The following is a 113,083-nucleotide window of genomic DNA, read 5'->3' as shown; positions in this document are numbered from 1 at the left end:
TTGACGCGAGTCGGGGCCAGGTAGGTGAGGTGGCCACCGCCGTCGACGGCGAGGTTCTCATAGGCCTTGTCCTTGAACTCCTTGAGCTTCTTCTCGTCGCTGCATTCGATCCAGCGCGCCGACCAGACGTTGATCGCCTCGTAGGCGCACTCCACCTTGTATTCCTCCTTCAGGCGGCTGGCGACCACGTCGAACTGCAGCACACCGACGGCACCGAGCACGATGTCGTTGTTGCGCTCGGGGAAGAACACCTGGGTGGCGCCTTCTTCGGCCAGTTCCTGCAGGCCCTGGCGCAGTTGCTTGGATTTCAGTGGGTCTTTCAGGCGTACGCGGCGGAACAGTTCCGGGGCGAAGTGCGGGATACCGGTGAAGCCCAGGTTCTCGCCTTCGGTGAAGGTGTCGCCGATCTGGATGGTGCCGTGGTTGTGCAGGCCGATGATGTCGCCGGCATAGGCTTCTTCCAGGTGCTCACGCTCGCTGGAGAAGAAGGTCAGCGCGTCGCCGACGCGTACGTCCTTGCCCAGGCGCGCGTGGCGCATCTTCATGCCCTGGGTGTACTTGCCCGAGCAGATACGCATGAAGGCGATGCGGTCCCTATGCTTCGGGTCCATGTTCGCCTGGATCTTGAACACGAAGCCGGAGAACTTCTCCTCGGTCGGCTCCACGTTGCGCTCGTTGGCGGCGCGCGGCAGCGGGCGCGGCGCCCAGTCGACCACGGCGTCGAGCACATGGTCGACGCCAAAGTTGCCCAGTGCGGTGCCGAAGAATACCGGGGTCATCGCGCCCTTGAGGAAGGCGTCGGGCTCGAACGCGTGGCAGGCACCCTGTACCAGTTCCAGCTCTTCGACGAAACGCTCGTACATGTCGCCGAGGTGTGCGCGCGCCTCGTCGGAGTCCAACTTCTGGATGATCTTGGCTTCGGTGCGCTCGTGGCCGTGACCTGGGGTGTAGACGATGATGTAGTCGCCGGTCAGGTGGTAAACGCCCTTGAAGTCCTTGTAGCAGCCAATCGGCCAGGTGATCGGTGCGGCCTTGATGTTGAGCACCGCCTCGATTTCGTCGAGCAGCTCGATTGGGTCGCGGATGTCGCGGTCGAGCTTGTTGATGAAGCTGACGATGGGGGTGTCGCGCAGGCGGCAGACGTCCATCAGGGCGATGGTACGTGGCTCGACGCCCTTACCGCCGTCAAGCACCATCAGCGCGCTGTCCACCGCGGTCAGGGTGCGGTAGGTGTCTTCCGAGAAGTCTTCGTGGCCGGGGGTGTCGAGCAGGTTGATCATGTGCTCACGGTAGGGGAACTGCATCACCGAGGTGGTGATGGAGATGCCGCGCTGCTTCTCCATCTCCATCCAGTCGGAGGTGGCGTGGCGATCGGATTTACGCGACTTCACGGTGCCGGCCACTTCGATGGCCTTGCCCATCAGCAGCAGCTTTTCGGTGATGGTGGTCTTACCGGCGTCCGGGTGGGAAATGATGGCGAAAGTACGGCGCTTGGCGACTTCGGCGGCCTGGGTGGTCATGGATGCGTGCCTGGCTGGAATCGATTGAGGGGGCGGCGGCGCCCGGAAAACTGCCGATTATACCGATAACTGCGGGTGCTGGCCGAGGTACGGCCATCGGCTTTCAGGTTAGCGCTGGGATAGGCGCTTCGAGCCTTGGGCAAATGCGTAAAAATCGCGTAAATGAATGGTTATGAAAATTATTCCCATATAGAGTGGCCGCCCGTCGCAGTGGGTCAGGGTAAGGGTGGCTCCGTCGTGTTCAAGAAAATCATCTTCCAGCTGCACTGGTTCTTCGGCATCAGCGCCGGCCTGGTGTTGGCGATCATGGGTATCACCGGCGCCCTTTATAGCTTTGAAGGCGAGATAACCCGGGCGCTGAATACCGAGCGCTGGCAGATCCAGCCCAGCGCACAGGGGCATCTCACGCCAGGCGAGTTGGCTGCGAAGATCGAGGCCGCTACCGCTGATCGTGTTACTGCGTTGTGGGTCGACGGTCGCCATGACGGGCCTGGCACCGCTTTTCTTATGCCACCGCCGGGCGAGCGCCGTGGGCCGCGCATCCCTTTCGACCCCTACACCGGGGAGGTGCTGGCCGAGCCCATTGGTCAGGATTTCTTCCACCTGATGCTGATGCTGCACCGCTTTCTATCGATGGGCGAGGTAGGCAAGCAGATCACCGCTGCCAGCACTCTGGCGCTGCTGTTCTTCTGTTTCTCTGGACTGTACCTGCGTTGGCCGCGCAAGGCTTTGAGCTGGCGTACCTGGCTGACCCTGGACTGGAAGAAGAAGGGCCGCAGCTTCAACTGGGATCTGCACGCTGTCGCAGGCACCTGGGCGCTGTTGTTCTATCTTTGTGCCGGCCTCACCGGTCTGTACTGGTCCTATGACTGGTATCGCGACGGACTGACACGCATGCTCTCCGATACCCCGCCCGAACAGCGCGGTGAGCGTGGCCGTGGCGGCCGTCAGGTGCCTAGCGGTCCTGCGCCAGAAGTTGACTACGACGCTGTATGGCAGAGCATCCAACAAACTGCCGGCTCCGGGCTGGTTGCCTGGAACCTGCGCCTGCCACCAGTGGCCGGGCAGCCGGCGACGGTCTTCTATGTGCTCGATGGCGCCGAGCATGTGCGCGCCTTGAACCAGTTCCAGATCGATCCGAAAAGTGGCGAAGTCAGCCGCCATGAACGCTACGCCGACAAGAGCTTCAAGGCGCAGCTGCTGGCGAGCATTTATGCGCTGCATGTCGGCGAGTACTTCGGCATGCCAGGGCGCATCCTGATGATGCTGGCCACCGGGGCCATGCCGCTATTTTTCGTTACCGGTTGGCTGCTGTATCTGGACCGTCGGCGCAAAAAGCGCGCGGCGCTGGCTGCGCGTGGTGCCTTGAAAGGCGGCGATTCTGGCGAGGGCTGGTTGGTCGGTTTCGCCAGCCAGAGTGGTTTCGCCGAGCAACTGGCCTGGCAGAGCGCGGGGCAGTTGCAGGCTGCGGGTATCCCCGTGCGTGTCGAGCCGCTCTCGCGCCTCGACGCTGACAGCCTGAGCCGCGCGCAGAAGGCGCTGTTCGTGGTCAGCACCTTTGGTGATGGCGAGGCGCCGGATGCCGCGCAAGGCTTCGAGCGCAAGGTGCTGGGTGGTTCGCTGCCGCTGGGGCAGTTGAGCTATGCGGTGCTGGCGCTGGGGGATCGGCAGTACGAGAATTTCTGCGGATTCGCCCGCCGTATCAACGACTGGCTGGGGTTGCAGGGTGCGCATCGCCTGTTCGACAGCGTCGAGGTCGACGGCGACGACCAGGCAGCCCTGCAGCACTGGCAGCAGCAACTGAGCGAGCTGACCGGCGCCGCGCCGATTCGCTTCGAGGAGATGCCGTGGCAGAACTGGCCGTTGGCTGAGCGGCGTCTGCTTAATACTGGCAGCCAGGGTGCTGCGGTGTTCTTCATCGGCCTCACACCGCCTGCACAGAGCACTTGGCAAGCCGGCGACATCCTGGAAATTCGCCCTCGTCATGCGCATGAGCGGGTGCAAACCTGGTTGCAGCACTCCGGTTTCGACGGTTTTGAGCCGGTAGCGCTTGATGGCCAGACGATGAGCCTGAGCGAAGCCTTGGCCGAACGACAATTGCCGAACAGCTTCGCTCACCTGGTTGGCTTGCACGCCCAGGCGTTGATCGATGCGCTGGTACCGCTGGGCACGCGGGAATATTCCATCGCCTCGGTCGCCGCCGATGGCGTGCTGCAACTGATCGTGCGTCAGGCCGTGCAAGCCGACGGCAGTCTGGGCCTTGGCTCCGGCTGGCTGACCGAGCACCTGCCCGAGGGCGGTCAGATGCTGGCGCGGGTACGATGCAACAGCGGCTTCCACCTGCCTGAGGATGACCGCCCGTTGATCCTGATCGGCAACGGCACCGGCCTGGCCGGCCTGCGCTCGCTGCTACGGGCGCGCACCCTGGCAGGGCAGGCACGCAACTGGCTGCTGTTCGGCGAGCGTAACCGCGCCCAGGATTTCTTCTGTGGCGAGGAGATGGAAGCGGCACTGAGCAGGGGCGAGCTGCAGCACCTGGATCTGGCGTTCTCCCGCGACCAGGCCGAGAAACGCTATGTGCAGGATCTGCTGCGCGAGCAGCACGAGCGCCTGCGTGGCTGGCTGGTCGAAGGGGCGGCGATTTACGTCTGCGGCAGCCTGCAAGGTATGGCCGGCGGTGTCGATGCGGTGCTGCGTGAGCTACTTGGCGAGGAGGTGGTGGACGATCTGGTCGAGGAAGGGCGTTACCGCCGCGACGTGTATTGAGGGTGATAGGCCGGGTTGCGCGGGCAGAAGTTGCCGAAGTGATTTTTATATATGAGAATCATTCGCCTTAATTGCCTGGGTAACCCACATGACCGCCAGCCTGGCTCGCATCCTGATCGTCGAGGACGATCGCACTCTGGCCGCCCAGCTCGGCGAGCTGCTGCGTGGTCAGGGTTATGCCACCAGCGCCTGTCATTTGGGCGAGGCCGGGCTGGAGACGGCGCTGCGCGAGACGCCGGATCTGCTGTTGCTTGATGTGATGCTGCCGGACGTCAACGGCTTTTCCGTGCTGCGCCGCCTGCGTGAGCAACAGCAGACGCCGGTGATCATGCTCACTGCCTGTGGCGCCGAGGAGGAGCGCATTCGCGGCCTGCGCCATGGTGCCGACGATTACCTGCCCAAGCCCTTCAACATCACCGAGCTGCAGCTGCGCATCGACGCCGTGCTGCGCCGCACGCGCGCGCAGGAGAGTGCGCGCGGCGGCCAGACGCAGCAGTTGCAGGTCGACGAACTGCATCTGGATCGCCACGCCCAGCAGGCGCGGGTCGGCGACTGCGACCTGGCGCTGACGCCGCTGCAGTTCCGTTTGCTCTGGTTGCTGGTCAGCCATCGTGGCGAGGCGCTGAGCAAACCCTACCTCTACCGCACGGCGCTGGAGCGCGATTACAGCCAGTACGACCGCAGCCTGGACATGCACGTCAGCCGCATTCGCCGCCGCCTGGCCGAAGCCGGCCTTGGCGCCGACCGACTGCAGACGCTGCACGGTCGTGGTTACGCCTTCACATGAATCACCGTCTGTTCTGGAAGCTGTGCCTGGTCATCGGCCTGGGCAGCGTGCTGCTGTTCTGGATCATCGCCCGCGTCGCCTGGCAGACCGAGGAGCGCATGAGCTTCATCGACACCGAACACCAGCGCACCCTGCGCCACTACGGCGAGCAGGCCGAAGCGATGTATCGCGCTGGCGATCATGAAGCGCTGGCGCGCTGGCTCACTACCCTGCAGCAGCAGGAGCAGACCTGGGCGGCAGTGATCGAGGCCGACGTGCGACCGCTGGCTGGCAGCGTGCTCAACGAGCGCTTCTACGAGGGCTTCGGCCTGGGACGCGATGTGAGCTGGAAGATCCACCTGTACTTCCAGGAAAACCCCATCATGGATTTGCCGTTCGCCGACGGCCGAACCCATTTCCTGATCATCCTGCCGCAGCGCATGCGTCCCGGCCTCAACTGGCATTACGCCAAGCTCCTGCTGCAACTGGTGGTGCCGCTGGTGCTGATGTTGCTCGTCTGCCTGGTGCTCTACCGTCACCTGATGCAACCGCTCGGTCGTCTGGAGCAGGCCACCCGGCAGTTCAGCGATGGTCGCCTGGACGTGCGCGTGCGCTCGCTGCTGGGCTCGCGCAACGACGAACTGGCGCGCCTGGCCGAGACCTTCGATGCCATGGCCGCGCGTACCGGGCAACTGATCATCGACCAGCGTCAGCGTCTGGCGGATATGTCCCACGAGCTGCGCACGCCGCTGACGCGCATCGAGATGGCGGTGAGCCTGGCCGAGCAGGACGGCGGCCAGCGTCAGTTGCTCGAACGCATCCGCGACGACTGCGCCGGCATGCGCCGTCTGGTCGAGGATGCCCTGACCCTGAGCTGGCTGGAGAACGAGCGCCCCGAGCTGCGTGACGAGAACCTGGACCTGTCCGAACTGCTCGACAGCATCCTCGACGACGCGCGTTTTGAGTACCCGGATCGGCAGGTTCTCTGTCAGATTCCCGACAGCGCGCCGCTGCATGGCAGCAGCAGCCGGGCGCTGGGCCAGGCCATCGAGAACGTGGTGCGCAATGCGCTCGACCACACCCCGCCTGGCGGCCAGATCGAAGTCAGCCTGAGCGAGGAGGGCGATGCCTGGCTGCTGCGGGTTGCCGACCAGGGGCCGGGTGTAGCCGAGCAGTGGCTGGAGCGCATCTTTCAGCCGTTCTTTCGTGGCGGCAGCGAGCGTGCCGGTTTCGGTCTCGGCCTGGCGTTGGCACAGCGCCAGGTCAGCGCCACCGGCGGCAGCATTCGCGCGAGCAATCGCGTCGGCGGTGGCTTGCTCATGGAGATTCGCCTGCCACGCAGGGCGATGTAACAGTTGTAAAAGTGATTCCCTGCTCAGGTGCTTGTGATGAGAATTCGCAAATGCGAAATATTCACATCTTTCCTGGGGAGGATCGATCATGCCGCACTGCCCTTATCGCCTGAGTCTGCTCGGCGCCATTACCTTCGGTAGTCTGCTTGCCACGCAGGCGCATGGCGCCGATACCGCGCTGGAGTTGCAGGCGCAGGAGATCACCGCGGCTGCCATCGACCCCAACGAGAGCGTCGAGGCCGAGCAGCTGCAGCGCTACCAGGCCAGCGACCTGCAGGAAGTGTTCGAATCCAACCCCGAGGTATCCGTGGGCGGCGGCCCCGGCGTGGCGCAGAAGCTCTACCTGCGCGGCTTGGAAGACACCTTGCTGAACATCAGCATCGACGGCGCCAGCCAGCCAGGGCAGACCTTCCACCACACCGGCCGCATCGGCATCGAGCCGGAGCTGCTCAAGCGCGCCGAAGTGCAGGCCGGCACTGGCGATGCCACTGCCGGGCCCGGTGCGCTGGGTGGAGCGATCCGCTTCGTCACCAAGGACCCGGACGACCTGCTGCGCGAAGGCGAGCAACTCGGTGCGCTGCTCAAGACCGGCTATTTCAGCAATGGCGAAGGCTACAAGAGCAGCGCCAGCGTGTTCGGTCGCTTCAATGAAAACTGGTCGGCGCTGGCCATGACCACCTACCAGGATCAGAACGACTTTGAGGACGGCAACAACGACGACGTGCTGGGGACGGCGGCACGGCAGAAGCTCGGCTTCGCCAAGCTGGTGGGCAAGCTGACGGACGAGCAGACCCTGCGCCTGAGCTACGAAAAGCGCATCGACGAGGGCGAGCGCAGTCAGCGCCCGCAGTGGATACCGAGCAGCTTCAACCGTCTGTATCCGCTGAGTACCGAACGTGAGACCTGGACGCTCAACTATGCCTGGCAGCCGGTGAACAACGATCTGCTGGATGTCGAGCTGACCACCTACCACACCACCAACGAGCTGGAGCAGGACGGCCGCTTCGGTCTGTACTTCGGTGACACCCGCAGTACCGGCTTCGATCTGCGCAACACCAGTCGACTCGGCGCGCATCAGCTGACCTATGGCGTCGACTACCGTGATGATCGCACCACCCTTGGCCCAGAAGGTGACCGCGAGCTGGATCACGAAGACGGCGAAGTGCTTGGCGTCTACCTGCAGGACCGCTACCAGATCACCTCACGCCTGCAGCTCGACGCCGGCCTGCGTTACGACCGCTACAAGCTCGATGACCGCGACAAGCAGAACTTCACCGAGGAAGGCATCAGCCCCAACCTGGGGCTGCGCTACCAGTTGACACCCGAACTGGCCGTTTTCGCCGGCCAGGCGCGGGCACTGCGCGGCCCGCAGGTACGTGATGCCTTCAAGCTCGATGTGTCCGGCAACGACCCGGATCTGAAGGCGGAGAAGGCGCGTACCGACGAGGTCGGGTTCGACTACCGCGGCGGTGGCTGGGAGCTGAGCGGCAAGGCCTACGTCACCCGGATCAAGGATGCCATCGCCGATCCCATCGGCCGGCCCAATCTGTATGAGAACGTCGGCGACCTGAAGAGCAAGGGTGTGCTGCTCAGCACCGCCTACCACTGGCAGCAGCTCAGCCTGGGCTTGAGCTACCACCGCAACGACGCGCGTCTGGATGGCGAGCGCCTCAACGTCTACGAATACAACGGTCTGGGCACCAGCCTCGGCGACACCTGGACCAGCTTCGCCGACTACCGCGCCAGCGATAACCTCACTCTCGGCTGGCAGGGCCGTTTCGTGCGCGGCATCGACACCCTGCATACCGGTGTCGGTGATGTGTCCAAACCGGGCTATGGCGTGCATGACCTGTATGCCGAATGGCAGGCCGTGCCTGAGAGCCTGACGGTGACCCTGACGCTGAAGAACCTGCTGGACAAGCAGTACCTGGATCACGCCAGCAACGAGGACTTCGAGCACATTCCGGACTATGAGGGCATCCGTGGCTCCTACGAGCCAGGTCGTGAACTGCGTCTGGGTCTGGCATGGCGAATCTGATGGGACGAGCAATCGTTGCGGCATTGCTGGGGCTGGTGCTGCTGGCCCCGGTACAGGCGCAGGTGCTGACCGATCTGGCCGGGCGTGAGGTCTCCATACCCCAGAAGGTCCAGCGCATCGTGCTGGGCGAAGGCCGTCTGCTGCCGGTGCTGGCCATTCTCGAAGGCGAGCACCTGCTGCATCGTCTGGTGGGCATGCCGGCCGACCTGGCGCTGGTCGATCCCGGCAGCGCGCGGCGATACCAGCAGGCCTTTCCCGAGTTGGCCAAGGTGCCGCGCATTGGCCAGGGCGCGGCCGATACTTTCAGCCTGGAGCAGGTACTGACGCTGCGCCCGGATCTGGCCATCTTCAGCCTCTCCGGGCATGGCCCCGGCAGCACCCAGGGCCGTCTGATCGAGCAGTTGCAGCGCGCCGGGGTAGCGGTGCTGTTCGTCGATTTCCGTGAGCAGCCATTGGTCAACACGCCACGCAGCATGACCCTGCTCGGTCAGGTGCTGGGCCGCGAGGCACGGGCCGAAGCCTTCAATACGGCGCATGCCGAAGCGCTGGCTGCGGTGCGTGAGCGCTTGCCGCAAGGCGCCGCACCCACGGTGTTCCTGCACAGCCGCGCCGGCCTCGGCGATAGCTGCTGCGAAAGTATGGCGCGCGGCATGTTCGCTGATCTATTGGCCGAGGCCGGCGGCGACAATATCGCCCGCGAGCGTCTGCCCGGCCATGCTGGCACGATCAGCCTGGAGCTGCTGCTCAGTCAGCCGCCGGAGCTGTACATCGCCAGCGCTGTGGGGTCGGCCGACAGTCTGGCCGAGGACGCGCCCTATATCGCTCTGGGTCCTGGTGTGGCGGCGGATGCGGCGCAGGCTTCGCTCAGACGTTTGCTTGGGCGTGGCGGTCTGCGGCATCTGAGCGCCGTGCGCGAGGGCAGGGCGCATGCCATCTGGCATGGCTTCTACAACAGCCCGTTCAACGTGGTGGCGGTGCAGGTATTCGCCAAGTGGCTGCATCCCGAAGCCTTTGCCGACCTCGACCCGCAGCGCACGCTGCAGCGTTTCTACCGTGAGTTCCAGCCAGTGGCGCTGGACGGCCAGTACTGGATCAGCCTGTGAGTGCGCAGCAGCGGTTGCGCCTCGGTTATCGGCATGCCTTGATGCGGCGCTGGGCCTGCTTGGGCGCGTTGGCGGCATTGCTGCTGGCCAGTTTCATCGCCGATCTGGCTACCGGCCCGGCAGGCCTGAGCTGGTGGGACGTGGCGCGCGGTCTGTTGCAGCCACAGCATCTGGACGCCGCGCAGGCGGTGATCATTCTGGAGATCCGGGTGCCCTACGCGTTAATGGCGCTGGTGGTGGGTGCCAGCCTGGGCCTGGCTGGTGCGGAGATGCAGACGGCGCTGAACAACCCCCTGGCCAGCCCCTTTACCCTCGGCGTCGGCGCGGCGGCGACCCTCGGTGCAGCGTTGGTGATCCTGCTGCGGCCCAATCTGGCCGGGCTCGGCGCCGATCTGCTGCTGCCGCTGGCGGCCTTCGTCTGCGCCTTCATCTCTTGCCTGTTGCTGCTCCTGGTGGCGCGGGTGCTGGGGGAGGCGCTGCATACCCTGGTGCTGTTCGGTATCGCCCTGCTGTTCGGCCTCAATGCACTGGTCGGGCTACTGCAGTTTCTCGCCGATGCCGATGCGCTGCAGCAGATCGTGTTCTGGACGCTGGGCAGCCTGGCGCGTGCCGATCTGCAGCGGGTGGCACTGGTGACGGTGGTACTTGCCGTGTGCCTGATCCTGGCGCTGCGCCAGGCCTGGGCCATGACCAGCCTGCGTGGCGGCGAGGAGCAGGCACGCAGTCTGGGCATTCGCGTTGGCCGCCTGCGCGCCTTCGTGCTGTTGCGGGTCAGCCTGCTCACCGGCGTGGCCACGGCTTTCGTCGGCGAGGTGGGCTTTATCGGTCTGGTCGGGCCGCATGTGGCGCGCCTGCTGCTGGGCGAGGACCATCGTTTCTATCTGCCCGGCAGTGCGCTGGCGGGGGCTCTGTTGCTGTCGCTGGCGTCACTGGCCAGCCGTGCGCTGCTGCCTGGGGTGATTCTGCCGGTGGGGCTGGTCACCGCCGTGGTTGGCGTGCCGCTGTTTATCGCTTTGATCCTGGCGCGGGGGCGCAGCCTATGAGTCTGCTGATCGAGGGGCTGGGGCTGAGTTATGGCGCGCGCAGCATCCTGCAGGATCTGACCCTGCCGGCCGTGGAGGCTGGCAGCCTGGTGGGCGTGCTCGGCCCGAACGGCGTCGGCAAGTCCTCGCTACTGCGCGCCATTGCCGGTTTGCAGGCGTGCCAGGGCATGGCGCGGTTGGGGGAGGCGACGCTGAGCGGCGTGCCGCCCTGGCGCCAGCAGGCGCAGGTGGCCTACCTGCCGCAGCAGTTGCCGCAGGCAGTGTCGCTGCTGGCCTACGAAAGCTTGCTGGCGGCGGCGCGGGCGCGTTGTCCGCATCTTGCTTCGCACGAGCTGACTGCGCGGGTCGAAACGATTCTTCAGCGTCTGGGCATCGAACATCTGGCCCTGCAGCGTATGGATCGCCTGTCCGGCGGGCAGCGGCAATTGCTCGGCCTGGCGCAAGTATTGGTCGGTGAGCCGCAACTGCTGTTGCTCGACGAACCCACCAGCGCGCTCGATCTGCACTGGCAACTGCGCGTACTCGACTGCGTCGCCGAGTGTTGCCGTAACGAGCAGGCGATTGCCCTGGTGGCCTGCCATGACCTCAATCTGGCATTGCGTTTCTGTAGTCACCTGTTGCTGCTGGCGCCGGATGGTGGTTACCGCTTCGGCGTGCCCACTGACGTGCTGGACGCCGCCTGGCTGCGCCGCGCCTATGCCATCGAGGCGCGTATCGAACACTGCTCCCTCGGCCAGCCGCTGGTGTTGGCTGACCGACCAATGCTTATGGAGGACCCAAACCATGCCGAACAGCCATAGCCGTTTTCTCAGTATCCAGGCGCCGCGCCTGCTGGGGCGTCTGTGCAAGCATTTCTCGCACAAGATCGAAGCGCGCTGGAGCGAGCACGAAGGCCTGCTGCGTTTCTCCATCGGTGAGTGCCTGCTGCAGGCCGATGAGCAGGCTTTAACGCTGGCCTGCACAGCGCCGAGTGCGGCTGAGCTCGACGAGTTGCAGGAGGTGATAAGGCGCCATCTGCAGGGCTTCGCCCAGGTGGACGAACTGGTGCTGCAATGGCACTGAAACACGGCTGCGCCAAACTGGCTGAAAGCCCCGCCTGTTCAGCATTTCAGAACGTTTTGTGTGATATCTGGAACGAGATGAAATTAGCAGGAATTTCCGGTTGATCTGAGGGGCGCATGGTCTTAAAGTCCGCGCCCGAACGTCCATGCTGGAAACGATCCATCCGGCTCAAGTACTGACGACGAGAGGTTGCCGGCCGGCTTATGGTCGGTACCGGTGATGCTCGGCGACATGCCTTGGGAAGTAGGCGAACCAAAGTGGGGAAACTGTCAGACGTTCAGGCCAGCGTTTAGCGCGGCCAGCCCCGACACGTAGCGGAACCTGTAAGCGGTTCTGCTGCCCGAATCAATGTGTTCCCGGTTTTGCCATTGGAGTCCCCAGCATGTCGATCAAGGTCGAAGACTATTACGCACCCGCCACTTTCCAGCGCATGAAGGCGTTCGCCGATCAGCACGAAACTCCTTTCGTGGTGATCGACCGTCAGATCATCGCTGATGCCTACGATCAGCTGGGCAACTGCTTCCCGTTCGCCAAAATCTACTACGCGGTCAAGGCCAACCCGGCCACCGAGATCATCGAGTTGCTGCGCGACAAGGGTTCGAGCTTCGACATCGCCTCGATCTACGAGCTGGACAAGGTCATGGCTACCGGTGTCGGCCCCGAGCGCATCAGCTACGGCAACACCATCAAGAAATCCCGCGATATTCGTTACTTCTTCGACAAGGGCGTGCGCCTGTTCGCCACCGACTCCGAAGCCGACCTGCGCAACATCGCCAAGGCCGCGCCGGGCTCGAAGATTTATGTGCGCATTCTCACCGAAGGCTCGACCAGCGCCGACTGGCCGCTGAGCCGCAAGTTCGGCTGCCAGCCGGACATGGCCCTGGACCTGCTGATCCTGGCCAAGCAACTGGGCCTGGTGCCCTACGGCATCTCCTTCCACGTCGGTTCGCAGCAGCGCGACATCGATGTCTGGGACGCCGCTATCGCCAAGGTCAAGGTGATCTTCGAGCGCCTCAAGGAAGAAGACGGCATTACCCTGCAGATGATCAACATGGGCGGCGGCTTCCCGGCCAACTACATCCAGCGTACCAACGACCTGGAAACCTACGCTGAGGAAATCACCCGCTTCCTCAAGGAAGACTTCGGTGATGAACTGCCGGAAATCATCCTCGAGCCGGGCCGTTCGCTGATCGCCAACGCCGGCGTGCTGGTCTCGGAAGTGGTGCTGGTGGCACGCAAGTCGCGTACCGCCGTCGAGCGCTGGGTCTATGCCGACGTGGGCAAGTTCAGCGGTCTGATCGAAACCATGGACGAAGCCATCAAGTTCCCCATCTGGACCGAGAAGAAGGGCGAGATGGAAGAGGTGGTGATCGCCGGCCCGACCTGCGACAGCGCCGACATCATGTACGAGAACTACAAGTACGGCCTGCCGCTGAACCTGGCCAGCGGTGACCGCCTGTACTGGCTGTCCACCGGTGCCTACACCACCAGCTACAGCGCTGTGGAGTTCAATGGCTTCCCGCCGTTGAAGTCTTACTATCTGTAAGCGCCACTGCAGGTCATGAACGCCCACCTTGTGTGGGCGTTTTCATTTCTGGCGTCATATTCTCGCAAGTGCCCATATTTAAACGGGAAATGCCGGATTAGAGCGCTTCGCTGGTTACCTGCAAATCGAGCTGACATTTTTGTTACAAAGAAGTTCATGTAAATCATTCGTAAAGATTGATTAAGATTGAATCTCAAATACTATCGCGCGCAGTTTTCATCTGGAGTGACTCTCGTGAGCGATAAACACAACAAGCGTGCACCTTTCCCCCAGCGTCGTCTGCTGGCCTCGGCCGTCAGTCTGGCCCTGCTATCGGGTTTCGCCGTAGCCCAGGAGTCGGCAGTCGAACTGGACGACGTAACTGTCCAGGGGCAGCAGGACAAGGGGTTCAAGGTCGATAAAGCATCTTCGCCGAAACAGACCGCTGCACTGCTCGATACACCGCAGACGGTCAACGTCATTCCGGAAACCCTGTTCCGTCAGCAGAACGCCCGCACTCTGACTGATGTGCTGCGCAATACTCCCGGGATCAGCTTCGAGGCTGGCGAAAACGGTTTCGCTACCGGCACCAACAACTTCAGCCTGCGTGGTTTCAACACCAGCGGCAGCCTGTTCATCGACGGTGCGCGTGACAACGGCAGCTACACCCGCGACGTGTTCAACGTCGAGCAGGTCGAGGTGTTCAAGGGGCCGGCAGCTGACAATGGCCGCGGTGGTGCCGGTGGTTACGTCAATCAGGTGACCAAGACGCCGACCCTGGAAAGCTTCATCGCTGGCGGCGCCAGCTTCGGCTTCGATCAGTACGACTCCGAGCCGCGCCGCCGTGCCACGCTCGACACCAACCAGATCATCAACGACAGCAGCGCTTTCCGTCTCAACCTGCTGGTCGAGGACAGCGGCGTCGCAGGCCGTGAGCACGCCGAGAAGAACAGCTGGGGTATCGCTCCGTCTGTGGCCTTCGGTCTGGGCACCGACACTCGCGCCATCGTTGCGTACGAGCACGTCGAGATGAACGACCGCCCGGATCTGGGGGTGGCCGGCGTGACCCTGCGTGACAAGCTCAAAGGAGCCAACACCCCGCTCGACTCCTCGGTTTGGTCGGCTGATCGTGACAAGTACTTCGGCCTCAAGTCCGACTTCGACGACACCACCAGCGATGCGCTGATGTTTCGCCTCGAACATGATCTGTCCGCTGGCGTCACCATCAGCAATCAGACGCGTCTGGCTCGTGTTGACCGCCAGGCTCGTTACACCCACGTGCTGGACGACGACAACAACGCCAATGCCGCACTGGTCAACGTACAGCGCCAGCAGTATGACCGCGTCAACACCTCGCTGAGCAACCTCACCAACCTGTCCACACAGTTCTATACCGCTGGTTTGCATCACAACCTGTCGGCGGGGCTCGAACTGAGCCGCGAGAAGTCCGAATCACTGGGCTTCGCGTCGCAGACGCTGCCGGATCTGGTCAGCGTCTTCGACCCGGACTGGGAACGCAGCGTACCGGCTGCTCTGGCCCCGCGTGATCGCACCAAGGTCGACGTCGATACCGCCGCGCTCTATGTCTACGACACTATCGAGATCAACCCACAATGGCAGGTGACCGGTGGTCTGCGCCTGGAGCAGTACGAGGCGAGCATCAGCAACAAGCGCCTGGACGGAGGTGCGGCCCCCGGTGACGACTTCAACGACACTGAACTGAGCCTCGGCGGCAAGCTGGGAGTGGTGTACAAGCCGCTGCCCAACGGCAGCGTCTACGCGGCCTACGGTGTATCCACCCAACCGCCGGGTTCATACCTGTCCAACTCGGATATCTCGCGTACCGACCAGGGATTGCCGGCGCTGATCAAAGGCGCCGATCCGGTGCGTGCGCACAGCTACGAAATTGGCACCAAGTGGGACTTCTTCGACCGCCGTCTGTCGACCACCGCTGCGCTGTTCTATACCGAGAAAAAGAAGGTCGCGATTACCGGTCTGGATGTCGGGCAAACAGGCGCCGCTACGCTCAAGGGCTATGGCGAGCAAGTGGTCAAAGGCCTGGAGCTGGGCGCCAGTGGCAAGATCACCGACAACTGGGATGTCTTCGCTGGCATCGTGTTCATGGACAGCGAGCGCAAGCACAGCGCCTATCTGGATGACGTGCGCCGTCGTGCCAATAGTGGCGACTACGGCAGTGAGCTGCGCACCGATGGTGACGAGCTGGCCTTCACGCCCAAGGTCTCCGGCAACCTGTGGACGACCTACCGCCTGCCTGTTGGCCTGACCCTGGGCCTGGGTGCCCAGCATGTCGGCTCGTCCTACCTGGGGCGTCCGGATGACGTCGAGCGTATTGTCGCCAATGGCCGCTATGGGCGTGTGCCGAGCTACACAACCTTCGCCGCGATGGCCAGCTATGAGGTCAATGCCAATGTGGATGTGCGCCTGAACATCGACAACCTCACCAATGAGGAGTACGTCAGCTCGGCCAACTGGCAGGGTCGCCGTGCATTGCTGGGTGATCCGCGTACCTTCACCCTGAGCACCAATTTCCACTTCTAAGCACGCTTGAGTGTCAGACGCCCCGATTGCCACGCAGTCGGGGCGTTTTCATTTTTGTGGCAGCAGCAGATCGGGCTTCTTTCCGGGTACTGCAGCCCTTTAGAATCATTCGCAACGCGATTGGCCTGGAGAACCCCGAACATGATGCTGCGCATTCCCGACGTGCTGAATGCCGAACAGCTGCAGCAATGCCGCACCGCGCTCGCGGGCGGTAGTTGGCAGGATGGCCGGCTGACGGCTGGGCACCAGGCGGTGAACGTCAAGGCCAACCAGCAGCTTGCTCAGGATGATCCGCTGACGCAGCAGCTGGGCGATTTCATCCTGGCCTGCCTGGCCCAGCATCCGCGTTTCATGGCTGCCGCGTTGCCGCTGAAAGTGGTGCCGCCGCGCTTCAATCGCTATGCCGAGGGCGGCACCTACGGTGACCATATCGACAATGCGGTATTCAGCGTGCCGGGCACGCCGCATCGTATTCGTGCCGACCTGTCGGCCACTCTGTTTTTCAGCGAACCGGACGAGTACGAGGGCGGTGAACTGGTGGTACAGGACCAGCGCATCAAGCTGCCGGCCGGCCATCTGGTTCTCTATTCCAGCGGCAGCCTGCATCGGGTCGAACCGGTGACCCGCGGTGCGCGTCTGGCCTCGTTCTTCTGGGTGCAGAGCCTGGTGCGCCAGGACGAGCAGCGCAACGTGCTGCTGGAACTCGATGACAGCATCCAGGCGCTGCGCCAGCAGGTGCCAGACAGCTCAGAGCTAGTGCGCTTGACCGGGATTTACCACAACCTGCTGCGGCAATGGACGCAGACCTGAGCGCTGGACCATTGTCCTGATCGAACGTTTTTCTCCACGCTCCGATTGTCGAGAAACAGCATGTCCTTGCCCAAGCTACAGCAGATTCCGCCCACCATCGCCGCCGTCGTCGACTACGAGCCCTATGCCCGCGAACGCATGAGCGAACAGGCCTGGGCCTACCTGGCTGGCGGCGCGGCGGATGAGCTGACCCTGGCGGATAACCGGGCGGCGTTCGAGCGTTTGCGTCTGCGTAGCCGAGTGCTGGAGGATCTCAGTGGCGGCAATACACGTCTGCGTTTGTTTGGCCAGGATTTCGCCCACCCGATCTTTCTCGCGCCGGTGGCTTACCAGAAGCTCGCCCATCCCGATGGTGAGTTGGCTAGCGTACTCGCGGCGGCTGCACTGGGCGCGGGCATGGTGGTCAGCACTCAAGCCAGTGTCGAGCTGGAAATCATCGCGTCGCAGGCGCAGGCGCCGCTGTGGTTCCAGCTGTATATCCAGCCTGATCGTGACTTCACTGCTGCCCTGATCCGCCGCGCTGAAGGCGCCGGCTACCAGGCTCTGGTGCTGACAGTGGATGCTCCGGTCAACGGCGTGCGTAATCGCGAGCAGCGCGCCGGCTTCGCTTTGCCGGCGGGTGTCGAAGCGGTCAATTTGCATGGGATGCGTCCCTTGCAGGCGCAGGTCGACCCGCAGAACAGCAGCCTGCTCCTGGGCGGGCCGTTGCTGGCGGCGGCACCGACTTGGGCTGACCTTACCTGGCTGCGTGAGCAGACGCGTTTACCGATTCTGCTCAAGGGCATCATGAGCGGCATCGATGCCGAACAGGCGTTGGCGGCGGGAGTGGATGGCCTGATCGTCTCCAACCATGGCGGGCGTACGCTGGACGGCCTGCCGGCTACCATCGAGGTGCTGCCCGAGGTCGCTGCTGCCGTGCAGGGACGGGTGCCGCTGCTGTTCGATGGTGGCATTCGTCGTGGCAGCGATATCCTCAAGGCACTGGCTTTGGGCGCAGATGCGGTGTTAGTGGGCAGGCCCTATGTATTTGCTCTGGCTGCTGCGGGAGCCGTTGGTGTCGCGCATGTGCTGCAATTGCTGCGCGCCGAACTGGAAGTGGCCATGGCTCTGACCGGTTGCGCTGATCTGGCCAGCATCGGCCCGGATGTGATCTGGCGCCCTGTGGTTCGCTAGAGGGCCATTATCTCGTACGGCCAATGTCCGCGTTTCCATGGCTGACGATGCGATGATCTGTCGCTTATGCGTGCAGTGATACAGCGTCCCACCTGCAGGCCGACAGTCGCTAAAAAGCCAAATGCCAGCCCTTGGGCTGGCGTTTGGCTTTGCGCGGTTGTGGTCAGAACTCGATGACCGTCGACAACCACAGGCGTCGGCCTTCCTCGAGGGTGCCGCTGGTGGACTGCGCGATCTGCGTATAGTCGGACGCCCAGCCAGTGGTGCCGGTGTTGGTGGTGTAGTAGCTGCCGCTGGTGAAATCCTTGTCGAACAGGTTGTAGATCGTGGCGCTGAAGGTCACGTTCTCCGATGCCTTGAACGAGCCACCTAGGTGGAAGACTTCATAGGCCTTCAGGTCGCCAGCGGCGTCGTACAGGGCTTTGTTTGCTGCCGTCAGATTTTCGTAGCGGTCGGGAAAGCGAGCACGTTCGCCGCGGTATTCACCCTTGAACCACAGTGTCAGGCGCTCATTGGCTGCCCAGCTCAGGCGTGCGTGAGCCATATGCTCCGGTGTATTGGTCAGTGGCGCGCCCTTGTTGATGCCACTCTTCTGCTCGCTGTCGGTGTAGGTGTAGTTGACTGCCAGTGCCCAGGCCGGGGCGAACGCCCATCGGCCTGCGACCTCGACACCCTTGGTGACGGCTTCGCCGATGTTCACGCTCTGGGCGAAGTTCTCCTGAGTGAAGCCCGCGCCATAGCTGACACAGCCTGGCTGGTTCGGATTCGCAGTGTAGAAGCAGTTGGCCAACGGTGTGCCGTCGTCGATCTTGTCCTTGAACTTGTTATGGAACAGGGTGACGTTGGCGTTGAAGTCAGAGAGGTTGTCGTAGTACGCGCCGATCTCGGTGTTGGTGGTGATTTCCGGATCCAGGTCGGGGCTACCAATGGTGATGGTCGAGCCCTGGCCGGTCACGCCATTGATGCCGCTGTGCAGTTGGTTGAGTGTCGGGGTCTTGTAGCCACGGCTCACGCCGCCTTTCAGGGTCCAGGTGTCCGTGGTGTTCCACACCAGATAGGCGCGTGGGCTGACATGGCCACCAAAGGCTTCATGATCCTCGTAGCGGGCGCCCAGGGTCAGTGCCAGGTCGTCACGCAGGCGCCACTCATCTTCGGCGAACAGCGCCCAGGACGTCTGCTGGAAGTCCTCATCGGCAATGCCGTCGGTGACCTTGGCGTCCCACCACTGTGCACCAACCGTTGCGATGTGGGATTCGCCCACGGGAGCGACCAACTTGGTATCTACGACCAGATCGGTCGACTTCAGCTTGCGGTCGTCGCCGATGACGATCGAAGGGAAACCTGTGTACGAGTTGCCAATCGGGTTGCCTGGAATGGTACGGCCGAAAGTTTCCGTGGTGTTGTGGGTGATGCTGCTTTCCAGCGTACCGAAGCTCAAACGCCCGGTATGGCTGAGGGCGATCTGATCACGCTCGAAGCGCAGTTCATCCTTGTAGCCATTGGCGCGCAACGGGGCGTTGGTGGTGCAGCCATCGGTGGCGCTGCCGCCGTTCTTGCCGTCGAGATTGCCCAGCTGGCAGTCGTCATTGTTGTAGACCTGGCGGCCTCGCTCGAAATCGAGGGCGAAGTCGTGGGCATCGTTCGGGGTAAGCGTCAGGCGGGTGCCGAAGGTGGTGTTGCGCCCCTCGACGGGGGAAGCTCCACGCTTGCTGACGGTGCTGTCGTTGTCGAACTGCAGGTCTGACTCGCCGCGGTCGTACAGGCTGCCACGCACGGCTAGGCCCAACAGGCCCTCGATCAGTGGGCCGCTGGCATAGAGGCTGGTATTGCTGGCTTCACCGTAATCGCGGTTTTCCTGGAAGGTGTGATCCAGGCTCAGGCTGGCGCCCCATTCCTTGGCCACTTTGCGGGTGATGATGTTGACCACGCCGCCCATGGCGTCGGAGCCGTATAGCGTGGACATCGGCCCGCGAATCACTTCAATGCGCTCAATCGCGGACATCGGCGGCATGAAGCTGGTGGATGTTTCGTTGAAGCCGTTGGGGGTGACGTTGCCTGCGGTGTTCTGGCGGCGGCCGTCGATCAGGATCAGGGTGTAGTCACTGGGCATGCCGCGAATGCTGATATTCAGGCCGCCGGTCTTACCGGTGCCCTGACGTACATCGATGCCTTCCACGTCTTCCAGTGCCTGCGCCAGGTTGCTATAGCGCTTCTGCTGCAGTTCTTCGCGGCTGATCACGCTGATGCTGGCGGGGGCTTCGGTGATCTTCTGCTCGAAGCCGGAGGCGCTGACGACCACGTCGCCCAGGGCGATGGGCTCGTTGGCCTGGGCGCCGAAGCTGGCGGCCAAGGCAATGGCGCTGGCCAAGGCGGTACGGGAATTGAGGGCGGACATCGATCTACTCCTGGCGGTAAGAGAGTGCAGTCGTAACGGTTGCAGACGGCCGGGATGATAGTGATTTGCATATAAGGTTCAATTGCAGATGATGTTGGTGTCCATGTCGCCGGGCTGGAGAGGCCGTGGCGACTGGGCTGCAAGCAGATGTAAATTTTGTAAATGCGATTAATTCTCGAGTGTTGAGCGGGCTTTACGCATGCTTTCCGGGCGTTCTAAGCTGCCGCAATGAACCGTATTCTCCTGAACTGCGACATGGGCGAGGGCTTCGGCGCATGGCGTATGGGCGACGATGAACTGGCCATGCCGCTGATCGATCAGGCCAACCTGGCGTGCGGCTTCCATGCAGGCGATCCGCTGATCATGGCGCGTTGCGTCGAGCTGGCCGTGGCGCATGGCGTGAGCATTGGCGCGCATCCGTCCTATCCAGATCTGCAAGGCTTTGGTCGGCGTCATCTGCAGTGCTCGCCGGAGGAGGTCCGCGCACTGGTGCTTTATCAGGTGGGGGCGCTGGATGCCTTCTGCCGAGCGCGCGGTTGCCAGCTGGCCTACGTCAAACCGCATGGCGCGCTGTACAACGATCTGGTGCGTGACGATGCGTTGCTGATGGCGGTGCTGGATGCCTGTGCAAGCTACCGCAAGGGCCTGCCGCTGATGGTGCTGGCGCTGGCTGACAATGACCGGGAGCTGCGTCTGGCTGACGAGGCCGATGTGCCGCTGATGTTCGAGGCGTTCGCCGACCGCGCCTACCTGTCAGATGGGCAGCTGGCGCCACGCCGCCTTAGCGGCGCGGTGCATCAGGAGCCCGAGCGTATCTTTGGTCAGGCGTTGGCCATTGCCAGCGGCGAGCCGTTTGCCGATATCGATGGCAAGCCGCTGCGGTTGCGGGCCGACAGCCTCTGCGTGCATGGCGACAATCCCGAGTCCCTGTCGGTGCTGCGCCGCTTGCGTGCGCGGCTGGATGCGCTCTGAGCAATCAGTCGGGCTGCCAGTCCAGGGTCAATTCTTCCTGCCAGGCAAAGCGCTCGAAGTGACTGCCGACGACGCCTTCCAGACGATGCAGGTCCTCGCTGTTGGCGCTTTCAACCAGCAGGCGCAGGCCCTGGTTTTCTGCTTTCAGGGTCGCCAGGCCAGCGCCGAACTCGATGCGCCCCTCTTGTTCATCGAAGCTGACCGGGATCTTGTGTGCGAAGTGCTTGCACAGCCGGCTGATATAGCGCGCCGGGGTGTCGGTTGCGACGAAGGCACTGCTGCTGAATGGAGTCATGGACATTCCTCTGGTTTATTGGCGTTCGGAGCGGCCGCCCGCGTCAGCGCTCGGTTCAGTACGCCAAGGTAAAACGCTGGCGGATATGCTGTGGTCGCTCGGTTTCATCGATCAGCGCTACGGCCAGGTCGGCAACCGAAATGCTGCCCGGCTCATCGCCATTCATCAGCAGCTCATCGTGGCCCAGACGAAATTTGCCTGTGCGCGGCCCCGGAACGAGCAGGGCGGCGGGCGAGAGAAAGGTCCACTCCAGCTGAGCCTCCTCGTGCAGCATGTTCAGCGCCTGGCGTGCGCCCTCGGCGCCTTCCTTGTACTCGGCAGGAAAGTCCGGAGTGTCGATCAGTTGCACGCCAGGGGCGACGTACAGGCTGCCGGCACCGCCGACAACCAGCAGGCGTTTGACGCCAGCCTGCTTGCTGGCCGCGATGATCGAGCGGCTGCCGGCGATGAACTGTTCACGAATCTCTGCCACGCCCCAGCCCGGGTTGAAGGCGCTGATCACCGCGTCATGTCCACGCAACTGCTCGGCCAGCGCTGCGCTGTCGTGAACGTCCGCCTCAATGGCGTTCAGTTGCGGATGCGCGCTCAGCTTTTGCGGATGGCGTACCAGTGCAGTGACCTGATGACCGCGGTTCAATGCTTCTTGCAGCAGCGGTGCGCCCACATAACCAGTGGCGCCGATCAGAGCGATCTTCATGAAGTAATCCTTGGTAGGTGATGGTTGATACATGATCACCGCTGGATAAAGTCTGGAAAAAGTGGCCTGATGCACTTGGATAATTAAGCAGAGCTTCATAATGGAGCAACTCAAGCGCATGGCGTTGTTCGCTACCGTGGTGCAGAAGGGCTCGATGGTGGCGGCTGCCGAAGCCATGGGCATGACGGCTTCGGCGGTCAGTCAGCAGATGCGCCGACTGGAGGAGGCCACTGGCGTCACGCTGCTGCACCGCACCACACGCAAACTGACCCTGACCGAGGCCGGCGCGCAGTTCTATGAAAGCTGCCGGCAGATAGTCGAACTGGCCGAGCGAGCCGAGCAGCGCCTGGCCGAGCAGCGTGATGCGCCGGTGGGCGAGTTGCGTGTCGCCGCCCCGGTCGGGTTTTCCGGACCGTTGCTGAGCGAAGCGCTGGCGCCGTTGCTCGGTGCTCATCCGGGGTTGAGCCTGAGCCTGTTCTTTCACGATGAGCAGATCGACCTGATCGAATCACGTATCGACCTCGCCATCCGTGTCGGCCGCCAGGAGGACTCCAGTCTGGTGGCTCGTTACGTGACCGACTGGCGCATGATCCTGTGCGCCGCTCCGGCCTACCTGGCACGTGTTGGTTTGCCAATCGAACCGTCGCAATTGCTCAAGCTCGACTGGATCGGCCTGCATCTGGAGCGTAGCCAGCACCTGACCTTGTATGGCCCTAGTGGAGCACAGCAGCGCCTGCGGCTGGAGACGCGCATCAGCTGCAACAACATCCTGGCCGCGCGCCAGTTCACCCTGTCGGGTATGGGCGTGTCGTTGCAGCCTGAGCCGGAAATCCGTGAACTGCTGGCTCGCGGCGAGCTGTTGCCGCTGCTGCCGGATTGGCAACTGGAACCCATCGGCCTGCATATCGTCACCCCTCGGCGCGACGCTCAGCCGGCCAAAGTGCGCTACGCCATCGAGGCGCTCAGGCGTCATCTGGTCAGTGCCTGAACAGTGGGAGTCGGCATCTGGCCCGCGCTGTGAGAGGATGGCCCCTGAAAGTCCGCCTCTGGCCAAAAAGGACCCGTGATCCACACCGATGAAGACGCCCAAACGTATTGAACCCCTGGTCGAAGACGGCCTGGTGGACGAGGTGCTGCGACCGCTCATGAGCGGCAAGGAAGCAGCGGTTTATGTGGTGCGCTGCGGCGACGAGCTGCGCTGCGCCAAGGTCTACAAGGAAGCCAACAAACGTAGCTTTCGCCAGGCTTCCGAGTATCAGGAAGGCCGCAAGGTGCGTGGCAGCCGTCAGGCGCGGGCCATGGCCAAGGGCAGCAAATATGGCCGCAAGGAGCAGGAAAACGCATGGCAGAACGCCGAAGTCGCCGCGTTGTTCCGTTTGGCCAATGCCGGCGTGCGAGTCCCCAAACCTTACGACTTTCTTGACGGCGTGCTGCTGATGGAACTGGTGGACGACGGCGAGGGTGATGTCGCACCGCGGCTCAATGACGTCGACCTGCACCCGGATGACGCGCGTGAATTCCACGCCTTCATGATCCAGGAAATCGTCAAGATGCTCTGCGCCGGCCTGGTGCACGGCGACTTGTCGGAATTCAACGTGCTGCTCGGCCCCGAAGGCCCGGTGATCATCGACTTGCCACAAGCCGTGGACGCCGCCGCCAACAACCACGCCTTCAGCATGCTCGAGCGCGATGTGCGCAACATGGCCGAATACTTCGGCCAATTCGCTCCCGAGCTGAGATACACCAAGTACGCCAAGGAAATGTGGGCGCTCTACGAGGCCGGTAAACTGCTGCCCGATACGCAGCTGACCGGCGAATTCGCCGAACCCGAAGACGCTGCCGACATCGACGCGGTGATGCGCGAGATCAAGGCCGCCCTGGCCGAGGAAGCGAAGAAGCAGGCCCTGCTCAACGCCGAAGACGAACCCAAGGACGCCGAGCCGATCCCGCCCTGGATGCGCTGAACGGCGCAACTGCGTAGGGTGCGCCGTGCGCACATCCTCACGCTGCGCCCGGTGCCATGGGAGGGGCTTTAGAACTGGCGGCGCCACTGACGTAGGGCGGGTGCAACCCGCCGTTGTCGGTCTGGCGGGTTTCACCCGCCCTACGGCTGACGGTGCGATGAACATCCAGCCGCGCCGCAACTCACTCCTTCCTCCAGCTCCTGCAGAATCGGACAGTCCGGCCGGCTATCGCCCTGGCAACTGTTCGCCAGATCCACCAGCGTATCGCGCAAGGCACTCATCTCGGCAATCTTGCGCGACAGCGTGGCGATATGTTCCTCGGCCAGTGCCTTCACATCGGCACTGGCGCGCTGCTTGTCTTGCCACAGGGCCAGCAGCTTGCCGACTTCCTCCAGCGAAAACCCCAGATCCCGTGCCCGCTTGATAAAGGCCAGGCGGTGCAGGTCGCTGCTGCTGTACTGCCGATAGCCACTCTCCGAGCGCCCGGCATGGGGCAGCAGGTCGATGGACTCGTAATAGCGAATCATCTTGGCGCTGAGGCCGGTGTGCTTGGCGGCTTGGCCGATGTTCATGCTCGTGGTCTCCAGCGATTGAGCAGCAACGCGTTGCTCACCACGCTGACGCTGGACAGCGCCATGGCGGCGCCAGCGAACATCGGGTTGAGCAGGCCAGCGGCGGCCAGCGGGATGCCGATCAGGTTGTAGATGAAGGCCCAGAACAGGTTCTGGCGGATCTTGGCGTAGGTGCGCCGGCTGATGTCCAGCGCGGCCGGCACCAGACGCGGGTCGCCGCGCATCAGGGTGATGCCCGCGGCATGCATGGCTGCATCGGTGCCGCCACCCATGGCGATGCCGACGTCGGCTGCGGCCAGTGCTGGGGCGTCATTGATGCCGTCGCCGACCATCGCCACGGTGCCGTGCTGGCGCAGTTCGCCGATCAGCCGCGCCTTGTCCGCCGGCAGTACCTGCGCGTGAGGTTGGTCGATGCCCAGCACGTTGGCGACTGCGGCGACGCTGCCCGGGTTGTCGCCACTGATCAGGTGGCTGGTGATGCCCTGTTCGCGCAGTTCGGCGATGGCGTCGGCCGCACCTTCCTTGAGTTGATCGCCGAAGGCCAGCAGGCCGAGCAGGCGAGGAGTGTTGCCGGTTTCGAGCAGCCAGGACAGGGTACGGCCCTCGGCCTCCCAGGTGCGGGCAGATTCGGCAAGCTCCCCTGCCTGTAATTGGTTTTCCTCCAGCAGGCGGCTGCTGCCCAGTTGCAGGTTGCGGCCCTCGACACTGCCAGCGATCCCACGACCGGCCAGCGCGCGGCTGTCGCTGAGTACTGGCAGGGCGATGTGTTGTTCGGCGCAGCGCTGCAAGACGGCCTTGGCCAGCGGGTGTTCGCTGCCTTGTTGCAGGCTACCGGCCAGGCGCAGGAGTTCTGCCTCGTTGGCTTCGCCCAGGCCGATATGGACGATGCGCGGTTTGCCTTCGGTGAGGGTGCCGGTCTTGTCGAAGGCGATGTGCTGCACGGCATGCGCCACTTCCAGCGCTTCGGCGTCCTTGATCAGGATGCCGTGGCGCGCGGCGACGCCGGTGCCGGCCATGATCGCGGTCGGCGTGGCCAGGCCCAGGGCGCAGGGGCAGGCGATGACCAGCACGGCGACGGCATTGAGCAGGGCGCTTTCCATTGGCGCGCCGAATGCCAGCCAGCCGAGCAACGTGGCCAGGGCGATCAGCAGCACGGTTGGGACGAAGATCTGACTGACCTTGTCCACCAGCTTCTGGATCGGCGCTTTCGCTGCCTGGGCGTCTTCTACCAGACGGATGATCCGCGACAGCACGGTCTCTGCACCCAGGGCGGTGGTCTCCACCAGCAGGCGGCCTTCGCCGTTGATGGCGCCAGCGGTGACCTTGTCGCCCGGCTGCTTGGCCACCGGCAGGCTTTCACCACTGATCAGTGCTTCGTCCGCATGGCTGTGGCCCTCCAGCACTTGGCCGTCGACCGGGAAGCGCTCGCCCGGCTTGACCAGGATATGGTCGCCCAGCGCCAGCTCGTCGATACCGACGCGTTCCTCGTGGCCATCCACAAGGCGCACCGCGTGATCCGGGCGCAGTGCCTGCAACGCACGAATGGCACTGGCGGTCTGGCGCTTGGCGCGGCTCTCAAGGTACTTGCCGAGCAGGATCAGGCTGATGATCACCGCTGAGGCTTCGAAATACAGGTGCGGCATTTGCCCGGCCGGCGTCACGGCCCACTGATACAGGCTCAGGCCGTAGCCGGCGCTGGTACCGATCGCCACGAGTTGGTCCATGTTGCCGGCGCGAACCTTCAGCGCCTGCCAGGCTGCGCGATAGAAGCGCGCGCCGAAAATGAACTGCACCGGCGTGGCCAGCAGGAACTGCGCCCAGGCTGGCAGCATCCAGTGCAGGCCGAACGGCTCGACGAGCATCGGCAGCACCAGCGGCAGGGTCAGGACGATGGCTGCCAGCAAGGTCAGACGTTCACGGCGTAGTCGGTGCTGGGCATCATCCGTGGTGGGGCGATCATCGAGCAGGCTGGCTTTATAACCGGCGGCAGCTACCGCCTTCAGCGCCTGTTGCGGGTCGAAACCGGCGAGCACCTGCAGGCGCGCCTTTTCATCGGCAAGATTGACGGCCACCTGGCTGACACCCGGCAACTTGTTCAGGGCGCGCTCGATACGACCGACGCAGCTAGCGCAGGTCATACCCTCGATGCCCAGCTCCAGCGGCTGGCTAGGCACGCTGTAACCGGCGCCCTCGATGGCGGTGATCAGTTGCGGCAGGCTGCCGGCTGGCGCTTCGATACGCGCCTGTTCATTGGCCAGGTTGACACTCGCGCTGCTCACCTCCGGCAGCTTGTTCAGCGCGCGCTCGACACGACCAGCGCAACTGGCGCAGGTCATGCCTCGGATCGGCAGGTCGAAAGTGGTCATGGTTCGGCTCCCTGTAGCTGGATGGCTACAGGATCAACCTTGACCCCATGGCAAGGTCAAGCCTTCAGTTCAGTGTTGGCGCGGCATGCAGTCGCAGACCATCGCTGCCCATGGCGATGCGGTAGCGGCGTACCTCGCCCGCTTGCAGGTCCAGCGACTGGCCGGCGAGCTGGTTGATACCGTCCTGACATGAACCGGTGCCGGTCAGGCCGAGGCGCAGCGAGACCTTGCCCGGCGGCAGATTGAAGGACACCGACTGACCCTGATGCAAGCGTGCGGCCATCTGGTCATGCAGGTACAGCGCGACCTCGCAGGTAGTGGCCACTTCCAGGCGTTCGCGCGAGACGATCAGCACCGCGTAGCCTTCGCCCTGACTGGTCGAGGGCAGCGGTGCCAGTGGTTCGGCCTGAGCCAGAGGCGCCAGCAGCAGGGCAAGGGCGGAGCAGAGCAGACGCATTGTGATGACCCTCGTACGGGAACGCGGCAAATGACATGACGCAAGGGCTTGACCTTGCCATTGTGGCAAGGTTGAGACTACACCCATCGACCAGCAGGCCGTTGAAAACGTAGGCGAGGTAGCCAATGCAAGGCAAAAATAGGCGAAAAAGCGGAGTTTACGAGCCGTAAATGAGCATTTTGAGCCTGTTTTTAACGCTGCAATGGCAACGTAGGTAGTTTTCAACAGCCTGCTATATGTTCAAGGAGTCAGTCATGCAAAAGTTCAAGGTTAGCGGAATGTCCTGCGGTCATTGCGTGCGCGCCGTCACCCAGGCGATCCAGGCGCTGGACCAGACGGCCAGCGTCGAAGTCGATCTGGCCGCGGGGCTGGTACGAGTGCAGGGCAACCTGGATGCCTCGCAGATCCAGGCAGCCATCCGTGAAGAGGGTTACGAGGTTGTGCCCGCGTAGAACTCGGATCGGCTATGGCCACTGCCGCAGCAGGCCGCGAAAGCAGCTGTCGATCATCGCTGGAGTGTCGGTCTGGGCGTCGAACAGGTTGGGATCGCGCAGCCAATCGCTGAACAGACCGACGATCAGCGCGTGCAGCGTGCGCGAGGCCAGGCGCGGGGTGATGCCGGGGTGCAGGTGCGGTTGCACCTCTGGCAGGGCGAACTGTTGTTCGCACAGGTCGATGAACTGATTGACGAAGGTTTCGTGACGCTCCTCGGCCTCGCGCAAATCCTCGGTGAACTCGCAGCGGCGCAGCAGCACGGTGAGGATGCGCCGGCGTTGCTCATCCAGCACCAGATTGGCCATGGCTTCTATGCACAGGTCGCGCAGCAACTGCAGCGATGCCAGGCCGTCGACTGCGGCCAACTGTTCGGCCAGCGGCTCCAGTGGCAGGCGTACCTGATTGAGCATTTCGTGGAATAGGTGGGCCTTGTTCTGGAAATGCCAATAGACCGCGCCGCGCGTGACCCCAGCATGCCGGGCGATATGCTCCAGGCTGGTATGGGCGACCCCGCGCTCGAGGAACAACTGTTCCGCAGCAGCGAGGATGGCGCAGCGGGTTTTCTCCGCATCTTCTTTGGTTCTACGCATGGCGATCCGGTTAATTGGAACTAGGCTCAGATTGTGCCGAGTTTACCGATTTTGCCCCGCCTGCTGGTGGCGGGCTTGGTTGTCCTGCTTCTGTCCCGTGTCTAGCCAAGGAGAGGAATGCCTCATGCCCTTCGTTCGTCTGGTCGGAGTCTATCTGCCCTTCAGTCTGGTCCTGCTGGCCGCGAGCGTCGAGGCCGCCGAGGCGCCACCGACGGCGGTGACGGTCGAGCAGGTCAAGGCCGGCGAACTGCCTATCGTGCTGGAGTATCCGGCGCGAACCGCTGGTTACCGCGAAGTGCAGGTTCGAGCCCAGGTCGGCGGCATTCTGCAGGAACGCACCTACCAGGAGGGTAGTCGGGTACAGAAGGATCAGGTGCTGTTTCGCATCGATTCGCGCCCCTACGAGGCGGCTCTGGCCCGTGCCAAGGGCGCGCTGGCGCAGGAGCAGGCGCGTTTCCGGCAGACCGATCGCGACCTCAAACGCATCCGCGAATTGCAGAAGAAGGGCTTCGCCAGCGAGAGCGAACTGGACAACGCCATCTCCAACTTCGAACAGAGCAAGGCCAATATCGAGGCGGCCCAGGCCGAGGTGCAGTCGCGCCAGATCGACCTCGACTACACCACGGTCAAGGCGCCGATCACCGGCATCACCAGCAAGGAAAGCGTTTCCGAAGGCAGCCTGATCGTCGCCGGTGATCCCAGTGCCAGCCTGCTGACGCAGATCACCCAGCTCGACCCGATCTTCGTCAACTTCGCTTACCCGGATGCCGAGGCCGAGCGTCTGCGCCGTGAAGTGTCCGAAGGCAGCCTGGCGCTGCCGGCCAGCGGCAAACTCAGCGTGGAAGTGCATTTTGGTGATGGCTCGGCCTATCCGACAGCGGGCGAAGTGGACTTCACCGACAGCCTGATCGATCGCGGTACCGGCACCGTCAGCGCCCGTGGCGTGGTGCCGAACCCCGATCAGAAACTGTTGCCCGGGCAGTTCGTGCGCGTGCAGGTCAAGGGGCTGACCCGTCCCAACGCTATCACCGTACCGGAGCGCGCCGTCGCTCAGGGCCCGCGGGGTACGTTCGTCTACGTGGTGGATGAGCAGGGCCTCGCGCGCATGCGCCAGGTCACCACCGGTGATACGGCCAGCGGACGCTGGGTGATTCTGGCTGGCGTCAGCGATGGTGAACGGGTGATCGTCGACGGCCTGGCCAAGGTGCGACCGGACAGCCCGGTCAAGGTCGAGGAGGCGAAGGCAGCCACGCCAGCCAGCCCGGCGCAGGAGTAACGGCCATGATCTCGCGCTTTTTCATCGACCGTCCGGTATTCGCCACCGTCATTTCCATCGTCATCGTGCTCGCCGGCTTGGCGGCGATGCGCTCGTTGCCCATCGCCCAGTACCCGGAAATCCTGCCGCCGCAGGTATCGGTCAGCGCCGCATACCCCGGTGCCAGCTCGCAGGTCATCGCCGAAACCGTGGCGGCGCCGCTGGAGCAGGAGATCAACGGCGTCGAGAACATGATCTACCAGCTGTCCAACTCTTCCAGCAGTGGGGCGATGAGCCTGACGGTGTACTTCGCGGTCGGCACCGACCCGGACCAGGCCACCATCAACGTCAACAACAAGGTGCAGGCAGCGTTGGCCAAGCTGCCGGAAGAAGTGCGCCGCCAGGGTGTGAAGGTAGAGAAGAAGTCTTCCGACATCCTCCAGGTGATCACCCTCTACTCGCCGGATGGTTCGCGCGACCCGATCTTCATCAGCAACTACGCGCTGATCAACGTCATCGACGAACTCAAGCGCCTCAAGGGCGTTGGCGATGCCAGCCAGTTCGGTTCCAAGGATTATTCCATGCGTATCTGGCTGCGCCCGGACAAGCTGGCGCAGTACAACCTCACGCCCACCGACGTGGTCAATGCCATTCGCGAGCAGAATTCGCAGTTCGCCGCCGGTAGCTTCGGCCAGCAGCCGTTGAAGGAGCCACAGGACTTCACCTACACCGTCACCACGCAAGGGCGTTTCACCGACCCTAAAGAGTTCGAGAGCGTCATCCTGCGTACCGACGATACCGGTGCCAGCCTGCTGCTCAAGGATGTGGCGCGGGTCGAGCTGGGTGCGCAGGACTACTCGCTGGTCACCACCCTCAATGGCCAGCAGAACGCTGCCTTCGGTATCTACCTGCAACCCGGCGCCAATGCCCTGGATACCGCCGAGGCGGTCGAGCGCACCATGCAGCGCCTGGCCAAGCGCTTCCCCGAGGGCATCGCCTACAAGATTCCCTACGACACCACCAAGTTCGTTCAGGTCTCGATCACTGAGGTGATCCACACTTTCTTCGAGGCGCTGGTGCTGGTTGTGTTGGTGGTGTTCATCTTCCTGCAGAACTGGCGCGCCACGCTGATTCCGGTGCTGGCCATTCCGGTATCGCTGGTCGGCACCTTTGCCGGCATGTACCTGCTGGGCTTCTCCATCAACCTGCTGACGTTGTTCGGCATGGTGCTGGCCATCGGCATCGTGGTGGACGATGCCATCGTGGTGATCGAGAACGTCGAGCGGGTGATGCGCACGCAGGGGCTGAATGCGCGAGATGCCTCGATCAAGGCGATGGAGGAGGTGACCGGGCCGATCATTGCCATCGTTCTGGTGCTGTGCGCGGTGTTCGTGCCGGTAGGCTTTCTCGGCGGTCTGGCGGGGCAGATGTACAAGCAGTTCGCGATCACCATCGCGGTGTCGGTGGTGATTTCCGGCATCGTCGCGCTGACGCTTTCACCCGCGCTCTGCGCGCTGTTGCTCAAGCCTGGCCACCATGAACCGGCAGCACCATTCCGTGTATTCAACCGTTTCTTCGACAAGGCCACCGCGGGCTATGGCGCGGGGGTGCGCTTCTTCCTCAAGCGTTCGCTGGTCGGCCTGCTGCTGTTCGGCGGGATGATCGCGCTGATCATGCTGCTGTTCTCACGGGTGCCCGGCTCACTGGTGCCCGATGAGGATCAGGGCTACGTGATCAATGCCTACTACCTGCCGCCGGCCGCTTCGCTCAATCGCACCGAGGCGCTGAGCGGGGCGGTGAGCCAGCAGTTGATGGAGCATCCGGCAGTGGCGGATGTGGTGACCTTCGCCGGTTTCGATGTGCTTACCTTCGGCGTGCGCAGCAACGCCGGGGTGTCCTTCGTGCCGCTCAAGGACTGGAGCGAACGCACCACGGACGAGCTCGATGCACGCAATCTGACGCGCGAGTTCATGGGTATGGGCGCTGCGCAGAAGGATGGTCTGGTGTTGTCGTTCAATCCACCACCGATCACCGGCATGAGCACCACCGGTGGCTTCGAGTCCTTCATTCAGGACCGCTCCGGCGGCAGCGTCGAGCAGCTCGGCGAGAAGGTCCAGGCCTTCGTCGCGGCGGCTAGCAAGCGGCCGGAGCTGGCCGGCATTCAGAGCACCTTCAGCGCCAACGTGCCGCAGTACTACATCGACCTGGATCGCACCAAGACGCGGGCGCTGGGCGTCAGCGTCAGCGACGTGTTCACTGCGATGCAGGCAACCTTCGGCAGTTACTACGTCAACGATTTCACCCTCTACGGGCGTACCTGGCAGGTCAGCCTGCAGTCCGAGTCGGAGTTCCGCCGCAAGCCGGAAGACCTCGGCCAGGTCTACGTGCGTTCCAGCAGTGGTGATCTGGTGCCGCTATCGACCCTGCTGCGGGTGCGGCGCATCCTCGGGCCGGATTCCTACGACCGTTTCAACGTCTATCCCTCGGCCAAGGTGCTTGGTGGCCCGGCGCCAGGCTACAGCTCCGGGCAGGCACTGGCGGCGATGCAGGAAGTGGCCGATGAAGTATTGGGCGAGGACTACAGCCTCGGCTGGATCGGCTCTGCGTATCAAGAGCTGGCGACTCAGGGTTCGGGCACTCAGGCCTTCGTCTTCGGCCTGATTCTGGTGTTCCTGATTCTCGCCGCGCAGTACGAGCGCTGGACGCTGCCGTTGGCAGTGGTCACCGCCGTGCCGTTCGCCGTGTTCGGGGCGATTCTCGCGGTGTGGCTGCGCGGCATTCAGAACGACGTGTACTTCCAGGTAGGGCTCGTCACGCTGATCGGCCTGGCGGCGAAGAACGCCATCCTTATCGTCGAGTTCGCCGTGCTGCTGCGCGCCGAGGGCAAGGGCATCTTCGACTCGGCGCTGGAGGCGGCCAAGCTGCGTTTCCGTCCCATCGTGATGACTTCGCTGGCGTTCATTCTCGGCTGCGTACCGCTGGCCATCAGCTCCGGCGCCGGCTCGGCCAGTCGTCACTCCATCGGCACCGGGGTGATCGGCGGCATGCTCGCGGCAACCCTGCTGGCCACGTTCGTTATCCCGATGTTCTATCTGCTGGTGGAAACGGCAGCGCAACGGGTGAGCCGGCGCGGCAAGGCTAGGGAGGAAGAACAACCGCATTGAGTCATGCGGGCCGTCCTTCGGCGGCCCGCGCTTTCGCACGCTGCCCGGTCGGTGAGATGATTAGCCGGCTAATAATTCTCCGGATCATTCATGAACCTGCGAACCCTCCTGATTCTGGGCGCGCTCAGCGCTTTCGGCCCTCTGGCCATCGATTTCTACCTGCCGAGTTTCCCTACCCTGGCGCAGCAGTTCGGCACTGACGTCGAGCATATTCAGCTGTCGCTGGCGGCCTATTTCGTCGGTATCGCAATTGGCCAATTGTTCTACGGGCCGCTGGCGGATCGTTTCGGTCGCCGTGTGCCGCTGCTGGTCGGGGTGACCCTGTTCACCTTGGCATCGCTGGCCTGCGCCCTGGCTCCCAGTCTGGAATGGCTGGTGGCCGCGCGTTTCGTGCAGGCCCTCGGTGGCTGCGCCGGCATGGTCATCACCCGCGCGGTAGTGCGCGATTTGTGTGACCCACTGGCCTCGGCCAAGGTGTTCTCGCAACTGGTACTGGTGATGGGGCTGGCGCCGATTCTCGCGCCCCTGGGCGGCGGACTGCTGCTCAATACCCTGGGCTGGCCGTCGATCTTCCACAGCCTGGCAATCTTTGCCGGGTTGTGCCTGCTGGCCGTGCTGTTGTGGTTGCCGGAGACGCGTCCGCAGCATCTGCCACCGGCCCCGCTGAATGGTGCCTTCGGCCAATACCGCGCGCTGTTGGGCAATGCACCGTTCATGGGTTACAGCCTGGCCGGCGGTGTGGCGATGGCGGGCATGTTCGCCTATATCGCCGGCTCGCCCTTCGTGTTCATCGAGCTGTACGGTGTGCCGCCCGAGCACTATGGCTGGCTGTTCGGCAGCAACGCAGCGGGCTTCGTGATCATGGCGCAGGTCAATGCGCGTCTGGTGCGCAGTGGTGGCCCGGCGCTGTGGCTGCGGCGCATGGTGCTGGTGTACCTGGCCAGTGGCCTGTGCCTGCTGGTACTGGCGTTGTGGCAACCGGCCCAGCTGTGGCCGCTGATGATTCCGCTGTTCATCTGCGTGGCCAGCCTCGGCTGCGTGTTGCCCAATGCCACGGCTTGCGCCATGGCTGGGCAGGGCCGTCATGCCGGCAGCGCATCCGGGTTGCTGGGCAGCATGCAGTTCAGTGTGGCGGCCAGCGCTTCGGCTTTGGTGGCCTTCCTGCATGATGGTTCGGCCATGCCCATGGCTCTGGTGATCGCCCTGTGCGGCGCTGCCGCCTGCGGCTTTGCCTGGTGGAGCAAGCGCTTCGTGGTGTGAGCCGGCGTGTTACAGGCGCGCCGCCTTGAATGTGTCGCAACGCCCCGGCTGACCACTCTCGAAACCGCTGCTGAACCAGCGCACGCGCTGCTCTGAGGTGCCATGGGTGAAGGCGTCCGGCACTACTTGGCCGCGCGCCTGTTTTTGCAGACGGTCATCACCGATGGCGCTGGCGGCGTTCAGCGCTTCTTCCAGGTCGCCAGCCTCCAGCCAGTCATGCCGGCGTTGCGCATGATGCGCCCAGACCCCGGCCAGGCAGTCGGCCTGCAGTTCCTGGCGCACCAGCAGGCCGCCATCACCCTCGACGCGTTCGCCACGTTGGCGCGCCGCATTGACCTTGGCCGAGACGCCGAGCAGCGTCTGCACGTGGTGGCCGACCTCATGGGCGATCACGTAGGCCTGGGCGAAGTCACCAGCAGCGGAGAAACGCTGTTCCATCTCGCGGAAAAACGCCATGTCCAGATATACGCGCTGATCGCCAGGGCAGTAGAAGGGGCCGACCGCCGAACTGGCGAAGCCACAGGCCGAGTTGACCCCGCCGGAAAACAGCACCAGTTGCGGGTCGCGATACTGCTGGCCGGCCTGCTGGAACAGCTCGCGCCAGGTGTCTTCGGTATCGCCGAGAATGGCGCGGACGAACTCGCTCTGTTGGTCGTTGGCCGGTGGTGCGCTCTGTGTCTGGGCGACCTGTGGCTGGGTGGCCTGGCCGGCGATCTGGCCAAGAATCTGCAGCGGGTCCTGGCCCATCAGCAGGCCGACGATGACGATCACCGCCACGCCACCGAGGCTCAGGCCACCACCGAGGCGCCTGCCGGAGCGGCCGCGCGCATCCACCACGTTGTCACTGCGTCTACCGCGTTGCCAGCGCATGGCTGTACTCCCTGGTTGGTTATCGCAGCAGTGTAGCTGCGTACATGCCGGCTCAGTTGGCGGGGTAGTCGCTCAGCAGTTGATCCTTGCGTTCGTTATCCAGGCCGATGACCTGATAGGCGTCGACACGACCGCCGTACTCCATGCCTGGCGAGCCCATGGGCATACCGGGTACAGCAGCGCCGATCAGATCGGGACGTTGACGCAGCTTGAGAATGTCGGCCGCCGGTACGTGGCCTTCGACGAATTTGCCGTCGATCACGCCGGTGTGGCAGGACGCCAGGCGCGGCGGAACGCCAAGGCGCTGTTTGACCGCACTCATGTCGGTCTCGACATGGTCGTTGACGGTGAAACCATTGTCCTGCAGATGGCTGATCCACGCCTTGCAGCAGCCACAATTGGCATCGCGGTGAACATCGATGGTCAGGGGTTCGCTGGCGTGAGCCAGACCGGAGACGAGGAAGAGGGCGAGCAGGGAACGACGCATGGCAAGGCTCCAGATAATCGAGCGCTCAGCATAGCGCCGGCATGACGACTGCCCAAGCCATTGCGACTATGCGTCGCGACCAGTGGCTGCCTATGCTAGTGGCAGCCACTCCTTGCCCGGAAATCTGCCGATGCTGTTTGCTCGAATCGTCCTGTCGATCCAGATCGCTGCCCTGCTCGTGTTGGGGCTGGCCTACTTCATTCGTCCCGAGGAAATGGCCAGCTTCAGTGGCGCATTGCTGATGGGAAGCGCCGCCGTGACTGAAGTGCGTGCCTATTACGGCGGCCTGCAATTGGGGTTGGCGGCTTACCTGGCGATGGCGCTGCTGCGTATGGATTTGCTGCGCCCGGCGCTGCTTCTGCTGGTACTGCTGTACAGCTCGCTGGCGTTGGCGCGCATTGCCGGGCTGTGGCTGGATGGCGGCGCACAGCAGACCTTCAACCTATACGCGCTGCTGCTTGAAGTGGCATCGGCCGCGCTGGCCTGGTGGGCGTTGCGCGGCTTGTCTCGCTGAGCCGGGCCAAGGGCGAAAAACGACTCAGCGCCGCTCCAGCAGCACACCCGCTTCCATGTGGTGGGTGTAGGGAAACTGGTCGAACAGTGCGCTGCGCGTCACTTTGTGAGTGTCGCTCAACTGGGCGATGTTGGCGGCCAGGGTCTCCGGGTTGCAGGAGATGTACAGGATGCGCTCGAAGCGGCGAGTCAGCTCGCAGGTGTCCGGGTCCATGCCGGCGCGCGGCGGGTCGACGAAGACACTGCCGAACTCATAGCTCTTGAGATCGATACCGGCCAGACGGCGGAACGGGCGCACCTCGTTCAGCGCCTGGGTCAGCTCCTCGGCGGACAGGCGCACCAGCTCGACGTTGTTCACGCCGTTGTCAGCCAGGTTGGCCAGGGCGGCGTTCACCGAGGTCTTGCTGATCTCGGTCGCCAGGGCCTTGCGCACGCGGGTGGCCAGCGGCAGGGTGAAGTTGCCGTTGCCGCAGTAAAGCTCCAGCAGGTCGTCGTCGCGCTGGCCGAGGGCGTCATGGGCCCAGTTCAGCATCTTCTCGCAGACCTTGCCGTTGGGCTGGGTGAAGGCGCCTTCCGGTTGGCGATAGCGAAAGCTGCGCCCGGCTACGGTCAATTCTTCTTCCACATAGTCGCGACCGATCACCAAGCGTTGACCGCGGGAGCGGCCGACCAGGCTGACGTTCAGCTCGGCGGCCAGCTTTTCCGCCTCGGCTTGCCAGACGTCGTCCAGCGGGCGGTGGTAGGCCAGAGTGATCAGCGCATCACCGGCCAGGGTGGTGAGGAACTCGACCTGGAACAGTTTGAACGACAAGGCTTCGCTGGCCTGCCAGGCAGCGCGTAGGCGCGGCATCAATTCGTTGATGCGCAGGCTGGCAATGGGGAAGTCGTCGAGTAGTATCGGCGTATGTTTGTCGCCCGGCGCGAACATCGCGTAGTGGCGCTGGCCGTCTTCACGCCACAGGCGAAATTCGGCGCGCATACGGTAGTGCTCGCGCGGTGAGTCGAATACCTCGGGCTCCGGGGCGGCGAAGGGCGCCAGCAGTTCGACCAGGCGGGCCTTCTTCTCGGCGAGTTGGGCGTCGTAGGTGGCGGGGTCGAATGCGGGGCGGCTCATCGGTCACTCATGGGGCAGGAAAACGGGGCGCCATTGTAGCGATTCCGTTGCCGGCGTGCCGTTGTCGTCGATCATTGGTGGCGCTGGACGCAGAGCGTCCCGGGTAGGCGTTCCCACGCGGAGCGTGGGAACGATCATGACTAGCGCCGATGGTGGGCTGAAGCGAAACGCCGCCCGGCCCACCCTACGCAGGTTGTCCGGGGCGCGGCGTAGGGCATACTCGCGAAGCAGTACGCCGTTATCGGCTGATCAGGCGAAGTAGGCCAGCTTGACCACGAACAAGGCCGAGAGCACCCACATCGCCGGGTTCAGTTCGCGCCAGCGGCCGGCCAGTACCTTGACCGCGGTCCAGGCGATGAAACCGAACGCGATGCCGTTGGCGATGGAGAAGGTCAGCGGCATGGCCAGGGCGGCGACCACCACCGGGGCGGCGACAGTCAGGTCGTCCCAGTCGATCTGCGCCAGGCTGCTCATCATCAGCACGGCGACGAACAGCAGCGCAGGCGCGGTGGCATAGGCCGGAACGGCGCCAGCCAGCGGGGCGAAGAACAGGGCCAGGAGGAACAGCGCGGCGACCACGCAGGCAGTCAGACCGGTACGTCCACCGGCACTGATGCCAGCAGCGGATTCGATGTAGCTGGTGGTGGTGCTGGTGCCCAGCGCGGCGCCGGCCATGGTCGCGGTGCTGTCGGCCAGCAGGGCGCGGCCCAGGCGCGGCATCTTGCCGTCCTTGTCCAGCAGGTCGGCTTTTTGCGCCACGCCGACCAAGGTGCCGGAAGTGTCGAACAGGTCGACGAAGAGGAAGGCGAAGATCACGCTGATCAAACCGATATCCAGCGCGCCGGCTATGTCCAGCTGCAGCAGGGTAGGCATCAGCGAGGGTGGCATCGACATCACGCCTTGCAGCTCGGACAGGCCGAGGGCAATGGACAGGCCGGTGACCAGCAGAATGCCGATCATCACCGCGCCGGTGACTTTGCGATAGGCCAGTGCGGCGATGACGAAGAAGCCCAGGCAGGCCAGCAGTGCGCCGCCGTTGCTCATATCGCCGAGGCCGACCAGGGTGGCCGGGTGATCGACCACGATGCCTGCGTTCTTCAGGGCGATGATCGCCAGGAACAGGCCGATACCGGCGGCGATACCGGCGCGCAGGGCCAGCGGGATGCTGTTGATGATCCACTCGCGGATCTTGAAGATCGACAGCAGGAAGAAGATTGCGCCGGAGAGGAATACCGCGCCCAGAGCGGTCTGCCAGCTGTAGCCCATGGTCATCACCACGGTGTAGGTGAAGAAGGCGTTGAGGCCCATACCGGGCGCCAGGGCGATCGGGTAGTTGGCCAGCAGGCCCATGATCAGCGAGCCGATGGCGCCAGCCAGGCAGGTGGCGACGAATACCGCGCCGTGGTCCATGCCGGTCTTGGCGAGCATTTCCGGGTTGACGAAGAGAATGTAGGCCATGGTCAGGAAGGTGGTGATCCCGGCCAGTACCTCGGTGCGCACCGTGGTGTTGTGGGCTTTGAGTTGGAACAGTCTTTCCAGCATGGTGGCTCCCCGAGGCGCAAACGCGCCTGAATTGGTCTGCACAAAGCAAAGCACATCCGTCCGTGCAGGCCGGAAAATTGCTCGATTTCGCAAAAGCCGCGCATCATAACAGCAAGGTTTTGCCGGGTGAATTCAAGGTCTGTCGTGTCCTTTTATGACCAGGTGGACAGTTTCATTTTCTGTCTGAAGGAGTAGTGAGATGAGCAAGCGAGCGCTGATTACAGTCGCTGATGGTGTCGAAGATCTTGAATGCGTGACCCTGATCGATGTGCTGCGCCGCGCCGACGTCGAGGTACTGGTGGCGAGTATCGAAGAGCGCAGGATGATCACCTGCGCCCGTGGTACCCGGCTGACCGCTGATGCCATGTTGGTGGACGTGCTGGCACAGGATTTCGACCTGATCGTCCTGCCCGGCGGGATGCCTGGTGCGCAGCGTCTGGCCGAGTTCGAGCCGTTGGCCGAACGTGTGCGCAAGCAGGCCAAGGCAGGCGAGCTGTTTGCCGCGATCTGCGCCGCGCCTGCATTGGCCCTGCAGCAGTACGGGGTGCTCAGGCAGCGACGGATGACCTGCTATCCGGCGTTCAGTGATCGGCTGAGTGGCTGCACCTTCGTCGACGAGGCGGTGGTGGTCGATGGCAACTGCATCACCAGCCAGGGCCCGGGAACGGCGTTGGCCTTTGCCCTGACCCTGGTGGAGCAACTGGTCGGGCGCGGCACACGCAGCGAGGTAGCCAAGGCGATGCTGGTGTAGAGGGCGTGGCCCTGAATCTGTAGCCCGGATGAAATCCGGGGCGCTGGCGATCATGTTCCCCGGATTGCATCCGGGCTACGCAGAGCGCCGTCCAAGACTCGTGGGCCAAAGCCCACCCCACGAGCTGAAGCGCCCGCACGGGCTACGTCTCCTGGCTTTCCTGCTCCAGCAACCGCCGTTTGCGCTGCAACCCCCAACGATAGCCGCTGAGGCTGCCATCGCTGGCCACGACACGATGGCAGGGTAGCAACAGGCCTATGGCGTTGCTGGCACAGGCGCGGGCAATCGCCCGTGGGTGACTGTGCAGCTGTCCGGCCAGGTCGGCGTAGCTGCGGGTTTCGCCGCTGGGAATATGCTGCAGTGCCAGCCAGACGCGTTGCTGAAAGGCCGTGCCGCGAATATCCAGGGGCAGATGGGCGGCGCGCTCCGGCTCTTGTAATTGCGCCAACACTTGCTGCAGCCAGTTGCGCAGACCTTGTTCATCTTCTTCGAGCTGGGCGGCGGCGAAGCGTTGTTGCAACTCGTCACGCAGGGCAGTCGGCTCGTCGCCGAACAGCAATGCACAAACGCCCTTGTCACTGGTTGCCAGCAGCACCTGGCCGAGTGTGCTGGGGGCGATGCTGTAGCGCAGGCGTTCGCCTACACCGCGTAGGCGGCGCTGCGCCGGGCTCATGGCCTGGGGTTTTTCATACAAAGCGCGGGTGCCAGAGTAGCCAGCGGCCAGGGCCGCCTCGAGCACGTTATCTGCCAGTGGCAACTGGGCGTCCAGACGCTGGCGGCGTTGCGCTGCCGCCCAGGCATTGGGCGTCATCCCGGTACGCGCCTTGAACGCACGGGCCAGGTGTGACGGCGACAAGCCGATGCGGGCTGCCAGTTGCGGCAGCTTCAGGCGCTGTTCACCGCGCAGAAGATCACAGGCGGCCGCAACCAGTGCGTCGAGCTGCTGCGCCGGGCTTTGCCCCCGTGGCGAGCAGCGCTTGCACGGGCGAAAGCCAGCGGCCTCGGCACTGGCTGCATCGACATGGAAACTGACATTGTCGCGCCGTGGCCGCCGCGCAGGGCAGTTCGGCCGACAATAGATGCCGGTGCTGCGTACGGTGAAAACGAAGCGTCCGTCGAACGCCCCATCACGTTCGCAAACGGCTTGCCAACAGCGTTCCGGGTCGAGCATGGCGCAGCCCTTCTGGTCACGGTTTTGCTGACGATTGTCGGCTGCTCGCGTTGCGCTGCCAATCCGCATTGCACTTTCAAACCGCTGCCGAGGTCATTTGTATGTCGGCCTGAGCGCAAATACAGCCCAGCGCCTTTAATGATGATTAGGAAGGTGCCAGTGGAGGTCGCCATGCGCGGGATGCTCGATAGGCCGGAGCAGGAACTGATTCTGGTGGTGGATGATGCGGTGGACGCGCGCCAGCGCCTGGGCGCGTTATTGGTCGACCGCTACCAGGTGCGCCTGGTCGGCAGTGAGGAAGCGCTGCACGCTGCCAGGTCGCGACCGCAACCGGACCTGATTCTGCTCGACTGGCAGGATGACTACGCGCTGTGCCGTCGCTTCAGGACCGATCCGCAGACCCGACATATCCCGTTGATCCTGGTCACTGGTCGCAGCGATCCGGCTGACGAGCAGTTGGGCTTCGACCTCGGCGCCGCCGACTACATCACCAAACCAGTCAGCCCGCCCATCGTGCTCTCCCGCGTGCGGGCACAATTGCAACTCAAGGCTGCCACCGATTATCTGCGCGACAAGAGCGAATACCTGGAGCTTGAGGTCAAGCACCGTACTCGCGATATCCAGCGCTTGCAGGACGTCACCATCGAGGCCATGGCCAGCGTTGCCGTCATGCGTGACAACCCGAGCAGCCGTCGCCTGGAGCGTATCGAGCGCTACATGACCTGCCTGACCGCTGCACTGGCGCGGCAGCAGCCGGCCTTGTCCGAGTCTCTGAACGAGGAGCGTATCGCCCAGCTGGGCAAGTCGGCCATGTTGCATGTGATCGACCGGTTGACCCTGCCGGATCGTGTGCTGCTCAGCCACGGTGAACCGGATGAAAATGATCTGCGACTGCTGAGCGAGGGCGTGATCGCCGGACGCGATGCGCTTGAACGCGCCGAGCGCAAGCTGGGCAGCATCACCGACTTTCTCTCCGATGCCAAAGACATCGTCTATGGCCAGCACGAGCGCTGGGACGGCAAAGGCTATCCGCAAGGTCTGCATGGCGAGCAGATTCCGCTGTCGGCGCGGCTGATGGCGCTGGTGGGGCACTTCGAAGAACTGAGCTGTCGGCATCCTTACCTGCCGCCGACCAGCCCGGCACAGGCGGTGGCGCAGATCAGCGCGGCCAGCGGCACACGCTTCGATCCCATGGTGGTGTTGGCCTTCGTCGAAGCCACGACGGAGTTTCTGCATATCGCCGAAACCCTGGCCGATGACGCTGCTGCGGTCGGCGTCGAGTTGCAGCGGCTGGAGGACTCGCTGGCCGAAAGCATCGAGCTGACCCTGCCACCAACGGCATAGGTGCGTCGTCAGCCCAGGCGGCGCCGCGACGCTCTACGGAGCGCCGCGGTCTTTGCCGTGAGCTAGTCGACGATCCGCTCCACATGATGGCAGGCCACCTGCCGTGCATCGATCAGGCGTAGCTCCGGGCGCTCGCTACGGCAGCGCTCGTCGGCATGCGGGCAGCGCTTGTGGAAGGCGCAGCCGGAGGGTGGATTCAGTGGATTGGGTAACTCGCCGCTGATCTTCATCCGCGGCTTGTCCGGATCTGGATGAATCGCCGGCGTCGCCGACAGCAGGGCGCGGGTGTAGGGGTGCAGCGGGCGGGTGTAGAGCGCCTCGGCCGGGCCCATTTCCACCGGACGACCGAGGTACATCACCAGTACGTCGTCGGCGACATGACGCACCACCGAGAGGTTGTGCGAGATGAACACGTAGCCGGTCTGGTACTGCTCCTGCAGGTCCATGAACAGGTTCAGCACCTGGGCCTGGATAGACACGTCCAGCGCCGAGGTCGGCTCGTCCGCCACCAGTACCTGCGGCTGCAGCATCATGGCGCGGGCCAGGGCGATGCGCTGGCGCTGGCCGCCGGAGAACATGTGCGGGTAGCGCTGGTAATGCTCGGGGCGCAGGCCGACCTGCTGCATCATCGCTTGCACTTTCTCGCGGCGTTCGGCGCGCGACAGGCGGGTGTTGATCAACAGCGGTTCGGCCAACTGATCACCGATCTTCTGCCGCGGGTTGAGCGAGGCGTAGGGGTTCTGGAACACCATCTGCACATCGCGGCGCAGTTGCTTGCGCTCGGCATGGCTGGCGCCGGCCACTTCGTGCCCGGCGATCTGCAGGCTACCGGAACTGGGTGTTTCGATCAGCGTCAGGGCGCGAGCCAGGGTGGACTTGCCGCAGCCGGACTCGCCGACCACGGCCAGGGTCCTGCCGGACTGTAGGCTGAAGGACACGCCATTGAGCGCCTGGACCGTGGCCGCCGGCTTGAACAGGCCGCGCGAGGCACTGTAGTGACGGGTCAGCTCACGGGCTTCGAGTACGGTACTCATCAGGCCACCTCCAGCGGGAAGAAGCAGCGCGCGGCGCCACGGTCATGTGGTTCCAGGGCTGGGCGTTGCTGGTGGCAGCGCTCCTGCACGTAGGGGCAGCGGGGTGACAGCAGGCAGCCCAGCGGGCGGTCATAGCGGCCAGGCACGATGCCGGGCAGGGTGGCCAGGCGGCTGGCACCGGCGCTGTGCTCGGGGATCGCCTTGAGCAAGGCTTCGGTATAGGGATGGCTGGGCGCGTCGAACAGAGCCGGCACCTGACCCAGCTCCACCGCTTGCCCGGCGTACATGACGCAGACGCGCTGGGCGGTTTCGGCGACCACGGCCAGGTCGTGAGTGATCAGCACCAGAGCCATGCCCTGATCGCGCTGTAGGTCGAGCAGCAATTCCATGATCTGCGCCTGAATGGTCACATCCAGCGCTGTGGTCGGTTCATCGGCGATCAGCAGCTTGGGTTCGGCAGCAATCGCCATGGCAATCGCCACACGCTGGCTCATGCCCCCGGACAGCTGATGCGGATAGGCATCGAGGCGACTGGCGGCGCCAGGAATTTCCACCCGCTCCAGCAGCTCGAGGGCGCGGGCCCGCGCCGCCTTGCCTTTCAGACCGAGGTGCTGCTGTAGCACTTCCTCGATCTGGAAACCCACGGTGTAGCTGGGGTTGAGCGCGGTCATCGGGTCCTGGAACACCATGGCCAGGTCCTTGCCGACGATGTGTCGGCGTTGGCGGCCCTTCAGGCGCAGCATGTCGGTGCCGTCGAACTGCATGCAGTCGGCCTGGACGATGCCCGGGGCGTCGATCAGGCCCATCAGCGCCATCATGGTCACGGACTTGCCGGAACCCGATTCGCCGACGATGGCCAGCACTTCGCCCTGCTCGACGCTGAGATCGAGGCCATCGACCACCGGCATGGCGGGGCCGAAGCGTACGGAGAGATTGCGGATATTCAGCAGGCTCATTCCGGGTTCCTCACTGCGCATTCTTCAGTTTCGGGTCGAGCGCATCGCGCAGGCCGTCACCCATCAGGTTGATTGCCAGCACGCTGAGCAGAATCGCCAGGCCGGGCAGGCTCACCACCCACCAGGCGCGCTCGATGTAGTCGCGTGCCGAGGCCAGCATGGTGCCCCACTCGGGCGTCGGCGGTTGTACGCCGAGGCCGAGAAAACCCAGCGCGGCCGCGTCGAGAATCGCCGAGGAAAAACTCAGGGTGGCCTGCACGATCAACGGCGCCATGCAGTTGGGCAGCACGGTGACGAACATCAGCCGTGGCAGGTTGGCGCCGGCCAACTGCGCAGCGGTGACATAGTCCCGGTTCAGTTCCCCCATCACCGCCGCGCGGGTCAGGCGCACATAGGACGGCAGCGAGACGATGGCGATGGCGAAGATGGTGTTGATCAGCCCTGGGCCGAGGATGGCGACGATGGCAACCGCCAGCAGCAGCGACGGCAACGCCAGCATGATGTCCATCAGGCGCATGATGCCGGGGCCGAGCAGGCGCGGGAAAAAGCCGGCGACCAGGCCCAGGAGGATGCCGGGAATCAGCGACAGCACCACCGATGCCAGGCCGATCAGCAGCGACAGGCGTGCACCGTGGATCAGGCGCGAGAGCAGGTCGCGGCCCAGTTCGTCGGTGCCGAGCAGGAACTGCCATTGGCCGCCTTCCAGCCACACCGGTGGGGTGAGCAGGAAGTCGCGGTACTGCTCGCTGGGATCGTGCGGTGCGACCCAGGGGGCGAACAGTGCGCAGAACACCAGCAGGATCATGAACGCCAGGCCGCCGAGGGCGCCGGTGTTGTGGGCGAAGGCTTGCCAGAACTCCTTCAGCGGCGAGGGGTAGAGCAGGCTCTGGTCGAGTGGGGTGGAGGTGGTCATGGGCGCACCTCTTGTAGGGTGGACGACGCTTCACCCGTCCACCGACGTGTTTTCACGGTGGATGAAAAGCGCGTCATCCACCCTACGCAAACGATGTGGCTATGCATGGCGCCTTCCTTACTTCTGATGGCGAATACGTGGATTGGCCAGGCCATAGAGGATGTCCACGGTGAAGTTGACCAGGATCACCAGGCAGGCGATCAGCAGAATGCCGTTTTGCACCACCGGGTAGTCGCGGGCACCGATGGCCTCGATCAACCACTTGCCGATGCCCGGCCAGGAGAAGATGGTTTCGGTCAGCACGGCACCGGCCAGCAGGGTGCCGACCTGCAGGCCGAACACGGTCAGCACCGGGATCAACGCATTGCGCAGGCCATGCACGAAGACCACGCGCGTCGGCGACAGGCCTTTGGCCCGCGCGGTGCGGATGTAGTCCTCGCGCAGCACTTCGAGCATGGCCGAGCGGGTCATCCGCGCGATCACCGCCAGCGGGATGGTGCCGAGCACGATGGCCGGCAGGATCAGGTGGCGCAGGGCGTCGACGAAGGCGCCTGGCTCGTCGGACAGCAGTGTGTCGATCAGCATGAAGCCGGTGACCGGCGGGATGTCGTAGAGCAGATCGATACGCCCTGAAACCGGTGTCCAGCCCAGGCCCACCGAGAAGAACATGATCAGCAGCAGACCCCACCAGAAGATCGGCATGGAATAGCCGGTCAGGGCAATGCTCATCACGCCGTGATCCAGCGCTGTGCCGCGCTTGAGTGCGGCGACCACCCCGGCGATCAGGCCCAGGGTACCGGCGAACAGCAAGGCGGCCAGGGCCAGCTCGACGGTGGCGGGAAACAGGGTGAGAAATTCGTTCCACACGCTTTCACGCGAGCGCAGCGATTCGCCGAGGTTGCCGCTGGCGAGTTGCCCGATGTAGTCGAAGTACTGCTGGTACAACGGCTTGTTCAGCCCCAGACGCTCCATGGCCTGGGCGTGCATTTCCGGGTCGACGCGGCGTTCGCCCATCATCACTTCCACCGGGTCGCCGGGGATCAGGCGGATCAGTGCGAAGGTCAGCAGGGTGACGCCGAAGAAGGTGGGGATCAGCAAGCCCAAGCGGCGTGCAATGAAGCTCAGCATGGCGGTGGGTAACTCCTAATCAGGACGGTATCGAGCAGCCCGGAATTCTGGCGATTCCTTCGCACATGTTGCAGGTTAGCTGTTCGACCACGACGTGCCCCGGGCATTTGCCTGGGGCGTCGTTCGAGGGCGGTCGCGTAACGGCAGTCGGCGCAGCGGCGATCGCGCAAAGGGCTATCAGTCGTTGCTGACACCGATGAAGCTGTTGCGGCCGAAGGGGCTGATCTGGAAGCCTTTGACGCTGCTGCGCATCGGTTGGTAGACCGTGGAGTGAGCGATCGGCGTGATTGGCACTTCGCGCTTGAGTACGACCTGGGCCTGACGATACAGCTCGCTACGTTGTTCCTGATCGGTCACGCGCTTGGCGGCGACCACCAGCTTGTCGTATTCGCTGTCGCACCACTTGGAGAAGTTGTTGCCGTCTACCGAGGCGCAGCCGTACAGGGTGCCGAGCCAGTTGTCCGGGTCACCGTTGTCGCCGGTCCAGCCGATCAGCATGGCGTCGTGCTCGCCGGCATGGGCACGCTTGATGTATTCGCCCCACTCGTAGCTGACGATGCGCGCCTTGATGCCGACCTTGGCCCAGTCGTTTTGCAGCATTTCGGCCATCAGCCGCGCGTTGGGGTTGTAGGGGCGCTGCACGGGCATGGCCCACAGGGTGATCTCGGTGCCTTCCTTGACGCCGGCAGCCTTGAGCAGTTCCTTGGCTTTTTCGGGATCGTAGGCCGCATCCTTGATCGACTCGTCATAGGACCATTGAGTCGGCGGCATGCCGTTCACAGCCAACTGACCAGCGCCCTGGTATACGGCGTCGATGATCGCGGCCTTGTTCACCGCCATGTCCAGCGCCTGACGCACTTCGCGCTTGTCGAACGGCGCGCGGGTGACGTTGTAGGCGATGTAGCCGACGTTGTAGCCAGGCTCGGTCGGTACATTGAGATTCTTGTCGGCCTGCAGACTCTGCAGGTCGGCAGGGCGCGGGTTGAGGGTGACGTGGCATTCACCGGCGCGCAGTTTCTGTGCACGTACCGAGGCGTCGGTATTGATGGAAAAGATCAGGTTGTCGATCTTCACCTGCTCCGGGGCCCAGTACTGCGTGTTGCCCTTGAAGCGGATCACCGCGTCCTTCTGATAGCGGCTGAACACGAACGGGCCGGTGCCGATGGGCTTCTGATTGATCTCGGCGGCCTTGCCGGCCTTGAGCAATTGGTCGGCGTATTCGGCCGAATGTATTGCGGCAAAGCTCATCGCCAGGTTCTGTACGAAGGCGGCGTCGACGGCATTGAGGGTGAAGACCACGGTCATGTCGTCGGTCTTCTTGATCTTGGCGATGTTCTTGTCCAGTCCCATGTCCGTGAAGTAGGGAAACTCGCTGGGGTAGGCCTGGCGGAACGGGTGGTTGCGATCGAGCATGCGCTGGTAAGTGAACAGCACATCGTCAGCGTTGAAGTCGCGAGTCGGCTTGAAGTAGTCGGTGCTGTGGAACTTGACCCCTTCGCGCAAGTGGAAGGTGTAGGTCAGGCCGTCTTCGCTGATGTCCCAGGAGCTGGCCAGCGACGGTTGTGCCTTGGTGCCGCCGCGCTCGAATTCGGCGAGGCGGTTGAAGATGGTTTCCGAGGCTGCATCGAAGTCGGTGCCGGTGGTGTACTGGCCGGGGTCGAAACCACCCGGGCTGCCTTCGGAGCAATACACCAAGTTATTGGCGTGGGCGAACGAAGCACTGGTGAGCAGGCCTGCGGTGAGCAGTGCCTTGCACAGGGGGGACATACGCATGCGAACCTCTTTTTCTTTTTGTTCGCGCCTGGGTATGGCGCGAGCTCGGAATGCGGTGAAGGCGGGTAGCCCACCGGGTCGGGCTCGAAATTAAGTCATGCTGAAATTGCGGTCAACAAAAATTAAGCAGCACTAACATTGCGCATATTCGCCCTGAATTGGGGCGAAAAATCACTCGCTGGCAGGGTGATCGCCGAAAAGCGCCATGGTGGTCATGGTCAGCACTTCGGCTGGTGCATCGGCGTTATTGGCCAGGCGATGCAGCTTGCCGGCATCGAAATGCACCGAGTCGCCGGGACCGAGGGGGTAGTCGCGACCCTCGATGGTGTAGACGATCTGCCCGCTGAGCACGTAGGAAAATTCCACGCCTTCATGCGCGATCAGTTCAGACTGATAGCCCACCGGAATGTTCATCTTCACCGCGTTGATCGAGTTGCCGGGAAATGAACTGGACAGGCGCTCGTAGGCCAGCAACTGGCCGCCTACGGTGTAGCGCACCCGCTCGTTGACGTGGGAATCCGGCTGCGCCTGAGCGGGTTGGTCGAACAACACATTGAGCGGTACATCCAGTGACTTGGCGATGCTCGCCAGCGACGACAGCGATACGCCAGTCAGGTTGCGCTCTGCCTGGGACAGGAAGCTGGCGGTCAGACCAGCGTCTACCGCTACCTGATTGAGGGTCTTGCCGGCGGCGCGCCGGTAGCGGCGCAAGCGTTCGCCAATGCGATCTGCGGTCATGGAGGTGGCTCGCTGTTCGGGTCCGCGCAGTATACCCATGAGGTGCAGGGACTTCAGCCCGGTGCGGGCGAGCTTTTTAAGTCCAACTGAAAAAAGTTTTGACCAAAATTTAAGTTGCACTTAAATTTTGCCGCAATCGAATTGCCCGGTGACGATGGTCGTCGTGGGCGCCAGACGAGGATGTGCAGATGACACTGGGAGTGGGCGGCAGCACGCCGGAGCAGGCCTTGGCGCGCCTGCAGAACATGATGGCCGGCGCGGAGCCGATCACAGAGGCGCAATACCAGGCGCGTATCACCCGCGCTCAGGCGTTGATGCGCGAGCAGGATATCGCCGCGCTGTTTCTGGCTGCCGGTAGCAACCTGCAGTACTTCACCGGCGTGCAGTGGCATCCCAGCGAACGCATGGTCGGGGCGATTCTGTCGGCCAGCGGTGCGCTGGAGTACCTGGCGCCGGCGTTCGAGGAGGGCACGGTGCGCGACTTTCAGGTCGTGCCTGGCGTGATCAATACCTGGCAAGAGCACGAAAGCCCCTATGCACTGTTTCTGAACTGCCTGAAGCGTCTGCTGGAATTGCCCAAAGATGGTGCGCAACCGAAGGTAGGTCTTTGTTCTTCTTTGCCTTTTTTCATGTTTGAAGGCATTCGCCAACTGACCAGCGGTTATCGCTTCGTCGATGCCGGCAGCGTCACCACGGTCTGTCGCCAATCCAAATCGCCAGCCGAAATCGCCCTGATGCAGCGCGCCAAGGACATGACCCTGGAAGTGCACAAGGCGGCTGCGAGCATCCTCCATGAAGGTATCAGCACCACTGAAGTTGCCGAGTTCATCCACCAGGCGCACCGCCGGGTCGGAACGCTCGGCTCGACCTTCTGCATCGTGCTGTTCGGCGCCGCCAGTGCCTTTCCGCATGGGGTCAAGCACGCGCAGCGGCTCAAGGACGGCGACATGGTACTGATTGACACCGGCTGCAAGGTTCACGGTTACCTGTCGGACATCACTCGCAGCTACGTTTTCGGCACGCCCAGCGCGCGTCAGCGCGAATTCTGGGAGAAGGAGAAAGCCGCTCAGCAAGCTGCCTTCGACGCCGCCGTGCTCGGGGCGCCCTGTTCGTCGGTGGACGCGGCAGCCCGGCATAGCCTGGAGGCGGCAGGGCTTGGGCCTGGCTACAATTTGCCAGGTTTGCCGCACCGTACGGGGCACGGCATCGGCCTGGACATTCACGAAGGTCCGTATCTGGTCGGCGGTGATGACACCCCGTTGGCAGAGGGCATGTGCTTCAGCAACGAGCCGATGATCTGCGTGCCGGGCGAGTTCGGCATCCGCCTCGAAGATCACTTCTACATGACCGCCGCTGGCCCGCGCTGGTTTACCCAGCCCAGTCATTCGGTGGACGACCCCTTCGGCCTGGGCGTTTAACCACGCCTAGGTCGGGTTCGTAGACGCTTTCATCAGGCTCGGGCCATGGCTGCTCATGGCACGCTCACCTTGGAAAAGTTGTTCGAGCCCATTGGGCTGAGTACGAAGCCTTCGACGCCCTTGCGCAACGCTGCGAACTGTTTCGGGTGGGCCAGGGCGATCCAAGGCGCCTGCTCATGGAAGATCGTCAGGGCCTGGCGATACAGCGCGGCGCGTTTGCTTTGCTCGGGTTCGCGGCGTGCCTGGGTGATCAGGGCATCGAAGGTCTTGTCGCACCACCCGGCCTGGTTCTCGCCGCTCTCGGCCGCGGCGCAGGACAGATTGGGGGTGAGGAAGTTGTCCGGGTCACCGTTGTCACCGGCCCAGCCCATGAATACCAGGTCGTGCTCACCGTTCTTGGCGCGCTTGATCAGCTCGCCCCACTCGAACACGCGAATATCGCTGCGAATGCCGATGGCGGCGAGATCGGCCTGCAGCATCTGTGCGCCGATACCAGGGTTGGGGTTGGTTGGTCCGCCACCGGGGCGGGTCCAGATCGACAGGGCGAAGCCATCGGTGTGACCGGCCTCGGCCAGCAACTGGCGGGCGCGTTCGGGATCGTGCGGCCAGTCCTGCAGCGTGTCGTCGTGGCCCCACAGGGTAGCTGGGTAGGGCGCCACGGCCGGCGTGGCATTGCCTTCGCCATACTGCGCGCGAATGTAGGCGGCCTTGTCGAAGGCCAGGTTCAGTGCTTGGCGCACGCGCACGTCGTCCAGCGGCGGATGACGGGTATTGATGCCGATATAGGCGGTGAGCAGAGAATCCAGCTCCAGCACTTGCAGTTTCGGGTCGGCCTTCATGGCCGGGATGTCGACTGGGCGTGGGAACAGGGTGATCTGGCAGTCGCCGGCCTTTAGCCGTTGCTGGCGCACGTTGGGATCGGGGGTGATGGCCAGTATCAGGCGCTCGACCTGCGGTGCGCCATTCCAGTAATCCGGGTTGCCGCGAAAGCGTACCTGGGCGTCCTTGGCATAGCGCTCGAACACGAAAGGCCCGGTGCCGATGGGGGCATTGTTCAGGCGTTCGGGGGTATTCGTTGCGAGCAGGTGCTCGGCATACTCGGCCGAATAGATCGAGGCGAAGCCCATGGCCAGGTTGGCCAGGAAGGGCGCCTCCGGGTGTTTGAGGACGAAGCGCACACGATGCTCGTCGAGCTTGTCGATGCTCTCGATCAGTTGCGCCAGGCCCATGGCCTCGGCATAAGGGAAGCCACGCAGCGACAGCTTGTGCCAGGGATGTGCCGGGTCGAGCTGGCGCTGGAAACTCCATAGCACGTCATCGGCATTGAGCTCGCGAGTCGGGCTGAAGTCCTGGTTGGCGTGGAACTTCACTCCTTGGCGCAGGGTGAAGGTGTAGCTCAGACCGTCATCGGCTATTTCCCAGCTTTCTGCCAATGCCGGGACGATTTCGGTGCTGCCGGGGGCGAAGTCCACCAGGCGTTCGAACAGGGTTTCTGCCGTTGCATCGGCGGTGGTGGCTGCGGTGTATTGAACGATGTCGAACCCTTCCGGGCTGGCTTCGCTGCAGACCACCAGGTTGGCCGCCTGGGCCTGCGCGGCAAGCAGCGCGGTAAACAGCAGACTGCCGCGCAGAAGGGGAAAGGTAGGCATGCTGGCTCCTGGTTGACCGTCCTGCAATCGGCGCCCCTTCAAGGGCGCCGATGCAGATTGTTACTTGCCGATACCTACACCATAGAACGAGTTGATGCCGAACGGGCTGATGCGGAAGTCCTGCACTTCCTTGCGCATCGGCTGGTACACGGTGGAGTGGGCCAGCGGAGTGATCGGCACCTCGCGCTTGAGGATCACCTGCGCCTGCTTGTACAGCTCGGTGCGTTCGGCTACGTCGGTGGTGCGTTTGGCGGCCTTGACCAGCTTGTCGTAGTCCTCGAAGCACCATTTGGAGAAGTTGTTGCCGTCGACCGCGTCGCAGCCATAAAGGGTGCCGAGCCAGTTGTCGGGATCACCGTTGTCGCCGCTCCAACCGATCAGCATGGCGTCGTGCTCGCCGGCCTTGGCGCGCTTGAGGTATTCGCCCCATTCGTAGGTGACGATGCGCGCCTTGATGCCGATCTTGGCCCAGTCGGCCTGCAGGATCTCGGCGATCTGCTTGGCGTTGGGGTTGTACGGGCGCTGTACCGGCATGGCCCACAAGGTGATCTCGGTACCTTCCTTGACGCCTGCAGCTGTGAGCAGCTCCTTGGCTTTTTTCGGATCGAAGGCAGGGTCCTTGATGTCTTCGTTATACGACCACTGGGTCGGCGGCATACCGTTGACGGCCAACTGCCCGGCGTTCTGGTAAACGGCGTCGAGAATTGCCTGCTTGTTTACCGCCATATCCAGCGCCTGGCGCACTTCCAGTTTGTCGAACGGTGGGTGGGTAACGTTGTAGGCGATGTAGCCGACGTTGAAGCCGGCCTGCTCGGGCATCTTCAGCTTGGCGTCCTGCTGCAGCGAGGCGATGTCGGCCGGGCGCGGGAACAGGGTGACATGGCACTCGCCGGCACGCAGTTTCTGCATGCGCACGGACGAGTCGGTATTGATGGCGAAGATCAGGTTGTCGACCTTCACATCCTCGGGCTTCCAGTAGTCCTGATTACCCTTGTAACGGATCACCGCGTCCTTCTGGTAGCGGCTGAATACGAAGGGGCCGGTGCCGATGGGTTTCTGGTTGATGTCAGCGGCCTTGCCTGCTTTGAGCAACTGGTCTGCGTACTCGGCGGACTGGATCGAGGCAAAGCTCATCGCCAGGTTCTGCACGAAGGCGGCGTCCACTTCGTTGAGGGTGACGCGCACGGTCATGTCATCGAGCTTCTCCAGCTTGGCGATGTTGCTGTCCATGCCCATGTCGGTGAAGTAGGGAAACTCGGTGGGGTACGCCTTGCGGAATGGGTGGTCCTTGTCGAGCATGCGGCCAAAGGTGAATAGCACGTCGTCGGCATTGAACTCACGGCTGGGCTTGAAGTACTCGGTGGTGTGGAATTTCACCCCGGGGCGTAGCTTGAAGGTGTAGGTCAGGCCGTCGTCGGACACTTCCCAGCTTTGCGCCAGGCCGGGCTCGACCTTGGTGCCGCCGCGCTCGAACTGGGTCAGGCGGTTGAAGATGGTTTCCGCGGCGGCGTCGAAATCGGTTCCGGTGGTGTACAGGCCTGGGTCGAAACCGGCCGGGCTACCTTCGGAACAGAACACCAGGTTGGCGGCGCTGGCGAGGGGGGCGCTGGCGATCAGCCCAGCGGTAAGTAAAGCCTGGATAACGGCGTTCTTGCGCATCTTGACCTCATCGTTGTTGTGGTTGTGGTCCTTGAGGAGTCTCTTGTAGAAACCACCAACGAAACTATGCAGGCCTTGTGCCTGAGGCAAGAGGGGCGCCGTGGGGAAAATGGTTAGCGCTACAGCGCTGTAATTTGCTGTCGCATTTATGAAAAAGTTGCAGAGAAAAGATGGCAAAACGCCGTTATCTGGCGATAACGGCGCTGCTTTGTTGCGGAGCGTGGTTCAGGGCATCTGCACTTCGATGACGCCATCGGCGCTGACCGTGACCTGGCTGGTACCGGCTTCGATTTGCGGTGTGGGGGCTGAGTCCATCATCGCCATGCCCTTGGCTTCGAAGTTGCGCATGGCCATTGGCGGCTGGAAGCCACCGGTGTTGAGGTTCAGGCTGACCAGTTTGTAGCCCTTGCCGCCAAGCGCTTCGGTGGCCAGTTGCGCGCGCGCCTTGAAGGCATTCACGGCGTCTTTGAGCATGGCATCTTCACGGGTTTTGCGGGTGTCGGTGGCGATGCTGAAATCCATGCCGGCCATCTTCATCGATTGCAGCAATTCACCGGTGAGGGTGGACAAGCGGGCGAAGTCAGCGCTTTCCAGGCGCACCTCGGCGCGCTCGCGCCAGGCGGTGATCTTCTGGCCCTTGTCGTCATACACCGGGTAGCTGTTGCGGCTGCCAAGTTTGACCGCCACGCCCTTGACCTGACGCACCTGCTCCAGCGTCTTGTTGAGGGTAGTGGTGATCTCGGCGGCCAGTTTGGCCGGGTCGCTGTGCTGCGCTTCTGTATAGAGGGTGACGTGCATCAGATCGTGCGCCACTTCCTGATTGACCTCGGCGCGCAGGGCGATCTGGTTGTAACGCGCCTCGGCGGCCAGCAGGCCGGTGCTGGCCAGGCTGGCGGCGGTGAGGGCGAGGGCGGTGGCGATACGGGTCATGGTGCGCATGGTGCGGTTCCTTTTTCGATGGCCTTGTGGCCGTTTCCCGAGGTTAGACGAAGGCGAGTCGCGATCCGGGTTAATGCCGTGCAATTTTTTTCATCCTGCCCACCGAGCGGGCTATGGCGAAGTGTGCGTCCGGTTGCCGCAGCGGCGGAAGGCCGCGTCGGGCTTGGTTATACTCGCTCCCAGTCAAGGGAGTCTTCATGCTCGAACCCGTGCAGTTATTGTCCGCCAGTCGCCAGAATCTCTGGCGTCTGACCCTTATCCGTATTCTGGTGCTGGCAGCTCAGGCGGGCTCGGTCGGGCTCGCCTACAAATCAGGCATGCTACCGCTACCCTGGTTGCAGTTGTCGGTCACCCTCGGCGTTTCTCTGCTGTTGTGCCTGGGCACGGCCTTGCGCTTGCGCGGCCCCTGGCCGGTGACCGAGGTCGAGTACGCCGTGCAGCTGGGCTGCGACCTGATCATCCACAGCGTGCTGCTGTATTACTCGGGTGGTTCGACCAACCCCTTCGTTTCCTATTATCTGGTGCCACTGACCATTGCCGCCGCAACGCTGCCGTGGATGTTCACCATCGTCCTGGCCGGTATGGCGCTGGCCGGCTACACATTGCTGCTGGTGTGGACGCATCCACTCGAGTTGCCGGCGGCGCGTGAGAGCCTGCTGGTCTATGGCATGTGGCTGAGCTTTGCCCTGTCTGCTGCGTTGATCACCTTCTTCGTTGCCAAGATGGCCGAGGAACTGCGCCGCCAGGACGAGCTGCGCGCCGAACGCCGCGAGGAAAGCCTGCGCGACCAGCAACTGCTGGCCGTGGCCACTCAGGCCGCTGGCGCCGCGCATGAGCTGGGTACGCCGCTGGGCACCATGAGCGTGCTGCTCAAGGAGCTGCGCCAGGAATACCGTGACAAGCCGGCGCTGCAGGACGACCTGGCCTTGCTGCAAGAGCAGGTCAAGTTGTGCAAATACACCCTGCAGCAACTGGTGCGTGCTGCCGAGAATGATCGGCGTCAGGCAGTGGTCGAGCAGTCCTGCGTCGAATGGTTGGAAACCACCCTCAATCGCTGGCACCTGATGCGCCCGGAAGCCAGCTACCGCTATCAGTGCCTGGGCCGTGGTACGCCGCCGCGCATCATGCCACCGGCCGATCTCACCCAGGCGCTGCTCAACCTGCTCAACAACGCTGCCGATGCCTGCCCGGACAAGCTCGATATCCGCCTGGACTGGGATCATCAGTGGCTGCGTCTGAGCATTCGCGATCATGGTGCCGGCGTACCGCTGGCCATCGCCGAGCAGCTTGGTCGCCCCTTCTTCACCACCAAGGGCAAGGGCTTCGGTCTTGGGCTGTTCCTCAGCCAGGCCAGTGTGACGCGTGCCGGTGGTACGGTTAAGTTGTATAACCATGAAGAAGGCGGCACCCTCACCGAATTGAAGTTGCCGCGAGCCTATGGCGCGGCCTGACAAGGAATACCCAGCATGAGCGACGAGTCCCTGTTCGAAGGTGAAGAGCAACCCCATCTGCTGCTGGTCGACGACGACCCCACCTTTACCCGCGTGATGGCGCGTGCCATGAGCCGCCGCGGTTTGCGCGTGTCCACCGCCTCCAGCGCCGAAGAGGGCCTGGCTCTGGCCAAGGACGACCTACCGGATTACGCCGTGGTCGACCTGAAGATGGAGGGCGATTCCGGTTTGGTACTGCTGCCGAAGCTGCTGGAGCTGGACGCGGAGATGCGCGTCGTGATCCTCACCGGGTATTCAAGCATCGCCACCGCCGTCGAGGCGATCAAGCGCGGCGCGGCCAATTACCTGTGCAAACCGGCTGACGCCGATGATGTGCTGACTGCACTACTGTCTCAGCATGCTGATCTGGATAGCCTGGTGCCGGAAAATCCGATGTCGGTGGACCGTCTCCAGTGGGAGCACATTCAGCGCGTGCTGGCCGAGCATGAAGGCAACATCTCCGCCACTGCCCGTGCCTTGGGCATGCACCGCCGGACTCTGCAGCGCAAATTGCAGAAGCGCCCGGTTCGCCGCTGAACCTTGGCATGCCTGGTCCGTAGGGTGGGCCGGTCCACCCTACAGTTGCGCGGCTTTTGCCGATGATCGAGTCATGCATAGGCCGGTAGGGTAGGCCGGGCGGCGATCCGCTTCAGCCCACCAGCGGTGCGGCGCGGCTTTTGCCCGTGGCAGATAAATGCTTAGCCAGCTAACATAGGTCGTCAGACAACCTGCTGGTGTCGCCATGTTCGCCGTCGCTGCACAAACCCTCGCCATCACCGCCCCCGTGTTCGCCATGCTGTTTCTCGGTGTGGTACTCAAGCGTCTGCGCTGGATCGATACGCCTTTCATCGACACCGCTTCAAGCCTGGTATTTCGTGGCACCATGCCGGCTCTGCTGTTTCTCGGCGTGGTCAAGGCCGATCTGGATGCGGCCCTGCAGCCGCAGTTGCTGACCTACTTCTTCGTGGCCACCGTGGCCTCATTCTTCGTCGCCTGGGCCTGGGCGAGCTGGCGGGTACCGTTCGAGGATCGTGGCATCTACACCCAGGGCGCGTTTCGCGGCAACAACGGCATCGTTGGCCTGGCGCTGGCCACCAGCATGTACGGCGACTACGGCCTGTCGGTCGGTTCGCTGCTCGCCGCACTGGTGATCCTTTGCTACAACCCGCTCTCGGCGGTGGTGCTGGCCATCTACAGTCCGGGCGTGAAGCCAGGCGCCAAGGCCATCGCGCGCAGCATCGTGACCAACCCGATGATCATTGGCGTGTTGCTGGCAGCACCGATTGCCTACTGGAAAATCCCGCTACCGCAGTGGTTTCTGACCTCGGCCGAATACTTCGCGCAGATGACCCTGCCACTGGCGCTGATCTGTATCGGTGGCACCCTGAGCCTGGCCTCGTTGCGCCGCAGCAGTGGCACGGCCATCGGTTCGGGCATGATGAAGATGGTCTGGCTGCCGCTGCTGAGCACCTTCGGCGCCTGGCTGTTCGGCTTCCGCGGGGCGGATCTGGCGATCCTGTTTCTCTACTTCGCCAGTCCGACGGCGGCGGCCAGCTTCGTCATGGCCCGCGCGATGGGCGCCAACCACGAGCTGGCGGCAGCCATCATCGTCATCACCACCCTGGCGGCGGTGGTCGCCACCAACATCGGTTTGTTGCTGTTGCAATGGGGTGGCTGGATCTAGAGGAAGCGGTCACCAGTCAGTGTAGGGTGCGCACCGATGGCGTGCGCACGGCACACCCTACGAACTGGTGTTGTTCTGCCACTCGTCGATCACTTCCTGCGCTGCGCGGAAGGCATCGATGCAGGCTGGAACGCCAGCGTAAACCGCGCAGTGCAGCAGAGTTTCGCGAATTTCCTCGACGGTGCAGCCGTTGTTCAGCGCGCCACGCACATGGCCTTTGAGTTCCTGCGGGCATTTCAGCGCGGTCAGCGCAGCCAGGGTGATCAGGCTACGTGTCGCGCGCGGCAGGCCACTGCGTGTCCAGACGCCACCCCAGGCATGTTCGTTGACGAAGTCCTGCAATGGCTGGGTAAGCTCGGTGGCATTGTTCAGGGCGCGATCGACGAATGCATCGCCCATCACTTCACGACGCACCTGCAGACCGCGATCGTGGTTCTCGCTCATGTTCACACCTGCTCGCCGCGTTGTTTGTGCCAGGCGCGCCCGGCGATGATCACCAGGGTGATGGCGGTAAGCGGCAGTACGTAGCCGATCATCGCGTCACCGAAGGTCTGAGCCAGCGGCCGGCCGGTGCTGAACATAACCAGGTAGAGGGTGTAGGCCACGTAGTAGGCGAGGAACAGCAGACCTTCCCAGCGGTTGATACGGTAGCCGCTGAAGAAAATCGGCAGGCAGGCTACTGCTACTGCGATCATCACCGGGAAGTCGAAGGCCAGTGCGTTGGCTGCTACTGGAATGGCTGCCGGCGCAACCATCGAGGCCAGACCCAGCACGCAGAGCAGGTTGAAGATGTTGCTACCGACGATATTGCCCACGGCGATATCGCGTTCGCCTTTGATGGCAGCCAGGATCGAGGTGGCCAACTCCGGCAGCGACGTGCCGACAGCGACAACCGTCAAACCGATGACCAGCTCCGAAATTCCCAGTGCTCGTGCAAGCGTTACTGCGCCTTCGACCAGGAAGTTTGAACCTGCCACCAATAGCACCAGCCCGGCGATGATCAGGCCCAGGTTGACGGCCCAGGCGTAGGGTTTGGGCTCTTCGTCGAGACCGAACTCCTTGGCGAATTCGTCATCATCGCCGCCCTTGTCCTTGCGCGCGCTGTAGATCAGGAAGCCGGTGTAGGCCAGCACGCCACCGAACAGCAGAGTGCCGTCGAGGCGACTCAGTTCGCCGTCCCAGGCCAGGCCAAAGGTGACCAGGCTGGCGCCGATCATGATCGGCACGTCGAGGCGGATCAGCTGGCGCGAGACGACCAGCGGTGCGACCAGGGCAGTCACGCCGAGAATCAGCAGGACGTTGGCGATATTGCTGCCGATCACGTTGCCGATGGCCAGATCGCCACTGCCGTTGAAGGCCGATTGCACGCTGACTGCCGTTTCCGGCGCGCTGGTGCCGAAGGCCACCACGGTCAGGCCGATCACCAGTGGCGGAATGCCGAACTGTGCGGCCAGCTTGGCGGCGCCGCGTACCAATACCTCGGCGCCGGCAACCAGCAGCACCAGGCCGGCGATCAGGTAGACATAGGTCATCAGGGTCATTGCAGGGTAGCTCCGAAAAAAGTGCGGCTAGTGTAGCGATGGCATTATTGGCCGCTAGATGCGCCAGAAAGATTTTGTTGCCAATTGTTCCTCAGTCCAGTGCTTCGACCCTGACCGGCACCACGCCTGCGCGCAGCATATCGAGGCGCACGGCAGCAGCGCGGGAAACGTCGATGACGCGACCGCGCACGAAGGGCCCGCGGTCGTTGATGCGCAACACCACGCTGCGCTCGTTGTTCAGGTTGGTCACCCGTACCCGCGTGCCGAAGGGCAGGGTGCGATGCGCGGCGGTCAGCGCGTTCTGATCGAAACGTTCGCCGCTGGCGGTGCGCTGGCCGTGGTGGCGGTCACCGTAATAGGAGGCTTTGCCGGTTTCGCTGCTGCCTGAGCCGCCGCCGAAGGTGGAGCAGCCGCCGAGCAGGGCGAGTGCCCCGAGCAGGGCAAGGGGCTGTAGCCTGGATAAAATCCGGGGCAGTGAAGGTTCCCGGATTGCATCCGGGCTACGGATCATCATGTTCATGGACTCCATAAAAAAACGCCGGGCGAGCCCGGCGTCGTTGCAGCTAGCGTAAGCGAGCCGGTCCGGCTCAGCCTTCGAGCTTCTTCTTCAACAGTTCGTTCACTTGCCCCGGGTTGGCCTTGCCCTTGGAGGCTTTCATGGCCTGACCGACGAAGAAGCCGAACATCTTGCCGCGCTTGGCTTCGTCGCTGGCGCGGTACTGCTCGACCTGTTCGGCGTTGGCGGCCAGCACTTCGTCGAGCATCTTCTCGATGGCGCCGGAATCGGTGACCTGCTTGAGGCCCTTCTTCTCGATCACTTCATCAGCCGTTGCGCCTTCACCGGCAGCCAGGGCTTCGAAGACCATCTTGGCGATCTTGCCGCTGATGGTGTTGTCCTTGATGCGCAGGATCATGCCGCCCAGTTGCTCGGCGGAAACCGGCGACTGGTCGATCTCCAGGTTGTCCTTGTTGAGCAGGCTGGACAGCTCGCCCATCACCCAGTTGGCGGCCAGTTTGGCATCGCCACAGGTCTTGGCGACCACTTCGAAGTAGTCGGCCAGCTCGCGACTGGCGCTCAATACACTGGCATCGTAGGCCGATAGCGCGTACTGGTCCTCGAAACGCTCGCGCTTCTGCGGCGGCAGCTCGGGCAGGGCCGCGCGCAGTTCGTCGAGGAAGCTGCGTTCGATGACCACCGGCAGCAGGTCCGGGCAGGGGAAGTAACGGTAGTCGTTGGCCTCTTCCTTGCTGCGCATGGAGCGGGTCTGATCCTTGTTCGGATCGTACAGGCGGGTTTCCTGCACCACCTTGCCGCCGTCCTCGATCAGCTCGATCTGACGCTGAACTTCGTGGTTGATGGCTTTCTCGATGAAGCGGAACGAGTTGACGTTCTTGATCTCGGCGCGGGTGCCGAACTCGGCCTGGCCCTTGGGGCGTACCGACACGTTGCAGTCGCAGCGCAGCGAGCCTTCGGCCATGTTGCCGTCGCAGATACCCAGATAGCGCACCAGGGCGTGGATGGCTTTCACGTAGGCGACCGCTTCCTTGGCCGAACGGATGTCCGGCTCGGAGACGATTTCCAGCAACGGCGTGCCGGCGCGGTTCAGGTCGATGCCGCTCATGCCCTGGAAGTCTTCGTGCAGGCTCTTGCCGGCGTCTTCTTCCAGGTGCGCACGGGTGATGCCGATGCGCTTGACGGTGCCGTCTTCCAGGGCGATGTCGAGGAAACCCTTGCCGACGATGGGGTGATCCATCTGGCTGGTCTGGTAGCCCTTGGGCAGGTCCGGGTAGAAGTAGTTCTTGCGCGCGAAGATATTACGCTCGGCGATCTCGGCATCGATGGCCAGGCCGAACTGGCAGGCCATGCGCACGGCTTCGGCGTTGAGCACCGGCAGGGTGCCGGGCATGCCGAGGTCGACCAGGCTGGCCTGGGTGTTGGGCTCAGCGCCAAAGGTGGTGGCGCTGGCCGAGAAAATCTTCGATTGGGTGCTGAGCTGAGCGTGAATCTCGAGCCCGATGACTGTTTCCCACTGCATCTTTATCGTCCTCAGAAGCCGCTCGGTGCTTGTTTGTGCCAGTCGCTGACCTGCTGGTACTGGTGTGCGACATTGAGCAGACGGCCTTCCTGGAAGTAGTTGCCGAGCAACTGCACGCCTACTGGCAGACCATCGACGAAGCCGGCCGGCATCGACATGCCGGGAATGCCGGCCAGGTTGGCGGTGATGGTGTAGATGTCTTCCAGATAGGCGGACACCGGCTCGGCGTTCTTCTCGCCGAGTTTCCAGGCCAGGTTCGGCGTGGTCGGACCAAGGATCACGTCGACCTCCTTGAAGGCCGCGACGAAGTCGTTCTTGATCAACCGGCGGATCTGCTGGGCCTTGATGTAGTAGGCATCGTAGTAACCGGCGGACAGCGCATAGGTGCCAACCATGATGCGGCGCTTCACTTCGGCGCCGAAGCCTTCCTCACGCGAGCGCTTGTACAGGTCCTGCAGGTCTTTGGGGTTTTCGCAGCGATAGCCGAAGCGCACGCCGTCGAACCGCGACAGGTTGGAGCTGGCTTCTGCTGGCGCGATCACGTAGTAGGCCGGGATCGCGTGCTGCATGTTCGGCAGGCTAATGTCCTTGACGGTGGCGCCGAGCTTTTTCAGCTCCTCGACCACAGCCATCACCTTCTCACCGATGCGCGCATCGAGGCCTGCGCCGAAGTATTCCTTGGGCAGGCCGATGCGCAGGCCGGCCAGCGGCTGGGCCAGCGCCGCCAGGTAGTCATCGACCGGCTGATCGACGCTGGTGGAGTCCTTGGCATCGAAGCCGGCCATGGCGCCGAGCAGCAGGGCACAGTCCTCGGCGGTGCGAGCCAGCGGGCCACCCTGATCGAGGCTGGAAGCATAGGCGATCATGCCCCAGCGCGAGACGCGGCCGTAGGTCGGTTTGATGCCGGTAAGGTTGGTCAGCGCGGCTGGCTGGCGAATCGAGCCGCCAGTGTCGGTGCCGGTAGCGGCTGGCAGCAGGCGCGCGGCAACGGCGGCTGCCGAACCACCCGAGGAGCCGCCCGGTACGCGGCTGGTATCCCAGGGGTTCTTCACCGGGCCGTAGTGGCTGGATTCGTTGGCTGAGCCCATGGCGAACTCATCCATGTTCAGCTTGCCCAGGGTGACAGTGCCGGCGGCGGCCAGCTTCTCGACCACGGTGGCGTCATAGGGCGCCTTGAAGCCGGTGAGAATTTTCGAACCGCAGGAGGTCAGCACGCCGTTGGTGCAGAACAGATCCTTGTGCGCGATCGGCGCGCCGAGCAGTAGACCGTTTTCACCGGCGGCGCGGCGGGCGTCAGCGGCCTTGGCCTGTTCGATGGCCAGATCTTCGGTGACGGTGATGAAGCTGTTGAGCTGCGGGTCGAGTTGCGCGATGCGCGCCAGCAAGCTGCGGCTCAGCTCTTCGGCGGAGAATTGCTTGGCGGCGAGGCCTTGGGCAATCTCGGCGAGGGTCAGTTGATGCATGGGAACCCTTTTCCTTTTATTCGATGACTTTCGGCACGAGGTACAGACCGCTTTCCACGGCCGGAGCGATGGCCTGGTAGGCGTCGCGCTGGTTGCTCTCGGTGACCACGTCGGCACGCAGGCGCTGGGTGGCTTCCAGCGGGTGGGCCAAGGGTTCGATACCCTGGGTGTCGACCGCCTGCATCTGGTCGATCAGGCCGAGAATGCTGTTCAGGGTCTCGGTGGTTTGCGGAATATCGCCTTCGTTCAGACCCAGGCGGGCCAGGTGGGCGATTTTTTCCACCTCGGAGCGTTCAAGCGCCATCGGGGGTTCTCCAGTGGAAGTGTGACAGAGAGGGCATCGGTAAGCGGCTGCAGGGAACGGATGTCGCGAGCCAGCAGTCAAAGGCCGCGATGTGCAGCCACAAGGCCCGGAAAAACAGGCAATCTACCATATTGCCGCCTTGCTCAAAATCCCTGCCGTTGTTAGAGTTTGCCGCACTTTTTACCTGCGCGTTTTCCGCGCCTGGCCTTCACCCACGCGTTGCCTAGGGTCCCTTCCTAATGTTCAAGAAACTGCGTGGCATGTTTTCCAGCGATCTGTCGATCGACCTGGGCACTGCCAATACCCTTATTTATGTGCGCGAGCGCGGTATCGTCCTGAATGAGCCGTCCGTGGTCGCCATTCGTACCCACGGCAACCAGAAGAGCGTCGTGGCTGTCGGCACCGAGGCCAAGCGTATGCTCGGCCGTACACCGGGCAACATCTCCGCGATTCGCCCTATGAAGGATGGCGTGATCGCCGACTTCAGCGTCTGCGAGAAGATGCTGCAGTACTTCATCAACAAGGTTCACGAGAACAGCTTTCTGCAGCCCTCTCCACGCGTGCTGATCTGCGTGCCGTGCAAATCTACCCAGGTCGAGCGTCGCGCCATTCGTGAATCGGCTCTGGGCGCCGGTGCCCGCGAAGTGTTCCTGATCGAAGAGCCGATGGCAGCTGCCATCGGTGCCGGCTTGCCGGTCGAAGAGGCGCGCGGTTCGATGGTCGTCGATATCGGTGGTGGTACCACCGAGATCGCCCTGATTTCCCTGAACGGTGTGGTCTATGCCGAGTCCGTGCGTGTCGGTGGCGACCGCTTTGACGAAGCCATCATCACCTACGTGCGCCGCAACTACGGCTCGCTGATCGGTGAAGGCACTGCCGAGCGTATCAAGCAGGAAATCGGCACCGCCTACCCGGGCGGCGAGATTCGTGAAGTCGACGTACGCGGCCGTAACCTGGCCGAGGGCGTACCGCGCAGCTTTACCCTGAACTCCAACGAAGTCCTCGAAGCGCTGCAGGAATCCCTGGCGACCATCGTTCAGGCGGTCAAGAGTGCGCTGGAGCAATCGCCGCCCGAGCTGGCCTCGGACATCGCCGAGCGCGGCCTGGTGCTGACCGGCGGTGGCGCGCTGCTGCGTGACCTGGACAAGCTGCTGAGCCAGGAAACCGGTCTGCCGGTAATCGTCGCCGAAGACCCGCTGACCTGCGTCGCCCGCGGCGGCGGCAAGGCCCTTGAAATGATGGATCGCCATGCCATGGACCTGCTCTCTACCGAGTGAGTCCCACGGCTGTGGACGCTTGTCGTGCCGCCTCCGGGCGGCACGCGCATATTCGAGCATTGCAGTACACTCGGCCCAACCTTCGCCAGACCGGTTCGTCCTTCGCATGAATTCGCGCGCTTTTCGCCCTCGTGGCGCACAAGGAGCTGCTCATTAAGCCGCTCTTCGCCAAAGGTCCCTCGCTGGGCATTCGCATGCTGGTATTTGCCGTCCTGTCGGCAGTGCTGATGGTGGTCGATGCCCGCTTCGATGCGCTCAAACCTGTGCGTAGCATGATGGGTATGGTGCTGACGCCTTTGTACGAGTTGGCCGAAATGCCCGTGCGGGCCTGGGAAGGCGCGACCCAGCAAATCTCTTCGCGCAGCGAACTGATGGCCGAAAACGAAAAGCTCAAGGCCGAAGCCCTGTTACTGCAACGCCGCCTGCAGAAGCTGGCGACCCTCACCGAGCAGAACGTGCGCCTGCGCGAGCTGCTCAACTCCGCCGCGCTGGTGGACGAGGAGGTGCTGGTCAGCGAGCTGATCGGCGTCGACCCCAACCCCTACACGCACCGCATCCTGATCGACAAGGGTGAGAAGGACTGCGTCGACGAGAGCAAGAAAAACTGCGTGTTCCTCGGTCAGCCGGTGCTCGATGCCCGTGGTCTGATGGGGCAGGTGGTGGAAGTCATGCCCTATACCTCGCGCGTACTGCTGCTTACCGACAACACCCACAGCATTCCGGTGCAGGTCAACCGTAACGGCCTGCGTGCCATCGCTGTCGGCACCGGCAACCCGGAGAGCCTCGAACTGCGTCACGTCGCCGATACCGCCGATATCAAGGAAGGCGATCTGCTGGTCAGCTCCGGCATGGGCCAGCGTTTTCCCGCCGGCTATCCGGTCGCCACGGTCAAGGAAGTCATCCACGACTCCGGCCAACCATTCGCCATCGTTCGCGCCACGCCGACCGCGGCGCTCAATCGCAGCCGTTACCTGCTGCTGGTGTTCTCCGACCGTCGCAGTCCCGAGCAGCGTGCCACCGATTCGGCCCAGGCTCAGGAGGCCGCCGACCGCGAGGCTGAACAGGAACGTACCCAAGGTGAGCAGGCGCCAGAGTCGAGCGTCGCTCCGGCCGCGGACACGCCCGCACAGGAGGCGAACTGATGGTCGGTGTAAGGTCCCGTAATGGCTGGGTGATCTGGCTGACCCTGGCCTTCGCGCTGCTGCTCAGCGTGGCGCCGATGCTCGAGTTCATGCAGGTCGGCCGTCCGCTGTGTGTCGCCTTGATTCTCACCTACTGGGTGCTGGCGCTGCCGCACCGGGTTGGCCTGACCACTGCCTGGGTGCTTGGTTTGGCGCAGGATGTGCTGCTCGGCACGCTGCTTGGGCAAAACGCGTTGATCCTCACCCTGATCACCTTCCTGGTGCTGAGCCTGCATCAGCGCCTGCGCATGTTTCCCATGTGGCAGCAGAGCATGGTGCTGATGGTGGTGTTCGGTCTCGCCCAGTTGGTTCAACTGTGGCTCAACGCCCTGACCGGCAGCCGTCCGCCAACCTTGGCCTTCGTCCTGCCAGCACTGGTCAGCGCCCTGCTGTGGCCCTGGATCTGCGTCATCCTGCGTGGATTGCACCTGCGCCTCAACGTCAACTGAACTCGGCCTGCTGTACGGCTGGCCGCGGTTCGCCAAGGGAGATACCCGCATGGCCGAGCTGTTTCTGGCCTCCGCCTCGCCCCGTCGCCGTGAATTGCTGGCCCAGATCGCTGTGCCTTGCGTCACGCAAATCGCCTCGATAGATGAAAATCCATTGCCAGCCGAGCCGGCGGCAGCCTATGTAGAGCGTTTGGCGCGTGAGAAAGCGCGCGCCGGTCTGCTCGCCTTGGGCGGGCGCAAGGATGTCGTGGTGTTGGGCGCCGATACCGCTGTGGTGCTCGATGGACGCATTCTGGGTAAACCAGCGGATTTCGCCGAGTCACGTGCGATGCTGCAGGCCCTGTCGGGGCGTAGCCATCAGGTGATGACGGCCGTGGCGCTGGTCGGTGGCGATCGTGAGGCGGCGCGAGTGGTCAGCAGTGAGGTGAGCTTTCGTCCTATCAGCGAGGCGGAAATCGAAGCGTACTGGGCCAGCGGCGAGCCATGTGACAAAGCGGGAAGTTATGGTATCCAGGGGTTGGCGGCCGTGTTCGTCAACCGATTGCAGGGCAGCTATTCAGCAGTGGTCGGTCTGCCGCTGTGCGAAACTGCGGAGCTGCTTGGCGAATTCGGTATTGCCTGCTGGCAGTTGCCGGCGAAAGGGCCGCGCTAAGAACCCAGGCGGTGGCAGCATAGAGTAGTTTTTGGACGTGCCCGAAAGCTTGAGTCCGCGGGGCGGTGCAGTAGCCCGGCCGGCATGATCACCAGGATGGATGCATGAGCGAAGAGATTCTGATCAATATCACGCCGATGGAGTCGCGCGTGGCGGTGGTGGAAAACGGCGTGCTGCAGGAAGTGCACGTCGAGCGTACACAGAAGCGCGGCATCGTCGGCAACATCTACAAGGGCAAAGTGGTGCGCGTGCTGCCTGGCATGCAGGCGGCTTTCGTCGATATTGGCCTGGAGCGTGCGGCCTTCATTCATGCTTCCGAGATTTCCACCCGCGAAGGAGCGGCGGTGGAGCCGATCAGCGCCCTGGTTCACGAAGGGCAGAGCCTGGTGGTGCAAGTCACCAAGGACCCCATCGGCAGCAAGGGCGCGCGCCTGACCACGCAGTTGTCCATCCCTTCGCGCTATCTGGTGTACATGCCACGCACCAGTCATGTCGGTATTTCCCTGAAGATCGAAGATGAGGCCGAGCGTGAGCGCCTCAAGCAGGTGGTCGCCGATTGCGTCGCCGCCGAAGGCATCGAGGAGGCCGGCGGCTTCATCCTGCGCACCGCAGCCGAGGGTGCTGGCGCTGATGAAATTCTGATCGACATCCGTTATTTGCGTCGCCTCTGGGATCAGATAGGCGCGCAGATCCAGAATGCCAAGGCGCCTGTGGTGATCTACGAAGACCTGTCCCTGGCGCTGCGTACCTTGCGTGACCTGGTCAGCCCGCGTACCGAGAAGATTCGAGTGGACTCGCGGGAAACCTTCCAGAAAATCACCCAGTTCGTTGCCGAGCTGATGCCGGAGATTGCCGACCGCCTCGAACATTACCCCGGCGAGCGGCCGATCTTCGATCTGTACGGTGTCGAGGATGAAATCCAGCGCGCACTGGAGCGCAAGGTGCCGCTGAAGTCCGGCGGCTATCTGGTGGTCGACCCTGCCGAGGCGATGAGCACCATCGACGTCAACACTGGCGCCTTCGTCGGCCATCGCACGCTCGAGGAAACCATCTTCAAGACCAACCTCGAGGCCGCTACCGCGATTGCCCGTCAGCTACGCCTGCGCAACCTGGGCGGCATCATCATCATCGACTTCATCGACATGGAAGATGAAGAGCATCAGCGCCAGGTGCTGCGCACCCTGGAAAAGCAGCTCGAGCGTGATCACGCCAAGACCAACATCATCGGCATCACCGAACTCGGCCTGGTGCAGATGACCCGCAAGCGCACGCGCGAAAGTCTCGAGCAGATTCTCTGCGAGCCCTGCAGCGCCTGTCAGGGGCGCGGCAAGTTGAAGACGCCGGAGACCATCTGCTACGAGATTTTCCGCGAGATTCTGCGCGAGGCCCGTGCCTACCAGGCGGAAAGTTACCGAGTGCTGGCCAATCAGAAGGTGGTCGATCGCCTGCTCGATGAAGAGTCGGGCAACGTCGCCGATCTGGAAGCCTTCATCGGACGTACCATCAAGTTCCAGGTGGAAACCATGTATTCCCAGGAACAGTACGACGTGGTGCTGCTCTGAGCGCGGGGACTGCCGAGGTGAGCGCCCTGGCGCGCCTCTTTTCGGCGCTGCTGCGCTGGGGCCTCGGTCTATGCGCCGCTGGTCTGGTGCTGGCGGCGCTGTACGTCAGCCTGGGCCGTGAGCTGGTGCCGTTAGTAGCCGAATATCGGCTCGAGCTGGAAGACCGTGCCACGGCCCAGTTGGGTGTACCGGTGCGCATCGGTCGCCTCGAAGGCCGTTGGCAGGGTTTTGCCCCTGTGCTGGAGGCGCATGATGTGCGTCTGGGTAGCGACGAGGAAGGCTTGAGCCTGGAGCGGGTACAACTGGTGCCGGACGTGGGCGGTAGCCTGCTGGCACGCCAGCCGCGCATCGCCCACCTGCAGTTCGACGGTCTGCAGCTGAACGTACAGCAGAACGCCGAAGGTGGCTGGCAGTTACAAGGGGTGCCGCAGCGCAGCGGTCCCGAGGTGAATGTCGAGCAGCTACTGGAACAGTTGCAAATCGTGCATCGCATCAGTCTGCTCGACAGCCGTGTGGTGGTGCAGCCGCTGGATCAGGAGCCGCTGCTGCTCAGCTACGTCAATCTGAGCCTGCGCTATGGCAACAACACTCAGCGTCTCGACGGCCGCCTGCTGCTGCCTGATGGGCAACCGGTGGCGCTGCGTTTGCGCACGCGCATGCAGCCCGAGAGTTGGCGCGAGGCACAATCCGAGCTTTATCTAAGCCTGCCGCAGAGCGACTGGGCTGCCTGGCTGCCGAAATCGCTGCTCGGTGACTGGCAGTTACAGCGTCTGCAGGCTGGTGGAGAGCTGTGGCTGGAGGGCCATGGCCTGGCCCTGGACAAGGGCGCCTTGCGCCTGCATGCCCCCGAGCTGGTCGGCGGCCAGGCCAAGCATGAAGCGGTGACGCTCAAGGACCTGGCTTTCAATGCCTTCTTCGCTCAAGACAAGCAGGGCGTGCGGGCGCAGATCGACTCCCTGGCCCTGACCAATGGTGAGCAGCGCATCGGCGAATTGCACCTGAACCTGAAGCAAAAGGATGTGGGCGAGGCTGACGAGCGCTGGGCACTGACTGCTGATCGTCTTGATCTTGCGGCCTGGGCGCCGCTGGTGCAGGCGCTGGTGCCGATGCCCGACAAAGCCCGCGATGTCCTGGACGAGCTGGCGCCGGTTGGTGCGATCAACAACCTGCTACTCGATTACTACCCTCGGCGTGAAGGCGCCGAACGCCTGCAGTTCGCCGCCAATCTGGACAAGGTGGGCATTCAGGCCTATCACGGCGCGCCGGCCGCCGAGAACGTCACTGGCAGTGCCTCGGGCAATATGTTCCAGGGCGAGCTGCGCCTGAACAGCGAAAATTTCGCCCTGCACCTGGATCAGCTGTTTCCCAAGCCCTGGCGCTACCGCCATGCTCAGGCCCGGTTGAGTTGGGACTGGAGTGAAACCGGCCTGACCTTGTACAGCCCCTACATGCGTGTGGATGGCGAGGAGGGGCAGGTCGCTGGAGACATGCTGATCCGCCTGTTGCATGACCCCGAGGCCGAGGACTACATGGACCTGCGCGTCGGTATGCGCGACGGCGATGCGTCCTACACTGAGAAGTACCTGCCGAGCCGCGCGCCCGGCATGAGCGCCGAGCTCGATCATTGGCTGAAGACGGCCATCCGTGCGGGCCACGTCGAAGAAGGCTACTTCCAGTATCAGGGCTCGCTGAACAAGGGGGCGCCATTGGGCGCGCGCAGCCTCAGTCTGTTCTTCAAGGTCAGGGATGCCGAGCTGGCCTTCCAGCCCGGTTGGCCTGCGTTGCGCGAGGGCGTGGGTGAGGTGCTGATCGAAGACGATGCAGTGCGCGTGCGCCTGCAGAGCGGGCGCTTGCAGGAAAGCCAGGTCAGCGATGTCGTGGCCAATATTCCGCTGTTGCACGACGGCAAACCACCACGTCTGCAGCTCGACGGCAAGGTGCAGAGCAGCCTGACTGACGCTATCAAACTGTTGCAGGAAGCGCCTCTGGGAACCGCAGAAATCTTTGCCGGTTGGCAAGGTGAAGGGCCTCTGGCTGGCCGTCTGCAGCTGGATATTCCGTTGCAGAAGGGGCAGCCGCCTGGTGTGGTGGTGGACTTCGCCACCGAGGGTGCAAGCCTCAAATTGGCCAATCCCGATCTGCAACTGAGCAAGGTTCAAGGCGCATTTCGCTTCGACAGCGCTGCCGGGCTGAGCGCGCCGGATGTTCGCGCCGAGGTCTTCGGGCGTCAGGTGCGCGGCAAGATCAGCGCCGAGGGCGCGCGTGGGCAGGCACGTACGGTTTTCGACCTGCGTGGACAGGTCCAGGTCGATACCCTCAGCCAGTGGCTGGGCGGGCCGCAGAAGCTGCCAGTCAGCGGACTGCTGCCTTATCGCCTGCGCCTGACCCTGGATGGCGATGACAGCAAGCTGCGTGTCGATTCCAACCTGCGCGGTGTGGCGGTCGATCTACCCGCGCCTTTCGGCAAGACGGCGCAGCAGGAGCGTGATGCCAGTTGGCGCATGACCCTTTCCGGACGCGAGCGCCGTTATTGGGCGGATTACGCTGATCTGGCCAGCTTGAGTCTGGCAGCACCTCCGGGCGCGTTGGCAGACGGCCGAGGCGAAGTGGTGCTCGGCGGCGGTGCTGCAGGGCTGCCTCCTGGTCAGGGCTTGCGTGTGCGTGGGCATCTGGATGAGCTGGACCTGGACGCCTGGAAGCAGCTCGGCAGCAATCATCCGGTCAAGGTGGATGCCGACAGCCAGCGCCTGTTTCGCAGTGCGCGACTGGATATCGGGCGTTTCCGCGGCTTTGGCCAAGAGGTCGAACAGCTGACCCTTGGTCTGGCGCGAGAAGGCCAGGGTTGGGCCTTGCAACTCGACAGCGAGCTGGCGGCCGGACGTGTGCTGTTGGCCGATGCCGAGGGTGTGCCTATACGTATCGATCTGCAGCACGTGCGGTTACCAGCGCCAGATCCTGAGGCGACCAAGGCCAGCGATGCACCTGATCCTCTGGCCGATATCGACCCTCGGCAGATTCCGGCGCTGGATATCGCCATCCAACGCGTGCAGCGCGGTGACAAGGTACTGGGCGCCTGGTCGCTCAAGGTACGCCCGGAAGCGCTGGGCGTGCGTTTCGATGAGCTTGACCTTGACCTGCAGGGGCTGAAAATCGGTGGTAGCGCCGGTTGGCGAGGCACGCCAGGCAACACGCAGAGCTGGTACAAGGGGCGTCTACAGGGCAAGGATCTGGGTGAGGTACTGCAAGCTTGGGGGTATGCGCCTAGCGTGACCAGCGAGAGCTTCCGCCTGGATGCTGATGGCAACTGGCCGGGGTCACCCGCGTGGTTTTCGCTGAAGCGCTTCAGCGGTAACCTCGATCCTTCGCTGCGCAAAGGTCAGTTCGTCGAAGTGCAGGGGTCTGCACAGGCACTACGCGTCTTCGGTGTACTCAACTTCAACTCCATCGGTCGCCGTCTTCGCTTGGACTTCTCCGATTTGCTGGGCAAGGGCCTGAGCTACGATCGGGTCAAAGGCAACCTGCAGGCCACTGATGGTTTACTCGTGACCAATGAGCCGATCACCATGACTGGGCCTTCGAGCAACCTCGAGCTTAATGGCAAGATCGATGTGCGCAACGAACGTATCGACGCCAAGCTGTTGGTGACCCTGCCGGTGACCAACAACCTGCCGCTGGCGGCGTTGATCGTCGGCGCTCCGGCGATTGGTGGGGCGCTGTTCGTGGTGGACAAATTGCTCGGCGACAAGGTCGCCCGCTTTGCCAGTGTGCAGTACGACGTCAAGGGTCCGCTGCAGGACCCGGAGATCAGCTTCGACAAGCCCTTCGAAAAACCGCAATGAGGTTACGTCTTGGCGTAGGCTGTTACATCAAGCCGCATAGAGTGTCGCCATGAATCTCGCCGTAATCCAGATGGTCAGCCAGGACGACGTGCAAACCAATCTGCGCCTGGCTCGTCGCCTGCTGGAGCGTGCCGCCCAGGGTGGTGCGCGCCTTGCCGTGCTGCCAGAGAACTTCGCGGCCATGGGGCGCCGTGACCTGGCTGCCATCGGGCGTGCCGAGGCATTGGGCGAGGGGCCGATACTGCCCTGGTTGAAACGCGCTGCGCGTGACCTCAGTTTATGGATAGTGGCCGGTACCTTGCCGCTGCCCCCGGACGATGATGCCGACGGCAAACCGCGCGCCTGCTCGCTGTTGATCGATGATCAGGGCGAGCGTGCCGCTCGTTACGACAAACTGCATCTGTTCGATGTCGACGTGGCCGACAACCGGGGCCGTTATCGCGAGTCGGATGATTTTGCCCATGGCCAGCGTGTCGTGGTGGCGGATACCCCCGTGGGGCGCTTGGGGCTGACCGTATGCTACGACCTGCGCTTCCCTGAGCTGTTCAGTGCGCTTCGCGAGGCCGGCGCCGAGATGATCAGCGTGCCGGCGGCGTTCACTGCGGTGACTGGTGCGGCGCACTGGCAGGTCTTGACCCGCGCTCGCGCCATCGAAACCCAGTGCTATGTGCTGGCAGCCGGGCAAGGCGGTGAACACCCCGGTCAGCGTTTGACGTTCGGCCATTCGGCAATCATCGACCCATGGGGTCAGGTGCTGGCCGAGCAGGCTCAGGGGGATGGGGCCTTGCTGGCTCCTCGCGATGCCGCCGAGCAGGCGAGCATTCGCCAACGTATGCCGGTGCAGCAGCACCGCCGTTTTTCCTTGTCGGACGTACCGCGTCCGATCGTTGTGGAGTGACCATGAATACGATGTTGCAATCCGTCAGCGAGCATCTGCTTGCACCCGGTAACCTGACTTTCGACAGCCTCAGCAGCGTGCTGGGCGACGTCGCAGGGCCTGGCATCGATGCCGCCGATCTGTACTTTCAAAGCCAGGTCTCGGAAACCTGGGTGCTGGAGGATGGCATCGTCAAGGAAGGCAGTTTCAACCTCGATCAGGGGGTTGGGGTGCGTGCCCAGTCCGGTGAGAAAACCGGCTTCGCCTACAGCAATGCCATCAGCCTCGATGCGCTGACGCAAGCCGCCCAAGCCGCACGTTCGATCTCGCGCGCCGGCCAGCAGGGCCGCGTGCAGGCTTTCGTCAGCCCGCAAGTGACCCAGCTGTATGCCGAGGGCAATCCGCTGGACGTCATGGGCCGCGCCGAGAAGGTCGAGCTGCTGCAGCGTATCGACCGCGCCACGCGTGCGCTCGACCCGCGTATCAAACAGGTTACCGTCAGCCTGGCTGGAGTCTGGGATCGTATTCTGGTGGCGGCGCATGACGGCAGCCTGAGTGCCGATATCCGCCCGCTGGTGCGTTTCAACGTCAGCGTCATCGTCGAGCAGAACGGCCGTCGCGAGCGCGGTGGGCATGGCGGTGGCGGACGCACCGACTACCGCTATTTCCTGGAAGAAGATCGCGCCATGGGTTACGCCCGCGAGGCGCTGCGCCAGGCGCTGGTCAACCTGGAGGCCATCGCTGCGCCTGCCGGTAGCATGCCGGTGGTGATGGGCGCGGGCTGGTCCGGCGTCCTGTTGCATGAAGCGGTCGGCCATGGCCTGGAAGGCGACTTCAACCGCAAAGGCAGCTCGGCCTACAGCGGCCAGGTCGGCCAAAAGGTCGCCTCCAACCTGTGCACCATCGTCGACGACGGCACCCTGGCCGGGCGTCGCGGTTCGCTCAGCGTCGATGACGAAGGCACGCCAACCCAGTGCACCACGCTGATCGAGAACGGTGTGCTCAAGGGCTACATGCAGGACAAGCTCAACGCGCGCCTGATGGGTGTGGCCGCTACCGGAAACGGTCGTCGCGAGTCGTACGCGCACCTGCCGATGCCGCGCATGACCAACACCTACATGCTGGCGGGGGAGAGCGATCCAGAGGAAATCATCCGCTCGGTGAAGAAGGGCATCTACTGCGCCAATCTGGGTGGCGGCCAGGTCGATATCACCAGCGGCAAGTTCGTGTTCTCCACCAGCGAGGCCTACCTGATCGAGGACGGCAAGATCACCGCGCCGGTCAAGGGCGCCACTCTGATTGGCAATGGTCCGGAGGCGATGAGCCGCGTGTCCATGGTCGGCAATGATCTGGCGCTGGACAGCGGCGTCGGCACTTGCGGCAAGGACGGTCAGTCGGTGCCGGTGGGCGTCGGGCAGCCAACGCTGAAGATCGACGCGATCACCGTAGGCGGCACCGGTGCCTGATGCGATGAAGGCTCAACGCAAGCCGCGGTGGATTTCATCGAGCTCGCGGATGTACTTGAACACCTTGCGCGCGGCCGCTGGCGGCTTGTTGCGCGCGGCTTCGTGCTGAGCATGACGAACCAGACCGCGCAGGTGCTGAACATCAGCGTCCGGGTAGAGCTCGACGAAGCTCTCCAGCGCGCTGTCGCCTTCGGCGATCAGGCGGTCGCGCCAGCGTTCGAGAGTGTGGAAGCGCTCATTGTACTCGCGGGTGGAGCTGTCCACCTGGTCGAGCATGGCAACGATCGCGTCGACATCCTGTTCACGCATCAGCTTGCCGATGAACTGGATGTGGCGTTTGCGCGCGGCATTGGCGGTATGTTTCGGCGCTTCGGCGAGGGCGCGGCGTAAGGCATCGGTCAGCGGCATCTTGGCCAGCAGATCCGCCTTGAGCGTGGTCAGTCGCTCGCCAAGGTCCTGCAGGGCATGCAGTTCGCGTTTGACCTGGGATTTGCTCTTCTCCAGGGAGAAGTCGTCGTAGGAATCAGACATGGGGTGGGTCCAGAGGGAAACGCCGCCATGATAGCAGTAACCGTGACTGCCGGCCTGTGGGCGGGGAGTCGAGAGTAGGCCTTGGGTTTCGTATAAAGAGTGCCTGCGCCAAGAGAATCGGGAGTGGTTATGAGTGAAGTAGAACGTATCGGGCCGCAGGCCTTGCCAATGCTGCAAGAGCAGGTCGAGGCCATTCTCGCCGAAGCCAGGCGCCAGGGCGCCAGTGCTTGCGAGGTGGCGGTTTCGGCTGGTCAGGGGCTGTCCACCACGGTGCGTCAGGGTGAGGTGGAGACCGTCGAGTTCAATCGCGACCAGGGTTTCGGCATCACGCTGTACGTAGGCCAGCGCAAGGGCTCGGCCAGCACCTCGGCCACCGGTATCGAGGCCATTCGTGAGACTGTGGCAGCGGCCCTGGCGATTGCCAAACATACCAGCGAGGACGAGTGCTCCGGTCTGGCCGATGCCGCGCTGATGGCGCGCGAGCTGCCCGAGCTGGATCTCTATCATCCCTGGTCGATCACCCCGGAGCAGGCGGTGGAGCAGGCGCTGACCTGTGAGGCCGCGGCTTTCGCGGCAGACAAACGAATTAAGAACGCCGATGGCACCAGCCTCAATACCCACCAGGGCTGCCGTGTGTATGGCAACAGCCACGGTTTCGTCGGCGGTTACGCCAGCACCCGCCACAGCCTCAGCTGCGTGATGATCGCCGAGGGCGATGGGCAGATGCAGCGCGACTACTGGTACGACGTCAATCGTCAGGGTGAACTGCTGGCCGATGCCAAGGGCATCGGCCAGCGCGCCGCCGAGCGCGCGGTCAGCCGTCTTGGTGCGCGCCCGGTACCGACTTGTGAAGTACCGGTGCTGTTCGCTGCCGAATTGGCTGGTGGACTGTTCAGCCACCTGCTGGCGGCAATCTCGGGTGGCAACCTGTATCGCCAGTCCTCGTTCCTCGAAGGCGCCCTCGGTCAGCGCCTGTTCCCCGAGTGGCTGACCCTTGACGAGCGCCCGCATCTGCCGCGTGCGCTGGGTAGCGCGACTTTCGATGGCGATGGCCTGGCCACCTACGCCAAGCCGTTCGTGGAAAAGGGCGAGCTGGTGTCCTACGTGCTGGGTACCTATTCCGGGCGCAAGCTGGGTTTGCCGAGTACTGCAAACTCCGGCGGCGTGCACAATCTCTTCGTCACCCATGGCGATGAGGATCAGCAGGCGCTGATTCGCCGCATGGACCGCGGCCTGCTGGTTACTGAGCTGATGGGCCAGGGGCTGAATCTGGTGACGGGCGATTACTCGCGTGGCGCGGCGGGCTTCTGGGTCGAGAACGGCGAGATCCAGTTCCCGGTGCAGGAGGTAACCATCGCCGGCAATCTGCGCGACATGTTCCGTCAGGTCGTTGCAGTCGGTCGTGACCTCGAACGCCGTGGCAATATCTGTACTGGCTCGGTGCTGATCGAGAAAATGACTGTCGCTGGCAGTTGAGTTGGCAGAAACGACAAGGCCACCTGCGGGTGGCCTTGTCGTTTTTATCAGGAGGGGTTACTCGCCTTCGTCGAAGTAGTTGTCGATCAGCGCGACCAGAGCGTCCAGAGCTGGTTCGTCCTGCTCGCCCTCGGTGTACAGATGCACCGGGGTGCCCTTGCCGGCTGCCAGCATCATCACCGCCATGATGCTCTTGCCGTCTACCAGGCTGTCGGCGCTGCGGCCGATGCGCACCTGGCAGGGGTAGGTGCTTGCCACGCCGACGAACTTCGCTGCGGCGCGGGCATGCAGGCCAAGTTTGTTTATGATGGTGATTTCACGTGCTGGCATCGCGGCAGGATTCCTTAGCTGAGGTCGCGGTGACGCACCTGGACGTTCTTCAGCGAGTCTTTGAGTGCCTGGCTCAGGCGGTTGGCCAGGTACACCGAACGGTGGTGGCCGCCGGTGCAGCCAATGGCGATGGTGACATAGGCGCGGTTGCTGGCGGCGAAGCGTGGTAGCCATTTTTCCAGATAGGCGAGGATGTCTTGATACATCTCTTCGACCTCCGGTTGCGCGGCCAGATAGTCGATCACCGGTTGATCCAGCCCGGAATGGTCGCGCAGCTCAGGTTTCCAGTAAGGATTGGGCAAGCAGCGCGCATCGAACACTAAGTCGGCGTCCACTGGCATGCCACGTTTGAAACCGAAGGATTCGACGAGAAAGGCGGTGCCGGTCTGGGTCTGGCCCAGCAGGCGCAGCTTGAGGGTGTCACGCAACTGATAGAGATTCAGCCGGGTGGTATCGATCTTCAGATCGGCACGATCGGTGATCGGAGCCAGCAGTTGGCTCTCGTAAGCGATGGCCTCGGCCAGCGAGCGGTTGTCGTTGGTCAGCGGGTGGCGTCTGCGGGTTTCGGAAAAACGCTTGAGCAGGGTTTCGTCTTCGGCATCGAGATAGAGCACATCGCAACGGATGTTGCGTTTGCGCACTTCATCGAGCAGCTCCGGGAAGCGCTTGAGCTGGCTCAGCAGGTTGCGCGCATCGATGGAGACGGCCACCTGCGGCAGCAGCATGTCGCTATGCGGCAGGAAGCGCTCGGCAAGATCCGGCAGCAGGCCGGCTGGCAGGTTGTCGATACAGTAGAAACCGTTGTCCTCAAGTACATCGAGGGCGGTGCTCTTGCCCGAGCCCGAGCGACCGCTGACGATGATCAGGCGCATGTTTATTGACCGTTCTGAATGTCCACGACGACCTGAAAGAGATCTTCGCCGCTGTTGGCCTGGCGCAGACGTTCACGTACATCCTGGCGATCGAGCATGCTGGCGATCTGGCGCAGCAGTTCGAGGTGCGCATCGGTTGCCGCCTCCGGCACCAGAAGTACGAACAGCAGATCGACCGGCACGCCGTCGATGGCGTCGAAGTCGACTGCCGTCTCCAGGTGCAGGACTGCACTGATCGGGGCACTGCAGCCAGCCAGGCGGCAGTGGGGAATGGCAATGCCGTTGCCGAAGCCGGTGGAGCCAAGCTTCTCGCGGGCGATAAGGCTTTCGAAGATGTCCTGGGCATCCAGGTCGGGCAGATCGCGTGCAACCAGATTGGCGATCTGTTCGAGCACACGTTTTTTGCTGCCGCCCGGCACGTTCACCAGGGAACGGCCGGGGGTCAGGATATTTTCAAGTCGGATCATGGATAGGGAATGTCAGCGGGCCGTGGCGCCTTGCAGGCGTTCGAGCTGCTTTTCCTTGTGCTTGATGAGTTGACGGTCGAGTTTATCGGCCAACAGGTCGATGGCAGCGTACATGTCCTGATGTTCGGCGTTGGCGACGACTTCGCCGCCGGCGATGTGCAGGGTGGCTTCGATCTTCTGCTTGAGTTTTTCGACCTCCATGGTCACCTGTACGTTGGTGATCTTGTCGAAGTGGCGTTCCAGTCGGCCCAGTTTCTCGCCGATATAGTCACGCAGGGCGTCGGTCACATCCAGCTGATGTCCACTGATGTTGACTTGCATACCGCTTTCTCCTTGTTGCCTTGTGTAAGAGACGGGTCTGGTTCGACCCGCCGCCGGAACACTTTGGCCTGAAGGCTTTAGGCCTTCAGTCAATCTGGCCTACATCAGTCGTTTGCGCTCACTCGAGGGCGCTATGCCGAGGGACTCGCGATACTTGGCGACCGTCCGACGGGCGACTTGGATGCCTTGTGCCTCCAGTAAACCAGCGATCTTGCTGTCGCTCAACGGCTTTTTCGCGTTTTCTGCTGCAACCAGTTTTTTGATGATCGCGCGGATCGCGGTGGACGAGCATTCGCCGCCTTCAGAGGTGCTGACGTGGCTGGAGAAGAAATATTTCAGCTCGTAAATGCCACGCGGGGTGTGCATGAATTTCTGCGTGGTAACGCGTGAAATGGTCGACTCGTGCATACCCACCGCCTCGGCGATGTCATGCAATACCAGAGGCTTCATCGCCTCGTCGCCGTAGTCGAGGAAGCCACGCTGGTGCTCGACGATCTGCGTGGCTACCTTCATCAGCGTTTCGTTGCGGCTCTGCAGGCTCTTGATGAACCAGCGGGCCTCTTGCAACTGGTTGCGCATGAAGGTGTTATCGGCACTGGAATCGGCGCGTTTGACGAAGCCGGCATACTGCGGGTTGACGCGCAGGCGCGGCATCGCCTCCTGATTCAGTTCCACCAGCCAGCGCTCATTGTGCTTGCGCACGATCACGTCGGGCACGACGTATTCCGGCTCGCTGGATTCGATCTGCGAACCCGGACGCGGATTCAGGCGCTGGATCAGGTCGATGGCCTGGCGCAGTTCGTCTTCCTTGAGCTTGGTGCGGCGCATCAGCTGGGCGTAATCGCGGCTGCCGAGCAGTTCCAGATAATCGCCGACCACGCGCTGGGTTTCGCTCAGCCAGGGGGTGTTGGCGGGCAACTGACGCAGTTGCAGGAGCAGGCATTCGCGCAGGTCACGGGCGCCGATACCTGCTGGTTCGAACTGCTGGATGCGGTGCAGCACCACTTCCACTTCATCCAGTTCGACATCCAGTTCGGGGTCGAAGGATTCGGTCACTTCCTCGAGGGTTTCTTCGAGGTAGCCGTCGTTGTTGATGCAGTCGATCAGGGTGGCCGCGATCAGGCGATCCTTGTCCGACATGGGCGCCAGGTTCAGTTGCCAGAGCAGGTGGCTGTGCAGACTTTCGCCGCTGGAGGTGCGAGTGGTGAAGTCCCACTCGTCATCATCGTTGCTGGGCAGGCTGCTGGCGCTGGTCTGGTAGATGTCTTCCCAGGCTGTGTCGACGGGCAGCTCGTTGGGAATACGCTCGCCCCAGTCGCCTTCTTCCAGGTTATCCACCGTCGGGGTGGTTTCCTGGTAGCTCTCTTCCTTGTTCGGGGTCGGAGTGGCGCTTTCGGCGCCATCAGCCATTGGATCGCTGTTGTCGAAGTCGTCGCCTTCTTCCTGGCGCTCGAGCATGGGATTGGACTCCAGCGCCTCCTGGATTTCCTGTTGCAGGTCCAGAGTAGACAGTTGGAGGAGGCGGATAGCCTGTTGCAGCTGCGGGGTCATCGTCAGCTGCTGGCCCATCTTGAGGACTAGCGATGGTTTCATTGCAGACCTTAATTTACTGGCGAGTTACGCCTTCCACATCAGGGCGCCGAAGCGCCGCCAGGAAGCAAATTATATGCCTGAATTTCTCGTTTTTGCCTAGGGGTTGCAATATTTCTGTAGCGAAAAAATGTGCGGCCTACAGGCTGTGTGAAAGCGTAGCGAGCGAAGGTGAGGCAAGGCAAAAACAAGCGAGAAAGCGCAGTTTACGACTGTAAATGAGCATTTCGAGGTTGTTTTTAACGCAGCAACACCGAGCGCAGTAGTTTTCATGCAGCCTGTCACAGGCGGAATTCGTGGCCCAGGTACACCTCTTTCACCGTCTGGTTGGCGAGGATGGTCTCGGCGTCACCTTCGGCGATCAGTTGCCCATCGTTGACGATGTAGGCGGTTTCGCAGATATCCAGAGTTTCGCGCACGTTGTGATCGGTGATCAGAATGCCGATGCCCTTGGTCTTGAGGTGATGGATGATCTGCTTGATGTCGCCAACCGAAATCGGGTCGACACCTGCAAAGGGTTCGTCGAGCAGAATGAACTTGGGGTTGGTCGCCAGGGCTCTGGCAATCTCTACGCGGCGTCGCTCACCGCCGGACAGGCTCATGCCGAGGCTGTCGGCGATATGGTGGATATGGAATTCCTGCAGCAGGTTTTCCAGCTCCGCCTGGCGTCCGGCGCGGTCTAGGTCCTTGCGCGTTTCGAGAATGGCCATGATGTTGTCGGCCACCGACAGTTTGCGGAAGATCGACGCTTCCTGCGGCAGGTAGCCGATGCCCGCGCGAGCACGGCCATGCATGGGCTGATGACTGACGTCGAGGTCGTCGATAAGCACGCGGCCTTGGTCGGCGCGCACCAGGCCGACAATCATGTAGAAGCAGGTGGTCTTGCCGGCACCATTGGGGCCGAGCAGGCCAACGATCTGACCGCTTTCGATGCTCAGGCTGACGTCACGCACGACCTGGCGGCTCTTGTAACTTTTCGCCAGGTGTTGGGCTTTGAGAATGGCCATTACTGCTGCTGATCCGCGGGTTTGTTCTTCGGTTGGATGACCATGTCGATACGCGGGCGCGGTGTGCTGACGTTGCCGCCTGTAGCGCGACCGGCGTTTACGATCTGGCGGCGGGTGTCGTAGACGATCTTCTCGCCTTCGAAGGTATTACCTTCCTGAATCACCTTGGCCTGGTCGATCAGTACGATGCGCTCATTGCTGGCGAAGTACTGGATGGTTTTGCCGTAGGCCTTGACGATGTCCTTGTCCACAGCCGGCTTCTGCTCGTAGTAGGCCAGATTGCCGACCGATGTGAAGACGTCGATGTCGCCACTGGCGGTCTGGGTGATGGTGACAGTGTCGCCCGTGATCTTCAGGGTGCCCTGAGTGATGATCACATCGCCGCGGTAGACGGCTACACCTTGTCGGTCATCCAGTTCTGCGCTGTCGGCCTGGATGCGAATCGGTTGATCGCGATCCGATGGCAGTGCCCAGGCAGCCGCGCTTCCCAATGCGGCGCCGAGGCTGAGAATCAGGGGGAGGGTATTAACGAACCTCATGCTGGCCTCTTACGTTGGACTGCAGGAGCATCCTGCCGTCATTCAAGTACGCTTTCATTCCTTGTGCCGTGGTTACCCCGTTGGCCGCGACGATTCTAACGGCTTGCTCGGTCTGCGCATATTCCTTGTCAGGAATAACGGTCATGCGGCTGCTGGTGATGATGGTTGGACGGTTCTTGGCGTCGGTGCGGGCGATGCGCACGTCGTCGATCAGTTCTACCTCGACGCCGCCGGGCGAGACTTCGGCACGCTGACTGGTGACTTCCCAGGGCAGCTCGGTGCCGCGATATAGCTTCAGCTTGGGGGTATCGATCAGGGTGATATCGGTGCTTTTGATGTGTTCGAGCTTGTCCGCGGTCATGCGGTAGTGCAGTTTGCCGTCATCCTGGAACTGCACGGTACGCGCGCCTACTGCATAGAAGTCGACGACGTTGTCATCGCTGGCCTGCTGGGTCAGGCGCGCGCTGTCCGGGGCAAGGTTCCAGTAACCGAGTGCGGCCACGACGACTGCAATCAGAGCAAAGATCAGGGTATTGAGGATTTTACGCGGCATGCTGTTCTCTACAGGTAGGCGGCTTGGGCCGCATCCAGTGTGCCTTGGGCACGCATGATCAGTTCGCAGAATTCCCGCGCCGCACCATCACCGCCGCGCGCCTGGGTTACGCCGTGGGCATGCTGGCGGACGAAGCTGTCGGCGCTGGCCACGGCCATGCCCAATCCGACCCGGCGGATCACTGGAAGATCCGGCAGATCGTCGCCCAGATAGGCGACCTCTTCATAGCTTAGGCCGAGTTCGGCGAGCAGGCCGTCGAGCACCACGAGTTTGTCCTCTCGGCCCTGAAACAGATGCTGGATACCGAGGTTGTTGGCGCGGCGTTCGACTACCGGGGTCTTGCGTCCGCTGATGATGGCAGTGCGCACGCCCGAGTTGATCAGCATCTTGATACCGTGGCCGTCGAGTGTGTTGAAGGTCTTGAACTCGCTGCCGTCTTCGAGAAAGTACAGGCGGCCGTCAGTCAATACGCCATCGACGTCGAAGATCGCCAGTTTCACGGCGCGTGCGCGTTGCAGTAGTTCGTTCATTACATCACTCCCGCGCGCAGCAGATCGCCGAGGTTGAACGCGCCGATCGGGCGATCATCACCGTCGACTACCACCAGGGCGCTGATCTTGTTGTCTTCCATGATCTTCAGGGCTTCGGCGGCGAGCATCTCGGCGCGAATGGTCTTGCCATGCAGCGTCATCACGTCATCGATCCGGGCATCGCGTACATCGATACCCTTGTCCAGTGCGCGGCGCAGGTCGCCATCGGTGAAGATCCCGGCCAGATGGCCATCAGCCTCTAGGACGGTGGTCATACCCAGGCCCTTCTGGGTCATTTCCAGCAGGGCGTCACGCAGGCAGGTGCCGCGGGTGACTTGAGGCAGGCTCTCGCCGCTGTGCATCACGTTCTCTACCTTGAGCAGCAGGCGCCGGCCAAGGGCGCCGCCCGGATGGGAGAAGGCGAAGTCTTCGGCGGTGAAGCCGCGCGCTTCGAGCAGGGCGATAGCCAGGGCGTCGCCCAGTACCAGGCTGGCAGTGGTCGAGGAAGTGGGTGCCAGGTTCAGCGGGCAGGCTTCCTGCGAGACGCGTGCATCCAGATTGACCTCGGCGGCCTTGGCCAGCGGCGACTCAGGGTTACCGGTCATGCTGATCAGGCGGATACCGAGGCGCTTGATCAGTGGCAGCAGGGTAACGATCTCGGCGGTCGAGCCCGAGTTCGAGAGTGCCAGAACGATGTCGTCCTTGGTGATCATGCCCATGTCGCCATGGCTGGCTTCTGCCGGGTGGACAAAGAACGACGTGGTCCCGGTGCTGGCCAGAGTTGCGGCGATCTTGTTGCCGATATGCCCGGACTTGCCCATGCCAACCACGACCACGCGGCCCTTGCAGCTGAGAATCAGCTCGCAGGCCTTGATGAAGTCGGCATTGATACGGGGCAATAGCTCCTGCACCGCTTCAATTTCGAGGCGGATGGTGCGCTGCGCGGAATCAATCAGGTCGCGGGTCTGGTTCATTGAGTAAGGCTGTCGGGCGAAAAAAGACGGGGATTATAAACGGAAAAGCTTCCCGCGCTCACCCTCGGTGCAACGAGCCAACGTCGAAACTGTCGCAAGTCTGAACGCCGCTTTGGGGCGCTATTGGGCGGCATGTTCGGCAAATGCTATAGTTCGCGGCCATTTTGGCCCGATAGGGTCTGCTCCCGTTTCGCTCGCGGCCGCGCCGGAGCCTGTTTTGCCGCGAGGCAAGGCACGAGATGCGAAGTTTAGTCGTCTAAATGAGTCGTCGAGTAACGCCGCATCGCGGCAAAACAGGCCCGGCCCTCCGGGTTGCGCGGGAAATGGTCCCCGCTGTCGTTGCAGGACTTGGCAAGGGGCGACCATTACCGGCGTCCTGCGCCTAACCGGGGACCATTTCTCGCGGCAACGCGGCTCGCGATGAAACAGGAGCAGACCCTAACTGGCGCGTGTCTTCGCTTCTGGAGGCGGCGTCTGCCAGGAAGGCCTTATTTTCAAGGAGTTCAGATGAGCGCCGAGCACGAGTACGCGATCGAGTTGCAGGGCGTCAGCTTTCAGCGTGGCGCGCGATCGATTTTCGACAAGGTCGATATCCGCATTCCGCGCGGCAAGGTCACCGGCATCATGGGCCCCTCCGGCTGCGGCAAGACCACGCTGCTGCGCCTGATCGCTGCCGAGCTACGTCCTTCTGCAGGCGATGTTCGCGTCGACGGCGTCAGTCTGCCGAAGCTCTCGCGCGACGAACTGTTCGATATGCGCAAGCAGATGGGCGTCCTGTTCCAGAGCGGCGCGCTGTTCACCGATCTCGATGTGTTCGAGAACGTGGCATTCCCTCTGCGCGTACACACCAAGCTTCCTGAAGAAATGATCCGCGACATCGTCCTGATGAAACTGCAGGCCGTTGGCTTGCGCGGGGCGCTGGATCTGATGCCGGACGAGCTATCTGGCGGCATGAAACGCCGTGTCGCGCTGGCTCGAGCCATCGCTCTGGATCCGCAGATTCTGCTGTATGACGAGCCGTTTGTCGGCCAGGATCCCATCGCCATGGGTGTTCTGGTGCGCCTGATCCGCCTGCTCAACGATGCACTGGGGATCACCAGCGTGGTGGTGTCTCACGACCTTGCAGAAACGGCCAGCATCGCCGACTACATCTATGTCGTCGGTGATGCTCAGGTGTTGGGGCAGGGCACTCCGGCCGAGTTGATGGAGTCGGATAATCCACGTATTCGTCAGTTCATGAAGGGCATTCCGGATGGGCCGGTGCCGTTTCATTTTCCAGCGCCGGACTATCGCGAAGATCTGTTGGGGAGAGGTTGATGCGCAGAAATTCACCGCTCGAACGGCTGCGGCTGTTCGGTCGTGCGGGTATCGATGTGGTCGCGACGCTGGGGCGCTCTGTCCTGTTTCTGGTCAGTGCGCTGTTCGGGCGCAGCCGTGCCGGCAAGCCTTTGCAGCTGTTGATCAAGCAACTGTTCGCGGTTGGCGTCATGTCGCTGGCGATCATCGTTGTGTCCGGCATCTTCATCGGCATGGTGTTGGCCCTGCAGGGCTACAACATTCTGGTCAGCTATGGCTCCGAACAGGCTGTTGGGCAGATGGTCGCCCTGACTCTGCTGCGTGAACTTGGCCCGGTGGTGACCGCGTTGCTGTTCGCCGGCCGCGCCGGCTCGGCGCTGACTGCCGAAATCGGCAACATGAAGTCCACCGAGCAGCTTTCCAGCCTGGAGATGATTGGCGTCGACCCGCTCAAGTACATCGTCGCGCCGCGGCTGTGGGCCGGCTTCGTCTCGATGCCGCTGCTGGCGATGATCTTCTGCGTGGTCGGCATCTGGGGTGCGGCCATGGTCGCCGTGGATTGGCTGGGCGTTTACGAGGGCTCGTTCTGGTCGAACATGCAGAACAGTGTTTCCTTTTATGACGACGTGCTCAACGGCGTGATCAAGAGCATCGTCTTCGCCTTCGTGGTGACCTGGATCGCCGTATTCCAGGGCTACGACTGTGAACCCACTTCCGAAGGCATCAGCCGTGCGACCACGCGCACCGTGGTGTACGCCTCGCTGGCCGTACTTGGCCTGGATTTCATTCTGACCGCTTTGATGTTTGGAGATTTCTGATGCAAAACCGCACGCTGGAGATTGGTGTCGGCCTGTTCCTCATGGCCGGTGTGCTGGCCCTGCTGTTGCTGGCCCTGCGCGTCAGTGGCCTGAGCGTCGGCAGTGCTGGCGATACCTACAAGGTGTACGCCTATTTCGACAACATCGCCGGGCTGACCGTGCGCGCCAAGGTCACCATGGCCGGCGTGAGCATCGGCAAGGTCACTGCGATCGATCTGGATCGTGACAGCTACATGGGCCGGGTGACCCTGGAGCTCGATGGTGGCGTCAATAACCTGCCTGAGGATTCCACTGCGTCGATCCTGACTGCGGGGCTACTCGGTGAGAAATACATCGGCATCAGCGTTGGTGGTGACGAGGAGGTGCTCAAGGACGGCAGCACCATTCACGACACGCAGTCCTCGCTGGTGCTGGAAGACCTGATTGGCAAATTCCTGCTCAATTCGGTCAATAAAGATGAAGCCAATTGATGAGGGCTCCTGACATGTTCAAAACCGTGCGTAATTCCTTGCTGGTGTTGCTGGCTACCATGCCGCTGCTGGCCACCGCTGCGCCAAGCGCCCATGAAGTGGTGCAGCAAACCACCGAAACCCTGCTGGCTGACCTCAAGGCCAACAAGGAGCAGTACCGAAGCAACCCCAATGCTTTCTACGACTCGCTCAACGAGATTCTCGGCCCAGTGGTGGATGTCGATGGCATCGCCCGTGGCGTGATGACCGTGCGCTACTCGCGCCAGGCCTCGCCTGAGCAGATGAGCCGCTTTCAGGAGAACTTCAAGCGCAGCCTGATGCAGTTCTATGGCAATGCCCTGCTCGAGTACAACAATCAGGACATTCGCGTGCTGCCGGCCAGTGGCAGAGCCGAAGGCGAGCGCACGTCGGTCGGCATGGAGATTCGTGACGGCAAGGGCGCGGTTTATCCGCTGTCCTACACCATGGTGTCGATGGATGGCGGCTGGAAGTTGCGTAACGTGGTGATCAACGGCATCAATGTCGGCAAGCTGTTCCGCGATCAGTTCGCTCAGTCCATGCAGAACAATCGCAACGATCTGGATAAGGTCATCGACACCTGGGCTGATACCGTTGCCAGGGCGCGTCAGGCTCGAGGCGAATCGTGAGTCAGGCGAACATCAGCGAGCGCGCCGCTGGGCAATTTCAGCTCAGTGGCGTGCTCGATTACAGCACCGGGCCACTGCTGCGTGAGCAGGGCGCACGCCTGATCGCCGCCAGCAGCGCGACGCGTTTGGCACTGGACTGCAGCGCAGTGGAAAAGTCCAGCAGCGTCGGTCTGGCGCTGTTGCTGGCATTCATGCGTGATGCACGCAAGGCAGGGCGTGAGCTGACAATCAGTGCGCTGCCCGACGACATGCGTGAGATCGCTCAGGTCAGCGGCCTGCTGGAGTTGCTGTCGCTGCAAGCGTGAAGCGTCTTCCGTCGTTCCGTCAGCACCGGTGTTGGCGGGGTTCGCAGGCGGGAGGCTTTTTTGTATCATGGCCGACCCGCGGGCTCAGGTGCCCGAATGCGTCAGTCGAGGTCGAGCATGCAGGCTGCAGAAGTAAAAAGCCTCCTAGAGGAAAAACTCCCGAATACCCAGGTGGAAGTCGAAGGCGAAGGCTGCAACTTCCAGCTCAACCTGATCAGCGACGAACTGGCCGCCCTCAGCCCGGTCAAGCGTCAGCAGCAGATCTATGCCCACCTCAATGCCTGGATCGCTGATGGCAGCATCCACGCCGTGACCATGAAATTCTTCAGCCAGGCCGATTGGGCCGCGCGTTCCTGAGCCTGCGGGCGACGAGATTCCTATGGATAAACTGATCATTACCGGCGGCGCTCGCCTCGATGGCGAAATCCGCATTTCCGGTGCGAAAAACTCTGCTCTGCCGATTCTGGCGGCCACCCTGCTGGGCGACGCCCCCGTCACCATCTGCAACCTGCCGCACCTGCACGACATCACCACCATGATCGAGCTGTTCGGCCGCATGGGCATCGAGCCGGTGATCGACGAAAAACTGGCGGTGGAAGTTGATGCGCGTGCGATCAAAACCCTGGTCGCGCCTTACGAGCTGGTAAAAACCATGCGCGCCTCGATTCTGGTGCTCGGCCCGATGGTCGCCCGCTTCGGTGAGGCCGAGGTGGCGCTGCCCGGTGGTTGCGCCATCGGTTCGCGTCCGGTCGATCTGCACATCCGTGGCCTCGAGGCCATGGGCGCGATCATCGATGTCGAAGGTGGCTACATCAAGGCCAAGGCGCCGGAAGGTGGCTTGCGCGGGGCGCACTTCTTCTTCGACGTAGTCAGCGTGACCGGTACCGAGAACATCATGATGGCCGCGACCCTGGCCAAGGGCCGCAGCGTGCTGGAAAACGCCGCGCGTGAGCCTGAAGTGGTCGACCTGGCCAACTGCCTGATCGCCATGGGCGCGAAGATCCAGGGCGCCGGCACCGATACCATCATCATCGACGGCGTTGAGCGCCTGCACGGTGCGCGTTTCAACGTCATGCCTGACCGTATCGAGACCGGTACCTACCTGGTCGCGGCAGCCGTTACCGGTGGCCGGGTCAAGGTCAAGGACGCCGACCCTTCGACGCTGGAGGCCGTGCTGGCCAAGCTGCAGGAGGCTGGCGCCGAAATCACTACCGGCCCGGACTGGATCGAGCTGGACATGAAGGGTAAGCGCCCAAAAGCCGTCAACCTGCGCACCGCTCCCTATCCGGCGTTCCCCACCGACATGCAGGCGCAGTTCATCGCCCTCAATGCGGTGGCCGAAGGCACTGGCACCATCATCGAAACCGTGTTCGAAAACCGTTTCATGCACGTCTACGAGATGCTGCGCATGGGCGCCAATATCCTGGTCGAAGGCAATACGGCCGTGGTTACCGGGGTCGACAAGCTCAAGGGCGCACCTGTTATGGCCACCGACCTGCGCGCCTCGGCGAGTCTGGTACTGGCCGCGCTGGTGGCTGACGGCGATACGCTGATCGACCGCATTTACCACATCGACCGTGGTTACGAGTGCATCGAAGAGAAGCTGCAACTGCTCGGCGCCAAGATCCGCCGCGTTCCGGGTTGATGGCGATCTGCTGCGCGTCGGTCCTGCTGCGTTAAAAACAGGCTCGGAATGCTCATTTACAACTTGTAAACTCCGCTTCCTCGCCTGTTTTTGCCTTGCATGACTCTAGCTCGCGAGATCGCAGATAGTGTGGCCACCCCTCTTGGGAGGCCGCTTCCGCTCAAGGAAACCGTTTCATGTTGACCATCGCCCTGTCCAAAGGCCGCATTCTCGATGACACCCTGCCGTTGCTTGCCGCAGCGGGCATCGAGCCGACCGAGAATCCGGACAAGAGCCGCAAGCTGATCATCCCGACCACTCAGGATGACGTGCGCCTGCTGATCGTGCGTGCCACCGATGTGCCGACCTATGTCGAGCACGGTGCCGCTGATCTGGGTGTCGCCGGCAAGGATGTACTGATGGAGTACGGCGGCCAGGGCATCTACGAGCCGCTGGATCTGCAGATCGCCAAGTGCAAGCTGATGACGGCTGGCAAGGTCGGTGCGCCGGAGCCGAAAGGCCGCCTGCGCGTGGCCACCAAGTTCGTCAACGTCGCCAAGCGCTACTACGCCGAGCAGGGCCGTCAGGTCGACATCATCAAGCTGTACGGTTCGATGGAGCTGGCACCGCTGGTGGGCCTGGCCGACAAGATCATCGACGTGGTCGACACCGGCAACACCCTGCGTGCCAACGGCCTGGAACCGCAGGAACTGATCGCTACCATCAGCTCGCGGCTGATCGTCAACAAGGCCTCGATGAAGATGCAGCACGCGCGCATCCAGGCCCTGATCGATACCCTGCGTGGCGCCATCGAGGCGCGACACCAAGGCTGATTCCTCACCGCGCCTTCTGGTCGCGGCAGCCTATCCGTGTCATAGCCAAATTCTCAGGTGCCCGCACGGTGGGCTTGCTACTCTAGCGGCGCCTGAAATTTGCCATCACACGAGGCTTAGCCATGACTGCTCCAATCGCCATTCGCCGACTCAATGCCGCTGACCAGGATTTCGCCCGACACCTGGATCATCTGCTGAGTTGGGAGAGTGTGTCCGACGATGGCGTCAACCAGCGCGTGCTGGAAATCATCCAGGCCGTGCGTGAGCGTGGCGACGCCGCTCTGGTCGAGTACACCCAGCGTTTCGATGGCCTGCAGGTCGCCAGCATGGCCGATCTGATCCTGCCGCGTGAGCGCTTGGAACTGGCCCTGACCCGCATCAGTGTCGAGCAGCGCCAGGCGCTGGAAGTGGCCGCCGAGCGGGTGCGCAGCTACCACGAGAAGCAGAAGCAGGACTCTTGGCGCTACACCGAAGCCGACGGCACGGTGTTGGGGCAGAAGGTCACCCCGCTGGATCGCGCCGGCCTGTACGTGCCGGGCGGCAAGGCGTCCTACCCGTCCTCGGTGCTGATGAACGCCATTCCGGCCAAGGTCGCCGGTGTGCCGGAAGTGGTAATGGTGGTGCCGACCCCGCGCGGTGAGATCAACGAGATCGTTCTCGCTGCTGCCGCCATCGCCGGCGTCGACCGCGTGTTCACCATCGGTGGCGCCCAGGCGGTCGCCGCGTTGGCCTATGGCACCGAGAGCGTCCCGCCGGTGGACAAGATCGTCGGCCCCGGCAACATCTATGTGGCCACCGCCAAACGCCATGTGTTCGGCAAGGTGGGCATCGACATGATCGCCGGCCCGTCGGAGATCCTCGTGGTCTGTGATGGTCAGACCGATCCGGACTGGATCGCCATGGACCTGTTCTCCCAGGCCGAGCACGACGAAGACGCCCAGTCGATCCTGGTCAGCCCGGATTCTGACTTCCTCGATCGCGTCGCCGAGAGCATCGCCAAGTTGCTACCGACCATGGAGCGTGCCGAGATCATCCGCACCTCGCTGGAAGGCCGTGGCGCCTTGATCCAGGTAGCGGACATGGCGCAGGCCATCATCGTTGCCAACCGCATCGCCCCCGAGCACCTGGAGCTGTCGGTGGCCGACCCAGAGGCCTGGTTGCCCGAGATTCGCCACGCCGGCGCGATCTTCATGGGCCGTTACACCGCAGAAGCCTTGGGCGATTACGTGGCTGGCCCGAACCATGTGTTGCCGACCTCCGGTACCGCGCGTTTCTCCTCGCCGCTGGGGGTGTACGACTTCCAGAAGCGCTCGTCGATCATCTTCTGCTCGCCGGATGGCGCGTCGGAGCTGGGCAAGAGCGCTTCGGTGCTGGCCCGTGGCGAGTCGCTGACTGCGCATGCGCGCAGCGCCGAGTACCGTATCAAGCCATAGGCCAGTCCGAACCAGTAGGAGCCAGTTCGCTGGCGAGCCGCGCCTGAAAGCATCGCCGGCAAGCCGGCTCCTACATCAAACAGATCGAACCATTTCGAGGAGAAAAGGGCAGATGAGCAAATTCTGGAGCCCCTTCGTCAAGGACCTGGTGCCCTATGTACCGGGTGAGCAGCCCAAGCTGAGCAAGCTGGTCAAGCTCAACACCAATGAGAACCCCTACGGCCCCTCGCCCAAGGCCATCGCCGCCATGCAGGCCGAGGTCAATGACAACCTGCGCCTGTACCCGGACCCCAACAGCGACCGCCTGAAGCAGGCGGTGGCTGAGTATTACGGCGTGCAGCCGGCTCAGGTATTCGTCGGCAACGGCTCCGACGAGGTGCTGGCGCACGCTTTCTACGGCCTGTTCCAGCATGAGGCGCCGCTGCTGTTCCCGGATATCAGCTACAGCTTCTATCCGGTGTACTGCGGCCTATACGGCATCGATTACCAGCAGGTGGCGCTGGACGAGCAGTTCCAGATTCGCGTCGAGGACTATGCCCAGCCCAATGGCGGCATCATCTTCCCCAACCCCAATGCGCCGACCGGCTGCCTGCTGCCGCTCGAGGCCATCGAGCGTCTGCTGCAGAACAGCCCGGACAGCGTGGTGCTGGTAGACGAGGCGTATATCGACTTTGGCGGGCAGACGGCCATTGCCCTGGTCGACAAGTATCCGAACCTGCTGGTCACCCAGACCCTGTCCAAGTCGCGCTCTCTGGCGGGCTTGCGCGTGGGCATCGCGGTCGGTCATCCGGACCTGATCGAGGCGCTGGAGCGTATCAAGAACAGCTTCAACTCCTATCCGCTCGATCGCATGGCCATCGCGGGTGCTGCGGCGGCGTTCGAGGACCGCGCTTATTTCGAGAAAACCTGCCAGCAGGTGATCGAGAGCCGTGAGGCAGTTGTCGCCGGTCTACAGGAGCTGGGCTTCGAGGTGCTGCCTTCGGCGGCGAACTTCGTCTTCGCCCGTCATCCGGGCAAGGATGCAGCGACTCTGGCAGCCGGGCTGCGTGAGCAGGGGGTAATCGTGCGTCACTTCAAGCAACAGCGCATCGCCCAGTTCCTGCGTATCACCATCGGTACCCCGGAGCAGAACCAGGCCCTGCTGGACGCCCTGCAAGGCCTTTGATCCAGGCGACTGTGAAGAGAGCCGGTGGCGCGTCAGCGTCACCGGCTTTTTTCATGGCACAGAGTGGGCTTACTCGTGGTGCGGCTGGCCAAGGAAGGTCAGCGAGGTGAACAGGCCGCGGCTCTCGATATTCGGGTCGTTCTCCACCGGTACATAGACCGAGGCGCTGATGATGTTCAGTGCCTCGTTGCGCACCGTTACCTGGGCGCGGCCCTCGGCATCGGTTATCGCGCTGACCTGATGCGGTGCGCCGCGATAGTCGCCGACCAGCTCGACGCCTGCCATCGGCTTGCCGTCCACCAGCACGCGCACCGGCAGCGGCTTGCCGGGGCCGACCTTGAGCGGGTCGACTTGCGGAACGATGACCAGTTTCAGCGGCTCGAGGTCGGGCAGCTTGGCGCCCTCGCTGTAGATCGCCAGGCTGTACTTGTAGGTGTGCAGCGACTGGGTCGAGTTCGTCACCTGGCTGCGGCCCTGGTTGATCCATTGGCCTTCCGGGGTCTTCGACCAGGCGCCATTGTCCAGCGCGACACCGAGTACGGCGGGTTTCTTCAAAGGTTGCAGGCGGGCGTGGTCGGCCAGACGTTCGACGGTCACCGGAATCATTCGACCTGCCGCGTCATAGGCCCAGGCGCCGCTGATCTTTTCCGCCTTGAAGGCATCGTCCTCGGCGCCGTGGCCGTAGACGACTTCGATATTGCCGCGGCGCTCTTCGGTCCAGAGGCCGTGGGCGAGAGCGCTGCTGCTGGCGAACAGGCCGGCGAGAAGCAGGTAGGCAGGAATACGCATGTGAATCTCCGATTCAAAGGTTGAGGGTCAGGCTGACGCTGAGATTGCGAGGGTCGCCGGGCATTACCCAGACGTTGTTGAACGAGCGCTCGTAGTACTTGCGGTTGAACAGGTTGTTGAGGTTCAGGCCCAGGTTCAGGTCCTTGGTGGCTTGCCAGCGCGCCAGCAGATCGACCGTGGTATAGGCCGGCAGCTCGAAATCGCTGCCGGTCTGCCCGGAGCGATCGCCGACGTAGTTGACTGCGGCGCCGAGTTCCGAGCCTTGCAGCGAGCCACCCTGGAACTGGTAGACGCTCATCAAACTGGCGCTGTTGCGGGCGATGCCGAGCAGATCGCTACCCTCGGGGATGCTGTTGTCCTTGGTCACCTCAGCGTCGATGTAGGCGTAGGCGCCGATCACCCGTAGGGCATCGGTTAGCTGGCCGCTGACCTGCAGGTCCAGGCCCTGGCTGCGCGCCTTGCCGGCGGCGATGCTGTCGCCGGGGTTGTTCGGGTCGGCGGTCAGCACGTTTTCCTTGTCGATATGGAACAGCGCCACAGTGGCGCCGAGGCGGCTGTCGAGCAGGTCGAGCTTGAGGCCTGTTTCGTAGCCGAGGCCTTTCTCCGGTTTGAACACCTGCCCCTGGGCGCCGATGGTATTGGGCTTGAACGACATCGAGGCATTGGCGAACACGCCGACCTCTGGCGTCAGCTGATAGAGCACGCCCGCTCGCGGGGTGGCGACATCCTTGCTCTGCTCGTTGCTGACGCGGGTACTGCGGTTCAGTGCAGTCTGCTCGAAACGCTCCAGGCGCACACCGAGCAGGCCGCTCCAGCGCTCGTTGAAGCTGATCTGATCCTGCAGGTTGAGGGCGTAGCTTTCGGTGTGCTCGTGGAAGTCGTTGGGATTGACGATGGGGGGCTTGGGCTGACCATAGATCGGGTTATAGATGTCCTGGCCATAGCCCAGGCCGGTAACGCTTTGCGGATACTTCTGGCTGTTGCGGTAGTTCTCGTACTCCAGGCCCAGCAGCGTCTGGTGCTGCCAGCCGGCCAGCTCGAACTGCCCATGCAGCTCGGCCTGAGTGATGCTGTCATTCCATTCGAAGCTGCGCTCGCGATAGAAGCGCGTGACCTGGTCGCCAATCAGGCGCGACGGTTCGGAGCTGTTGCCGTCCAGCGTGCCCTGGCTGTAATGGCTGGCCAGGCGCAGTTTCCAGGCATCGTTCAGAAAATGCTCGATGCTGACCTGCAGCAGCTGGTTGTCGTTGCGGATCTTGCCGTCGTTGCGCTCGCCGAGAAAGGTCGAGTGCTTGACCGCGCCCATCTTGCCGTCGACGGCGGGAATGCCGCGGTCGAACACCGAGTCGGTGCGGGAAAATTCGCTGTCGATCATCAGCAGGGTGTCGGGCGACAGCTGCCAACTGAAGGTCGGGTTGATGATCTGTCGCTGGTTGCCAACGTGATCGCGAAAACTGCCGTTGTCTTCGACTGCCAGGTTGACCCGCGAAAGCAGGGTGCCGTCCTCGTTCAGCGGTGTGTTGACGTCGAGACTGCTGCGGTAGCGATCCCAGCGTCCGGCGCTGGCTTTGAACTGAGTGAAGGGCTGCAGTTGCGGGCGCTTGGTGACGATGTTGACCAGCCCGCCGGGATCGCCGCGGCCGTAGAGGGCGGCGGCCGGTCCTTTGAGCACTTCCAGACGCTCGATGGCTGATGCGTCCGGCGAGCTGTAGCTGCCGCGGTTGATGGCGAAGCCGTTGCGATACAGCTCACCAGTGGTGAAGCCACGCACGCTGTAGTTGAGAAATGTCAGGCCGCCGAAATTGTTCTGCCGCGAGACGCCGCCAGCGAAATCCAGGGCGCGGTCTATACGGCTGCTGCCGAGATCGTCCAGCACCTGGGCGGGAACCACGCTGATAGCCTGTGGGATTTCGCTGATTGGGGTGTCGGTACGGGTGGCGCTGGATGAGCGCTTGGCGCGGTAGCCCTGCACCGGCCCGTCGGCTTGTTCACCGGGGGCGCTGATGATGCTGTCAGCCAGTTGGGCTGGAGATTCGGCGGCGAGAGCGCAGGGCGTTAGCAGGCTGCCGACAAGCAAGGCGGTAGTGACGCGCAAGGGGGAGTCTCCGGATGATTTTGATTAATGTAATAACATTACAATAACTGCAATCGAGAAAAGTTCCCACTTGAAAATGCTCGCCGATCAGTTGCCGTTAACGGGAGGGCGAATGCCGATCTCGGCGCTCAGCTCCAGCGATTTGCCGTTGCGCAGCACCTCGATGCGAATCTTGTCGCCAGGCTTGGTGCGCGCGACCTGGTTCATCGAACGCCGGCCGTCGCTGGCCGCTTCGCCGTCGATGCTGAGAATCAGGTCGCCAGGCTGCAGGCCGGCTTTCTGTGCCGGGCCGTCGCGATAGACCCCGGCTACGACAATGCCGGGGCGGCCATCGAGGCCGAAGGACTCGGCCAGTTCCGGCGTCAGTGGTTGCACCTCGACACCCAGGTAGCCGCGAATCACCTGACCATGTTCGATGATCGCCTGCATCACTTCCATCGCCAGTTTCACCGGTATGGCGAAGCCGATGCCCTGCGAGCCGCCGGACTTGGAGAAGATCGCGGTGTTGATGCCAACCAGATTGCCGTGGGCATCGACCAACGCACCGCCGGAGTTGCCCGGGTTGATTGCCGCATCGGTCTGGATGAAGTCTTCGTAGGTGTTGAGGCCCAGCTGGTTGCGCCCGGTGGCGCTGATGATGCCCATGGTCACGGTCTGGCCGACGCCGAAGGGGTTGCCGATGGCCAGGGTGACATCGCCGATGCGAATCCTGTCGGAGCGCCCGAGGGTGATCGCCGGGAGATTGGGCAGGTCGATCTTCAAGACTGCGAGGTCGGTTTCCGGGTCGTTGCCGATCACCCGGGCCAGGGTTTCGCGGCCATCCTTGAGGGCGACGACGATCTGGTCGGCACCGCTGACCACGTGATTGTTGGTCAGCAGGTAGCCTTCACGGCTCATCAGCACGGCCGAACCCAGGCTCGATTCCATGCGCTGCTGACGGGGCAGGTTGTCACCGAAGAAGCGGCGGAAGGTCGGGTCTTCGAACAGCGGATGGGTTGGTTTGCTCACCAGCTTGGTGGTGTACAGGTTGGCCACTGCAGGCGAGGCGGTGTCGACGGCTTCGGCGTAGGATACCGGGCCTTCCTGCAGGCGGCTGTAGAGCGGGGCCTGCACCAGTTGCACTTCCTGGCGTGGCAAACCGACCCATTCCGGGTAGCGCTGGATCAGCAGGAGTGCGAGCAGCACGCCAACCAGCAGGGGCCAACCGAGAAAACGCAGTGCCTGGGGCATCGAGACAATCCTGAGGGTTGCGGGGGCCAAATTCGGCCCTTAAGGTGGCGCATTATAGTGAGGTGCTCGCCAATTAGGCAGCGGCCCGCAACAGCTTGTGAGGAATCTTCATGGCCATTGCCCTGACCACGCTAGTGGAAGAAGCTGACGCTTTTCTTAATGCGTCGCGCATCAGTGATTACTGCCCAAATGGCCTGCAGGTCGAGGGGCGTCCGCAGGTCCGCCGCATTGTCAGCGGCGTTACCGCCAGTCAGGCGCTGATCGAGGCTGCGATCGAGGCCGAAGCCGATGTGCTGCTGGTGCATCACGGCTATTTCTGGAAGGGTGAGAACCCCTGTGTCACTGGCATGAAGCAGCGTCGCCTGAGAGCGCTGCTGGCCAACGACATCAGCCTGCTGGCCTATCACCTGCCATTGGATGTGCACCCCGAGGTGGGCAACAACGTGCAGCTCGCACGGCAGCTGGGCATCGTCGTCGAAGGGCCACTGGAGCCGGAAAACCCGCGTACCGTTGGCCTCGTCGGCTCGCTGACCGAGCCCATGAGCGCCGTCGATTTCGCCCGCCACGTGCAGCAGGTGCTCGGGCGTGAGCCGCTGCTGGTGGAGGGCGAAGGGCTGATCCGTCGCGTCGGCTGGTGCACCGGTGGTGGGCAGGGCTACATCGACCAGGCTGTGGCGGCCGGGGTCGACCTGTACTTGACCGGCGAAGCCTCGGAGCAGACCTTCCACAGTGCGCGCGAGAATGGCGTGAGCTTCATCGCCGCGGGCCATCATGCCACCGAGCGCTATGGCGTGCAGGCACTGGGCGATTATCTGGCGCGTCGTTTCGCCCTCGAGCACCTGTTCATCGACTGCCCCAATCCAGTCTGAATCATCCAGACGGGCAGGCATAACACTAGAACGTTTCGATCTAACCGGCGCCCTGAGTATAAGCAGGTGCTGTGGTAGAGTGCGCGCTCGTCCACGGCCCGCCGGCCCCATAACAGCAATCCGTGAGTAGCCATGCTCGACAAATTGACCCATCTCAAGCAGCTGGAGGCGGAAAGCATCCACATCATTCGTGAAGTGGCCGCCGAATTCGATAACCCGGTGATGCTCTATTCCATCGGTAAGGATTCAGCCGTGATGCTGCATCTGGCCCGCAAGGCATTCTTCCCAGGCAAACTGCCGTTTCCGGTGATGCACGTCGACACCCGCTGGAAATTCCAAGAGATGTACAGCTTTCGCGACAAGATGGTCAGCGAGATGGGCCTGGACCTTATCACCCACATCAACCCCGATGGTGTGGCGCAGGACATGAACCCCTTCACCTACGGCAGTGCCAAGCACACCGATGTGATGAAGACCGAAGGCCTCAAGCAGGCGCTGGACAAGTACGGTTTCGACGCCGCCTTCGGTGGCGCGCGCCGCGACGAAGAAAAGTCGCGCGCTAAAGAGCGCGTGTACTCCTTCCGCGACAGCAAGCACCGCTGGGACCCGAAGAACCAGCGCCCGGAGCTGTGGAACGTTTACAACGGCAAGGTCAAGAAGGGCGAGTCGATCCGCGTCTTCCCGCTGTCGAACTGGACCGAACTGGACATCTGGCAGTACATCTATCTGGAGCAGATTCCAATCGTGCCGCTGTACTTCGCTGCCGAGCGCGAAGTGATCGAGAAAAACGGCACGCTGATCATGATCGACGACGAGCGCATCCTCGAGCACCTGTCCGATGAAGAGAAGGCGCGCATCACCAAGAAGATGGTGCGTTTCCGTACCCTTGGCTGCTACCCGCTGACCGGCGCGGTGGAGTCCACGGCACTGACTTTGCCCGAAATCATCCAGGAGATGCTCCTGACCCGGACTTCCGAACGCCAGGGCCGCGTGATCGATCACGACGCCGCCGGGTCGATGGAAGAAAAGAAACGTCAGGGCTATTTCTGAGGATCGCGCACCATGAGTCACCAATCCGATTTGATCGGCCAGGACATTCTCGCTTACCTGGCCCAGCACGAGCGCAAGGAACTGCTGCGCTTTCTTACCTGTGGCAACGTCGACGACGGCAAGAGCACGCTGATCGGCCGTTTGCTGCATGATTCCAAGATGATCTACGAAGATCATCTGGAAGCCATCACCAAGGATTCGAAGAAAATCGGTACCACCGGCGATGACATCGACCTGGCACTGCTGGTCGATGGCCTGCAGGCCGAGCGCGAGCAGGGCATCACCATCGATGTGGCTTACCGCTATTTCTCTACCGCCAAGCGCAAGTTCATCATCGCCGACACTCCCGGCCATGAGCAGTACACGCGCAACATGGCCACCGGCGCCTCGACGTGCGACCTGGCGATCATCCTGATCGACGCCCGTTACGGCGTGCAGACCCAGACCAAGCGCCACAGCTTCATCGCATCCTTGCTGGGCATCAAGCATATCGTCGTCGCGGTCAACAAGATGGACCTCAAGGACTTCGATCAGGGCGTGTTCGAGCAGATCAAGGCCGACTACCTGGCCTTCGCCGAGAAGATCGACCTGCGTCCGACCACCCTGGAGTTCGTGCCCATGTCGGCGCTCAAGGGCGACAACGTGGTCAACAAGTCCGAGCGCTCGCCGTGGTACACCGGCCAGTCGCTGATGGAAATCCTCGAGACCGTTGAAGTCGCGGGCGACCGCAACTTCGATGACCTGCGCTTCCCGGTACAGTACGTCAACCGTCCTAACCTGAACTTCCGTGGCTTCGCCGGTACCCTGGCCAGTGGCATCGTGCGCAAGGGCGACGAAGTGCTGGCCTTGCCGTCGGGCAAGAGCAGTCGAGTGAAATCCATCGTCACCTTCGAGGGTGAGCTGGAGCAGGCTGGCCCGGGCCAGGCCATCACTCTGACCTTGGAAGACGAGATCGACGTGTCGCGCGGCGACATGCTGGTGCATGCCGACAACCGTCCGCAGGTCACCGACAGCTTCGAGGCCATGCTGGTATGGATGGGCGAGGAGCCGATGCTGCCAGGCAAGAAGTACGACATCAAACGCGCCACCAGTTATGTGCCGGGCTCGATCCCGAGCATCGTTCATCGCGTCGATGTGAACACCTTGGAGCAGGGCGCGGCCAGCGAGCTCAAACTCAACGAAATCGGCCGGGTCAAGGTGGCGCTGGATGCACCGATCGCCCTGGACGGTTACGAATACAACCGCACCACGGGTGCCTTCATCATCATCGACCGCCTGACCAACGGTACCGTCGGTGCCGGCATGATCATCGCCGCTCCGGTCGCTCATGGTGGTGGTCAGCATGGCCGTCTGGCGCACGTGTCGACCGAGGAGCGTGCTTCGCGCTTCGGCCAGCAACCGGCCACCGTGCTGTTCACGGGCCTCTCCGGTGCCGGCAAGAGCACCCTGGCCTATGCCGTGGAGCGCAAGCTGTTCGACATGGGGCGCGCGGTGTACGTGCTCGATGGCCAGAACCTGCGCCACGATCTCAATAAGGGTCTGCCGCAGGATCGCGCCGGCCGCGCCGAGAACTGGCGTCGTGCCGCGCATGTGGCGCGTCAGTTCAACGAAGCCGGGATGATTGCCCTGGCCGCCTTCGTCGCCCCGGATGCAGAAGGGCGTGAGCAGGCCAAGGTGCTGATCGGTCGTGAGCGTGCGCTGACCGTTTATGTGCAGGCGTCGCCGCAGATTTGTGCCGAACGTGATCCGCAGGGGCTGTACGCGGCCGGTGGTGACAATATCCCAGGCGAGGGCTTCCCTTACGACGTGCCGCTGGATGCCGATCTGGTGATCGACACCCAGTCGCAATCGGTCGACGAGGGCGTCAAGGCGGTGCTGGATCTGCTGCGTAGTCGCGGCGCGATCTGACATTCGCGATGCTGCATGATGAGCCCCGCTTATTAGCGGGGCTCATCGTTTGTGGGGTGCCTTTTTTAGGAGCGAATTCATTCGCGATATGGGCTTACGATGATCGCGAATGAATTCGCTCCTACCGTCCCGCGTAGCCCACAACCGCGCCCAATAAAAAGCCCCGCAATCGCGGGGCTCGGTGTTTCTGGCTGGCGGGTTACTTCTTAAGCCCGTAGCTCTCATCCAGCATGCCGGGGCCGTCGCTTTTCGGCGCGTAGTCCTTGGGCATTTCGTGGTTCTTCGGCGGGGTCAGGCGCTCGCGCTTCTCGCCTGTCTCGGTGCTATTCAGGGTGGCCAGCAGGCGTTGACGAGTCAGCTCGTCCAGGGCCAGGCGGTTGGCGCCGTCGGACAGGTGCTCCTGCACGTCCTGATAGCTCTGGGTGAGTTTCTTCACCAGGCTGGCGGTGGTGTTGAAGTGGGTCACCACTTCGCTCTGGTAGGCCTCGAAGCGTGCCTGCATTTCATCCATCTGCCGCTGCGTACGGCCCGGTGCAGCATTGGGGGCCAGGCGGGCGAGCAGAAAGCCCACGGCGATGCCGACCACCAGGGTCAGGGCGGGTATCAACCAGGCTGTAACGGTCTGTTCCACGAGTCCTTCCTCTCAAAACGGCTTTGCTTTACGTTAGCGGCTCGAACCTGCGCTGTATACGTTTACCTCGCAGGCAGTTTGCTAGACGAGTCGACCCGTTGCGGGGTCACGGAGTTCAGTGTTGCTCAGTCGCGAAACCCCTCTTTTCATTCAAGGCCCCGTGGGTCAACTCGAAGCCCTTCTGCTGGAGGTGCCGGACGCCCGAGGCGTGGCGCTGGTCTGCCATCCCAATCCGGTGCAGGGCGGTACCATGCTCAACAAGGTGGTGAGCACGCTGCAGCGCACCGCGCGTGACTGTGGTTATCACACATTGCGATTCAATTATCGCGGCGTCGGCGCCAGTGCCGGTAGCCATGACATGAGCATCGGCGAGGTCGACGATGCCGATGCCGTCGCCGCCTGGCTCAAGGAGGAATACCCGAACCTGCCTGTCACGCTGCTGGGTTTCTCCTTCGGCGGCTTCGTCGCCGCAGCGCTTGGCGCGCGTCTTGAGGCGCAAGGCCAGGTGCCGAGCAAGTTGTTCATGGTGGCGCCGGCGGTGCATCGTCTGACTGCCGAGGCACCGCCGGCTAGCCAGTGCCCGCTGGTGGTGATCCAGCCTGATGCCGACGAGGTGGTCGAGCCACAGGCAGTGTACGACTGGTCGGCCAATCTCGGGCGTGCCCACGAGCTGCTGAAAGTGGCAGAATGCGGTCACTTTTTTCACGGCAAGCTGACGGACTTGAAGGACATCCTTCTGCCGCGTTTATAAAAAACCGTCATTCCCGCGCAGGCGGTAACCCAGAAGGCCGCAGCACCCAGGCTCCCGCCTTCGCGGGAGTGACGGCAAATGAAGGCCTACCACGTCATTGCAGCAAGACAAGCGAATTACTATGACCACCCGTATCCTTACCGGTATCACCACCACCGGCACGCCGCACCTGGGCAATTATGCCGGCGCCATCCGTCCGGCCATCGTCGCCAGCCGCGATCCGCAGATGGACTCTTTCTACTTCCTCGCCGACTACCACGCGCTGATCAAGTGCGATGACCCGGCGCGCATCCAGCGTTCGCGTCTGGAAATCGCGGCCACCTGGCTGGCATTGGGTCTGGATACCGACAAGGCGACCTTCTACCGCCAGTCCGACATCCCCGAGATTCCCGAGCTGTGCTGGCTGCTCACCTGCGTCGCCGGCAAGGGCCTGCTCAACCGCGCCCACGCTTACAAGGCTTCGGTGGACAAGAACGTTGAAGCTGGTGAGGACCCGGACGCCGGCGTGACCATGGGCCTGTTCAGCTACCCGGTGCTAATGGCCGCGGATATCCTGATGTTCAACGCGCAGAAGGTGCCGGTCGGTCGTGACCAGATTCAGCACGTGGAGATGGCGCGCGACATCGGCCAGCGCTTCAATCACCTGTTCGGCAAGGGCAAGGACCTGTTCGTCCTGCCCGAGGTGGTGATCGAGGAGGAAGTGGCGACTCTGCCAGGCCTCGACGGGCGCAAGATGAGCAAGAGCTACGACAACACCATCCCGCTGTTCGGCACTGCCAAGCAGCTCAAGGACGCCGTGGCGCGCATCGTCACCGACTCCAAGCTACCCGGTGAGCCCAAGGATGCCGAGGGTTCGCACCTGTTCACCCTGTACCAGGCCTTCGCCAGCCATGCGCAGCAGGCCGAATTCCGGGCCGAGCTGGAGGGCGGCCTGGCCTGGGGCGAGGCGAAGAATCGCCTGTACCAGCTGCTCGAAGACACCCTGGGCGAGGCGCGCGAGCGCTACAACGCGCTGATCGCTCGGCCGGCCGACTTGGAAGATATTCTCCTTGCCGGCGCCGCCAAAGCACGCAAGATCGCCACGCCGTTCCTTGGCGAGCTGCGCGAGGCGGTGGGCCTGCGTTCGTTCCGCGAGCAGGTGCAAGTCGCTACTGGCGAGAAGAAGAAAGCCGCCAAGAGCGCCCGCTTCGTCAGCTTCCGCGACGAAGATGGCAGCTTCCGCTTCCGTCTGCTGGATGCCGATGGCGAGCAACTGCTGCTGTCGAAATCCTTCGCCGATGGCAAGTCGGCCGGCATGATCAACAAACGCCTGCAAGCCGGCGAGCCGCTGGATGTGCGCGTCGAAGGCCAGGTGTTCGCGGTATGGATCGATGGCGAGAGCGTGGCCAGCAGCCCCGAGTTCGCTGACGGTCAGGCGCTGGAAGATGCCATCGCCCGCCTGCGTGAGGCGTTGGCGCCGCAGGAGTGAGATGGCCGCTTCATACCGGGCGGCGGTTGCCGCCCACGGCAAGATTGCCAATCAACGGGGGCGTCGCTAAAGTGACGCCCCCGTTTTTACTTGCCCGGCTAACGAATCATGACCCCCTTAGAGCGTTATCAGGCCGATCTCAAGCGGCCCGACTTCTTCCATGATGCGGCCCAGGAAAATGCTGTCCGCCATCTGCAGCGTCTGTACGACGAGCTGATTGCGCGCGACCAGAGCAAATCCGGGTTGATGGGCAAGCTGTTCGGCAAGAAGCCGCAGGGGCCGGTCAAGGGCCTGTATTTCTGGGGTGGTGTCGGGCGCGGCAAGACCTACCTGGTCGACACCTTCTTCGACGCGCTGCCGTTCGAGCAGAAGATGCGCACTCACTTCCACCGCTTCATGAAGCGTGTGCACGAGGAGATGAAGACCCTCAAGGGCGAGAAGAACCCGCTGACCATCATCGGCAAGCGTTTCGCCGACGAGGTACGGGTGATCTGCTTCGACGAGTTCTTCGTCAGCGACATCACCGATGCCATGATTCTCGCCACACTGATGGAAGAGCTGTTCAAGAACGGCGTTTCCCTGGTCGCTACGTCCAACATCGTGCCGGACGGCCTGTACAAGGACGGCCTGCAGCGCGCGCGCTTCCTGCCGGCCATCGCCCTGCTCAAGCAGCATACCGACATCGTCAACGTCGACAGCGGCGTCGACTACCGCCTGCGCGCGCTGGAGCAGGCTGAGTTGTTCCACTTCCCGCTCGGCCCGGCTGCCGAGCAGAGTCTGCTGACCAGCTTCCGCAGCCTGCTGCCGGACTGCACCCACATGGTGGAGAACGAGGCGCTGATGATTGAGAACCGCCCGATCCACGCCGTGCGGGTCTGCGAAGACGTGGCCTGGTTCGAATTCCGCGAGCTGTGCGACGGCCCGCGCAGCCAGAACGACTACATCGAACTGGGCAAGATCTTCCATGCGGTGATCCTGGCCAACGTCGAGCAGATGAGCGTGGCCAAGGACGACATGGCGCGGCGCTTCATCAACCTGGTGGACGAGTTCTACGACCGTAACGTCAAACTGATCATCTCCGCAGAAGTGGAACTCAAGGATCTCTACACCGGTGGTCGCCTGAGTTTCGAGTTCCAGCGCACGCTGAGCCGTCTGCTGGAAATGCAATCGCACGAATTCCTCTCGCGCCCACACCGGCCCTGACGGAAAGCGATATGAAAAAGGCGACCCACAAGGTCGCCTTTTTCATTGGTGCTGCCCCGGTAGGGTGCGCATACGCACTCTACGGTCGACTTTTCAGTTCTTCGTCAGTTTCAGCTGGTGCTGGGCGAGGATCTTCTGCGCATGCGCCACTTCCAGCGCCTCCATGGCACTGATCGGTTTTATCGCCACGGCGCGCTTGAGATGTTCGATGACCTTGTCTTCTTCGGCATCGCCGTACACGTAGGTCAGCGCATTGGCATATTCGTAATGGCCGATGGGCAAGTCATCGCGGGCCTGGAAGCTGCGTTGGAAGTACTTCTCCATGTTGTCCGCACTGACGCCGTAGGTCATCTTGCCCACCAGTTTGCCGACCTTGCGGATCACACCGGCTTCATAGCCACCATATAGCGCCAGGGCGTACGGCTGCTGCGGCTGTTTGGCCAGCAGGGCATCCAGTTCTTGCGGAATCTGCGAGGTGTAGCCGCGCTTGAGCACGACCGGTACCGAAAGCTCCTCACCCAGGCGTGCCTTGGCGTAGACGCGGCCGAACTGCGCGACGATATCGGCCTGTATCAGTTCGCCTGCGTCGTCGGTATAGGCAATCACCTCTTCGAGCAGGCGATGTTTCTCGGTTTGATCGGGCACCAGGAACATGGCGTAGATCACCTGGGCGAACATCGCCGGTATCTGGCCGCCGACGCCTAGTGCCATGCCCTGTTCCTTGGCCTGGGCGAAGTCACCGCGGAACATCAGGCGCCAGACCTCCTGCAGTTTCTGCGCATAGGCTTCGGCTTCCTCGGGCTTGCTGTTAAAGCCGGTGCCGGCCGCCGCGGTTTTTTCAAGGACTTGTGGATGTTGGCTGGCCACGCTCACCACCCAGTCGGCATCGGGGAAGGGATAATCGCCGAAGCCGCGTGTCAGCTGCGGCCAGGCCTGGCGCAGCTTGTCGCCGCTGTAGTCATAGGCGCTCTGGTCGAGGGGAAAGGGTTTCCAGTTATCGGCCGCCACAGCGCTGAGGCTGCAGGTGGCAAGCAGGGCAATCAATAAACGGCGCATGGCGGTGAACCTGTTGTTTTTATGTTCACCGTCGATCATAGGGCGCTGCGGCAGGGCGCCAACCTAACCAAGGGTGGGCTGGCGCTTTACCCGCTACTTGAAGCCTTGCGGCCTGGTTGGGCAGGGCGGCCGTCAGGCTTGGTTGTCTTTCTGCTGGAACTGGCGGCGGTACTGGTTGGGTGACAATTCGGTGTGCTGACGGAACAGGCGGGCGAAGAAGCTCGCATCGTCGTAGCCCACTTCGTAGCTGATGGTCTTGATGCTCTTGCGTGTGGAGGAGAGCAGGCTCTTGGCTGTTTCGATACGCAGGCGCTGCAGGTAGTGCAGAGGTTTGTCGCCGGTGGCGCCCTGAAAGCGGCGCATGAAGTTGCGGATGCTCATGCCGTGTTCGCGCGCCACATCCTCGAAGCGGAACTTGTCGGCGTAGTGTTCTTCCAGCCAGTGCTGGATCTGCAGTACGGTGACGTCCTGATGCAGCTTTTGCCCGCCGAAGCCGATGCGCCCGGGGGTATAGCTGCGCTGCACTTCGTAGAGGATGTCACGTGCCACGCCCTGGGCCACGCCGGCCCCGCAGTAACGCTCGATCAGGTAGATGTAGAGGTCGCAGGCCGAGGTGACGCCGCCGGCGCAGTACAGGTTGTCGGCGTCGGACAGGTGTTTTTCCTGATTGAGCAGCACCTTGGGAAAGCGCTCGGCGAATTCGCGGAAGAAGCGCCAGTAGGTAGTCGCCTCTTTGCCATCGAGCAGGCCGGCTTCGGCCATCCAGAATACGCCGCTGGCCTCGCCGCAAATCGCCGTGCCATTGGCGTGCTGACGCTTGAGCCAGTCCAGTACCTGCGGGTAGCGCTTGCACAGGGCGTCGAAGTCGTCCCAGAAGGCGGGCAGGATAATCACGTCGCAGCTGTCGAGGCCGCCGTCCACCGGCAGGCGGACATTGCTGAAGCTGTTCACCGGCAGGCCGTCCGGGCTGACCAGGTGGATATCGAACGGCGGCGCAAAGCCAAGCCCCTGTTGCTTGGCATAACGGATGCCCGCCATGTGGAAGAAGTCCTTGGCCTGCATCAGGGTGGAAGCGAAGACGCCATCGGTGGCGAGAATGCTGACACGACGCAAGGTCGTACGCGGCTGCGGGATAACCATAGGTATTTGTTCTTATTCAAGGCTAAGTGGTCATGCGACGGCTGGATCGTCTTATTTTTTGGCGTTTGTGTCCAGTGTGACCAAGCGGTTGCTTGGCTAAAGTCGAGGCCTTGTTTCTCTCTTTGCCTCGGATACAGGTAGCGCCATGATCCCCAGAACGATATTCAGCTCCGACCATGAACTGTTTCGCGACAGCGTGCGCAAGTTTCTCGAGCAGGAGGCCGTTCCCTATCATCATCAGTGGGAAAAAGACGGCCACATTGACCGCGCGTTATGGAACAAGGCTGGCGAGGCCGGCATGCTCTGCTCGCATATCCCCGAAGAGTACGGTGGCATGGCGGCCGACTTCCTCTACAGCGCCGTGGTGATCGAAGAGATCGGGCGTCTGGGGTTGACCGGCATCGGCTTCTCCCTGCATTCGGACATCGTTGCGCCCTACATCCTGCATTACGGCAGTGAAGCGCAGAAGCAGCATTACCTGCCCAAGCTGGTGAGCGGCGAGATGGTTACTGCCATCGCCATGACCGAGCCGGGCGCCGGTTCCGACTTGCAGGGCGTTAAGACCACCGCTGTGCTCGATGGCGACGAGTACGTGATCAACGGCTCGAAGACCTTCATCACCAACGGCTGGCTGGCCGATCTGGTGATCGTCGTGGCCAAGACCGACCCGAAGGCAGGCGCCAAGGGCACCAGTCTGTTCCTGGTCGAGGCCAACACGCCCGGGTTCTCCAAGGGCAAGCGCCTGGAGAAGGTGGGCATGAAGGCGCAGGACACCTCCGAGCTGTTCTTCCAGGATGTGCGCGTACCCAAGGAAAACCTCCTGGGGCAGCCGGGCATGGGCTTCGCTTATCTGATGCAGGAATTGCCGCAGGAGCGCTTGACCGTGGGCATCGGCGCCCTGGCTTCGGCGGAGGCGGCGCTGAAGTGGACGCTCGATTACACCCGCGAGCGCAAGGCCTTCGGCAAGGCGGTGTCGGACTTCCAGAACACCCGCTTCAAGCTGGCCGAGATGGCGACGGAAATTCAGGTCGGCCGGGTATTCGTCGACCGCTGTCTGGAGCTGCACCTGAACGGCAAACTCGATGTGCCCACCGCCGCGATGCTCAAGTACTGGGGGACCGACCTGCAATGCAAGGTGCTCGACGAGTGCGTGCAACTACACGGTGGCTACGGCTACATGTGGGGGTACCCGGTGGCGCGGGCCTGGGCCGATGCGCGGGTGCAGCGCATTTACGCTGGGACCAACGAGATCATGAAGGAGATCATCGCTCGTTCCCTGGTCTGAGGGTGGTTGATGGCAATAAAAAGCCCGGCATTGTGCCGGGCTTTTTATTGCGAGCTGGATCAGGGCGCCGGGTTGGGCTGCGCCTTGTGAATTGCCTCGATACCGGCGATCACTTCATCGGAGAGCTTCAGCTCGGCGCTGGCCAGGTTGCTGTCCAGTTGCTCCAGGCTGGTGGCGCCGATGATGTTGCTGGTCACGAACGGCTGCGCGGTGACGAAGGCCAGGGCCATTTGCGCTGGGTCCAGGCCGTGCTCGCGGGCCAGGGCGACGTAGCGCGAGCAGGCTGCCTCCGACTGTGGGTTGGTATAGCGGGCGAAGCGGCTGAACAGGCTGATGCGTGCGCCAGCCGGACGGGCGCCTCCTTCGTACTTGCCGCTGAGCATGCCAAAGGCCAGTGGCGAGTAGGCCAGCAGGCCGCATTGTTCGCGAATCGCCACTTCCGCCAGACCCACTTCGAAGGCGCGGTTGAGCAGGTTGTAGGGGTTCTGGATCGACACGGCACGCGGCCAGCCACGGCTTTCGGCCAGCTGCAGGAACTTCATGGTGCCCCACGGGGTTTCATTGGACAGGCCGATATGACGAATCTTGCCGGCTTTGACCTGCTCGTCAAGCACTTCCAGGGTTTCTTCCAGCGGCGTGAACTCAACGTCCTTGTGCTTGTAGTCGAGCTGGCCGAAGAAGTTGGTCGGGCGCTCCGGCCAGTGCAACTGATAGAGGTCGATCCAATCGGTCTGCAGGCGTTTGAGGCTGGCATCCAGAGCGGTGACGATGTGCTGGCGGTTGAACTTCAGCTGGCCGTCGCGGATATGGCTGATGCCATTGCCGGGGCCGGCGATCTTGCTGGCCAGAATCCAGTCGGCGCGGTCGCCACGCTGCTTGAAATAGCTGCCGATGATCTGCTCGGTCTTGCTGTAGGTTTCGGCGCGCGGGGGTACCGGATACATCTCGGCGGTGTCGATGAAGTTGATGCCGCTGGCCTTGGCCCGCTCGATCTGGGCATGGCCTTCGCTCTCGCTGTTCTGCTCGCCCCAGGTCATGGTGCCCAGGCACAGTGCGCTGACATCGAGATCGGTTCGGCCTAGCTTGCGGTATTCCATGAGGTGCTCCTTCGGCAAAAGAGTCATACAAGCAGGTTGAAATTTTTTTCGCAATCAGGATAATCCGGCACCTCTTTCTGCGGTGGAAGTGATGCGCCGCCTGCCGAAGAATCTTGCCGTATTGTGGACGCGCTGACCCGAGCCCCCGATAGCGTCCGTATGCGGCTGCCTTTGACTTGTCAAAGTACGCACTATCCAGTAAGATCCGCCGTCTATTTTTGCTGGGCGGCCCCTGAGGCTATAAAGAATGAAAACTTTTACTGCTAAACCGGAAACAGTAAAACGCGATTGGTTCGTCGTTGATGCTGCTGGCAAGACCCTGGGTCGTCTGGCCACCGAAATCGCGAGCCGTCTGCGTGGCAAGCACAAGCCTGAGTACACTCCTCACGTTGATACCGGCGACTACATCGTCGTAATCAATGCCGAGCAGGTGCGTGTGACTGGTGCCAAAACCAGCGACAAGATGTACTACTCCCACTCCGGCTTCCCGGGCGGCATCAAAGAGATCAACTTCGAAAAGCTGATCGCTCGTGCTCCTGAGCGCGTGATCGAGACTGCGGTCAAAGGCATGCTGCCGAAGAACCCGCTGGGTCGCGACATGTATCGTAAGCTGAAGGTGTACAAGGGTGCTGTTCACCCGCACACCGCTCAGCAGCCCCAAGAACTGAAGATTTAACGGAATAGTTCATTATGTCGGCGACTCAAAATTACGGCACTGGCCGTCGCAAGACCGCAACCGCGCGCGTTTTCCTGCGTCCGGGTACTGGTAACATCTCGATCAACAATCGCACCCTGGACACCTTCTTCGGTCGCGAAACCGCTCGCATGGTCGTGCGTCAGCCGCTGGAGCTGACCGAGACCGTCGAGAAGTTCGACATCTTCGTCACCGTTGCTGGTGGTGGTGTCAGTGGTCAAGCTGGTGCTATCCGTCACGGCATCACTCGCGCTCTGATCGAGTACGACGAAACCCTGCGCAGCCCGCTGCGTAAAGCCGGTTACGTTACTCGCGACGCCCGTGAAGTCGAGCGTAAGAAAGTCGGTCTGCGTAAAGCGCGTAAGCGTCCGCAGTACTCGAAGCGTTAATCGCGACTACGCTTCCAAAAGCGCCCAGTTTCCTTACGGAGCTGGGCGTTTTTTATGGGCATGGCAAAATGCTGCGACAACGTGCCGCATACGCGTAAGCCGCATCCTCCAAGGCTTTCGCCGCCCTCTTCGGGGGTAATTACCTTGTCAGAAAAGGGGCTTTTCTTTACCATTTGGCGAATTTTTTGCGCGGCCCGATTTTTACTTAGTAGAGGCCTGAACAACAGGCCACAAAGCTGATGGGAGACGACTGAATGAGCAATGACGGCGTGAATGCAGGCCGGCGTCGCTTCCTGGTTGCAGCCACCTCCGTGGTGGGTGCTGCAGGGGCGGTAGGTGCTGCGACTCCGTTCGTGGGGTCATGGTTCCCCAGTGCAAGGGCCAAGGCGGCCGGTGCACCGGTGAAGGTGAACGTCAGCAAGATCGAGGCGGGTCAGCAGATGGTTGCTGAGTGGCGCGGTCAGCCGGTATTCATCGTGCGCCGCACTGAGGAGATCCTGGCCAACCTGACCAAGATCGAAGGTAGCGTGGCTGACCCCGAATCCGCTGCCTCCGTGCAGCCGGAGTACGTGGACAAGAAGACCCGTTCGATCAAGCCCGAACTGCTGGTCCTGGTTGGCCTGTGCACCCACCTGGGCTGCTCGCCGTCCTTCCGTCCGGAAGTGGCACCGGCCGATATGGGGCCGGATTGGGTTGGCGGTTATTTCTGCCCCTGCCATGGTTCCCGTTACGACCTCGCCGGTCGCGTGTACAAGGCGCAGCCGGCGCCGTTGAACCTGCCGGTGCCGCCATACAGCTACGAGACGGATGACATCATCGTCGTCGGTGTGGACCAGGAGAAGGCCTGATGAGCAAATTCATGGAATGGGTGGATGCGCGCTTCCCCGCCACCAAGATGTGGGAAGATCATCTCTCCAAGTACTACGCACCGAAGAACTTCAACTTCTTCTACTTCTTTGGCTCGCTGGCACTGCTGGTGCTGGTCAACCAGATCGTTACCGGTATCTGGCTGACCATGAGCTTCGAGCCTTCGGCTGAGGGTGCTTTCGCCTCCGTCGAATACATCATGCGTGACGTCGAGTACGGCTGGATCCTGCGCTACCTGCACTCCACCGGCGCTTCGGCGTTCTTCGTGGTGGTCTACCTGCACATGTTCCGTGGCCTGCTCTATGGTTCCTACCAGAAGCCACGTGAGCTGGTGTGGATCTTCGGCATGCTGATCTATCTGGTGCTGATGGCCGAAGCCTTCATGGGCTACCTGCTGCCGTGGGGCCAGATGTCCTACTGGGGCGCCCAGGTGATCATCTCGCTGTTCGGTGCCATTCCGGTGATTGGCGATGACCTGACTCAGTGGATCCGTGGTGACTACCTGATTTCCGGCATCACCCTGAACCGCTTCTTCGCCCTGCACGTGATCGCGCTGCCGATCGTCCTGCTCGGCCTGGTCGTGCTGCACATCCTGGCGTTGCACGAAGTAGGTTCGAACAACCCGGACGGTGTCGACATCAAGAAATTCAAGGACGAGAACGGTGTACCGCTCGACGGCATCGCCTTCCACCCTTACTACACCGTGAAAGATATCGTCGGCGTAGTGGTGTTCCTGTTCGTGTTCTGCTTCGTGGTGTTCTTCTTCCCGGAAATGGGCGGTTACTTCCTCGAGAAGCCGAACTTCGAAGCGGCCAACCCGTTCAAGACACCTGATCACATCGCCCCGGTTTGGTACTTCACCCCGTTCTACGCGATCCTGCGTGCGGTACCGGACAAGCTGCTCGGCGTTATTGCCATGGGCGCTGCCATCGCGGTGCTGTTCGTGCTGCCCTGGCTCGACCGTAGCCCGGTCAAATCCATGCGCTACAAGGGGTGGCTGAGCAAGATCTGGCTGGTGGTGTTCTGCATTTCCTTCGTCATCCTCGGCGTACTGGGTGTGCTGGCTCCGACCCCGGGTCGTACTCTGCTGTCGCAGGTGTGCACCTTCCTGTACTTCGCGTACTTCATCCTGATGCCGTTCTACACCAGGATGGAGAAGACCAAACCGGTTCCGGAAAGGGTGACTGGCTGATGAAAAAGCTCTTCGCTGCATTTGTTTTCGCTGCGCTGCCGGCTCTGGCCATGGGCGCTGCCAGCAACTACCCGCTGGACAAGGTCGACATCGATCTGGCCGACAAGGCTGCCATGCAGGACGGCGCGCGTACCTTCGCCAACTACTGCATGGGCTGCCACTCGGCCCAGTACCAGCGCTACGAGCGTGTTGCCGATGACCTCGGCATCCCGCACGAAATCATGCTGGACAACCTGGTGTTCAACGACGCCAAGATCGGCGACCACATGAAGATCGGCATGAAGCCGGACGACGCCAAAGCCTGGTTCGGTGCTGCTCCGCCCGACCTGACCCTGGTGGCTCGTGTGCGTGGTAACGACTGGCTGTACACCTACCTGCGCACCTTCTACGCAGACCCGAGCCGTCCGCTGGGCGCCAACAACAAGGTGTTCCCGAATGTGGGTATGCCCAACGTGTTGGTTGGCCTGCAAGGTAACCAGGTCATCGGTTGCAAGCAGGTTCAGGTCGTCACCGACGGCAAGAAGCAGTTCGACCCGCTGACCGGTGCACCGATCACGCACGAGGCCTGTGATCAGTTGACCGTCGAGGCGAACACCGGCGCGCTGAGCGAGGCCGAGTTCGACGAGAAGGTGAAGAACCTGGTGACCTTCTTGGCCTACTCGGCCAACCCGGTCAAGCTGAAGTCCCAGCGCATCGGTACCTACGTACTGTTGTACCTGGCGTTCTTCTTCGTATTCGCCTACCTGCTCAAGCGTGAGTACTGGAAGGACGTGCATTAAACCGTTGCGGTTCTCTGCATATACCTGCGCGCCCTTATGGGCGCGCAGGTTTTTGTGCCCTGTCATTCCGGGTGGCCACCTTGCGGTGTGTCACTTGCAACTTCAAGAATTGCCCTTGGCAATTTTCGTGTTTCTACAAAATCAAAAAAAGCGAGGAGGATCGCCATGGCGGTGACCAATAGGTTGACCTGCTACTCCGACCCCGCCGACCACTATTCCCATCGCGTGCGTCTGGTGCTCGCCGAGAAAGGTGTCAGCGTCGAGATCATCGATGTCGAGCAGGGCCGTTGTCCGCCCAAGCTTGCCGAGGTCAATCCCTACGGCAGCGTGCCTACGCTGGTCGATCGTGACCTGGCGCTGTACGAATCGTCCGTGGTGATGGAGTATCTGGACGAGCGCTACCCGCATCCACCACTGCTGCCGGTCTATCCGGTTGCTCGCGCCAACAGCCGTCTGCTGATGCATCGTATCCAGCGTGACTGGTGTGTGCTGGTCGATCGTATTCTCGACAAGCGCAGCAAGGAGGCCGAGCGTCAGTTGGCGCGCAAGGAGCTGCGCGAAAGCCTGACCGGTGTATCGCCGCTATTCGCAGACAAGGCATTCTTTCTCAGTGAAGAGCTGAGCCTGGTGGATTGCTGTCTGTTACCCATTCTCTGGCGTCTGCCTGTTCTGGGTATCGAACTGCCGCGTCCGGCCAAGCCGCTGCTCGACTATATGGAGCGTCAGTTCGCTCGTGAGGCCTTTCAGGCCAGTCTTTCCGCTGCCGAGCGCGCGATGCGCTAAGAAGGAG

The 113,083-nt window shown here is 62.7% G+C and carries 104 protein-coding genes (1 of these 104 running past the window's edge); 58 read left to right on the top strand and 46 right to left on the bottom strand.

All coding sequences use genetic code 11. The features are described from left to right. Window positions 1-1,520: the 5' portion of a peptide chain release factor 3 gene (locus RTH74_RS04345; protein ID WP_316913855.1), read on the bottom strand. The gene continues 64 nt to the left of window position 1, outside the view; the window shows 1,520 of its 1,584 coding nt (coding positions 1-1,520); the start codon lies at window positions 1,518-1,520; its stop codon lies off the left edge, out of view. Window positions 1,521-1,757: 237 nt separating this feature from the next. Here RTH74_RS04345 and RTH74_RS04340 point away from each other — a divergent pair, with 237 nt between their 5' ends. The 12 genes from RTH74_RS04340 to RTH74_RS04285 all read left to right on the top strand — a co-directional run bounded on the left by RTH74_RS04340 (window position 1,758) and on the right by RTH74_RS04285 (window position 17,717). Next, complete coding sequence (locus RTH74_RS04340) at window positions 1,758-4,286, top strand: sulfite reductase flavoprotein subunit alpha (protein WP_316913854.1); 2,529 nt, start codon at window positions 1,758-1,760, stop codon at window positions 4,284-4,286. 88 nt (window positions 4,287-4,374) lie between these two features. Further along, window positions 4,375-5,073, top strand: coding sequence for a response regulator transcription factor (locus tag RTH74_RS04335; protein WP_316913853.1), 699 nt, complete (start codon window positions 4,375-4,377; stop codon window positions 5,071-5,073). After that, on the top strand, window positions 5,070-6,404 hold the full coding sequence (locus RTH74_RS04330) for a sensor histidine kinase (RefSeq protein ID WP_316913852.1): 1,335 nt from the start codon (window positions 5,070-5,072) through the stop codon (window positions 6,402-6,404). Before RTH74_RS04335 ends, RTH74_RS04330 begins: the two co-directional genes overlap by 4 nt. Before the next feature lie 88 nt (window positions 6,405-6,492). Next, on the top strand, window positions 6,493-8,442 hold the full coding sequence (locus tag RTH74_RS04325) for a TonB-dependent receptor domain-containing protein (protein WP_316913851.1): 1,950 nt from the start codon (window positions 6,493-6,495) through the stop codon (window positions 8,440-8,442). Then, window positions 8,442-9,545, top strand: coding sequence for an ABC transporter substrate-binding protein (locus RTH74_RS04320; protein WP_316913850.1), 1,104 nt, complete (start codon window positions 8,442-8,444; stop codon window positions 9,543-9,545). The genes RTH74_RS04325 and RTH74_RS04320 overlap by 1 nt, the downstream gene beginning before the upstream one ends. 41 nt (window positions 9,546-9,586) lie before the next feature. Then, window positions 9,587-10,588, top strand: coding sequence for a FecCD family ABC transporter permease (locus tag RTH74_RS04315; RefSeq protein WP_420713133.1), 1,002 nt, complete (start codon window positions 9,587-9,589; stop codon window positions 10,586-10,588). Next, window positions 10,585-11,388 carry an ABC transporter ATP-binding protein gene (locus RTH74_RS04310; protein WP_316913848.1) on the top strand — a complete coding sequence of 268 codons (804 nt, stop codon included), beginning with the start codon at window positions 10,585-10,587 and terminating at the stop codon, window positions 11,386-11,388. Before RTH74_RS04315 ends, RTH74_RS04310 begins: the two co-directional genes overlap by 4 nt. Further along, on the top strand, window positions 11,372-11,650 hold the full coding sequence (locus RTH74_RS04305) for a DUF2218 domain-containing protein (RefSeq protein ID WP_316913847.1): 279 nt from the start codon (window positions 11,372-11,374) through the stop codon (window positions 11,648-11,650). The genes RTH74_RS04310 and RTH74_RS04305 overlap by 17 nt, the downstream gene beginning before the upstream one ends. A gap of 382 nt (window positions 11,651-12,032) precedes the next feature. Continuing rightward, complete coding sequence (locus tag RTH74_RS04300) at window positions 12,033-13,196, top strand: type III PLP-dependent enzyme (protein ID WP_017678861.1); 1,164 nt, start codon at window positions 12,033-12,035, stop codon at window positions 13,194-13,196. 234 nt (window positions 13,197-13,430) lie between these two features. Further along, complete coding sequence (locus RTH74_RS04295) at window positions 13,431-15,734, top strand: TonB-dependent siderophore receptor (protein ID WP_316913846.1); 2,304 nt, start codon at window positions 13,431-13,433, stop codon at window positions 15,732-15,734. 141 nt (window positions 15,735-15,875) lie between these two features. Then, window positions 15,876-16,544 carry a Fe2+-dependent dioxygenase gene (locus tag RTH74_RS04290; protein WP_316913845.1) on the top strand — a complete coding sequence of 223 codons (669 nt, stop codon included), beginning with the start codon at window positions 15,876-15,878 and terminating at the stop codon, window positions 16,542-16,544. A gap of 60 nt (window positions 16,545-16,604) precedes the next feature. Next, window positions 16,605-17,717 (top strand): alpha-hydroxy acid oxidase, encoded by a 1,113-nt coding sequence (locus RTH74_RS04285; protein ID WP_316913844.1) that lies wholly within the window; start codon window positions 16,605-16,607, stop codon window positions 17,715-17,717. A 163-nt stretch (window positions 17,718-17,880) separates the two neighbouring features. Here RTH74_RS04285 and RTH74_RS04280 read toward each other — a convergent pair whose 3' ends face one another. Further along, on the bottom strand, window positions 17,881-20,112 hold the full coding sequence (locus RTH74_RS04280; RefSeq protein WP_316913843.1) for a TonB-dependent receptor domain-containing protein: 2,232 nt from the start codon (window positions 20,110-20,112) through the stop codon (window positions 17,881-17,883). 228 nt (window positions 20,113-20,340) lie between these two features. Here RTH74_RS04280 and RTH74_RS04275 point away from each other — a divergent pair, with 228 nt between their 5' ends. Continuing rightward, window positions 20,341-21,084, top strand: a complete 744-nt coding sequence (locus tag RTH74_RS04275) for a 5-oxoprolinase subunit PxpA (protein ID WP_316913842.1) — start codon at window positions 20,341-20,343, stop codon at window positions 21,082-21,084. A gap of 4 nt (window positions 21,085-21,088) precedes the next feature. Here the strand turns inward: RTH74_RS04275 and RTH74_RS04270 are convergent, their stop codons facing one another. Together RTH74_RS04270 and RTH74_RS04265 are read right to left on the bottom strand one after the other, a co-directional pair. Then, window positions 21,089-21,379: a DUF2218 domain-containing protein gene (locus RTH74_RS04270; protein ID WP_316913841.1), complete on the bottom strand. Its 291-nt coding sequence runs from the start codon at window positions 21,377-21,379 to the stop codon at window positions 21,089-21,091. A 55-nt stretch (window positions 21,380-21,434) separates the two neighbouring features. Continuing rightward, a complete protein-coding gene (locus tag RTH74_RS04265; RefSeq protein ID WP_316913840.1) occupies window positions 21,435-22,076 on the bottom strand; it encodes an NAD(P)-dependent oxidoreductase in 642 nt (213 codons plus the stop codon). Window positions 22,077-22,176: 100 nt separating this feature from the next. On the opposite strand from RTH74_RS04265, the gene RTH74_RS04260 reads away from it, so the two are divergent. Together RTH74_RS04260 and RTH74_RS04255 are read left to right on the top strand one after the other, a co-directional pair. Beyond that, window positions 22,177-23,064 (top strand): LysR family transcriptional regulator, encoded by an 888-nt coding sequence (locus RTH74_RS04260; RefSeq protein ID WP_316913839.1) that lies wholly within the window; start codon window positions 22,177-22,179, stop codon window positions 23,062-23,064. Between the two features lie 88 nt (window positions 23,065-23,152). Next, window positions 23,153-24,040 carry a PA4780 family RIO1-like protein kinase gene (locus tag RTH74_RS04255; protein WP_316913838.1) on the top strand — a complete coding sequence of 296 codons (888 nt, stop codon included), beginning with the start codon at window positions 23,153-23,155 and terminating at the stop codon, window positions 24,038-24,040. A gap of 140 nt (window positions 24,041-24,180) precedes the next feature. Here RTH74_RS04255 and cueR read toward each other — a convergent pair whose 3' ends face one another. The 3 genes from cueR to RTH74_RS04240 form a co-directional block, all read right to left on the bottom strand. After that, window positions 24,181-24,612, bottom strand: coding sequence for a Cu(I)-responsive transcriptional regulator (cueR, locus tag RTH74_RS04250; RefSeq protein WP_316913837.1), 432 nt, complete (start codon window positions 24,610-24,612; stop codon window positions 24,181-24,183). Then, a complete protein-coding gene (locus tag RTH74_RS04245; protein WP_316913836.1) occupies window positions 24,609-26,978 on the bottom strand; it encodes a heavy metal translocating P-type ATPase in 2,370 nt (789 codons plus the stop codon). Before RTH74_RS04245 ends, cueR begins: the two co-directional genes overlap by 4 nt. Window positions 26,979-27,042: 64 nt before the next feature. After that, window positions 27,043-27,435: a hypothetical protein gene (locus tag RTH74_RS04240; protein WP_316913835.1), complete on the bottom strand. Its 393-nt coding sequence runs from the start codon at window positions 27,433-27,435 to the stop codon at window positions 27,043-27,045. Window positions 27,436-27,689: 254 nt separating this feature from the next. On the opposite strand from RTH74_RS04240, the gene RTH74_RS04235 reads away from it, so the two are divergent. Further along, on the top strand, window positions 27,690-27,887 hold the full coding sequence (locus RTH74_RS04235) for a cation transporter (RefSeq protein ID WP_316913834.1): 198 nt from the start codon (window positions 27,690-27,692) through the stop codon (window positions 27,885-27,887). A 12-nt stretch (window positions 27,888-27,899) separates the two neighbouring features. On the opposite strand, the gene RTH74_RS04230 is transcribed toward RTH74_RS04235, so the two are convergent. Beyond that, window positions 27,900-28,520 (bottom strand): TetR family transcriptional regulator, encoded by a 621-nt coding sequence (locus RTH74_RS04230; RefSeq protein ID WP_125833774.1) that lies wholly within the window; start codon window positions 28,518-28,520, stop codon window positions 27,900-27,902. Window positions 28,521-28,644: 124 nt separating this feature from the next. Here RTH74_RS04230 and RTH74_RS04225 point away from each other — a divergent pair, with 124 nt between their 5' ends. From RTH74_RS04225 to RTH74_RS04215, 3 genes are all read left to right on the top strand, one after another. Further along, entirely contained in the window at window positions 28,645-29,796 is a 1,152-nt protein-coding gene (locus tag RTH74_RS04225) for an efflux RND transporter periplasmic adaptor subunit (protein WP_316913833.1), read from the top strand. A 5-nt stretch (window positions 29,797-29,801) separates the two neighbouring features. Beyond that, window positions 29,802-32,939, top strand: coding sequence for an efflux RND transporter permease subunit (locus RTH74_RS04220; RefSeq protein ID WP_316913832.1), 3,138 nt, complete (start codon window positions 29,802-29,804; stop codon window positions 32,937-32,939). 90 nt (window positions 32,940-33,029) lie between these two features. After that, window positions 33,030-34,199, top strand: coding sequence for a Bcr/CflA family multidrug efflux MFS transporter (locus RTH74_RS04215; RefSeq protein ID WP_316913831.1), 1,170 nt, complete (start codon window positions 33,030-33,032; stop codon window positions 34,197-34,199). A gap of 9 nt (window positions 34,200-34,208) precedes the next feature. On the opposite strand, the gene RTH74_RS04210 is transcribed toward RTH74_RS04215, so the two are convergent. Further along, a complete protein-coding gene (locus tag RTH74_RS04210) occupies window positions 34,209-35,069 on the bottom strand; it encodes a neutral zinc metallopeptidase (RefSeq protein WP_125833770.1) in 861 nt (286 codons plus the stop codon). 52 nt (window positions 35,070-35,121) lie between these two features. Continuing rightward, window positions 35,122-35,556, bottom strand: coding sequence for a DUF411 domain-containing protein (locus tag RTH74_RS04205; RefSeq protein ID WP_125833769.1), 435 nt, complete (start codon window positions 35,554-35,556; stop codon window positions 35,122-35,124). 130 nt (window positions 35,557-35,686) lie between these two features. Between RTH74_RS04205 and RTH74_RS04200 the strand changes: the two genes are divergently transcribed. Beyond that, window positions 35,687-36,070 carry a DUF4345 family protein gene (locus RTH74_RS04200; RefSeq protein WP_125880075.1) on the top strand — a complete coding sequence of 128 codons (384 nt, stop codon included), beginning with the start codon at window positions 35,687-35,689 and terminating at the stop codon, window positions 36,068-36,070. A 24-nt stretch (window positions 36,071-36,094) separates the two neighbouring features. Here the strand turns inward: RTH74_RS04200 and trmA are convergent, their stop codons facing one another. Next, complete coding sequence (gene trmA, locus RTH74_RS04195) at window positions 36,095-37,183, bottom strand: tRNA (uridine(54)-C5)-methyltransferase TrmA (RefSeq protein ID WP_316913830.1); 1,089 nt, start codon at window positions 37,181-37,183, stop codon at window positions 36,095-36,097. 249 nt (window positions 37,184-37,432) lie between these two features. Then, complete coding sequence (locus tag RTH74_RS04190; RefSeq protein ID WP_106732684.1) at window positions 37,433-38,725, bottom strand: NCS2 family permease; 1,293 nt, start codon at window positions 38,723-38,725, stop codon at window positions 37,433-37,435. A 199-nt stretch (window positions 38,726-38,924) separates the two neighbouring features. On the opposite strand from RTH74_RS04190, the gene RTH74_RS04185 reads away from it, so the two are divergent. Then, the gene (locus tag RTH74_RS04185; protein WP_316913829.1) at window positions 38,925-39,476 is read left to right on the top strand and encodes a DJ-1 family glyoxalase III; all 552 of its coding nucleotides are present in this window, start codon (window positions 38,925-38,927) and stop codon (window positions 39,474-39,476) included. Window positions 39,477-39,618: 142 nt separating this feature from the next. On the opposite strand, the gene ada is transcribed toward RTH74_RS04185, so the two are convergent. Further along, window positions 39,619-40,647, bottom strand: coding sequence for a bifunctional DNA-binding transcriptional regulator/O6-methylguanine-DNA methyltransferase Ada (gene ada, locus RTH74_RS04180; protein WP_316914313.1), 1,029 nt, complete (start codon window positions 40,645-40,647; stop codon window positions 39,619-39,621). 171 nt (window positions 40,648-40,818) lie between these two features. Here ada and RTH74_RS04175 point away from each other — a divergent pair, with 171 nt between their 5' ends. After that, window positions 40,819-41,991 carry an HD domain-containing phosphohydrolase gene (locus RTH74_RS04175; RefSeq protein ID WP_316913828.1) on the top strand — a complete coding sequence of 391 codons (1,173 nt, stop codon included), beginning with the start codon at window positions 40,819-40,821 and terminating at the stop codon, window positions 41,989-41,991. A gap of 62 nt (window positions 41,992-42,053) precedes the next feature. On the opposite strand, the gene RTH74_RS04170 is transcribed toward RTH74_RS04175, so the two are convergent. The 6 genes from RTH74_RS04170 to RTH74_RS04145 form a co-directional block, all read right to left on the bottom strand. Beyond that, window positions 42,054-43,025 carry a peptide ABC transporter ATP-binding protein gene (locus tag RTH74_RS04170; RefSeq protein WP_316913827.1) on the bottom strand — a complete coding sequence of 324 codons (972 nt, stop codon included), beginning with the start codon at window positions 43,023-43,025 and terminating at the stop codon, window positions 42,054-42,056. Further along, window positions 43,025-43,981, bottom strand: a complete 957-nt coding sequence (locus RTH74_RS04165) for an oligopeptide/dipeptide ABC transporter ATP-binding protein (protein WP_316913826.1) — start codon at window positions 43,979-43,981, stop codon at window positions 43,025-43,027. The genes RTH74_RS04170 and RTH74_RS04165 overlap by 1 nt, the downstream gene beginning before the upstream one ends. 10 nt (window positions 43,982-43,991) lie before the next feature. Further along, on the bottom strand, window positions 43,992-44,894 hold the full coding sequence (locus tag RTH74_RS04160; RefSeq protein WP_125833761.1) for an ABC transporter permease subunit: 903 nt from the start codon (window positions 44,892-44,894) through the stop codon (window positions 43,992-43,994). A 117-nt stretch (window positions 44,895-45,011) separates the two neighbouring features. Then, on the bottom strand, window positions 45,012-46,022 hold the full coding sequence (locus RTH74_RS04155) for an ABC transporter permease subunit (RefSeq protein WP_125880067.1): 1,011 nt from the start codon (window positions 46,020-46,022) through the stop codon (window positions 45,012-45,014). 177 nt (window positions 46,023-46,199) lie between these two features. Continuing rightward, entirely contained in the window at window positions 46,200-47,789 is a 1,590-nt protein-coding gene (locus RTH74_RS04150; protein WP_420713132.1) for an ABC transporter substrate-binding protein, read from the bottom strand. 177 nt (window positions 47,790-47,966) lie between these two features. After that, window positions 47,967-48,533: a cupin domain-containing protein gene (locus RTH74_RS04145; RefSeq protein WP_316913824.1), complete on the bottom strand. Its 567-nt coding sequence runs from the start codon at window positions 48,531-48,533 to the stop codon at window positions 47,967-47,969. Window positions 48,534-48,721: 188 nt separating this feature from the next. Here RTH74_RS04145 and RTH74_RS04140 point away from each other — a divergent pair, with 188 nt between their 5' ends. Further along, on the top strand, window positions 48,722-49,951 hold the full coding sequence (locus RTH74_RS04140; RefSeq protein ID WP_316913823.1) for a Xaa-Pro peptidase family protein: 1,230 nt from the start codon (window positions 48,722-48,724) through the stop codon (window positions 49,949-49,951). Between the two features lie 53 nt (window positions 49,952-50,004). Here the strand turns inward: RTH74_RS04140 and RTH74_RS04135 are convergent, their stop codons facing one another. The 3 genes from RTH74_RS04135 to RTH74_RS04125 form a co-directional block, all read right to left on the bottom strand. Further along, window positions 50,005-51,600, bottom strand: a complete 1,596-nt coding sequence (locus RTH74_RS04135; protein WP_316913822.1) for an ABC transporter substrate-binding protein — start codon at window positions 51,598-51,600, stop codon at window positions 50,005-50,007. A gap of 60 nt (window positions 51,601-51,660) precedes the next feature. After that, window positions 51,661-53,259: an ABC transporter substrate-binding protein gene (locus RTH74_RS04130; RefSeq protein ID WP_316914312.1), complete on the bottom strand. Its 1,599-nt coding sequence runs from the start codon at window positions 53,257-53,259 to the stop codon at window positions 51,661-51,663. A 225-nt stretch (window positions 53,260-53,484) separates the two neighbouring features. Beyond that, window positions 53,485-54,198, bottom strand: coding sequence for an SIMPL domain-containing protein (locus RTH74_RS04125; protein ID WP_099522508.1), 714 nt, complete (start codon window positions 54,196-54,198; stop codon window positions 53,485-53,487). 197 nt (window positions 54,199-54,395) lie between these two features. Between RTH74_RS04125 and RTH74_RS04120 the strand changes: the two genes are divergently transcribed. The 3 genes from RTH74_RS04120 (at window position 54,396) to RTH74_RS04110 (ending at window position 57,372) form a co-directional block, all read left to right on the top strand. Continuing rightward, on the top strand, window positions 54,396-55,649 hold the full coding sequence (locus RTH74_RS04120; RefSeq protein WP_099522507.1) for an ATP-binding protein: 1,254 nt from the start codon (window positions 54,396-54,398) through the stop codon (window positions 55,647-55,649). A gap of 15 nt (window positions 55,650-55,664) precedes the next feature. Beyond that, window positions 55,665-56,225: a response regulator transcription factor gene (locus RTH74_RS04115; protein WP_099522506.1), complete on the top strand. Its 561-nt coding sequence runs from the start codon at window positions 55,665-55,667 to the stop codon at window positions 56,223-56,225. A gap of 205 nt (window positions 56,226-56,430) precedes the next feature. Beyond that, the gene (locus tag RTH74_RS04110) at window positions 56,431-57,372 is read left to right on the top strand and encodes an AEC family transporter (protein ID WP_099522505.1); all 942 of its coding nucleotides are present in this window, start codon (window positions 56,431-56,433) and stop codon (window positions 57,370-57,372) included. A gap of 57 nt (window positions 57,373-57,429) precedes the next feature. On the opposite strand, the gene RTH74_RS04105 is transcribed toward RTH74_RS04110, so the two are convergent. The 6 genes from RTH74_RS04105 to gatC all read right to left on the bottom strand — a co-directional run bounded on the left by RTH74_RS04105 (window position 57,430) and on the right by gatC (window position 62,716). Then, a complete protein-coding gene (locus RTH74_RS04105) occupies window positions 57,430-57,816 on the bottom strand; it encodes a carboxymuconolactone decarboxylase family protein (RefSeq protein WP_316913821.1) in 387 nt (128 codons plus the stop codon). Between the two features lie 2 nt (window positions 57,817-57,818). Beyond that, on the bottom strand, window positions 57,819-58,913 hold the full coding sequence (locus RTH74_RS04100) for a calcium/sodium antiporter (protein ID WP_316913820.1): 1,095 nt from the start codon (window positions 58,911-58,913) through the stop codon (window positions 57,819-57,821). Between the two features lie 91 nt (window positions 58,914-59,004). Next, on the bottom strand, window positions 59,005-59,427 hold the full coding sequence (locus RTH74_RS04095) for a septal ring lytic transglycosylase RlpA family protein (protein WP_125880057.1): 423 nt from the start codon (window positions 59,425-59,427) through the stop codon (window positions 59,005-59,007). A gap of 73 nt (window positions 59,428-59,500) precedes the next feature. Continuing rightward, window positions 59,501-60,949: an Asp-tRNA(Asn)/Glu-tRNA(Gln) amidotransferase subunit GatB gene (gene gatB / locus RTH74_RS04090; RefSeq protein WP_316913819.1), complete on the bottom strand. Its 1,449-nt coding sequence runs from the start codon at window positions 60,947-60,949 to the stop codon at window positions 59,501-59,503. Window positions 60,950-60,960: 11 nt separating this feature from the next. Further along, window positions 60,961-62,412: an Asp-tRNA(Asn)/Glu-tRNA(Gln) amidotransferase subunit GatA gene (gene gatA / locus RTH74_RS04085; RefSeq protein ID WP_316913818.1), complete on the bottom strand. Its 1,452-nt coding sequence runs from the start codon at window positions 62,410-62,412 to the stop codon at window positions 60,961-60,963. A gap of 16 nt (window positions 62,413-62,428) precedes the next feature. Then, window positions 62,429-62,716 carry an Asp-tRNA(Asn)/Glu-tRNA(Gln) amidotransferase subunit GatC gene (gene gatC, locus RTH74_RS04080; protein WP_021488054.1) on the bottom strand — a complete coding sequence of 96 codons (288 nt, stop codon included), beginning with the start codon at window positions 62,714-62,716 and terminating at the stop codon, window positions 62,429-62,431. A 239-nt stretch (window positions 62,717-62,955) separates the two neighbouring features. Between gatC and mreB the strand changes: the two genes are divergently transcribed. From mreB to tldD, 8 genes are all read left to right on the top strand, one after another. Next, entirely contained in the window at window positions 62,956-63,993 is a 1,038-nt protein-coding gene (gene mreB, locus RTH74_RS04075; protein ID WP_013714086.1) for a rod shape-determining protein MreB, read from the top strand. Between the two features lie 152 nt (window positions 63,994-64,145). After that, on the top strand, window positions 64,146-65,135 hold the full coding sequence (gene mreC / locus RTH74_RS04070) for a rod shape-determining protein MreC (protein ID WP_279432776.1): 990 nt from the start codon (window positions 64,146-64,148) through the stop codon (window positions 65,133-65,135). Next, on the top strand, window positions 65,135-65,623 hold the full coding sequence (gene mreD, locus RTH74_RS04065; protein WP_099522498.1) for a rod shape-determining protein MreD: 489 nt from the start codon (window positions 65,135-65,137) through the stop codon (window positions 65,621-65,623). The genes mreC and mreD overlap by 1 nt, the downstream gene beginning before the upstream one ends. A 49-nt stretch (window positions 65,624-65,672) precedes the next feature. Continuing rightward, the gene (locus RTH74_RS04060) at window positions 65,673-66,275 is read left to right on the top strand and encodes a Maf family protein (protein ID WP_316913817.1); all 603 of its coding nucleotides are present in this window, start codon (window positions 65,673-65,675) and stop codon (window positions 66,273-66,275) included. A 104-nt stretch (window positions 66,276-66,379) separates the two neighbouring features. Beyond that, complete coding sequence (gene rng / locus RTH74_RS04055) at window positions 66,380-67,837, top strand: ribonuclease G (protein WP_099522496.1); 1,458 nt, start codon at window positions 66,380-66,382, stop codon at window positions 67,835-67,837. Window positions 67,838-67,854: 17 nt separating this feature from the next. Continuing rightward, window positions 67,855-71,676, top strand: a complete 3,822-nt coding sequence (locus RTH74_RS04050; protein ID WP_316913816.1) for a YhdP family protein — start codon at window positions 67,855-67,857, stop codon at window positions 71,674-71,676. Between the two features lie 49 nt (window positions 71,677-71,725). Continuing rightward, a complete protein-coding gene (locus tag RTH74_RS04045) occupies window positions 71,726-72,574 on the top strand; it encodes a carbon-nitrogen hydrolase family protein (RefSeq protein ID WP_316913815.1) in 849 nt (282 codons plus the stop codon). Between the two features lie 2 nt (window positions 72,575-72,576). Beyond that, a complete protein-coding gene (gene tldD, locus RTH74_RS04040) occupies window positions 72,577-74,019 on the top strand; it encodes a metalloprotease TldD (protein ID WP_316913814.1) in 1,443 nt (480 codons plus the stop codon). A gap of 12 nt (window positions 74,020-74,031) precedes the next feature. Here tldD and yjgA read toward each other — a convergent pair whose 3' ends face one another. Further along, a complete protein-coding gene (gene yjgA / locus RTH74_RS04035) occupies window positions 74,032-74,550 on the bottom strand; it encodes a ribosome biogenesis factor YjgA (protein WP_316913813.1) in 519 nt (172 codons plus the stop codon). Window positions 74,551-74,679: 129 nt separating this feature from the next. Here yjgA and pmbA point away from each other — a divergent pair, with 129 nt between their 5' ends. Continuing rightward, a complete protein-coding gene (gene pmbA / locus RTH74_RS04030; RefSeq protein ID WP_316913812.1) occupies window positions 74,680-76,026 on the top strand; it encodes a metalloprotease PmbA in 1,347 nt (448 codons plus the stop codon). A gap of 57 nt (window positions 76,027-76,083) precedes the next feature. Here pmbA and RTH74_RS04025 read toward each other — a convergent pair whose 3' ends face one another. From RTH74_RS04025 to RTH74_RS03980, 10 genes are all read right to left on the bottom strand, one after another. Beyond that, complete coding sequence (locus tag RTH74_RS04025; protein WP_099522491.1) at window positions 76,084-76,356, bottom strand: HPr family phosphocarrier protein; 273 nt, start codon at window positions 76,354-76,356, stop codon at window positions 76,084-76,086. A gap of 14 nt (window positions 76,357-76,370) precedes the next feature. Then, window positions 76,371-77,228, bottom strand: coding sequence for an RNase adapter RapZ (gene rapZ / locus RTH74_RS04020; protein WP_017678919.1), 858 nt, complete (start codon window positions 77,226-77,228; stop codon window positions 76,371-76,373). A 2-nt stretch (window positions 77,229-77,230) separates the two neighbouring features. After that, window positions 77,231-77,695: a PTS IIA-like nitrogen regulatory protein PtsN gene (gene ptsN, locus RTH74_RS04015; RefSeq protein WP_099522490.1), complete on the bottom strand. Its 465-nt coding sequence runs from the start codon at window positions 77,693-77,695 to the stop codon at window positions 77,231-77,233. A gap of 12 nt (window positions 77,696-77,707) precedes the next feature. Next, window positions 77,708-78,016 carry a ribosome hibernation-promoting factor, HPF/YfiA family gene (hpf, locus tag RTH74_RS04010; RefSeq protein ID WP_003459233.1) on the bottom strand — a complete coding sequence of 103 codons (309 nt, stop codon included), beginning with the start codon at window positions 78,014-78,016 and terminating at the stop codon, window positions 77,708-77,710. A gap of 99 nt (window positions 78,017-78,115) precedes the next feature. Then, on the bottom strand, window positions 78,116-79,609 hold the full coding sequence (locus RTH74_RS04005) for an RNA polymerase factor sigma-54 (RefSeq protein WP_316913811.1): 1,494 nt from the start codon (window positions 79,607-79,609) through the stop codon (window positions 78,116-78,118). A gap of 278 nt (window positions 79,610-79,887) precedes the next feature. Beyond that, the gene (lptB, locus tag RTH74_RS04000) at window positions 79,888-80,613 is read right to left on the bottom strand and encodes an LPS export ABC transporter ATP-binding protein (protein ID WP_013714100.1); all 726 of its coding nucleotides are present in this window, start codon (window positions 80,611-80,613) and stop codon (window positions 79,888-79,890) included. Next, window positions 80,613-81,152 carry a lipopolysaccharide transport periplasmic protein LptA gene (gene lptA / locus RTH74_RS03995; protein WP_021488070.1) on the bottom strand — a complete coding sequence of 180 codons (540 nt, stop codon included), beginning with the start codon at window positions 81,150-81,152 and terminating at the stop codon, window positions 80,613-80,615. The genes lptB and lptA overlap by 1 nt, the downstream gene beginning before the upstream one ends. Then, entirely contained in the window at window positions 81,139-81,705 is a 567-nt protein-coding gene (gene lptC, locus RTH74_RS03990) for an LPS export ABC transporter periplasmic protein LptC (protein ID WP_316913810.1), read from the bottom strand. The genes lptA and lptC overlap by 14 nt, the downstream gene beginning before the upstream one ends. 8 nt (window positions 81,706-81,713) lie before the next feature. Further along, window positions 81,714-82,235: an HAD family hydrolase gene (locus tag RTH74_RS03985; RefSeq protein ID WP_316913809.1), complete on the bottom strand. Its 522-nt coding sequence runs from the start codon at window positions 82,233-82,235 to the stop codon at window positions 81,714-81,716. After that, window positions 82,235-83,209 carry a KpsF/GutQ family sugar-phosphate isomerase gene (locus RTH74_RS03980; protein ID WP_316913808.1) on the bottom strand — a complete coding sequence of 325 codons (975 nt, stop codon included), beginning with the start codon at window positions 83,207-83,209 and terminating at the stop codon, window positions 82,235-82,237. The genes RTH74_RS03985 and RTH74_RS03980 overlap by 1 nt, the downstream gene beginning before the upstream one ends. Window positions 83,210-83,716: 507 nt before the next feature. On the opposite strand from RTH74_RS03980, the gene RTH74_RS03975 reads away from it, so the two are divergent. From RTH74_RS03975 to hisC, 10 genes are all read left to right on the top strand, one after another. Then, window positions 83,717-84,526, top strand: a complete 810-nt coding sequence (locus RTH74_RS03975; RefSeq protein ID WP_106732740.1) for an ABC transporter ATP-binding protein — start codon at window positions 83,717-83,719, stop codon at window positions 84,524-84,526. Then, window positions 84,526-85,323, top strand: coding sequence for a lipid asymmetry maintenance ABC transporter permease subunit MlaE (gene mlaE, locus RTH74_RS03970; protein ID WP_099522484.1), 798 nt, complete (start codon window positions 84,526-84,528; stop codon window positions 85,321-85,323). Before RTH74_RS03975 ends, mlaE begins: the two co-directional genes overlap by 1 nt. Beyond that, the gene (gene mlaD, locus RTH74_RS03965; RefSeq protein WP_017678927.1) at window positions 85,323-85,793 is read left to right on the top strand and encodes an outer membrane lipid asymmetry maintenance protein MlaD; all 471 of its coding nucleotides are present in this window, start codon (window positions 85,323-85,325) and stop codon (window positions 85,791-85,793) included. Before mlaE ends, mlaD begins: the two co-directional genes overlap by 1 nt. A gap of 14 nt (window positions 85,794-85,807) precedes the next feature. Then, a complete protein-coding gene (locus RTH74_RS03960; protein WP_125833737.1) occupies window positions 85,808-86,440 on the top strand; it encodes an MlaC/ttg2D family ABC transporter substrate-binding protein in 633 nt (210 codons plus the stop codon). After that, window positions 86,437-86,745 (top strand): STAS domain-containing protein, encoded by a 309-nt coding sequence (locus tag RTH74_RS03955; protein ID WP_106732746.1) that lies wholly within the window; start codon window positions 86,437-86,439, stop codon window positions 86,743-86,745. Before RTH74_RS03960 ends, RTH74_RS03955 begins: the two co-directional genes overlap by 4 nt. 117 nt (window positions 86,746-86,862) lie before the next feature. Further along, window positions 86,863-87,102, top strand: coding sequence for a BolA family protein (locus RTH74_RS03950; RefSeq protein WP_003459267.1), 240 nt, complete (start codon window positions 86,863-86,865; stop codon window positions 87,100-87,102). A gap of 22 nt (window positions 87,103-87,124) precedes the next feature. Next, window positions 87,125-88,390, top strand: a complete 1,266-nt coding sequence (gene murA, locus RTH74_RS03945) for a UDP-N-acetylglucosamine 1-carboxyvinyltransferase (protein WP_106732748.1) — start codon at window positions 87,125-87,127, stop codon at window positions 88,388-88,390. 176 nt (window positions 88,391-88,566) lie between these two features. Then, window positions 88,567-89,202, top strand: a complete 636-nt coding sequence (gene hisG, locus RTH74_RS03940) for an ATP phosphoribosyltransferase (protein WP_106732749.1) — start codon at window positions 88,567-88,569, stop codon at window positions 89,200-89,202. Between the two features lie 122 nt (window positions 89,203-89,324). Further along, window positions 89,325-90,635, top strand: a complete 1,311-nt coding sequence (hisD, locus tag RTH74_RS03935) for a histidinol dehydrogenase (RefSeq protein WP_316913807.1) — start codon at window positions 89,325-89,327, stop codon at window positions 90,633-90,635. Between the two features lie 112 nt (window positions 90,636-90,747). Then, on the top strand, window positions 90,748-91,800 hold the full coding sequence (gene hisC, locus RTH74_RS03930) for a histidinol-phosphate transaminase (protein ID WP_316913806.1): 1,053 nt from the start codon (window positions 90,748-90,750) through the stop codon (window positions 91,798-91,800). A 69-nt stretch (window positions 91,801-91,869) separates the two neighbouring features. On the opposite strand, the gene RTH74_RS03925 is transcribed toward hisC, so the two are convergent. The 3 genes from RTH74_RS03925 to algW all read right to left on the bottom strand — a co-directional run bounded on the left by RTH74_RS03925 (window position 91,870) and on the right by algW (window position 95,914). Beyond that, window positions 91,870-92,589, bottom strand: a complete 720-nt coding sequence (locus RTH74_RS03925; RefSeq protein ID WP_316913805.1) for a DUF4198 domain-containing protein — start codon at window positions 92,587-92,589, stop codon at window positions 91,870-91,872. 13 nt (window positions 92,590-92,602) lie between these two features. Further along, a complete protein-coding gene (locus tag RTH74_RS03920; RefSeq protein WP_420713116.1) occupies window positions 92,603-94,684 on the bottom strand; it encodes a TonB-dependent siderophore receptor in 2,082 nt (693 codons plus the stop codon). Between the two features lie 87 nt (window positions 94,685-94,771). Further along, entirely contained in the window at window positions 94,772-95,914 is a 1,143-nt protein-coding gene (algW, locus tag RTH74_RS03915) for a Do family serine endopeptidase AlgW (RefSeq protein WP_099522475.1), read from the bottom strand. Between the two features lie 110 nt (window positions 95,915-96,024). Here algW and RTH74_RS03910 point away from each other — a divergent pair, with 110 nt between their 5' ends. The 3 genes from RTH74_RS03910 to cysN all read left to right on the top strand — a co-directional run bounded on the left by RTH74_RS03910 (window position 96,025) and on the right by cysN (window position 99,741). Next, window positions 96,025-96,783, top strand: a complete 759-nt coding sequence (locus RTH74_RS03910) for a Nif3-like dinuclear metal center hexameric protein (protein WP_316913804.1) — start codon at window positions 96,025-96,027, stop codon at window positions 96,781-96,783. Between the two features lie 132 nt (window positions 96,784-96,915). Then, window positions 96,916-97,833, top strand: coding sequence for a sulfate adenylyltransferase subunit CysD (cysD, locus tag RTH74_RS03905; protein WP_099522473.1), 918 nt, complete (start codon window positions 96,916-96,918; stop codon window positions 97,831-97,833). A 12-nt stretch (window positions 97,834-97,845) separates the two neighbouring features. After that, entirely contained in the window at window positions 97,846-99,741 is a 1,896-nt protein-coding gene (gene cysN, locus RTH74_RS03900; RefSeq protein ID WP_316913803.1) for a sulfate adenylyltransferase subunit CysN, read from the top strand. Window positions 99,742-99,940: 199 nt separating this feature from the next. Here the strand turns inward: cysN and RTH74_RS03895 are convergent, their stop codons facing one another. Further along, a complete protein-coding gene (locus tag RTH74_RS03895; protein WP_099522471.1) occupies window positions 99,941-100,372 on the bottom strand; it encodes a YhcB family protein in 432 nt (143 codons plus the stop codon). Window positions 100,373-100,493: 121 nt separating this feature from the next. Here RTH74_RS03895 and RTH74_RS03890 point away from each other — a divergent pair, with 121 nt between their 5' ends. The 3 genes from RTH74_RS03890 (at window position 100,494) to zapE (ending at window position 103,794) form a co-directional block, all read left to right on the top strand. Further along, complete coding sequence (locus RTH74_RS03890) at window positions 100,494-101,123, top strand: alpha/beta hydrolase (protein WP_099522470.1); 630 nt, start codon at window positions 100,494-100,496, stop codon at window positions 101,121-101,123. 121 nt (window positions 101,124-101,244) lie between these two features. Then, window positions 101,245-102,591, top strand: a complete 1,347-nt coding sequence (locus RTH74_RS03885; RefSeq protein WP_316913802.1) for a tryptophan--tRNA ligase — start codon at window positions 101,245-101,247, stop codon at window positions 102,589-102,591. A 108-nt stretch (window positions 102,592-102,699) separates the two neighbouring features. Continuing rightward, complete coding sequence (gene zapE, locus RTH74_RS03880) at window positions 102,700-103,794, top strand: cell division protein ZapE (RefSeq protein WP_316913801.1); 1,095 nt, start codon at window positions 102,700-102,702, stop codon at window positions 103,792-103,794. 93 nt (window positions 103,795-103,887) lie between these two features. Here zapE and RTH74_RS03875 read toward each other — a convergent pair whose 3' ends face one another. Together RTH74_RS03875 and RTH74_RS03870 are read right to left on the bottom strand one after the other, a co-directional pair. Beyond that, window positions 103,888-104,850, bottom strand: a complete 963-nt coding sequence (locus RTH74_RS03875; RefSeq protein WP_316913800.1) for a hypothetical protein — start codon at window positions 104,848-104,850, stop codon at window positions 103,888-103,890. A gap of 132 nt (window positions 104,851-104,982) precedes the next feature. Next, on the bottom strand, window positions 104,983-105,888 hold the full coding sequence (locus RTH74_RS03870) for a GlxA family transcriptional regulator (protein ID WP_179575963.1): 906 nt from the start codon (window positions 105,886-105,888) through the stop codon (window positions 104,983-104,985). Between the two features lie 247 nt (window positions 105,889-106,135). On the opposite strand from RTH74_RS03870, the gene RTH74_RS03865 reads away from it, so the two are divergent. Further along, on the top strand, window positions 106,136-107,275 hold the full coding sequence (locus RTH74_RS03865; protein ID WP_316913799.1) for an acyl-CoA dehydrogenase family protein: 1,140 nt from the start codon (window positions 106,136-106,138) through the stop codon (window positions 107,273-107,275). Window positions 107,276-107,334: 59 nt separating this feature from the next. Here RTH74_RS03865 and RTH74_RS03860 read toward each other — a convergent pair whose 3' ends face one another. Then, the gene (locus tag RTH74_RS03860; RefSeq protein WP_106732765.1) at window positions 107,335-108,372 is read right to left on the bottom strand and encodes an NADP(H)-dependent aldo-keto reductase; all 1,038 of its coding nucleotides are present in this window, start codon (window positions 108,370-108,372) and stop codon (window positions 107,335-107,337) included. 247 nt (window positions 108,373-108,619) lie between these two features. Between RTH74_RS03860 and rplM the strand changes: the two genes are divergently transcribed. The 6 genes from rplM to RTH74_RS03830 all read left to right on the top strand — a co-directional run bounded on the left by rplM (window position 108,620) and on the right by RTH74_RS03830 (window position 113,076). Then, window positions 108,620-109,048: a 50S ribosomal protein L13 gene (gene rplM, locus RTH74_RS03855; protein WP_037004174.1), complete on the top strand. Its 429-nt coding sequence runs from the start codon at window positions 108,620-108,622 to the stop codon at window positions 109,046-109,048. Window positions 109,049-109,062: 14 nt separating this feature from the next. Beyond that, complete coding sequence (gene rpsI / locus RTH74_RS03850) at window positions 109,063-109,455, top strand: 30S ribosomal protein S9 (protein ID WP_003459292.1); 393 nt, start codon at window positions 109,063-109,065, stop codon at window positions 109,453-109,455. Window positions 109,456-109,709: 254 nt separating this feature from the next. Next, window positions 109,710-110,303 carry a ubiquinol-cytochrome c reductase iron-sulfur subunit gene (petA, locus tag RTH74_RS03845; RefSeq protein ID WP_099522463.1) on the top strand — a complete coding sequence of 198 codons (594 nt, stop codon included), beginning with the start codon at window positions 109,710-109,712 and terminating at the stop codon, window positions 110,301-110,303. Next, a complete protein-coding gene (locus RTH74_RS03840) occupies window positions 110,303-111,514 on the top strand; it encodes a cytochrome b (protein WP_099522462.1) in 1,212 nt (403 codons plus the stop codon). Before petA ends, RTH74_RS03840 begins: the two co-directional genes overlap by 1 nt. Continuing rightward, the gene (locus RTH74_RS03835) at window positions 111,514-112,293 is read left to right on the top strand and encodes a cytochrome c1 (RefSeq protein WP_106732766.1); all 780 of its coding nucleotides are present in this window, start codon (window positions 111,514-111,516) and stop codon (window positions 112,291-112,293) included. Before RTH74_RS03840 ends, RTH74_RS03835 begins: the two co-directional genes overlap by 1 nt. Window positions 112,294-112,458: 165 nt before the next feature. After that, window positions 112,459-113,076, top strand: coding sequence for a glutathione S-transferase N-terminal domain-containing protein (locus RTH74_RS03830; protein ID WP_125836004.1), 618 nt, complete (start codon window positions 112,459-112,461; stop codon window positions 113,074-113,076). Window positions 113,077-113,083: the final 7 nt, after the last annotated feature.

Source organism: Pseudomonas sp. zfem001 (genome assembly GCF_032621725.1).
Lineage (GTDB): Bacteria > Pseudomonadota > Gammaproteobacteria > Pseudomonadales > Pseudomonadaceae > Aquipseudomonas > Aquipseudomonas sediminis.
This window is presented reverse-complemented; position numbering and strand designations above follow the sequence as displayed.

Coding starts and splice junctions, on each gene's coding strand:
- mreD (WP_099522498.1), top strand. CDS start 65,135: ATGGTCGGTGTAAGGTCCCGTAATGGCTGGGTGATCTGGCTGACCCTG.
- pmbA (WP_316913812.1), top strand. CDS start 74,680: ATGAGTGAAGTAGAACGTATCGGGCCGCAGGCCTTGCCAATGCTGCAA.
- RTH74_RS03910 (WP_316913804.1), top strand. CDS start 96,025: ATGGCCATTGCCCTGACCACGCTAGTGGAAGAAGCTGACGCTTTTCTT.
- RTH74_RS04210 (WP_125833770.1), bottom strand. CDS start 35,069: ATGCGCTGGCAACGCGGTAGACGCAGTGACAACGTGGTGGATGCGCGC.
- RTH74_RS04205 (WP_125833769.1), bottom strand. CDS start 35,556: ATGCGTCGTTCCCTGCTCGCCCTCTTCCTCGTCTCCGGTCTGGCTCAC.
- lptA (WP_021488070.1), bottom strand. CDS start 81,152: ATGAGGTTCGTTAATACCCTCCCCCTGATTCTCAGCCTCGGCGCCGCA.
- RTH74_RS03835 (WP_106732766.1), top strand. CDS start 111,514: ATGAAAAAGCTCTTCGCTGCATTTGTTTTCGCTGCGCTGCCGGCTCTG.
- zapE (WP_316913801.1), top strand. CDS start 102,700: ATGACCCCCTTAGAGCGTTATCAGGCCGATCTCAAGCGGCCCGACTTC.
- gatC (WP_021488054.1), bottom strand. CDS start 62,716: ATGGCGCTTGAACGCTCCGAGGTGGAAAAAATCGCCCACCTGGCCCGC.
- RTH74_RS04220 (WP_316913832.1), top strand. CDS start 29,802: ATGATCTCGCGCTTTTTCATCGACCGTCCGGTATTCGCCACCGTCATT.
- gatA (WP_316913818.1), bottom strand. CDS start 62,412: ATGCATCAACTGACCCTCGCCGAGATTGCCCAAGGCCTCGCCGCCAAG.
- RTH74_RS04170 (WP_316913827.1), bottom strand. CDS start 43,025: ATGAGTACCGTACTCGAAGCCCGTGAGCTGACCCGTCACTACAGTGCC.
- mlaE (WP_099522484.1), top strand. CDS start 84,526: ATGCGCAGAAATTCACCGCTCGAACGGCTGCGGCTGTTCGGTCGTGCG.
- RTH74_RS04330 (WP_316913852.1), top strand. CDS start 5,070: ATGAATCACCGTCTGTTCTGGAAGCTGTGCCTGGTCATCGGCCTGGGC.
- RTH74_RS04235 (WP_316913834.1), top strand. CDS start 27,690: ATGCAAAAGTTCAAGGTTAGCGGAATGTCCTGCGGTCATTGCGTGCGC.
- RTH74_RS04290 (WP_316913845.1), top strand. CDS start 15,876: ATGATGCTGCGCATTCCCGACGTGCTGAATGCCGAACAGCTGCAGCAA.
- RTH74_RS04230 (WP_125833774.1), bottom strand. CDS start 28,520: ATGCGTAGAACCAAAGAAGATGCGGAGAAAACCCGCTGCGCCATCCTC.
- murA (WP_106732748.1), top strand. CDS start 87,125: ATGGATAAACTGATCATTACCGGCGGCGCTCGCCTCGATGGCGAAATC.
- RTH74_RS03925 (WP_316913805.1), bottom strand. CDS start 92,589: ATGCGTATTCCTGCCTACCTGCTTCTCGCCGGCCTGTTCGCCAGCAGC.
- RTH74_RS04095 (WP_125880057.1), bottom strand. CDS start 59,427: ATGATGATCCGTAGCCCGGATGCAATCCGGGAACCTTCACTGCCCCGG.
- hisD (WP_316913807.1), top strand. CDS start 89,325: ATGACTGCTCCAATCGCCATTCGCCGACTCAATGCCGCTGACCAGGAT.
- ptsN (WP_099522490.1), bottom strand. CDS start 77,695: ATGATCCGACTTGAAAATATCCTGACCCCCGGCCGTTCCCTGGTGAAC.
- RTH74_RS04105 (WP_316913821.1), bottom strand. CDS start 57,816: ATGAGCGAGAACCACGATCGCGGTCTGCAGGTGCGTCGTGAAGTGATG.
- ada (WP_316914313.1), bottom strand. CDS start 40,647: ATGCTCGACCCGGAACGCTGTTGGCAAGCCGTTTGCGAACGTGATGGG.
- RTH74_RS03875 (WP_316913800.1), bottom strand. CDS start 104,850: ATGCGCCGTTTATTGATTGCCCTGCTTGCCACCTGCAGCCTCAGCGCT.
- RTH74_RS04310 (WP_316913848.1), top strand. CDS start 10,585: ATGAGTCTGCTGATCGAGGGGCTGGGGCTGAGTTATGGCGCGCGCAGC.
- RTH74_RS04175 (WP_316913828.1), top strand. CDS start 40,819: ATGCGCGGGATGCTCGATAGGCCGGAGCAGGAACTGATTCTGGTGGTG.
- algW (WP_099522475.1), bottom strand. CDS start 95,914: ATGCCCCAGGCACTGCGTTTTCTCGGTTGGCCCCTGCTGGTTGGCGTG.
- mreB (WP_013714086.1), top strand. CDS start 62,956: ATGTTCAAGAAACTGCGTGGCATGTTTTCCAGCGATCTGTCGATCGAC.
- RTH74_RS04225 (WP_316913833.1), top strand. CDS start 28,645: ATGCCCTTCGTTCGTCTGGTCGGAGTCTATCTGCCCTTCAGTCTGGTC.
- RTH74_RS03960 (WP_125833737.1), top strand. CDS start 85,808: ATGTTCAAAACCGTGCGTAATTCCTTGCTGGTGTTGCTGGCTACCATG.
- RTH74_RS04335 (WP_316913853.1), top strand. CDS start 4,375: ATGACCGCCAGCCTGGCTCGCATCCTGATCGTCGAGGACGATCGCACT.
- mlaD (WP_017678927.1), top strand. CDS start 85,323: ATGCAAAACCGCACGCTGGAGATTGGTGTCGGCCTGTTCCTCATGGCC.
- RTH74_RS04200 (WP_125880075.1), top strand. CDS start 35,687: ATGCTGTTTGCTCGAATCGTCCTGTCGATCCAGATCGCTGCCCTGCTC.
- RTH74_RS04285 (WP_316913844.1), top strand. CDS start 16,605: ATGTCCTTGCCCAAGCTACAGCAGATTCCGCCCACCATCGCCGCCGTC.
- rpsI (WP_003459292.1), top strand. CDS start 109,063: ATGTCGGCGACTCAAAATTACGGCACTGGCCGTCGCAAGACCGCAACC.
- RTH74_RS04060 (WP_316913817.1), top strand. CDS start 65,673: ATGGCCGAGCTGTTTCTGGCCTCCGCCTCGCCCCGTCGCCGTGAATTG.
- rng (WP_099522496.1), top strand. CDS start 66,380: ATGAGCGAAGAGATTCTGATCAATATCACGCCGATGGAGTCGCGCGTG.
- RTH74_RS04280 (WP_316913843.1), bottom strand. CDS start 20,112: ATGTCCGCCCTCAATTCCCGTACCGCCTTGGCCAGCGCCATTGCCTTG.
- RTH74_RS04165 (WP_316913826.1), bottom strand. CDS start 43,981: ATGAGCCTGCTGAATATCCGCAATCTCTCCGTACGCTTCGGCCCCGCC.
- RTH74_RS04155 (WP_125880067.1), bottom strand. CDS start 46,022: ATGCTGAGCTTCATTGCACGCCGCTTGGGCTTGCTGATCCCCACCTTC.
- RTH74_RS04190 (WP_106732684.1), bottom strand. CDS start 38,725: ATGCTGGAAAGACTGTTCCAACTCAAAGCCCACAACACCACGGTGCGC.
- RTH74_RS04025 (WP_099522491.1), bottom strand. CDS start 76,356: ATGCCAGCACGTGAAATCACCATCATAAACAAACTTGGCCTGCATGCC.
- RTH74_RS04270 (WP_316913841.1), bottom strand. CDS start 21,379: ATGACTCCATTCAGCAGCAGTGCCTTCGTCGCAACCGACACCCCGGCG.
- RTH74_RS04045 (WP_316913815.1), top strand. CDS start 71,726: ATGAATCTCGCCGTAATCCAGATGGTCAGCCAGGACGACGTGCAAACC.
- RTH74_RS03860 (WP_106732765.1), bottom strand. CDS start 108,372: ATGGAATACCGCAAGCTAGGCCGAACCGATCTCGATGTCAGCGCACTG.
- petA (WP_099522463.1), top strand. CDS start 109,710: ATGAGCAATGACGGCGTGAATGCAGGCCGGCGTCGCTTCCTGGTTGCA.
- RTH74_RS04305 (WP_316913847.1), top strand. CDS start 11,372: ATGCCGAACAGCCATAGCCGTTTTCTCAGTATCCAGGCGCCGCGCCTG.
- RTH74_RS03885 (WP_316913802.1), top strand. CDS start 101,245: ATGACCACCCGTATCCTTACCGGTATCACCACCACCGGCACGCCGCAC.
- RTH74_RS03985 (WP_316913809.1), bottom strand. CDS start 82,235: ATGAACGAACTACTGCAACGCGCACGCGCCGTGAAACTGGCGATCTTC.
- RTH74_RS04125 (WP_099522508.1), bottom strand. CDS start 54,198: ATGCGCACCATGACCCGTATCGCCACCGCCCTCGCCCTCACCGCCGCC.
- RTH74_RS03975 (WP_106732740.1), top strand. CDS start 83,717: ATGAGCGCCGAGCACGAGTACGCGATCGAGTTGCAGGGCGTCAGCTTT.
- RTH74_RS04215 (WP_316913831.1), top strand. CDS start 33,030: ATGAACCTGCGAACCCTCCTGATTCTGGGCGCGCTCAGCGCTTTCGGC.
- RTH74_RS04325 (WP_316913851.1), top strand. CDS start 6,493: ATGCCGCACTGCCCTTATCGCCTGAGTCTGCTCGGCGCCATTACCTTC.
- RTH74_RS04140 (WP_316913823.1), top strand. CDS start 48,722: ATGACACTGGGAGTGGGCGGCAGCACGCCGGAGCAGGCCTTGGCGCGC.
- RTH74_RS04320 (WP_316913850.1), top strand. CDS start 8,442: ATGGGACGAGCAATCGTTGCGGCATTGCTGGGGCTGGTGCTGCTGGCC.
- RTH74_RS04185 (WP_316913829.1), top strand. CDS start 38,925: ATGAGCAAGCGAGCGCTGATTACAGTCGCTGATGGTGTCGAAGATCTT.
- RTH74_RS03840 (WP_099522462.1), top strand. CDS start 110,303: ATGAGCAAATTCATGGAATGGGTGGATGCGCGCTTCCCCGCCACCAAG.
- hisG (WP_106732749.1), top strand. CDS start 88,567: ATGTTGACCATCGCCCTGTCCAAAGGCCGCATTCTCGATGACACCCTG.
- RTH74_RS04160 (WP_125833761.1), bottom strand. CDS start 44,894: ATGACCACCTCCACCCCACTCGACCAGAGCCTGCTCTACCCCTCGCCG.
- cysD (WP_099522473.1), top strand. CDS start 96,916: ATGCTCGACAAATTGACCCATCTCAAGCAGCTGGAGGCGGAAAGCATC.
- gatB (WP_316913819.1), bottom strand. CDS start 60,949: ATGCAGTGGGAAACAGTCATCGGGCTCGAGATTCACGCTCAGCTCAGC.
- yjgA (WP_316913813.1), bottom strand. CDS start 74,550: ATGTCTGATTCCTACGACGACTTCTCCCTGGAGAAGAGCAAATCCCAG.
- RTH74_RS04240 (WP_316913835.1), bottom strand. CDS start 27,435: ATGCGTCTGCTCTGCTCCGCCCTTGCCCTGCTGCTGGCGCCTCTGGCT.
- RTH74_RS04120 (WP_099522507.1), top strand. CDS start 54,396: ATGCTCGAACCCGTGCAGTTATTGTCCGCCAGTCGCCAGAATCTCTGG.
- RTH74_RS04150 (WP_420713132.1), bottom strand. CDS start 47,789: ATGTCCCCCCTGTGCAAGGCACTGCTCACCGCAGGCCTGCTCACCAGT.
- RTH74_RS04275 (WP_316913842.1), top strand. CDS start 20,341: ATGAACCGTATTCTCCTGAACTGCGACATGGGCGAGGGCTTCGGCGCA.
- RTH74_RS04260 (WP_316913839.1), top strand. CDS start 22,177: ATGGAGCAACTCAAGCGCATGGCGTTGTTCGCTACCGTGGTGCAGAAG.
- RTH74_RS03830 (WP_125836004.1), top strand. CDS start 112,459: ATGGCGGTGACCAATAGGTTGACCTGCTACTCCGACCCCGCCGACCAC.
- RTH74_RS04315 (WP_420713133.1), top strand. CDS start 9,587: ATGCGGCGCTGGGCCTGCTTGGGCGCGTTGGCGGCATTGCTGCTGGCC.
- RTH74_RS03870 (WP_179575963.1), bottom strand. CDS start 105,888: ATGGCGGGCATCCGTTATGCCAAGCAACAGGGGCTTGGCTTTGCGCCG.
- RTH74_RS04130 (WP_316914312.1), bottom strand. CDS start 53,259: ATGCGCAAGAACGCCGTTATCCAGGCTTTACTTACCGCTGGGCTGATC.
- RTH74_RS04245 (WP_316913836.1), bottom strand. CDS start 26,978: ATGACCACTTTCGACCTGCCGATCCGAGGCATGACCTGCGCCAGTTGC.
- RTH74_RS04100 (WP_316913820.1), bottom strand. CDS start 58,913: ATGACCCTGATGACCTATGTCTACCTGATCGCCGGCCTGGTGCTGCTG.
- RTH74_RS04135 (WP_316913822.1), bottom strand. CDS start 51,600: ATGCCTACCTTTCCCCTTCTGCGCGGCAGTCTGCTGTTTACCGCGCTG.
- RTH74_RS04265 (WP_316913840.1), bottom strand. CDS start 22,076: ATGAAGATCGCTCTGATCGGCGCCACTGGTTATGTGGGCGCACCGCTG.
- trmA (WP_316913830.1), bottom strand. CDS start 37,183: ATGAGCCGCCCCGCATTCGACCCCGCCACCTACGACGCCCAACTCGCC.
- RTH74_RS04110 (WP_099522505.1), top strand. CDS start 56,431: ATGTTCGCCGTCGCTGCACAAACCCTCGCCATCACCGCCCCCGTGTTC.
- hisC (WP_316913806.1), top strand. CDS start 90,748: ATGAGCAAATTCTGGAGCCCCTTCGTCAAGGACCTGGTGCCCTATGTA.
- RTH74_RS03865 (WP_316913799.1), top strand. CDS start 106,136: ATGATCCCCAGAACGATATTCAGCTCCGACCATGAACTGTTTCGCGAC.
- RTH74_RS04145 (WP_316913824.1), bottom strand. CDS start 48,533: ATGACCGCAGATCGCATTGGCGAACGCTTGCGCCGCTACCGGCGCGCC.
- rapZ (WP_017678919.1), bottom strand. CDS start 77,228: ATGCGCCTGATCATCGTCAGCGGTCGCTCGGGCTCGGGCAAGAGCACC.
- hpf (WP_003459233.1), bottom strand. CDS start 78,016: ATGCAAGTCAACATCAGTGGACATCAGCTGGATGTGACCGACGCCCTG.
- cysN (WP_316913803.1), top strand. CDS start 97,846: ATGAGTCACCAATCCGATTTGATCGGCCAGGACATTCTCGCTTACCTG.
- RTH74_RS04005 (WP_316913811.1), bottom strand. CDS start 79,609: ATGAAACCATCGCTAGTCCTCAAGATGGGCCAGCAGCTGACGATGACC.
- lptB (WP_013714100.1), bottom strand. CDS start 80,613: ATGGCCATTCTCAAAGCCCAACACCTGGCGAAAAGTTACAAGAGCCGC.
- RTH74_RS03950 (WP_003459267.1), top strand. CDS start 86,863: ATGCAGGCTGCAGAAGTAAAAAGCCTCCTAGAGGAAAAACTCCCGAAT.
- rplM (WP_037004174.1), top strand. CDS start 108,620: ATGAAAACTTTTACTGCTAAACCGGAAACAGTAAAACGCGATTGGTTC.
- cueR (WP_316913837.1), bottom strand. CDS start 24,612: ATGAACATCGGCCAAGCCGCCAAGCACACCGGCCTCAGCGCCAAGATG.
- RTH74_RS03980 (WP_316913808.1), bottom strand. CDS start 83,209: ATGAACCAGACCCGCGACCTGATTGATTCCGCGCAGCGCACCATCCGC.
- tldD (WP_316913814.1), top strand. CDS start 72,577: ATGAATACGATGTTGCAATCCGTCAGCGAGCATCTGCTTGCACCCGGT.
- RTH74_RS04115 (WP_099522506.1), top strand. CDS start 55,665: ATGAGCGACGAGTCCCTGTTCGAAGGTGAAGAGCAACCCCATCTGCTG.
- lptC (WP_316913810.1), bottom strand. CDS start 81,705: ATGCCGCGTAAAATCCTCAATACCCTGATCTTTGCTCTGATTGCAGTC.
- RTH74_RS04255 (WP_316913838.1), top strand. CDS start 23,153: ATGAAGACGCCCAAACGTATTGAACCCCTGGTCGAAGACGGCCTGGTG.
- RTH74_RS04300 (WP_017678861.1), top strand. CDS start 12,033: ATGTCGATCAAGGTCGAAGACTATTACGCACCCGCCACTTTCCAGCGC.